This window comes from Bradyrhizobium sp. NBAIM14 (genome assembly GCF_020193895.1).
Taxonomy (GTDB): Bacteria; Pseudomonadota; Alphaproteobacteria; order Rhizobiales; family Xanthobacteraceae; genus Bradyrhizobium; species Bradyrhizobium yuanmingense.
Map to the genome: position 1 here is coordinate 277,372 of NZ_JADYVQ010000003.1, position 111,490 is coordinate 388,861.

Consider the following 111,490-nt stretch of genomic DNA (forward strand, 5'->3'; position numbering starts at 1 on the left):
GCGGCGCGCAATACAATCTCCTCGACGCCATCTTTTCCGCGACCGACGACGCCGTGGTCTCCCTGGCGACGCTGCGCGATGCCGCCGGCAAGCCGTTCGACTTTCAGGTCGTGCACCACAACAAGAGCGCGGGTGAGCTGCTGAAGGTTGCAGGCGCAAGCCTGTTGTGGCGGCGGATCGGTGAGGGCGGCACGCTGCTGGCTTTGCCCGAGGTGATGGAATTCCTGCTCAAGGCCGTTGCGGGCAGCCGCTGCGAGCAGCTCGAGCTGGAGAGCGAGGGGCGCTACCTCAGGCTCAGCGCCACGGCCTTTGCCGACGTGGTCTCGCTGACCATCTCCGATGTCACTGTCCTGAAGCGGCGCGATGCTTCGTTCCGCCTCCTGTTCGACAACAATCCAATGCCGATGTGGGTGTTCGACGCAGAGACCAAGGAGTTCCTCAGCGTCAACGACGCCGCGGTCCAGCATTACGGCTACAGCCGCGCGACCTTCCTGCGCATGAAGCTGCACGAGATATGGCCGGAGGACGAGTGGGACAGCCACGCCGCGGCGCTGGAGCGCCTCGGCGACGCCTACCACTCCTCGCGCAATTGGCGACACTTGCGCGCCGACGGCAGCGAGATCGAGGTGCTCACCTTCGGCCGTCGCGTCGCCTTCGACGAGCGCGACGGCTATCTGGTGGCGGTGGTCGACATCACCGAACGGCGCAAGGCCGAAGCGCGCATCGCCTATATGGCGCATCATGACGGGCTCACCGACCTGCCGAACCGCGAGCACTTCCAGGAGCGCCTGAAGCAGGCGCTGGACCAGGCCGCGGGAAAACGGGTCGGCGTGCTCTACATCGACCTCGACCTGTTCAAGAACATCAACGATTCCTTCGGTCATCCGGTGGGCGATCGCCTGTTGAAGCAGGTCGCCGAGCGCCTGACCATAGCGGTCCGCGGCACCAATCTCGCCGCGCGGCTCGGCGGCGATGAGTTCGCCGTCATCTTGGCTGCCGACGTCTCGCCGAACGAGGCCAGCGCCTGTGCCTCCCTGCTGATCGACATGCTCAAGGCGCCTTACGACGTCGACGGACAAGAGATGGTGATCGGCGCCAGCGTCGGCATCGCGCTGTCGCCGGGCGATGGCACCACGCCGGAAGAGTTGATGCGCAATGCCGACATGGCGCTGTACCGGGCCAAGGCCGACGGCGGCGGCGTGCACCACTTCTTCGAGCGTGAGATGGACCTCCAGGCGCAGAGGCGCCGCGACATGGAGCTGGATCTGCGCCGGGCATTCGCCAACGGCGAGTTCGAGCTGCACTATCAACCGCTGGTGTCGATCGCCTCCGACCGCATCTCCGGCTTCGAGTCGCTGCTGCGCTGGCGTCATCCGGATAAGGGCATGATCTCGCCCGCGGAGTTCATACCCGTCGCCGAAGACATCGGCCTGATCACCCAGCTCGGCGAATGGGTGCTGCGCGAAGCCTGCACCGAGGCGGTGAAATGGCCCGTCGACGTCAAGGTCGCCGTCAACCTGTCGCCGGCACAATTCCGCAGCCGCAACCTGGTCCAGGTCGTGATCTCGGCCCTAGCGCAGTCCGGCCTGTCGCCGAAGCGGCTCGAGCTCGAGATCACTGAGTCGATTTTCCTGGCCGAGACCGACGCCAATGTCGCCACCTTGCACCAGTTGCGCGAGCTCGGCGTCGGCATTTCCATGGACGATTTCGGCACCGGCTATTCCAGCCTGAGCTATCTCCGCAGCTTTCCGTTCGACAAGATCAAGATCGACCGCTCCTTCGTCAAGGATCTGGCTGAGCGGCCCGACTGCGGTGCGATCGTGCGCGCGATCTCGGGTTTGGGGCGCAGCCTCAACATCACCACGACCGCGGAGGGCGTGGAGACCGAGGATCAGCTCGACTGGCTGCGCGCCGAAGGCTGCAACGAGGTGCAGGGATTTCTGTTCAGCGCCGCGCGGCCGGCGGCCGAGCTCGGAAAGCTCCTCGCCGATTTCGGCCAGCGCACCTCACGGGCGGCGTAACGCGGGCGGATAGCAATCGTAGACCAGCGCCTTGAACGCGGGGGTGATGCGGCCGCGCTCGTTCTGGGTCTGCTGCATCATGACGTAGACCATGTCGAGCTTGGGATCGACGCCGAAATAGGTGCCGCTCCCCGAGTCCCATTTCAATTCGCCGAGCGAGCCCGGCGGCGGCGGTTTTGCATTGCCGGGATCGGTGCGCACCGCAAGGCCGTAGCCGTAGCCGAAGCCGTCGCCTGGAAAATAGAAATAGTCGCGTCCGACGCCGGAGCCCGGCCCGATCTGATCGGTCGTCATGGCCTTGAACGCGGCGGGGCTGAGATAGCGCCTGCCCTCGAGCTCGCCGCCGTTGAGCAGCATCTGCGAGAAGCGCTGATAGTCGGTGATGGTCGAGAGCAGGCCGCCGCCGCCCGACTGCCATTCTGGATGGTCCAGGCGGTCGCGCTCGCCGGCGAGCAGGATTGAGTCGCTCGGCAGCGGCCGCGCCATCCGCGCCAGCTCGTCCTCGGTCGCGAGCGTAAATTTGGTGCTGTTCATGCCGAGCGGATCGAAGATGCGGGCTTTCAGGAAGTCGTACAGCGTCTGGCCCGAGATGATCTCGATGACGCTGCCGAGCACGTCGGTGGAATGGCCGTAGCGCCACAGCGTTCCGGGCTGCCGCGCCAGCGGCAGCTTGGCGATGCGATCGGCGAATTCCCTGTTGTCGAAATGGCCCGCGAAAATGTTGGCCATCTTGTAGGCGTGCTCGACCCATTCGCTGCCGATGTAATCGTAGCTGATGCCCGAAGTATGCCGCAGCAGATCCTCGATGTTGACGGGGCGGTCCGGTGGGTCGAGGTCCAGCTCGACCGTGCCGCCTGGTAGGGTCACCTCGCGGCCCACCTTGGTCTCGGCGAACAGCGGGACGTATTTCGACACGGGGTCGGTCAGCGCAAGCTTGCCGTCGTCGATCAGCATCATCGCGCCAAGGCACGTGATCGGCTTGGTCATGGAGTGGATGGCAAAGATCGTGTCCGGCGTCATCGCGACGCCGCTCCTGGTGTCGCGCACGCCGAAGCACTTCAGATAGACCGGCTTGCCGTGTTGCTGAACCAGGATCACCGCGCCCGGCAGGCGGCCGCTTGCCACCTCGTTGTCGAAGAATGCCGTGATGCGGTCGAGGCCGTCGGGCGAGGGGGCGGGGATGTCCGCGGCCCGGCTTCGCGCCATCGTGCCGGCGAGCATCGCGGCCCCGACCAGAAATTCACGGCGTCTCATCCGCACCTTCCTCCCTCGGCGGGATCAAAGCCGCAAGAGGCTCGATGCGTCAACACAACATCGATTAAAATCGCGTCACGATGTCCGAAAGTGACGGGCGCGGACGGTCTTCGTTCGGCTTGGTCGGCGTGCCGATATGAATGAAGCCGGCGAGCTTCTCATCCGGCTTGAGGCCGAGGCCGTCGAGCACGTCGCGGTCGAAAGAGAACCAGCCGGTCAGCCAGCAGGCGCCGTAGCCGAGTGCGGTGGCGGCGGTGACGATGTTCATGGCGCTGGCGCCCGCCGACAATTCCTGCTCGAACGCCGGCACCTTCGGATGCGGCTTGGTGAAGCTGACGATGCCGATCACCAGCGGTGCGTCCATTAGGCGCTTGCGCTCGGTCTCGACGTCGGCCGCCGGCGCGCCCGGATTCTTCCTGGCGAAGACCCGCGCGATCACCTCGCCGGCACGTAGCCGGGCCTCGCCCTCGAAGATGATGAAGCGCCACGGCGCGAGCTTGCCGTGATCCGGCACGCGCGCCCCGATGGTGAGGATGGTCTCGAGCTCGGCCGCCGACGGGCCGGGCCCCGTCATCTCGCGCGGCTTGACCGAGCGGCGGGTCTTCAGGAGTTCGATGGCATCGGGCACTGCGATATCCTCTTCAAATGGTCGGCGGGCGTGCCATGCCGAGATAAGCATGCACGCCCGCAACCGGAAGCGAATTTAGATCGATTTCAGGATCAAGCGGCGCCGCGCATTCGCTTCACATCCGGCGGCGTCGCCTCGTCGACCAGGGCGGCGATCGCCTCGGCCGTGGTCATCACCTTCTGGCCGTCGCTGCCGAGCCGGCGGACCGAGACCGAATGCGTCTCAGCCTCTTTTTTGCCGACCACAAGCAGGGCCGGGATCTTGGCCAGCGAGTGCTCGCGGACCTTGTAGTTGATCTTTTCGTTGCGCAGGTCGATCTCGGCCCGAAGCCCGGCGCGCCGCGCCTGCTCCAGCACCACCTTGGCGTATTCGTCGCCTTCCGAGGTGATGGTGGTGACAACCGCCTGCACCGGCGAGAGCCAGAGCGGGAAGTTGCCGGCATAGTGCTCGATCAGGATGCCGATATAGCGCTCCATCGAGCCGCAGATCGCGCGGTGCACCATCACCGGCGGTTTCTTGCCGCCGTCATGGTCGATGTAGAAGGCGCCGAACCGCTCCGGCAGGTTGAAGTCGACCTGCGTGGTGCCGCACTGCCAGTCGCGACCGATGGCATCGCGCAGAACGTATTCGAACTTCGGCCCATAGAACGCGCCTTCGCCCGGATTGATCTCGGTCTTGATGTGATTGTTCTGCGACTGGATCTCGCGCAGCACCGTCGCCATTACGCGCTCGGCGTGATCCCACATCGCATCGGTGCCGACGCGTTTCTCCGGCCGGGTCGAGAGCTTCACCGTGAGGTCGCCGGTGAAGCCGAAATCGGCATAGGTCGACAGGATCAAATCGTTGATCTTCAGGCACTCCTCGGCGAGCTGATCCTCGGTGCAGAAGATGTGCGCGTCGTCCTGGGTGAAGCCGCGCACGCGCATCAGGCCGTGCATGGCGCCGGAGGGCTCGTAGCGGTGCACCACGCCGAACTCGGCGAGGCGCAAGGGCAGGTCGCGGTAGCTCTTCAGGCCGTGCTTGAAGATCTGGACGTGGCCAGGGCAGTTCATCGGCTTGAGCGCAAACCAGCGCTTGTCCTCGGCCTCGTCGCCGGCCGATTGCGCCGCGAACATGTTCTCGCGATACCAGCCCCAATGGCCCGAGGTCTCCCACAGCACCTTGTCGAGGATCTGCGGCGCGTTGACCTCGTTGTAGTCGCCGGAGAGGCGCCGGCGCATATAAGCGATCAGCTGCTGGAAGATGGTCCAGCCTTTCGGATGCCAGAACACGACGCCCGGACCTTCCTCCTGGAAGTGGAAGAGGTCGAGCTCGCGCCCGAGCTTGCGATGGTCGCGCTTCTCGGCCTCCTCGATCTGCTTCAGGTAGGCGTCGAGGTCCTCCTGCTTGGCGAAGGCTGTGCCGTAAATGCGCGTCAGCATCGGGTTGTTGGAATCGCCGCGCCAATAAGCGCCGGCCACCTTCATCAGCTTGAAGGCGCCTCCGACCTTGCCGGTCGAGGTCATGTGCGGACCGCGACACAGGTCGAACCAGTCGCCCTGGTAGTAGATCTTGATCGGCTCGGTGCCGGGAATGGCGTCGACCAGCTCGACCTTGAAGGCCTCGCCCTTGTCGCGGAACACCTGCTTGGTCTTTTCGCGGTCCCAGACTTCCTTGGTGAAAGGCTTGTCGCGCGCGATGATCTCGCGCATCTTCTTCTCGATCGCGGCAAAGTCTTCCGGCGTGAACGGCTCGTTGCGGAAGAAGTCGTAATAGAAGCCGTTCTCGATCACGGGGCCGATCGTGACCTGGGTTCCCGGCCACAGCGTCTGCACCGCTTCCGCCAGCACGTGTGCGCAGTCGTGCCGGATCAATTCGAGCGCGCGCGGGTCATCGCGATTGACGAGCTCGATTCCAGCGTCGGCCTCGATCGGATCGTTGAGATCGGCAAGCGTGCCGTCGAGCGCCATGGCGACCGTGCGCTTGGCCAGCGACGGCGAGATGCCCTTGGCGATATCGAGGCCGGTGATGCCCTTGTCGAACTGGCGCTTGGCGCCGTCGGGGAAGGTGAGGGTGACTTTGGCGGCGGGGGTCACGGGCTTCAAATTGGAGAGGCTGTACTGGAAGCCGGACTCGGATTTGGGCTGGTCGGACATTGCTTTTCTCCTGGGGCTCACTCCTGCGAACGAGCGCAGGTAAGCGGGAACGAGCGATATATCAGGCGATTCGGCCTGCGCAATCCGGCATTTCCAAGAAAGTGGCGCGCAAAACCCGGGGCGGAGCCAGCAACTATTTCACGTTGTACCCTTTAACCGGTCGCAGGCCGCCGCTACATGCGTTTGCATGAAAAGCGCCCCAGCCGCCGGCCGTTTCGCGCCAACCGCCCTGATGCTCGGCAATCTCGTGACCGGCTGCTCGGTGTTGGCACCGGCGGGCATGCTGCCGGAATTGTCGGCGGGGCTCGGGATCAGCATCCACGCGGCCGGGCTCCTGATCACCTTCGGCGCGGTGACGCTGTGCGTCGGCTCGCCGCTGACGGCGTGGCTGACCAGCCGCATCGAACGGCGGATCCTGCTCGCCACGACGCTGGCGGTGCTCGCACTCGGCAATCTCGCCTCCGCGCTTGCGCCCGATTACACCAGCCTGCTGATCATTCGGCTCGCGATGCTCGCAGTCGGCTCGCTCTATACGCCGCAGGCCGCCGGCACGGCTGCGCTGATCGTGCCGGCGGAACGGCGCGGCAGCACCATTGCGTACCTCTTCCTCGGCTGGTCGCTCGCAGCCGCCGTCGGCCTGCCGCTCATCACCTTTATCGCCAGCCGCTACGGCTGGCGCGCGGCTTATGGCGGGGTCGGCGCGCTCAGCTGCGTCAGCTTGCTGCTGTTGCTGCTGCGTCTGCCGGCGGGCCTGCAGGGCGCACCGGTCGATCTGAAGACATGGGCCGCCGTCGGCCGAAGCAGGACGATCCTGCTGCTGCTCGCGATCACGATGCTGCAAATGTCGGGGCAGTTCGTCGTGTTCACCTATATGGGCCCGCTGCTCAACAAGCTCACTGGCGCCGGTCCCGATGCGATCGGCTTGGTCTTCGCGCTGTACGGGATCTGCGGCTTCCTCGGCGTCGTCGTCGCCACCCGCATCGTCGACACTGCGGGGCCCTATCGCACCTCGTTGCTGTTCACCTGCCTGCTGCTTGCCGGGATGAGCGGGTGGGCCCTAGGCGCCGGCTCGCTCGTCATGATGGCGGGCGCGGTGACGATCTGGGGCCTTGGCTTCGCCTCGACCAACTCGATGCAGCAGGTGCGGCTGGTCGCGGCTGCGCCGCCGCTGGCGTCGGCCACCGTCGCCCTCAACACATCCGTCCTCTATATCGGCCAGGCGGTCGGCTCCGCGGTCGGCGGCTTGCTGTTCGCCCGCGAGCTCCTGCACACGCTCGGCTTCGTCGCGGTCGGTTTCGTCGTGCTGGCACTGATCCTGGTGGTCGTGACCCGGCCCAGGCGGGCGGCTGCCGCCACCGCCTGAACGCAGCAGGTCGTGCGCGCAAGGCGCTTGGCAAACCTCGCGCGGGAGCGGTAGAAGGCCGGCGTGGGGATCAAAGAGAGTTGACTGAGATGAGGATGATTCTGGCGGTTACCGCGGTGCTCTATTCAGCCTCCGCATTTGCGCAGACCGAGAAGCCACCCATGGTGGGGGACAAGCCGCTGGTGCAGGTCAAGCCGAAAGGCGCCAACGAGGCTGTCGCCGCTCCAAAGGGCAAGCCGCAATCGATCGCGGTCCGCCTCCAGACCTGCCTCGAAATCGACGACGGCACCAAGGATCGCCTCAACTGCTACGACGCGGTGATCCCGCCGGCGCCGAAGCCGAAGCCGGCCAAGGCCAAGGGCTATGCCGACTGCCGCTTCTTCAAGGAAGAGGACGAGCGGCTGGCCTGCTTCAACGGCTTTGCCGAGAGCATTCCGAAGCTGCCCAGGAACTGATATTGGGAACTGATATCCCGGCTAGGGATTTGTGGAGGCGACGCGCGTCAGCGCGAGCGACGGCGTCGCCGCCATCTTCACCAGCACGTCCTTGAGCGGATCGCGCGTCCAAGCGCGGGTGACATAGTCGCGATGGGTGATGCCCTCGCCGGTCTCCACGAATACCACGCTGCCGGGTCGTAGCGGCCCGTCCATGTCCTCGGCGACGCTGATGCCCTTCTGGCCGAGCATGCTCATCAGCTCGCGGTCGCGCCGCGCGGTGTGGCGGGTGTAGGCGCTGACGAAGAAGCCGGAACGGTGGCTCTCGATCCAGGACGCGAATTTGTCCATCTCGCCATAGACGGCATCGAGCAGCACCACGCCGCGCACGCGGTCGCTGATGCCGCCGACCTCGAGGCTCCAGGCCGTCGGCAGGAAGCCGCCGCTATAGCCGACGATCACGATCGGCATGTTGGCGAAGGCGCGCGCGCTGTTGGGATCGCCGGTGAGGCGCGCAAGATGGTCGGCCGATTCCGCCATGAAGCGCTTGAAGCCGCCCGGCTGCCAGAATTTTCCGGCGCTGGAATCGGCGGCGTCGACCGCCATCTGCGGCGCGAGCAGGATCGCATTGGCGCCGGAATCGGTGACCTGTTTCGGCACCATCTGCCGGTCGCGGACGTCTCGCTCGAGCGTTGCGCCATTGCCGTGGAAGAACACCACGATCACGCCCGGCTTGCGCAGGTCGAAATGCTCGGGCACGTGCACCAGCACGCGGCTGTCGCTGTAGGTCTCGTCCTGCCAGTAGACGCGGCCGGAATAGCTGCGGTGGCCGCGGCGGTCGCCCTTGGAGATGTTGAGGAAGGGCGCGTCGGAGGCGGGGTTGTTGCCGAAATAGGGAAAGGCCGACGACTTCATGCTGACGAGTGTCGTCAGATCCTCGCGGGCGGGGCGCTTGTACGGCACTTGCGGCTCGAGCGAGGCCACCTTGTAGGACGCCTGCTCCGGCTGAGACTGCACGGCGCGCTTGGGCGAGAAGTCCGACATCTGCCGCTGCAGGAAGCTCTCACTCGCCGAGGGAAAGCGCTCCCTAAACTGCGGGGCAGGGAAGCGGTCCTCGAACGTGTCGCCGCTTGCCAGGCGCGCGTTCGAGCTCTGCGAATTGGTCTTGGCGACCACCTGGACATTCGCCTGGGAGTTCGCCGCCAGCGCCGCCGGATCCGGCGCCTTGCCGCATTGAACCAGCGTCAGCGACAACGGCACCATGACTGAGATTAGAGCGGCCCGGAGCGCACGATCATGCCGACCGGACATTGTCCGATCGGCACGATCATCAGCTCTCAGTTTAGGAGCGGCCCCGGCCATCCACCCATGACCCCAAAGTCACGACCCAAGTCTTACGTCCCAGGTCACACGTCCAAGTCACACGTCCATCGGCAAACTTGAAACAATTGAGCCGACTGGCGTTTAGGCGACGTTAAGCGTCCGGAGAAACTTCCCCACATCCGGAACGCTCGAAAGGACCATGCAATCGTGTCCTGATTGTGGGGGAGCGGAACGGACAATCCCGGGTGCATCCAGAGACATCGTCCAAAGAAGCGCCTAGGCGGTGGTCAGGTACCTACCTCCGTTGCCTCATTTAACCCTTGTTAACCCTGCTTGAATTGACTGGGCCAAAGTGCACGATCGGCCCATTAGGCGAAGCGCCTGAGGTTAAGGACCCCGATGACGGCATCAGATGCGGGTACCCCGCCCTGGACGGACCGGCTGACCGGGAGGGGGGCCGGGGTCTCCGTTCCGGTCGCCACCGCCATCGTCGTCGCCGACATGATCGGGGTCGGCGTCTTCACCAGCCTCGGCTTCCAAGTCAAGGACATCCCGTCCGGCTTCTCGATCCTGCTGCTCTGGACGGTCGGCGGCGTCGTCGCGCTGTGCGGTGTGTTCGCGTACAGCGAGTTGGGCGCGATGTTTCCGCGCTCGAGCGGCGAGTACAATTTCCTCGGCCGTGCCTATCACCCGGCCTTCGGCTTCCTCGCCGGCTGGGTGTCGGCCACGGTCGGCTTCGCGGCGCCGGTCGCGCTCGCCGCGATGGCGTTCGGGGAATATGCCAAGTCGGTCGTACCCGATCTGCCGGCGATTCCGCTCGCCATCGGCGTGGTGTGGCTGGTTTCGCTGGTGCAACTGACCGGCGTCAGGCACTCATCCACGTTCCAGTTGATCTCGACCGTCCTCAAGGTCGTGCTGATCGTCGGCTTCCTGGTCGCCGGCTTCGTCATCGCCGTGCCGCAGCCGATCAGCTTCACGCCGCAGCCCGGCGATATCGCTCACATCGTCAGCGCGCCGTTCGCCATCGGGCTCGTCTTCGTGATGTATTCGTTCTCGGGCTGGAATGCCACCACCTACATCATCGGCGAGATGAAGACGCCGCAACGGAACCTGCCGCGCGCGCTGCTCGCGGGCACGCTGATCGTGCTCGTGCTGTATGTCGCGCTGAACGCGGTATTTCTCCATTCGGCGCCGGTCAGCGCGCTCGCCGGCCAGCTCGACGTCGCCAGTGTCGCCGGCACGGCGATCTTCGGCACCCTCGGCGGTCGGATCGTCGGCGCCATGATTTGCTTCGGTCTGATCTCTTCGATCAGCGCGATGATGTGGATCGGCCCGCGCGTGATGATGACGATGGGGGAGGACATTCCCGCCTTGCGCGTTTTCTCCAAGCGGTCCGTGAGCGGCGCGCCGGCCTATGCCATCCTGTTCCAACTGGCCATCGCCAATCTTCTGTTGTTCACGCGCAGCTTCGAGGCGGTGCTCGATTTCATCCAGTTCGCGCTGTTGTTCTGCTCGTTCTTCACGGTCGCAGGCGTCATCAAGCTGCGTATCACCGATCCCGATCTGCCGCGGCCCTATCGCGCCTGGGGATACCCGTTCACGCCGCTCGTGTTTCTGCTCGTGACCGCGTTCATGATGTACTACCTTCTGACGGAGCGGCCGCTTCAGTCGCTGTCGGGAATGCTCGTCATGCTCTCCGGCCTTTTGATTTACGCTGTTTTCCGCAGGCGGCCCGTCGTCGCTGCCGCATCACCGCATCGCGAATAGACATGCTCCGCCCCCTGAGAATTGCGGCCGTTGCTTTCGTCCTCCTGGCTGCGGCCGTCTCGTCCGCGCGTGCCGCAGACGTCACCTTCGATGACACGGCGCGCTTCCTTGCGGGCATGCAGCCTTCGGCGGACTCGCCGCTGGTGCCGCTCACCAGGGACCCGGCCTGGCAGCGTCACGCCAAATTCTTCGACGGCGCCTTCGCTCAGCTCGAGCAGCGTCAGCTCTCGAAGATCCGCAGCTGGGCCGACCTCAATCTGGCCGCGCCCCGACCGACCATGTTCTATTTGTTCAGCGGCCCCGATTTCCTCTACGCCAACACCTTCTATCCCAAAGCCAGCACCTACGTGCTCGGCGCGCTGGAGCCGGTCGGTGCGGTGCCCGATTTGACGCGGCTGCCGCGTGGTTCGGTCGGCGCTGCGCTCTACAACGTCGAACGCTCGCTCGGCTCGATCCTGAGCTTCTCGTTCTTCATCACCAAGCAGATGAAGGTCGACCTGAGCGCCAACCAGGTCAACGGCACCTTGCCGATCCTCTATGTCTTCCTCGCCCGCTCCGGCAAGACCATCCGCAACGTCGAGATGATCGCGCTCGACGACAAGGGCGGGCTACATGTCGGCGGCGACAATCCCGGACGGAACGCGACGCGCGGCGTCCGCATCAGCTTTGCCGGCAGCGACGGGGAAGCGCGTACGCTGTATTATTTCGCAACCGACCTCTCCAATTCCGGCGCACGTGCCGCGGGCTTCCTGAAATTCTGCGAGACGCTCGGGCCCGGCAACAGCCTGCTCAAGAGTGCGTCCTACTTGTTGCACTCCGGCAATTTCACCGTCGCACGCGACTGGTTGCTCGCCAACAGCGCCACCATCATCCAGGACGATTCCGGCATTCCGCTTGCGAACTACAATGCGCGGCAATGGCGGTTCTTCCCGTTCGGCCGCTATCTCGGCCCCATCGACGAATTCCCCGGCCGCTACCAGGAGCGCTACGCCGAGCTGTTCACGCGCGCCCAGCCAATCGATTTCGGCGTCGGCTATCGCTGGCGCATGCGTGAATCGAATTTGCTGCTGGCGGTGAAGGTGCCGGGCAGCGAGACCGCACCGGCTGCAGAGACCACTTCGGCCGCCGAGCCGGCGCCAAAGCCGCCGCGCCCGAAGCGGCTACGACCGCCGGAGTCGATCCCTCCGTCACAGGGACGGTTCTACTGGTTCCGGTGACTACCAATGCACGCTCTGGCTCGGCACGATGAACGTCGTCGTGCTCGGCTGTGTTGCAAGGCTCCTCTCAAGATACCAGCCTGAGCCGAGGACGAGCGCAAGCAAAGCGATGATGGCGAGCAGGTCGATGGTTCTTGGATCGTGTGCCCTGTGATCGAGATTCGGACCGGGCTTGACGTGAAAATGCGGGCTGATTTTCCAGCGCATTGTTGTTTCCTCCCGTGGGGAGCATCAAGACAACGCGGGCGGAAAGTCTAAGGTTCCGGTCAGGGCGGCGCTGTTCAGAGCACCGCAGGTCAGGACGCGTTAACTCCGCGCCAGCGGCCATAGCGCCAGGGGAGATACCAGCGTGCGCCTTTGGGCGCCGTGAGAGGCACGTTGTCGATGCCGGACGTGCCGAAGGGATGGCAACGGAGCAGGCGCGCGAGCGTCATCCAGCCGCCGGCCCACAGCCCGAACCGTTCGATTGCCTCATCGCCATAGACGGAGCAGGTCGGCAGGTGCCGGCAATTGTAACCGACCAGAGGTGACAGCGTGTGGCGATACAGCCAGATCAGTGCACGGCCGAATCTGCGCGGCAGCCGGAGCACACCATCGACGGAACTGGAACAGCGCTGGCAGGCTGAATGCTTCATGTGCGTTGTGCTGCGATGTTGAGCGAAGCTTTGCCCGGTTCCGGTGCAGGGAACCATAAGTTGTTGTTTCCACGCCATATTTTGCGTGTTTTTTGGGAGCACTGCAGCAAGTATCTGTGGACGATCTGTATTCGCCCGGATACCATTTTTATGACGGCCGTGTGTAGAAACATACGCCTGTATGATGGACTCAGGTAGCGCCACCGGGGATTGTTTGGGGACCTTGGGGCTTTGGGGCTTGGGGAAGGAACCAGATTGAGACTTCTGAACTCCCTTAAACTTCGCGGCTGGTTGCTGGTGGGAACCGCCGTTTGTGGGGTCGCGCTGGCAGGTGCCGTCGCGACATTCGGATCGTCGGCCCGCGCAGGCGCTGCTCTCGAAGAGCGCAAGCTGCCGATGAAGTTCAGCTGGGTCGCCTGCGAGCCGAACTGCCGCGGCTGGATCAGCGCGGTTGGCATCATCACTGCCGATACGCCCAAAGAATTCGAAGAGTTTTCGCGCGGCCGCCAGCTCGGCGGCGCCACCGTAGTGCTCGATTCCAGCGGCGGCTCCGTCAATGACGCGATCACGCTCGGCCGGCGCTTCCGCAATCTCGGGCTTTTGACCACGGTCGGCGTGAGCCTCCGCGGCGGGCCGTCGACACGGCCGGCCGTCGCGCCGGAAGCCTATTGCGAATCCATGTGCGCGTTCCTGCTGCTGGCCGGCAAGAAGCGTTACGTGCCGGAAGCCGCTCATGTCCGGGTTCACCAGATCTGGATGGGCGACCGCGCCGATGATGCCAAGGCGGCGAGCTATAGCGCGCAGGACCTGATGATCGTGGAGCGCGACATCGGCCGCCTCGCCAAATACACCTTCGATATGGGTGGCGCCGGGGATCTGTTGTCGCTTGCGCTCAGCGTCCCGCCTTGGGAGGACCTGCACGAGCTCGATGCCGGCGAGCTCAAGCTCACCAATCTGGTTACGACCGATCTCGTGGCTGACGTGCTCCCGCACGTGGATATCTCGGCGCCGGCAATGGCGGAGCTTGCACCGAAGACGCAGGCGAGGTTCGGCGCGGAACCGGAACAGGCTTCCAAGTCGACCAAGACGGCGGAAGCCCTGGTGCCGACCGGTAGTGTTGCCGCACCGGCTGCTGCGGCGGCGCCGAAGTAAGCTCTTAAATCTCGGTAGTCATCCCGGGGCGCGCGTCAGCGCGAACCTTGGTGAGCAAGTGCGTACCTGGGGTGCGCAAGTTCGCCCGGAATGACGGAGAGGGGGTCAGCCTTGCGCTGCGGCCGGCTGCTTGGTTCTGGCCTCGATCTGGCCGATGGCATCAACCACGGCATCGAAGGTGAGAAGCGTCGAGGCATGGCGCGCCTTGTAGTCGCGGACCGGCTCGAGGAACTTGATCTCCTCCCATTTTCCTTGAGGAGGCGCACCATTCTCCTTCAGCATCTTGCGAACGGTTTCGCGTAACTCACGGAGTTCGCTCGCAGTCGAGCCGACCACGTGACTTGCCATGATGGATGAAGAGGCCTGGCCCAAAGCGCAGGCCTTCACGTCATGGGCGAAGTCGGTGACGGTATCCCCGTTCATCTTAAGATCGACCTTCACGGTCGAGCCGCACAGCTTGGAATGGGCGGTGGCGGAGGCATCGGGGTCCGCCAACCGTCCGAGCCGCGGAATATTCCCGGCCAGCTCGATGATCCGCTTGTTGTAAATGTCGTTCAGCATGTGATGGAGTCCAACGCGTCCACACCCGCTTCCAAGCCGGATCGGCCTTGGCGGGCGCCGCCCACGGTCCTATATAGGGGCGGAACTGGTGGAAAAACAGTCCAGCGGAGCGGTGGCGGTGATCCAGATCTGCGCTGCCGGCTTTGTGACCTTGGGACTTTTGCACCGAAACTGTTCTGTTCAGGCGTCCGGCGGCTTGGCCGCCCCGTCTGCCGGTGACACTCCGGCCGTTAGGCCGTCGAACGGAGAAGATATGGACGCTGCAATCAAATCCATCCGCCCGGGTAAGCCCTCCGACCGGCAGCCCGAGAACCGCCCGGCCGAGCTTGATCCTGCCGAATTCCTCGCGGCCGCCGTCCGCGCCGACCAGCCGCGTCCCGCGCGCGCCGAGGCGGAAGCGGCGGTGAAGACGCTGCTCGCCTATATCGGCGAGAACACCGAGCGCGAGGGCCTGCTCGACACGCCGCGCCGCGTCGTCGAGGCTTTCGACGAGCTCTATCAGGGCTACCACCAGTGCCCGGCCGAGGTGCTCGACCGCACCTTCGGCGAGACGGCGGGCTATGACGATTTCGTCCTGGTGCGCGACATCGAGTTCACCTCGCAATGCGAGCACCACATGATGCCGTTCTACGGCAAGGCGCACATCGCCTATACGCCGGTGGAGCGCGTCGTCGGCCTGTCCAAGCTGGCCCGCCTGACCGACATTTTCGCCCGCCGGCTCCAGACCCAGGAGCACCTGACCGCGCAGATCGCCGCCGCGATCGACGAGGTCCTCAAGCCTCGCGGCGTTGCCGTGCTGATCGAGGCCGAGCATACCTGCATGTCGGTGCGCGGCGTCGCCAAGCATGGCGCCTCTACTTTCACCAGCCGCTTCACCGGCATGTTCCGCGACAATCCGGCGGAGCAGGCCCGTTTCCTGTCCCTGGTGCGAGGCACGACGCGCTGACCTCGCGACAAACCGGCGAGAGTTGCTGTGTCCGCTCATTCCCATGAGACCGAGGAGGGCCTCGCCTTCCTGCCCAGATTTGATGCCGCTGGCCTCGTGACGGTCGTCGCCACCGACGTCGCCACCGGCGACGTGCTGATGGTCGCGCACATGAACGAGGAGGCGCTGCGCAAGACCATTGCGACCGGCGAAGCCTGGTATTTCAGCCGCTCGCGCAATGCCTTGTGGCGAAAAGGTGAGACGTCGGGTCAGACCCAGCGCGTGGTCGAGATGCGCACCGATTGCGATCAGGATGCGGTCTGGATCCGCATCGAGCAGATCGGCGCGGCCTGCCATACCGGCCGGCGGTCGTGCTTCTACCGCAAGGTCGAGGCCGAGGGTGGGGGAGCAAGATTGGTCTTCACTGAGGCGGACCGGCTGTTCGATCCGAACGACGTTTACAGGAAGTAGCAGCCTGTCATTCCGGATTCGCGCTGTCGCATGCCCCGGAATGACGCGGAGCGTCAGTTAACCCCGCCTTAACCATACCTGTCCCACGGTGAGACGATGGGCGCCGAATTGCCGGCGTCGCTCAGCGCCGCGCGGGGCGGGCCCTCCACCATGTCGATCGACAGTTTCAGTGCCACGCAGACGGCCGGCCTTGATCCGTCGCGCGCGCGTGTCGCCGGTGCGATCAAGCAGGCCTCGAACGTCACAGGCGTCAGCTTCCAGTACATGCTGACCACGGCCAAAATGGAATCGGACTTCAATCCGACGGCCGCCGCCACCACCTCGTCCGCGCAGGGGCTCTACCAGTTCATCGACCAGACCTGGCTCGGCACGGTGAAGGAAGCGGGTACCCAGCTCGGCTATGGCAGCTACGCCGACGCCATCACCAGGACGTCATCGGGGACCTACACCGTCGACGATCCCGTCAAGAAGCGGTCGATCATGAAGCTGCGCGACGATCCCGAAGCCGCTTCCGCCATGGCCGCGGCGCTGACGCAGTCGAACAGCTTCAAGCTCACCGGCCTGCTCGGGCGCAGGCCGAGCGACAGCGAACTCTACATGGCCCATTTCATGGGCGTCCGCGGCGCGGCGAAATTGATCGCCAATGCCGAGGACAATCCGCAAGCCGTCGGCGCGCGGCTGTTTCCCAACGCGGCGGCCGCCAACCGCCCGATCTTCTACGCCAAGGACGGCCGCGCCCGCAGCGTCTCCGAGGTCTATTCGGTCCTGGACAGCCGCTATGCCAGCGCGGCCAATTCAAAGGTAACCCGCAGCGCGATGGCGATGTATGGCGCCACGCCTTCGACCACGCAGGTCGCGAGTGCCAATGCAGTGGTGCCCACTGCGCCTGTCGTGGACAACGCCGCCTATCTCCAGACCTTCCCGAATGCCCGCACAGTGACGCCCGTCAGCGCGACGTCGTCGACACATGTCGCGGACAGTCCGACGGGCACGCCGGTGTTTCGTTCGATCTATCAACCCGGCGATGCCACGCAGCCGGTCTCGACCACGGTGCAGAAACTATGGGGCAACAATGCCTCGCTCACCTCGGTCGCAGCGGCGACGCCGGACGTGCGGCCGCCGCAACCGCTCGATCTCTTCAGTGATCGCAGCGGCACGTTCTCGAGCTAGCTTCGCTCTTGCTCCGGACGCCGCGTTACGTCCGTGCACAAGATCGAGACTGTGTGCGCAGCTGCGTCAACACCGTCATTGCGAGCGCAGCGAAGCAATCCAGAATCTCTCCGCGGATACAGTCCTGGATTGCTTCGCTGCGCTCGCAATGACGGAGGATCAGCGAGAGCTCGTCGCGTGTGCCGCGCGTGGCGGCTTTGTTCCCTTAACAAATCATCAATAAAACCAGCCAGTTATGGTGAACGCTTTGTTAAGCGTCGTGGTTTATTTTGTGTTGCAGGTGACGAGCGTCATCGTTTTTCGTCTGTTGTGTAAGCCGGAAGCAGCATGATTGTTCGGCAGTTCATTCATTGGATCAGGACGGCACCCGCAGGCGAGCGGGCCGAGGCAACACGGGCGCTGGCCCGGGCCTGGCTGATCTCGGACCTTTCTGCAGACGATCGCATCGCCGCCGAAGGCGCGCTTCTGATGCTGCTTGACGATGCCTCGCCGCTGGTGCGGCAGGCGATGGCTGAAGCTTTTGCCCGCAGCCTCGATGCGCCGGCCGCAATCGTGCGGGCGCTGTCGGCCGATCAGCCGACGGTCGCGCTGCCGGTGCTCGAACATTCCCCGCTCTTGATCGACGCCGATCTCGTCGACATCGTCGCGACCGGCGGCGAGGAGGTGCAATGCGCAGTCGCGCGCCGCATCGCATTGCCGGTGTCGGTGTGCGCCGCGATCGCCGAAGTCGGCTGCGCGGCTGCCGCGCTGGAGCTGATCGAGAATCCCCATGCCGAGCTCGCCCCGTTCTCCTGGGACCGGATCGTCGAGCGTCATGGCCATCTAGCCGCGATCCGCGAGGCGATGCTGGTGCTGGAGGATCTGCCGGCTGCAACGCGTGCTGCGCTGGTGGCAAAGCTCTCCGAGACGCTGGCGCAATTCGTCGTGGCGCGGAACTGGCTGAGCGCCGACCGCGCCGACCGCATCACCATCGAGGCGCGCGACCGCTCCACCATGAACATCGCGGCGCGCTCGCGCGGCGATGACATGCAGGGCCTGGTCCGGCATTTGCGCATCACCGGCCAGCTGACCGCGGGCCTGATCCTGCGCGCATTGCTGTCGGGCAATCTGGACTTGTTCGACGCGGCACTCGCCGAACTCGCCGATCTGCCGCTGGCGCGCGTCTCGGCGCTGCTGCACGAGCGCGGCGGCAACAGCGTGCACGCGCTGCTCCGTCGCGCCGGGCTTCCGGAGGCGACGTTTGCGGCGTTCCAGGTCGCGCTCGATGCCTGCCACGAGCAGGGCTTCGTCGATAGCGACGACGGCGCGGCGCGGCTGCGCCGGCGCATGGTCGAGCGCGTGCTCACCCATTGCGAGTCCGATCGCGGCGCCACCGAGCCGCTGATGGTCCTGCTGCGCCGCTTCGCCACTGAATCCGCGCGCGAAGAGGCACGGCTGTTCTGCGACGAGATTGTCGCGGATGATGTGGTCGATCCGCTCTATGACGATCTGATTGCGGCGTAGTTCGAAGCTCGCGACAAGGCGGGCCGGAAGAGAGACAGGCTCCGTCATTGCGAGCGCAGCGAAGCAATCGAGAATCCCTCCGCGGGGACAGTCTGGATTGCTTCGCTGCGCTCGCAATGACGAGAGGAGAGAGTTCGGCCTTATTCCGCCGGCGCGATGCTCGGCGCCAGGATCACCTCGAGATGCTCGGGGCGGTCGCGGTTGACGTAGGCAAGATAATCATCGGCGACCTTGCGCAGGCGGTGGCTGAGCTCGGCCGAGACGCTGATCCTGTCCAGCCTGGTGTTCTCGTGCACGATGGCGAGAATGGCGTTGATGTGGTGCGTGAACAGCTCGGCCGGCACCTTTTCCAGGTCAGGCGCGTGCTCGATGACGCGGCACAGGCTTTCGGCGATGCCTGCGGCTGAAGGAAAGCCGAATGTCGCCGCATCCCCCTTGATGTCATGCGCGGCGTGAAACAGCTCGTCGCGCAGTTTCTTCGTGAAGCCGTCGTTCTGCACGGCCGTCCAGGCGGCGTACAGTCGCTGGGCCTCGATCGCCATCCAGTCCTTGAACTCGCCGGAGAGGCTCGCGAGCGCCTGCTCGGCGCGGGCGACCGGGTCGTCGAGGTCTTTTTCTTCGACGCGGCGCAGGACCTTGCGCAGCGGATTGGGCTGCGTGATGACCTGGTGCGTGGCGAAGGCCTTGACCTCGATGTCCTTTGCGCTGTTCTTCGCCATGATGCCTGCCTCGTCTGAAGCGGTTGCGCTAGATGGTGGAGCGGGCCTTGTCGAGCAGCGAGGGCTGCTGCAGCACCTCGTGCTTTTCGCCGACGCGGCGCTCCGGGCCCATATAGGCGGAGTTGGTGTTGCGGCGCCGGTCGGGGCCGAAATAGGTCTTGGTCTTGATGAAGGGGCGGGGATTGGCGACGACGTTGAGGATACGCTGATAGAGCCCCTTGGCCGAGATCGGCTTGGCCAGAAATTCGGTGACGCCGGCATCGCGCGCGACCGTGACGCGACGTTTCTCCGAATGTCCGGTCAGCATGATGATCGGTGCGTAGGGATTGCCCTTGGATTCCGGCTGCCGGATCATCTGCGCGAGCTCGAGCCCGTCGAAGATCGGCATGGCCCAGTCGGTGATGACGATGTCGGGCACGTAATGGCTGTACATTTCGAGCGCCGTGGCGCCGTCCTCGGCCTCATAGACCTCGCGCGCGCCGAACGAATGCAGCAGCGTCCGCAGGATGCGGCGCATGTGCGGATTGTCGTCGCAGACGAGGAAGCGCAGCTTGTTGAAGTCGATACGGAACATGACGCCCGGGCCAAAAGCGGGTCAACCTTCGTTAACCATATCGTGCCGGGAGTTAACGAAGGGTTGCGGCCAGGGTTGGGGCGGCAGGACACTCAGTAGCCGAACTGCTCCCGCAGGATGCGCTCTTCCAGGCTGTGGCCAGGGTCGAACAGCATCCGCATCGAGATGCTCTTGTCCGAAAGCACTTCGACGCGCCGGACCCTGCGCACCTCCTCGTGGTCGGCGACCGCTGCGACGGGGCGCTTGTCGTCTTCCAGCACCTCGATCACGACATAGGCGGTATTGGGCAGGAGGGCGCCGCGCCAGCGCCGCGGCCGGAAGGCGCTGATTGGCGTCAGCGCCAGCAGGGCGGCGTTGATTGGGAGGATGGGTCCCTGGGCGGAGAGGTTATAGGCCGTCGAGCCTGCCGGCGTCGCGACGATAATGCCATCGGCGATCAGCTCCGGCATGCGTTCGCGCTCGTCGATAAGTATCCGCAAGCGCGCCGCCTGGGAGGTCTGGCGGAATAAGTAGACCTCGTTGATGGCGTGGTGCAGGTGAACGCGGTCGTTGACGTCGGTCGCGCGCATCAGGAGCGGATTGATCTCGGATTCATGCGCCGTCTCGAGCCGTTGGCGCAGATCATGCGTCGAGTACTCGTTCATCAGGAAGCCGACCGTGCCGCGGTGCATGCCGTAGATCGGCTTTCCCGTGCGCATATGGTGGTGCAGCGTCTGCAGCATCAGCCCATCGCCGCCGAGTGCGACGACTACGTCGGCCTCATCGGGATCGCAATTGCCATAATCCCTGGTCAGCTGGCCAAAGGCGGCTTGCGCCTCGTTGCTCGGGCTGGCGACGAAGGCGATCCGGTCGTATCGCGCAGGCTTGGTCATGGCTTCTCGGCAGGGCCGCTGGGTCGAGGAAGGTTCCGCCGGGCTCGTCTATACGAGGTAGGCCCGTATTGTCGAGGATGACCGCCCACCAAAGCTAACGGGGACGATCCAACCGGACTTAAGCACCGAACCGGGCAATTTGAACCCGGCCGGCCGCTTCAGGGTTCGCACTGCCAATGATTCCCCAAACCGTCGCAATTTGGCGCTACCTTTCTGACTGCCGGCGATCACGGCCGGACACGGAGGACGATCATGGTCACGACTTTGCCGGCGCTCCGCCGTGCGGGCCTGGTGTTGGCGGTGTCGGCTTTCGCGTTCGTCGGCCTTGCACACGCAGATGATGCGCCGCAGCCGCGCTCCGAGGCGGCCGCGCCGGCCGGACAGAAGGGGGGCCGCGGCGGTGGCGCACAAGGCGCGCCGCAGACGTCGTCGTCCGCGGCCGAGCCGCACCGTCTGCCGCCGGATTCGACCACGAAACAGACGCTCGATCTGCCCGGCCGGACCCTCAACTTCACGGCCACCGCCGGGTCGATCCGCGTGTTCGATGGCAAAGGCGAGCCGTTGGCCGACATCGCCTATACGTCCTACCAGCTCGACGGTGCCGAGCGCGCCACGCGTCCGGTGACGTTCCTGTTCAACGGCGGGCCCGGTGCGTCCTCGGCCTGGCTTCAGTTCGGCGCGGCCGGGCCGTGGCGGTTGCCGCTCGATGGCGAGGCCCTGTCGCCGTCGGCCTCGCCCGAGGTGAAGCCGAACGCGGAGACCTGGCTCGACTTCACCGATCTCGTCTTCATCGACCCCGTCAGCACCGGCTACAGCCGCTTCGTGGCGAGCGGCGAGGATGCCCGCAAATCGTTCTACTCCGTCGATGGCGACGCCAACTCGATCGCGCTCGTGATCCGCCGCTGGCTCGAAAAGCACGAGCGGCTGACTTCGCCGAAATACGTCGCCGGCGAAAGCTATGGCGGCATTCGCGGCCCCAAGGTCTTGCGCCAGTTGCAGCTCCAGCACGGCGTCGGCGTCAGGGGCTTGATCCTGGTCTCGCCGCTCCTGGATTTCCGCGAGTTCACCGGCACGAGCCTCCTGCAATATGTCGCGACCTTGCCGAGCTATGTCGCGGTGGCGCGCGAAGCCAAACGTCCGGTCAAGCGCGCCGACCTCGCCGACGTCGAGGCTTACGCGCGCGGCGAATTCCTGACCGATCTCGTCAGGGGCGAGGCGGACAAGGAGGCAACGACGCGTCTGGCCGACAAGGTCGCCGAACTCACCGGCATCGACCAGGCGGTGAGCCGCCGCCTCGCCGGCCGCTTCGACGTCGGTGAATTCCGCCGCGAATTCGACCGCAAGAACGGCAAGGTGACCGGACGCTACGATGCCTCGGTGCGCGGCTTCGATCCCTATCCGGACTCGAGCAGCTCGCGCTTCGGCGATCCCTCCGGCGATGCGCTCCAGGCACCGCTGACGAGCGCCGCGGTCGACGTGCTCTCGCGCAAGCTCAACTGGCGGCCCGGCGGCTCATATGAAGTCCTGAACGGTGCTGTCGAAGGGCAATGGGATTTCGGCCGCGGCATCAACCCGCCGCAATCGGTCTCCGAGCTGCGCCAGATCCTCGCCACCGATGCGAAGCTGAACGTGCTGGTCACGCACGGCCTGTTCGATCTCGCCACGCCCTATTTCGCAACGAGGCGGGTGCTCGACCAGTTACCGGCCTTCGTGACGCAGCGCGTGAAGTTCGTGGTCTATCCCGGCGGCCACATGTTCTATTCGCGCGACGGATCGCGGCAGGCGTTCCGAAGCGAGGTCGAGGCGCTCATTCGGGAGTAGGCCGGCGCTTGCGCGGCGGATACCGGCGCGCGATCTCGCGTGCGACGACTTTTTTTGGCTTCACGTTCGCGCCGGCAATCCAGATGTCGCTGACCTTGCCGCGCTTGTCACGGACCCGGCGCACCGGCTCGCCGTGGCTGGAATAGCCGGCAGCCCAGGCGAGCTTGCCGGTGTCGCGGCCGGTCACTTCGATTTCGGCGGCATCCATGAACGGGTTGTTGAACTGCGGGTTGGCGACGAGCACGCGGTCGCCGGCGGGGACGAGATCGGTCGCACCCCAGATCGTCCACCAGCGCCCGGTCCAGTCGCGCACGCGCCGGTCGGGGGCGCCGCGGGTCTGGAAGACGCGCAGGATCTGCATCGCGCCGTCCATCCAGAACGGCGCCGCGCCGTCGATCGAGTTGCTGAGGATGCTGATTGCAAGCTCGCAAGCGGGAATGGAGCAGGTCCGCGAGATATAGCCCTGGAAACCGCCGCCATGGCCGAACCAGTCCCAGCCGTCGGTCTTGCCGGCATTGACTCCCAAGCCGTAATAGGCCTCGACGCTCTGCGGGATGCGCCAATGATTTCGCGTCATCTCACGGCGGCTCGCGACCGACAGCACGCTCTCCTTCGCGTTGGGCGCCAGCTGCGCGAAGAAGCGTGCGGTGTCGGCGGAGGTGGCGACGAAGCCTGCGGCAGATGCCATTGCATGTGCGGGATTGTCGCCGGGGATCACGCAGCGCTCGCCAAACGGCACTCTTCGCGTGTGGCCGCGCGCGAAGGCTGCGCCCTTGGGAAGCGGTGCGTCCGGTTCGGTCTCGCGCAGGCCGGCCGGCGCAATGATCTCGCGCTTGATCCAGACGGAGTAGGGCTCCTTCGCAACAGCTTCGATCACGAGGCCGAGCAGGCCAAAGCCGTGATTGGAATATTTGAAGCGTGTGCCGGGGTCGATCGCGGTCGGCAGCTTCAATTCTGCAAGCAGCTCCTTGGCATCGAGATAGGGGCGGCTGTCGATGAACTGGCCGGAATCGGCGCCGTCGCGCGTCAGCCCCGCGCTGTGCGATAGCACTTGCGCGATCGTGGTCTCGGCGACGCGCGGATCGAGGCCGCCGACATATCGGCCGACATGGTCGTCGAGCCGGAGCTTGCCCCGCTCGCGCAGCTTCATGATGCCGGCCGAGGTGAAGCTCTTGGAGTGCGAGGCGATGCGGAAGCGATGGCGCGGGGTGAGCTTCTCGCCGGTGTCGAGATTGGCGAGGCCGAACGCATGCTCGGCGACGACCTCGCCGCGATGGGCGAAAGCCACGATGACGCCCGGCTGCTGGATCGTCGTCAGCTGGTATTCGATCCAGGAGCCGATGTAGTCGATCGCGGATCGCAGCCACGTGTCCATTGCGCTACCGGTTTGCGAGGGAGGTCGGTGCGAAAGGCTAGCCGAGAAAGCAGAACGGGCACAACCTGAAAGGTTGTGCCCGTTTGCGTCGTTCGGAGATGCGATGTCTCCAGTCTATGCCTTCAGTAGACGAGCGTCGCGCCGGTCGGCTTGTCGAGCGCTTCGGCCAGCGAGCGATATTCCGAGCTGCCGGTGCCGGCGAGCGAGGCGATCTTGTCGAGGTGGTATTGCGCCTGCTCGCGGTTGCCCTGCTCGAGCTGCCAGAGGCCGTAATATTGCCAGGTGCGGACGTGGTTCGGATCGTCCTTCAGCGCCAGCTCATAATAGGCCTTCGACGACTGGTAGTCGCCGAGCTTGCGATAGGAGTAGCCGATCAGGTTGGCGACGTCCGCGACGTCGTTGCGCTTGAGCGACTTCAGCTGGTCGATCGCGCCCCTGTAATCGTGCTTGTCGTAGATCGCGGCGTAGGCGGTGCGGTAGGCCGCGAGGAATTTGGGGTCGCTGACGGAAGAGCTCTTCTTCTTGCCCTTCTTGGTCGAGGTGTCCGATTTCGGCGGCGACGAAGGGTCGTCGCCGGCGGCGGCATACGCGCTGGACAGCACCGGCGCGGCCGCCAGTGTCATAGCGACGAGTCCCGGCACAACGAGCATTGAGAGTTTGCGCATCTAAGTTCTCCGGTATGGAACGTGGCGATCCTACACGATTGCCCGAAGACCGGAACACCTCTCGGGCAAAAACATTCCCGCGTCGCACGATCTATTCGCCCGGCCGTGGATGACAAACGTGTCATCGAGATGAACGGAAGCCTGCAAGGGGCTTCAGATTGGGTTCAGTGCACCCCGCTTATGTTCCTTCCCACGATCGATGGGGGCGAGAGGGCGCCGCCTGATGATCCTTCCAAGAGGAGACCACCATGTTGAAGACCATTTCTGCAGCTTTGCTCGCAACCTCCGTGATCGCAGCCCCGGCGTTCGCCGCCGAGGCCGGCAAGACCACCACAGCCGCGCCGGTGATCAAGGCCGACCAGAGCCAGACCAAGGCGGCGACCGCTGCCGCAAAACCGGAAGCCGGCGTCAAGGCCGACGCCAAGACCGACGCCAAGACGGACGCCAAGACGGACGTGAAGACGACGGACGCGAAGGCTTCCGATGTCAAGACGGACGCCAAGGTGGATGGCAAGTCGAAGGCAATGGACGCCAATGCCGCGGTCACCACCGACCAGCACAAGAGCGTGAGCAAGCATCGCCATCACGACAAGCAGGTCACGGCCAAGGAGTCGCAGAAGGCGCAGCCGGATGTGACCAAGCCCGCGACGTCTGACAAGCGCAACTGACGACTGATCGCGCGCGGCGGCATCCCTGGCATTGCCCGCCGCCGCGCGCGGACGTCAGGCCCGGCCCGTTGCCACGCCTCGGGCGGAAGCCCGAGATGTCGGCGGCTGGCCGGTGCGCTGTTTGCGCCGCTGCAAGCGAATTCCCTTCATCCCGGCTTGGGGCTAGAACGTCTCCTGATCTGTTCGAGCGGAGAGCGGGGCCTGTGGGGCGATTGGCGAGATGTGCGGTGATCCTGGCGTTGCCGCTGGCGCTTGCGGCATGTTTCGGCAGCGACAGTGACCGTCCGACTTTCATGGGCGGGACCCAGGCCGGCGGGCCGCAGCCGTTTCCCGACAATTTCCGGAACGACACGGTGGCGTTGATGCGGGCCTACCTCAACAATCCGGTCGGCGTGCGCAATGCCGCCATGGCCGAGCCGGTACAGCGCGAGGTCGGCGGCCGGCAGTTCTATGTGAGCTGCCTGCACTTCACCCCGCGCGAGACGGATGGGAGCTACAAGGGCATGCGCGAGCGGGCCGTGATCTTCGTCAACGGCCGGGCGGACCGCGTGGTCGACCAGACCAGCGATCTCTGCGCCGGTGCGGTTTACGCACCGTTTCCGGAACTGGAAAAGATGACGCGGTAGCGCAAAGGCAGCCTTTATCGCCCGGTGTTAGACAGAAGGAGCCGGAGCCGCTGGATCACATTTCGGCGAGCTTTGAACGGGGTGGTTTCGTCTTGCGACAAATCGTGGCGGCGGCCTTGCGCAGCCGAATTGACGGAACAAATTCGTGTTGTTGCCACGCCGTCACAGTCACGAACGATCAACGTTCCGGCATTGCCGCGAAGCAACCCAATTCACGCCACGTTGTTTCCCGAGTGTCGTAATGAAAGAACGGGGATGATCATGAAGTCGATCTTGCTGGGTGCAGCAGCTCTGCTGGCGCTGGTTGCGCCGGCCGCAGCGGCCGACATGCAGCCGCGCGCCTATACCAAGGCTCCGGTCACGCCGCCGCAGGTGATCTATAACTGGACCGGTTTCTATATCGGTGGCCATCTCGGCGGCGCGTTTGCCGGCGACAACAGCTTCCAGTCGAGCGACGCGCGTTTCCTGGGCGGCGTGCAGGGCGGCTTCGACTACCAGTTCGCGCCCAACTGGGTGGTGGGTATCGAGGCCCAGTATTCCTGGCTGCCGACCAACAACAATGGCGCCATCTTCCCGCTGGGCACGCAGGTGACATCCAACACCGACCAGATCGGGTCGGTGACCGGTCGCATCGGTTACACCTGGGGACCGACGCTGCTTTACGCCAAGGGCGGTTATGCCTGGCGGAATAACGGCCTTGGCGTGAACATCGCCGGGGTGCCGCAGGCCTTCACCACCACCGGCAACAACAAGGACGGCTATACGGTCGGCGCCGGCCTCGAATACATGTTCGCGCCGAACTGGTCGGCCAAGGCCGAGTATCAATATTACAATTTCGGCAGCACGACCTTCACCTCCGGCCCGGCTGACATCGTCGGCGTTCGTGGCCGGGAGGACGAGCATACCGTCAAGGCCGGGGTGAACTATCGCTTCGGCTGGGGCGGCCCGGCCGCCTCGCGGTACTGACGTCAGCGCCGACCCAAGATCTGAAGATCCAAGACCTGAAGATCCAAGACCTGAACATCCAAGACCTGAACATCCAAGACCTGACAAAGGCCGGCTCCGCCGGCCTTTCGTTTGCCGGCCTGCCGCCTCCGGCGCCTGCTTTCTTTGCATTCCGTGAACCATTTGGCGCGTCATTTGCTTGCAAACGATGCTGGCGCGCCTTCTCACGCGCGTCATGGGGCTGGCGTAAAGCAAAAATAATTTTTGCGGTTTACGGAACTCGCGCTCCGGAACGCGTTATATGACAATTACCGGGCAGGTGGGACGACGGACATGCGTATCTTGGTGTCGGCAGTGGTGCTCTCGTTCTTCGGCTGCCTGCCGTGCTCTGCACAGACAATCCTCAGATCCGAGCCTCTGATGTTGGCACCGTACGAAGTTGCCTTCGTCAAGGACGCTTCATGTCCGTCGGGCAAGGTCATGAAGGTCACCGGCGCCATCCGCGGGCTGCACCGCCGCAAGGCCTGCGTAACGATGCCGGGCGAGCAAGCCTCGCTTGTGGCGGCCACCCCCTGAGCTTTCGCTCCGGCTCCGTGCCGGAACTCAGGAATTCAGCTCGAGCTCCATTCTGGACTGCCGATCGGCCTCCGCCTTGTTCTTGGCGGGGTCCTCGCCTTGAGCCGCCTGGCACGGCTCGATCTTGTAATCATTGTCGAGCACCCGGCGCGGTCCCGGCCGCTCGTCGTCCGCCGTCACGTCCACGACGAGACCACTCCGCTCGGCGAGCTTCCAGACGTCGGCCTCGCTCGGATAGGACTTGCTGATTTGGGCGTCATTGCAGAAGAGGGCGTAGGGCATGCATCCCGACTCCAGGAATGCCCGTTAACGAGCTTACGGGGGGAGGGTTCCGGCCACCCGCCCGATCACGCGCCCGTGATCGTCGTGGACGGCCCTTGAGTCCTTAACGAGTCCTGAATCCCGGAAAAAAGAATCCCTGGGACTCTTCGGCCGGAATCAGCGGATGTTTTCGGCCATGACGAGCGACCTGAACACATCCTGCGGGCACATGCTCCTGCCGCTCACGCTGGCGCTGTTCGGCGCCTGCGCGGCCAATCTCTGGCTGGTCTGGTCGTGGTTGTAGGGTCCTGGCTGTAGGGCCCTGGCCGGGCCTTATTCGGCCGGCGGACCTGAGGCGTCGCGGATGGCTGCACGCAATTTGGTCAGGGTCGCCGCACAATATTCCTCACGTTCGCGCTCGAAGCGCTCCTGGTGCTTGCGGAAATTGGCGATGCGGGCCTGCATCTCGGCACGGAATTCGCCGCTCGTCCGCGTCGGCAGAGGCGCGGGCCGCGGCGGAAGGGGGGCTTGCGGCGGTTCGATCTCGACGGTGACCGCCTCCACGGTGACGATCTCCATCGCGACGGCCGGGCCAGATGCGGGCGCCTCCGGCTGAAGGATATCATCCTTCCTGCCGGTCACCGATTGGACGAAAGCCAGCGTCTGCGCGATCAGTGCGTCGCGCTCCCTGATCCATTTCATGATCCACCTCAGCCGCGCGTATTCCAGCAAAGCGGCTGCTTCGAATCAAGGCTGTTTGCAAGGGTTGCATATTTTTCCCGGTAGCCCGACACTGGGCAGATGGATGCATCGAAAGAAAGACCGAACGAGGCGGAGGGCCTGAGGCTCATCCGCGCGTTCCTGACGCTGCCGCCCGACAAGCGGGCGGAGGTGATCGCGTTTGTCGAGGAATTGGCGCGTGTCCACGGCCGACCCGAGGAGGGCGCCAAGGCCTCGCCGAGGTAAGCAAGACCTCGTCGAGGTGAGCGCTACCGCTCGCGCGGATTGACGTTGGGCTCGAACGGCGCGCCGACCACCCGAACCGGGATCTGAGCTGGCGTGCGCGGAGTGGGCTCGATCACGGCCCTATCGGCGACCAGCTTATCGGGCGTCCGTACAGGCGCCGGCTCGAACAGCGCCAACGTCCCGGCCACGGCGATACAGCACAGCGTCACCGTCGCCAGCAGAATCATGTTTCGGTTTTCTTCCCGGATCCGCATGCGCTGACAACGGCTGGCGCCGGAGCCGGTTCCGGGCCGGCGATTTTCGATGCGAAAACGGGAGCTCGCCTAGGGCGCCAGCACCACGCCGAGCGCGAGCACGAACAGCATGGCCGTCGTGACGACGGCCGTCACCGCGCCGGCGACTATCTTGGCCTTCTCTTTGGGCGTGGTGGAGCGCATGGTCTCGACGAGACGAATGGCGCGCGTAGGTTCGCTGCCAGGCAATTTCGAACAGTTCGGCGGGATTGTATAGTTGTACCCGCGCCGCAAAAGGCTCGCCCAATGACCGCCGATCGTCCTCCCGTGCTTGCGCACGAAGGCTTCGTTGCCGACCGTGACAATTTCTCAGGGCTGGATCTCGCCGCGCGGTTCGCGCGGATCGAGCGGACCAACCTCTGGGGCGCGGCCACTTCGGTGTCCGGCCTCGGCTCGGAGGATGTCGCCACAGCCGCAATCCAGGAGGCGCTGCCTGCATTGCTGCTACGGCTCGGCGTTCGCTCGCTGCTCGATGCGCCCTGCGGCGATGCAGGTTGGATCGGCCAGCTCAAGCTCGATGTCGATTACACCGGCATCGACATCGTACCGTCGCTGATCGATGCAAACCGCCGGCGTGTCGCAGCCGACGGTTCGTCCGGTCGGTTTCTCGTCGCTGACATTACGCGCGATGCGCTGCCGCACGCCGACGTCATTCTCTGCCGGGATTGCCTGGTGCATCTGAGCTTTGCGAACATCTATCGCGCGCTCGCGCAATTTCGGATGAGCGGCGCGCGCTTCCTGCTCGTCACGACCTTTCCGGAGTGGCAAGACAATCACGATTGCGAGGATGGCGACTGGCGCGCGCTCAACATGGAGAAGCCGCCGTTCGGCTGGCCGGCACCGCAGGCGCTGATCAACGAGCGTTGCGAGGAGGGCAATGGCGGCTGGCGCGACAAGAGCCTCGGCCTCTGGCGGATGGATGGATTGCCGGAGAACAGTTGCGCGTCAGAAGCTGGTGCCGGCTGAGGGGATTGAACCCCCGACCTTCGGTTTACAAAACCGCTGCTCTACCGCTGAGCTAAGCCGGCATGCCTCAAGAGGCAGGGCAGAGCTCGGCTCGCGCCGGGGCCGTCTACCCGTGCGCGCCGCAATACCAGACTTGATCGGAAAGTGCCAGAACCGGGAGGTCGTCGTCGCAGGACGTGAAGCGGGCGGCCGCGCGGGCCGCCCGATGTGTCGCGTTCGGCTCAAGCCGGCTTACTGGCAGAGCTGCCGGCGGCCGTCTGCGCCCTTGAAGTAAGTGCCGGGCGTACAGACGAAACCGTTGCGCTGGGCATAGGTGCGCCTGTCCCAGCTACGATTGTCCCAGCCACGGTCCCACGAATTGTCGTAGGCGTAGGAATTGTCCCAGCCGCGGAATGGTGCGGTGGCAATCGCACCGGCGGTGCCGATCGCGGCGCCGGCGACGCCGGCCGCCGTCCCGACAGCGCCCGCCGCAACGTCGGTCGGCCAGAAGCCGGTGGGGCTCCTGTTCCAGTCGTTATTCCAGTCGCGGTTGGCCTGACGATAGGCCGCGCGGCGATGGCGATAGCCGCTCTCGGTGGTGGCCTGTCCCGGTCCGAAGGTCTGGCAATTGGCGTTCGGGAATTGCGCCGAGCAGCGGCCCTGATTGGTGACGACGGTCTGCGCCATGGCAGAGCCTGCCAGCATGGTCGCTGCGATCGCCGTGGCCCCGAGAAGCTTGATGGTCATGGTTGTTCGCTCCCATTTTGTGGACAGGAGCTAAACGCTGACGGCGCAGGACGTTCCGATGCAACCTTGGGATTTTTCGGAGGCGAGCCGTCAAACCGATGTGAGCAGCATGCGTTGTTCCAGCCGCGCGGTTCCGCGCCGTTAACGCTTCGCTAGCTCGCCGTGCAGCATTTGAGCGGCGCGCAATCCTTGCACGTTAGGCTTACCGGAATTTGGTGAGCAGGCCTTAACTCTCTCTGCGTCGCGATCGGTTAGGTTGCGCCCGGATAACCGGGGTCTCCTCATGCGTGCCGTGGCGCTCGCCGCCTTTCTGATCGGACTGCCTGCAACCGCGTTTGCAGCCGGCTTCGAGATCGTCGTTCCCGGCCGTCCCGGCGTGCCTGTAATCATCAACAACATCGATGCGTCCTATGCCGTCGTCGAGGGCACCTGGGGCCTCGGCAAGGGCCAGCAGGTGCAGCCCACGATCTATGGCGGACGCTATATCGCCGAGCGGCAGCCCGATAACGTCGGCCATTATTATCCGACGCTGGGCCTGCGGCCAGGCTACGGCCGGCTCGAGGTCGAGCCGCCGGCGAACCGCAAATTGCCCAAGCCCGCCGAGAGCTACCACCAGAGCTGGGGTGCCTCGTCCGCGCCGCTGCCGGCGCAGATGGATCCGCCCGTCGATCCGCCGCCGGTGATCTACGCGCCCGAGATCAACGACCGTCCTCGGCCCCCGCGGCCGCGGCCGCGCACAGAGATACCCGGCAGGCCGCCGGGTTGAGAAACGTGAAAACCAAAAACGGAAATCAACAGGAGAGAGTAATGCGTCAAATGATTTCGGGACTGGTCGCGGCAACTGCCGTGATGTTCGCCGCCACCGCGCCGGCCGCGGCCTGCGGTTTCACCACATGCGCGCCGGTGGCGCCGGTCTATACCGGCTGCAACACCGGATGCGGCGGATATGGTTATGGCTATGGCTACGGCTACGGCGCCTATGAGCGTCTCGCCGAGCCGACCACGCAGTATTATTACGTCAACCAGGGTCCGACCTATACCGGTCCGGGCGCCTTCGCGCCGTACCCGACCTATCGCGAGGACGCGGTCGTCGCGCCCGCCAATTACGGCTATGGCTATGGCTATCGTGCCGCTGCGGTCGCGCCGCCGGCCGCTTATCCCTATCGCCGCCCGTACTTCCGTCCCTATCGCTACGGCTACGGTCCCCGCTACGGCTATCTGCCGCGCGTTCACTACGGCCATGCTCACCGCTACGGCTACGCCCACCGCCATGCGCCGCGCTATTATGGCGGTCACCGCGTGCTGCGCCGCTATTACTGATCTCTGATCGGTTGAGATTTGCGAAGCGCCCGTTCGCGTGATGCGGACGGGCGTTTTGCTTTCTCTTCAAAACAACCCCATGCACAGTAGCCGGGAACAGTGAAATCAAGGACTTGAAGCGCAATGTGCCCGAGATGAGCGAGCATCGCTCATTAGCTCACTGTTCGAACTCCAAATTTCGGAAAAACAGAGACTTCGATTGATCCGTCGGGCAAAACAGGCGTAGTCTAGCATCGTCCGGATATGCGCGGCGCCTAAAGCGCTAGCGCTTCATCAGCCCCAGCCGGCTCGCGCCGACATAGAGCGAGAGTACGGCCGCATTTGAGACGTTGAGGCTCTTGATCTCGCCGGGCATGTCGAGCCGCGCCACGACGCTGCAGGTCTCGCGCGTCAATTGCCGCAAGCCTTTGCCTTCGGCGCCGAGCACCAGCGCGAGCGGCTCGCGCAGTGTGACGTTCGAGAGGTCCTCGGTACCTTCGCTGTCGAGACCGACGGTCTGGAAGCCGCGCTCGTTCAACGCCGTTAAGGCGCGGGCGAGATTTTGCACCGTGACGACAGGCACAAGCTCCAGCGCGCCGGAGGCGGCCTTGGCGAGCACGCCCGTCGCCTCGGGGCTGTGACGCGCGGTGGTCACGATCGCCTTCACCGCGAAGGCCGCTGCAGAGCGCAGAATGGCGCCGACATTGTGCGGATCGGTGATCTGGTCGAGCACCAGCACCATGCCTTCCTGCTTGAGCGTCTCGATGTCCGGCGAGGGCAGGGGATCGGCCTCGGCGAGCAGGCCCTGATGCACGGCGTCGGGCGAGAGCAGGCGGTCGATCTCCTGGGGACGGACGATCTCGGGCGCGATGCGGGTCGCGATGTTTTCGTCCGCCAGCCGCCGCGCGGCGTTCTCGGTTAGCGTCAGCTTGCGGATCCGCCGCTGCGGGTTGGCGAGGGCCATCGTGACGGTGTGCCAGCCATAGAGAATGACGGGCCCGTCGGGGTGCGAATCGCGTTCGCGCCAAGCCGGCCGGCCGGTCGATTTCCCTGGTTTGTTGAAGGGCTTAGCCCCCCTGCGGGGGCCCCTCGGGGCGAATTTTTTGTCCTTCATGGGCTCGCTTGTGTCACGGGGACCCCAATATGGCAATTTGAGTGGCTTCGAGGGCGATTTTAGCTGCTTGCCTCGGTTGACTTTGCCCCACCGCTTCGCCCATAAACGCGCCCGGTCGCGCCCCGATACGGGTTGCCGCGGCCTTCACGTTCCATGGCCGTCTTCGGTCCGCCGGCAAGGTCCGGCCCGATTGTGCTGCCGTCGAGCGGGGGAGTGTCCCGAGTGGCAAAGGGAGCTGACTGTAAATCAGCCGCCTCATGGCTTCGCAGGTTCGAGTCCTGCCTCCCCCACCAGCCTTCGCTCGCTTCGCGAGCTACGGCTAGGCGGGCCAGCATAAGTGTTCGTGGCGCGAAGTGAGCGAAGGCTGTCGCGCCGTAGCCGCAGGGCGTAGGCGGACCGAGACGGTCTCGAAAGCACGCTTACCCCATCATCTCCCGCACCATCGGCACCACCTTCCGCCCGTAGAGCTCGATGCTCCGCATCAGCTTCTCGTGCGGCAATGGCCCCGCCGAATACTTCAACTGAAACCGCGAAAGCCCGAGCGCCTTTGCGGTCTTCGCGATCTTGCGCGCCACCGTTTCCGGCGCGCCGACATAGAGCGAGCCGTGCTCGGCCTCATGGACGAACTCGTCGCGTCCCATCGGGGGCCAGCCGCGCTCCTTGCCGATGCGGTCGCGCATCGCCTTGTAGTCGGGCCAGAGCTCCTCGCGCGCCTGCGCGTCGGTCTCGGCGACGTAGCCCGGCGAATGCACGCCGATCGGCTGGGCCGGGCGACCGAACTCCCTGAAGGCCCGATGATAGAGCTCGACATAGGGCGCAAAGCGCGCTGGATCGCCGCCGATGATCGCCAGCATCAAGGGCAGATCGTAATGCGCGGCGCGCACCACCGATTGCGGACTGCCGCCGACGCCGATCCAGGTTTTCAGCTTGCCGTTCTCGACCGGCGGATAGACCAGCTGATCTTTCAGCGGCGGACGCAGCTTGCCTTGCCAGGTGACCGGCTGCTGCGACAAGAGCGCGGCGAACAGATCGAGCTTCTCCTCGAACAGCTCCTCATATTTGCGCAGGTCGAAGCCGAACAGCGGGAAGGATTCGGTGAACGAGCCGCGGCCGAGGATCACCTCGGCGCGTCCGTTCGAGACCGCATCCAGCGTGGCAAAGCGCTGGAACACGCGGATGGGATCGTCCGAAGACAGCACCGTCACGGCCGAGCCGAGATGGATGCGCCTGGTGCGCGATGCGATCGCCGCGAGCACGGTCTCCGGCGAGGAGATCGCGAAATCGGCGCGGTGATGCTCGCCGAGACCGATGAAATCGAGACCGAGCTCGTCCGCCAGCACCGCTTCGTCGACCACGTTGCGGATCACCTGCGCATGCGGAATCATGTCGCCGGACGCATCTCTTGTGACGTCGCCAAAGGTATCCAGTCCGAATTCGAGCGGTGCGGTCATCGATCAAGTCTCTGTGGGAGGATCGGCCACATCTAAGGGACCGCAGCCCGGTCACAAGCGCACGTGCGGAAATGCTCGGTTTCCGTTTGTGGATCTTATCGCCCGATGCGCACCACCATCTTGCCGAGCGCAGCGCGCGTCTGCATCGTCTTGAATGCCGCGCGGAAATCCTCGAAGGCGAAGACTTGGCCGACCACGGGCTTCAACTGGCCATCGGCAAGCCAGTCCGTCAATTGTGACATCAGGCGCTTCTGCACATCGGGCTCGCGCGTTGGAATCTGCGCAAGATCGACGCCGAGCAGAGCGCCGCCTTTCAGCAGCGGTAGATTGAACGGCAGCGCGGGGATGGTGCCGGCGGCAAAGCCGACCACGAGATGACGGCCGCGCCAGGCGATGGAGCGAAAGGCCTGCACCGAGATCTCGCCGCCAACGGGGTCGAAGATCACGTCGGCGCCGTGTCCTGCCGTCAAGTCCTTGAGCGTGTCACGCCAGCCGGCCTGCGTATAATCGATCACTGCATCGGCGCCATGCGCCTGCGCGAACTCACGCTTGTCCGGCGTCGACGCCGCTGCGATCACGCGGGCGCCGAGCAGCTTTCCGATCTGGACGGCCGCAATCCCAGTGCCGGCGGCGGCACCCAGCACGAGAAGCTGCTCGCCTGCGGCCAGCGAAGCGCGCGCGCCCAGCGCATAAAGGGCCGTCAGGTAATTGGCGCGAAACGAGGCGGCGACCTCGGCTGCGACGCCATCCGGCAGGGGATGGACCGCTTCAGGCCTAACGACGATCTCTTCGGCCAGTGCGCCCGATCGCGTCATGCCCATCACGCGCATGCCGGGTTGGTAACCGCCCGGTGCGCCGGGCGCGTCCGTCACCACCCCCGCGAACTCCGTCCCGGGAATGAAGGGCAGGGGGTCCTTGGTCTGGTAGCGTCCCTCGATCTTCAGCCCGTCGACGAAGCCAATCCCGGCAGCTTCCACCCGGATGCGCAGCTGTCCCGCCTCCATGGACGGAGGCGGTACGTCCTTCAGCTCGATCTGATCGATGGGGGCGTATTGCTCGACGACAACGGCTTTCATGTCGGACCTCTGTTGTTCCAGTTATCCTGACAGGTCTCGACACTAGCCTCTTGTGTCTACCGCCACATCCCCCGCATCCGCGCCCCGATGTCGATCTTCGGCCCCTGCGCCGCGGTGCGCGCGGCACCGCTTGCTGCCTTCGGCCAGGCGGTGCGCTCGAACAGGTAGACCAATTGCTCCGGGATGAAGCGGGTGCGCGAGGCGTAGACGTGGCGGTCGCCCCTGGCGGCCTGGCCGTGCACGAAGAAGCGCTGCGGCACGACGAGGTGGAGATCGTCCTTGGCGCGGGTCATCGCGACATAAAGCAGGCGGCGCTCCTCCTCGAGCTCGGCGCTGGTGCCGGCGCCGAGATCGGACGGCATGCAGCCGTCGACGACGTTGAGCACGAACACCGATTTCCACTCCTGGCCCTTGGCGGAGTGGATGGTGGAGAGGATCAGGTAATCCTCGTCGCGCAGGGGTGGCCCTGATTTGTCGCTGGTCGCATCCGGCGGATCGAGCGTGAGCTCGGTCAGGAATTTCTCGCGAGAGGCATAGCCGCTCGCGATCTGCTCGAGCTGCATCAGATCGGCGCGGCGCGTCTCGGCATCCTCGTGCATGCGATCGAGATGCGGCTCGTACCAGAGCCGCACCCGTTCGAGGTCGACGGGCCATTCCGAATAGCGCAGGTTTTCGACCGTGCGGACGAAACAGGTCCAGTCCTCGCCGGTGCGCGCCGGCCCCGGCAGCCGGCCGAGCGCGGCAAGCGGGTCGGTGCTCTCCGCCATCTGGTCCAGCACGCGCTGTGCGGTCGCAGGCCCGATACCCGGCAGCAGGTGCAGGATGCGAAAGCCGGCGACGCGGTCGCGCGGATTCTCGGCGAAGCGCAACACGGCCAGCACGTCCTTGACATGCGCGGCATCCAGGAATTTCAGGCCGCCGAACTTGACGAAGGGGATGTTGCGGCGGGTCAGCTCGATCTCCAGCGGACCCGAATGCGAGGACGTCCGGAACAGCACCGCCTGGTGCTTGAGCAGCGCGCCTTGCTCGCGGTTCGCCAGCACCGCCTCGACGATGTAGCGCGCCTGGTCGGCCTCGTCGTGCACGGTGACGAGCTGCGGCTTCTGACCTGAGGTGCGGTCGGTCCAGAGGTTCTTGGTGAAGCGCTCGCGGGCGAGGCCGATCACGCCGTTCGCCGCCGACAGCACCGCCTGCGTCGAGCGGTAATTGCGGTCGAGCGTGATCATCTCCGCGCGCGGCGAGAAGCTCTGCGGAAAGTCCAGGATGTTGCGCACGGTGGCGGCGCGAAACGAATAGATCGACTGCGCGTCGTCGCCGACCACGGTGAGGCCGCGGCCGTCGGGCTTGAGCGCCAAGAGGATCGAGGATTGCAGACGGTTGGTGTCCTGATATTCGTCGACCAGCACGTGGTCGAAGCGGCCGCCGATCTCCTGAGCGATCAGCGCATCGCCCATCATCTGCGACCAATACAGCAGCAGATCGTCGTAATCGAGCACGTGCTGGGCCTGCTTGGCCTCGACATAGGCGGCGAACAGACCCTTCAGCTCGGCGGCCCAGCCCGCGCACCAGGGAAAATGCTGGGCGAGCACCTTCTCGATCTCCATCTCGGCATTGACGCAGCGGGAATAGATCGACAGGCAGGTGCCCTTGGCCGGAAAGCGGCTCTCGGTCTTCGACAGGCCGCGCTCGTGCCGGACCAGGTTCATCAGGTCGGCAGAATCCTCGCGGTCATGGATGGTGAAGGCGGGATCGACCCCGATCCGCTCGGCATATTCGCGCAACAGCCGCGCGCCGATGCCGTGGAAGGTGCCGGCCCAGGTCAGCGCATCGCGCATGATTGCGGCGTTGTTCTCGCCCAGCACCTTGCGCGCGATGCGCTCGACCCGGCCGGCCATCTCCGCCGCCGCGCGTCGGGAGAACGTCATCAGCAGGATGCGGCGGGGATCGGCGCCTGCGACGATCAGATGCGCGACGCGGTGGGCGAGCGTGTTGGTCTTGCCGGAGCCGGCACCGGCGATGACGAGCAGGGGGCCGCCCACGATTGCGCCGTCGGCCACGCCATGCTCGACGGCGCGGCGCTGCTCCGCATTGAGCGTGTCCAGATATGTCGCCACGAATCGCCCCGGTGAAAGGATGAGACTCGGCGATCCCGGCGCGAATCGCAATGCGGCTGGACGGAACTGGAATTAGGATTTAGGGGGAAGACAGCCCTTTGGTTCCAGCACCCCATGGCGAGATGACCGAGCTCAAACCCGAACAATTCGAGATGCGGCGGCTGGAGTCGCTCAGCAACACCATTTTCGGCGTCGCCATGACGCTGCTGGCTTACGATTTGCCGAAGGCGGCAGTGTTCAGTGGCGCGCCCGACTGGAACGATCTCGCCCGGGTGTATTCCGGCAAGCTTGCCGGCTTCGCGCTCAGCTTCATCATCGCCGGGGTGTTCTGGATCAGCCATCACCGCCGGCTGGCACGTCAGCCCGTCGGCAGCCGTGGCATGGTGGTCCTCAACCTTTTCTTCCTGCTCTCGATCGTGCTGCTGCCGGTCACCAACGGGCTCTACACCAACTACGCCATGAGCAGCGCGGTGGCGGTGCTCTACGGCCTGCACCTGACCACGATCGGCGGCCTCAATGCCTTGCTGTGGTGGACCATCCTGCGCGGCTGGAGCCGCGAGATCATGGCTTCGCTGTTTCCGGTCGCCGTGTTCATCCCGGGCACCATCGTTGCGGCGTTTGCGCCGCATATCGCGCCCTACGTCTGGTGTTTTGCCTTTGGCGGCCTCCTGATCCAGCGCTTCTATGTCGCGCCGAACCCATCGGCCGGCACGTAAAGCTTGACCGGGCGGATCTCGTACACCGCCGTCGGATTGACCGCGCGCAGCTTCCGCGCCGCTTCGATCGCTTCCTCCTCGGTGGCGCATTGCATCAAGTGGAAGCCGAGAAGCTGCTCCTTGGTCTCGGCAAACGGCCCGTCCAGCACCATTCCCGCGCCGGGGCCGCGCAAGGTCCGGGCCTTGCGGGTCTCATCCAGCCGGGCCGCCGGACCAAACTGCCCGCTGGCCCGCAGCGGCGCCTGAACCTCGATGACCTTGGCGACGACCGCGGCATCCTGCTCCGGTGTCCAGGACAGGACCTCGTCTTCCACGTGATAGGCCAGGATGGCGTACAGCATCGTCACCTCGTTCTTTTCTGCTTTTGTTTCTGCGCAAGTCCTGAGGACGTGGCACGGCGGCCCGTGCCGACACTTCCGAAGCAAAATATTGCGTGGCCCGCAAGCGGCGAAACCGTCCTGAAACCCGATTGCGTCCTTGCCCATGTGAACGCCGCCGGAACTGGTCGCGACTGATGGACCATAAACAACAAGTTCTTTGCTGGAGGCGGCAATGTCGGGTCAAACCATCAAGATCATCTGCGACGCGCGGCGGACGGAGCAGTCGGAGCCGGCCGATCTGCACGACCAGGCCGGCCATCACCGCTATTACGGCAGCTCGGCCGAGAACGGCGGCGAGCGGATCGTCGAAAGCCGACGCGGCAAACGGCGGCGCGCGTTCAACTTCTTCGGGTTCTGAAGCCTTGCGGCAAGGCCGGCGTTCGAAATGGACGTTCTGCAGATATCGATCGGCGATGCCGTTCCTGCTCGCGCTGATGAGCCGGACCTCCAAGGCCATCGTCCCGTGCCTTCTGACCAGAGGTTATGTTTGAGCATGATCTTTTCGGAAAACCGCTACACACTTTTCCGGATCATGTTCTGGTCACGGTGCTGCTCGGCGAGGAGCCGCACCGCGCGGTCGTGGCCTGGTGCGTCGGCATGCTGATCGCCGCCGTCGCGCTGCGCGAGCGGCTTCGCGCCGGCTGACGCCGCATTCGTCATTGCCCGCTCAAGACCTGCTTGACCAGCGCCTCGCGCAGCGAGGCCAGCTCGCCGCTCGCCTGCATCTGAGCGATGACCTTGCCGACCTCAGGCACCAGATCGCGATGACGTTCATGCAGGTAGTGGTTGCAGGCGATGCGCGCCAGCCGGATCGTGTCCTGCGCCAACGCAGGTCAGTGGCGAGCAGCGACAGGCAGGCGACGGCTAGCCGCCAAAGTTGGCGCCTGCACACCCGGTCGCAACGATCATTGCGCGCTCGTCCCGCGAGCCATACCGGACTTTCACCGATGACATTTTAGCACGAGCAGTGATAATTTGCCCAGCAGTGCCGCTGCGGGGGCGGAAGACGTGACTTGCCGACTTCGAGCTCGCGGGCCGACGGGACGTCGCTTGCATCGGGTGACGAGACGGGCGCGTCTCAGCCCACGGATTGCTCGAGACTGCAACCGCTCGACCGCAGCAGCGAGCCGCCATTTCGGGAACATGGTGCATGGCCAACGCAGCTGACGAGGACGCCAAGCGCAGCCACGCCATCGCGCCGACGGCGGCGAAGCCTGGTCTGACCGACATCGAGACGCTTGCGGCCATCGCCGAGTACGTCAGCAAATACAGCCTGACCCGGCCCCCACCGCCGTTACGCCTGGAGCGCCGGCCGCCCTCCGATGCCGACGAGCTGGACAAGGTGATCGAGGCTTTCAACGCGATGTGCGCGAACCTCCAGCAGGCCTATGGCGAGCTGCGCGAGGCCAATGCCAATCTCGAGCGCGATTTGACCATCCGCCGGCGCGCCGAAGCGGAGGCGCGGGCGAGCGAAGAGCGTTTCCGCGACTATGCCGAAACCGCGTCCGACTGGTTCTGGGAAACCGGGCCGGACCACTGCTTCACCTATCTCTCTGACCGGGTGATTGCCTTCGGCATGGATCCCAAAGTGCGGATCGGCACGCGTCGCATCGATACTGCGCTCGATCGGGATACCGAGGCCGAGAAATGGCGCGCGCATCTGGCGACGCTGGACCGTCACGAGCCGTTCCGCAAATTCGAGTATCGCGGACGCGACACGCGCGGGCGGATGCATCATTTCAGCGTCAACGGCAAGCCGGTTTTCGACGACGATGGACGCTTCCTCGGCTACCGCGGCTCCGCGACCGACCTCACCGCGCAGCACGAGATCGAGGAGCGGCTGCGTCAGTCCCAGAAGATGGACGCGATCGGCCAGCTCACAGGCGGCGTGGCGCACGATTTCAACAACGTGCTCACGGTTATCACCGGTACGATCGAGATCATCCAGGAGGGGCTTGCGGACAAGCCCGAGCTGGCCGCGATCGCGCAATTGATCGATGATGCGGCCGCGCGCGGAGCGGAGATCACCTCGCAACTCCTGACCTTCGCGCGCCGCCAGCCGCTGGAGCCGCGCGAGATCGACGTCAACGCGCTCGTGGTCGAGACCGCGAAGCTGCTGAGGCCGATGCTCGGCGAGCAAATCGAGATCGAGACGCGGCTCGCCGACGAGGCCTGGTCCGCGATGGTGGATCCGTCGCAGCTGTCCTCCGCGATCGTCAACCTCGCCGTCAATGCGCGCGACGCGATGCCGGGCGGCGGCAAGCTCACCCTCGAAACCGCGAACCGCGAGCTCGACGGCACGGGGACCGCTGGTGAGGGCGTGCGCGGCGCCTTCGTGATGGTTGCAGTCGGCGACACCGGTCACGGCATTCCGGCCGATATCCGCGAGCGTGTTTTCGAGCCGTTCTTCACGACCAAGGGGGTCGGCCGCGGCACCGGTCTGGGGCTGAGCATGGTCTACGGCTTTGCCCGCCAGAGCGGCGGCACTGTTGCGATCGAAAGCGAGGAGGGGCGCGGCACCGTGATGCGGCTGTTCCTGCCGCGGGCAAAGGGCGAGGCGGTGGCCAGGACGGCGCCGGTTCAAGCGCCCGCCACGGCGCGCGGGCGGGAGACGGTACTCGTGGTGGAGGACGATCCGCTGGTCCAGGGCTATGTCATCGCGCAACTCGGCGGCCTCGGCTACCGCACGCTCGCTGCGAGCGACGGCGCGTCCGCGCTGGCGCTGGTCGACCAGGGTGCCCGATTCGATCTGCTGTTCACGGACATCATCATGCCCGGCGGCATGAACGGGCATGAATTGGCCGAAGCCGTCAGGCTCCGCCGGCCGGGCGTGAGGGTGCTCTACACCTCCGGCTATACCGACAACACCATCGTCCACGACGGACATCTCGATCCCGGCGTGGCGCTGCTGTTCAAGCCATACCGCAAGGCGGAGCTGTCGCAGAAGATTCGCGAGGTGCTTGCCGGCGAGCCGCCCGCCTGAGCCGCGGCGACAGACGAAAAAGGCGCGGCGGGGAAGCCCCGTCGCGCCCGATTTCTTGCTCGCTGGTCCAGGGCTGAGAGCGCCCCGATGCCAAGCCCTACTCGAAGCTTAGCGGGCGATCCCAGCGAGGTGACAGCGCTTGAGATAAGACACTGGATCACCTCCTTTCGTTGGTTTCGGAAGTCTTCAATATAGGCGGCGATCCCGCCGCTGTTAAGGGGCGGCGGGTCCGCAGGAACCCGGGTGGTTCGCAAGGCCGCCGAAGACGCCGGAAAGCGACCTCCTGGGCAGTTGAGACCGCAGCCCGGCCGTGTTAGGGAGCCCGTAACGCGGGTGTAGCTCAATGGTAGAGCAGCAGCCTTCCAAGCTGAATACGAGGGTTCGATTCCCTTCACCCGCTCCAGAACCTGTTGGACGCGATATCCCAGCAGGGCGTTTCCTCGATAGCCGCCCGTGGCTTGACGGCCGATCAGCTATTCCTCGTCCCTTCGCTCGCGTTCCTTCCGTGCGCGATCGAGCGCGCCGCCTTGAGGCTGTCCGCTGACCTTCACGCCGGGGAGATGATCGACCTTGTTCTTGTCGGCCTCGTCGCCGCGCTGAAGTTCGCGATCAATGATGTCGCGTGATCCTTCGGCCGGTTCCTGTCGAATGGGCTCTTGCTCTCGATGCTCATGAATGATCCTGCTTGACCGCGTTGATTGCTAGGGCAAACCCAGCTCTGCGCTATCGTTCCTGTCCAAAGCAGCCGCTTCGTGCAGGCTCTATCCCCTGTGGTTATCGATTTCGGCGGCGACCTGTCCGTAGTTCAGCAGCGCAACCAGGGTCGTTCCGCCGATAATATTGCCGAGTAGCGTGGGTATGAAGAAGTCGGAGGCATATTGGCTGAACGAGGCCAGGCCGCTCTGCACCAGAAAGGCGCACTCGATCGAACCCGCGACGATGTGCAAGAACTGGCCGAGTGCGACCACATAGGTCATCACTACGATGATGTGTGCGCGCGAGCCTTTGGCAGCCGGAAGAAGCCAGGCCATCGAGGCGATCAGCCAGCCGGCGAAGATGGCCCTGACGAAGGTGCTCGAGAACGTCCCCTCGATCGTCGGCCGGCTGAGATCGATGAAGGCGTCCACGATGCGAGGTTCGAAGATGCTGGTGCGAGCGAGCACGGAGGCGGCCGCCCAGGTCCCTGCGATATTCGAGGCGAGAACCAGGATCCAGAGCTTGAGCACGCTTGCCAAGGTGCCGAGATCCCTGTTGTGCAACAGCGGCAGGATCGGTGTCAGCGTGTTCTCGGTAAAGAGCTGTTGTCGTCCCAGCACGACGACCAGGAAGCCGACGGTGTAGCCGAGCGGAGCAACCAGGCGGCGGGTCGCCTCATCCGAGATCAGCGCATGCAACTCGCCCTGAACGATTAGCGACAGGCTTATCGAAAGGCCGGCGGCAAAACCGGACAGCACGATGGCCCACCATCGCCGCTCCAGCTCCTGCTCGCCTTCGGCGCGGATCGTCTCATGGATCAGCGCGGCGCTTGGCCTGCTCTGGGATTCGATCTGCCTGGTCTGGCGCCGCGACACGCCGTCGAGCTTGGATGCTGGGTTGAATGAGGCGCCGTCGCCAGACTGATCCACGCTGCGGTCTCCGAAAGGCTGATCCAGTCAAGACTTCCGGATGTCCCATTCAGTTCCCCTTGCGCGGTGCAGGCGCGGTGCAGCACGCGGAGGAACCTTCGTCATGAGCAGGAGTTCGCCGTGGGGGCAAGGGTGAAAGTCACGAGGCCAACCGTGCAATACGACGTGCGCGTGCGTTCCACCGCGCAGATCGCGGGTCATCCGATTCATCCGATGCTGGTGCCGATCCCGATCACGTGTTTCGTCGGGGCGCTGCTGACCGACATCGCCTATGTCGCCAGTGCCGAGATCATGTGGGCGAATTTTTCGGCCTGGCTGCTGCTCGCCGGAATCGTCTTCGGCGTGCTGGCGGCGATCGCGGGCCTGATCGACTTCCTCGGCAATCGGCTGGTGCGGGCGCAGGCGCCGGCCTGGCCGCATCTGATCGGCAATGCCGTGGTGCTGATCCTTTCGATCGTCAATCTGATGATCCACATGCGCGATGGCTGGACTTCCGTGTGGCCGAGCGGGCTCGCCTTGTCCGCGCTCACAGTGCTGATCCTGCCGATCACGGGGTGGCTCGGCTGGGCTCTCGTCTATCGCCACGGCGTGGGAGTTGCACGATGATATCTGCGATGATCCGCGCGCTGTTGTGCGCGTCGCTGCTGGGGCTGGCCGGCTGCAATGACGGCAGCGGCGATCCCAAGGCGCAGGTCGGCGCCAATCCGGCACTTCCCGAAATCCAGCAATATCTGCTGCCGCCGGTCCACATTGCCCGCATCGTCGGCTGGAAGAAGGACGAGACGCCGACGGTCGCGCAGGGCCTGCAGGCCAAGGCCTTCGCCACCGGCCTGCAGCACCCGCGCTCGCTCTACGTTCTCCCCAATGGCGACGTGCTGGTGGTGGAATCCAAGGCGCCGAAAGGCGCTCCGATCAAGCGGCCCAAGGAACTCGTGATGGGCGTCATCCAGTCCTGGGCGACCTCCGGCGGCGACAGCGGCGCGAGCAACCGCATCACGCTGCTGCGCGACAGCAACGGGGATGGCGTGCCGGAGACGCAAAGCATCTTCCTCGACCATCTCAACTCGCCGTTCGGCGTCGCGCTGGTCGGCAACTATCTCTATGTCGCCAACACCGACGCCATCGTCAGATATCCCTACACCGAAGGGGACACGAAGATCACCGCGCCGGGCACGGTGCTGACGCCGCTGCCGGGCGGTCCGATCAACCATCACTGGACCAAGAGCCTGGTCGCCAGCCCCGACGGCTCGAAGCTCTACGCCGGCGTCGGCTCCAACAGCAACGCCGCCGAGAGGGGCATGGAGGCCGAGCACAATCGCGCCGCCATCCTCGAGGTCGATCGCGCCAGCGGCCGCTGGCGCGTGTTCGCAAGCGGCCTGCGCAATCCCAACGGCCTTAGCTTCGAGCCGCAGACCGGCGCATTGTGGACGGTGGTCAACGAGCGCGACGAGCTCGGTCCCGATCTCGTGCCTGATTACATGACCTCGGTGAAGGACGGCGGCTTCTACGGCTGGCCCTACAGCTATTTCGGCCAGCACGTCGATCCCCGCGTCAAGCCGGAGCGGCCGGATCTCGTCGCCAGGGCGATCGTGCCGGATTATGCGCTGAGCTCGCATGTCGCCCCGCTCGGGCTCGCCTTCAACACCGGCACCAGCCTGCCGGCCGCCTATCGCGGCGGCGCCTTCGTTGGCGAGCACGGCAGTTGGAACAGGCAGGTGCTGAGCGGCTACAAGGTCGTGTTCGTGCCGTTCAAAGACGGCAAGCCGAGCGGCCCGCCGCAGGACGTCGTCACCGGGTTCCTCAACAGCGACAATAAGGCGCGCGGCCGCCCCGTTGGTGTTGCCATCGACAAGATCGGCGCGCTTCTGGTTGCGGACGACAGCGGCAACACGGTCTGGCGAGTGAGCGCGACCCATCCGCAGCTGACGCAACGTTAAGCGCGCAGGCGCGTTGTCGTGCAGACCTTTTTTCTGAGATCTAGAGCCAGGAGTTTGGACAATGGGCCTTGCGCAATATGCCATCGTGCCGGTGCGGGACGAATGGGGCGTGCTGCACGACGGCGACGTCAAGAACACCTACGCCACCAAGGAAGCCGCGTTCGAGTCCGCAGTCGCCGCCGCATCCCTCGCGCTGCGTGAGGGACATGAAGTTCAGGTCAGCGTGCCCGGCCGCGAGGCGGGAGGCAACGCGCTCGGCGTCCGGGACAACGCTTGAGAAGGAAGACGCGATGACCAAGCCCCGTGAGCCCAACGGCGTCGAGCCATCCCGCTCCGAGGACGACATCCAGCGCGACCAGCTCGGCCCGCGCGGCGTGCCGGGCGCGCCGGATCCGGCCAAGATGACGCCGCAGCGCGAGAAGAAGACGCCGAAGCACGTGGATCCCGGCCACACCGCGTGAGGGGGCTCCGCTGCGGCCAACCGACCAGACGATCAATCGCCCGCGGCGGGCGGCACTCCTCCGTCATTTCCGTAGCGGCCTTTGAATCGAGGTAGTCGCCTCGAGGTCATCGCGCGCGCCGCCGCCAGCCGAACGGCTACAGCAGGCCGGGCGACCGCACTTCCGACCTGATTCGGACGAAAAGGCCCTGTCGCTGCGATCGACGAATGTTGCGGCGACAGGGTTTCACTTGTAGCAAGACTGGCCGAACGTTATGCGCGCGAGCGCAAAGATCATGAGGTCGCTGGATGAACCCCGCTGTCATTGCCGTCGCCATCACCGGCTCCGTTCCGCGCAAGAAGGACAATCCGGCGGTGCCGATCCTGCCCTCGGAGCAGATCGAATCGACGCACCAGGCCTTCGAGGCGGGCGCCACGCTTGCGCATATCCACGTCCGCAACGACGACGAGACGCCGTCCTCCGATCCCGAGCGTTTTGCCCAGGTGCAGGAGGGGATCAAAAAGCATTGTCCTGATATGATCGTCCAGTTCTCGACCGGCGGGCGTGGCCGTGATCCCTCGGCGCGCGGATCGGCGCTCTACCTCAAGCCCGACATGGCCTCGCTCTCCACGGGATCGGTGAACTTTCCGACCATCGTCTACGAGAACAGCGCCGCGCTGGTCGAGACGCTCGCCACTAGCATGAAGACGAACGGCATCCGGCCGGAAATCGAGATCTTCGATCTGTCGCATCTGCATGGCGCCCGCCGCCTGATCGATGCGGGCCTCATCGACGCGCGTCCGCACGTGCAGTTCGTCATGGGCGTTAAGAACGCGATGCCGGCGGACGAGCATGTGCTCGACATTCTCCTGGGCGAGCTCAGGCGGCTGATCCCGAAGGCAACCTGGACCGCAGCCGGAATCGGCCGCCATCAGGCCGAGGTCATGGGGTGGGCGCTCGCCCGAGGGGCGGACGCGGTCCGCACCGGGCTCGAGGACAATATCCGCATCGACAAGACGCGCCTCGCTGCCAGCAACGCCGAGCTCGTGACCCTGGCCTGCGAGGCGGTCGCGCGCCACGGCCGGCGCGTTGCGACCGCGACTGAGGCGCGATCGCTACTCGCCATGGCAGGGTAGGGCGACTTCCTCGTCCTCACATGCTCCCGGCTGCCGCCTGCCATTCGGCGGCCGGCGTTCCCGTGCGCCGTTTCTCCGAGTAGACAGGTGCTACAGGCGCAATCTGCGCCTGCCGGGCAGGCGACGTTTGGAATGCAGTTCTTGAAATATGACGGCAGGCTCATCGGGGTCTTGCTGATGCTCGCCACCACGCAGCTGGTCGGATGGGGCACGATCGGGCTTCCCGCCATCGTCGGGCGCGATCTCGCCGCCGATCTCGGCATGAGCCTGCCGGCGGTGTTCGCCGGCACGTCCGTTCTCTACGTCTCGATGGGGCTGTGCGGTCCGTTGCTCGCCAAGTCGTTTGCGCGGCATGGCGCGCGGACGGTGATGATGGTCGGCACGATCGTCACGGCGCCAGGCTTCGTGCTGCTGTCGCTGGCGCGCGAGCCGATGCTCTATTTCGCCGCGTGGATCGTCCTCGGCATCGCCGGCAGCGCCACGCTGTCGACCGGCGCCTATATCATGCTGAACGAGATCGCGGGGCGGCAGGCCAAGAACGCGATCGGCGCGCTGATGCTGGTGACGGGCCTGTCCAGCAGCATCTTCTGGCCGACGACCTCGTTCCTGAGCGGTCACCTCGGCTGGCGGGGGACGTGCCTGGTCTACGCCGCGATGATGCTCCTCGTCAGCCTCCCGCTCTATGCGTTCGGCGCGCCGCGCCGAAAGATCGCACAGGACGAGGGCACCGCGCCGGCGAAGCGGTCGCCGCCGCCTGCCATTGCACGGAGCACGTTCGGCCTCGTCGTCGCCGCGATCACGCTGAACGCCTTCGTCAATTTCGGCGTCAGTGCGATCCTGATCGAGCTGTTGCGGGCGGAGGGGCTGGTGCCGGCTCAGGCGCTGGTGTTCGGCTCGATGCTGGGCGTGATCCAGGTCAGCGCCCGCGGGCTGGATTTTCTCGGCGGCGGACGATGGGACGGCATCACGACCGGGCTCGTCGCGGGCAGCGCATTGCCGGTCGCCATGCTGCTGCTGATGTCGAGCGAGGGCGCCACGTGGGCGGTCGCGGTCTTCATCCTGCTCTATGGCGCCGGCAGCGGCGCAATGGCGGTGGCGCGGGCGACCATCCCGCTGGTGTTCTATGACCAGGCCGAGTTCGCCAAGGCGATGTCGATGATCTCGCTGCCGCTCAACCTCGCCTCCGCGATCTCACCGCCGCTGCTCGCGGGCCTGCTGACGGAGTTCGGCAGCCGTGCTGCGCTCGGTCTCACGCTGGTGTTCTCCTGCGCGACGGTGCTGATCCTCGTTCTGCTCGCTCGCCGCCGGCCGCGACAGCCGGCGGTCGTGACCTGAGCCGATCAAGCAATATTCGCGGCGCGGAAAGTTTGCGGACGGCGATCACCTCCGGCCCGGCAGGAGATAGCCGTATGCCGCCAGTGCAGTGCTCAGCGTGCGAAAATGGTGGTATCGGCAGGGAGCGCAGCCTCGCGATCCCGCCGCCGCGCCAAGGTTAGTTCCCCGGAGGAAATCGACATGTCGGCCCTGCCGCTCTCAGGCATCAAGATCCTTGACCTCACCCGCGTGCTGGCCGGGCCGCTGTCGGCCCAGATGCTGGGCGATCTCGGCGCGGAGGTGATCAAGATCGAGCGGCCGGGCACCGGCGACGACGCGCGCGCTTTCGGTCCGCCTTACCTCGCCGACCCCGAGGGCAAGGCCAACAACAACAATTCGTTCTATCTCTGTGCCAACCGCAACAAGAAGTCGGTCACCGTCAACATCGCCAAGCCCGAAGGGCAGGCGATCGTCCGCGAGCTCGCCAAGGACGCCGACGTCTTCATGGAGAACTACAAGGTCGGCGATCTCAAGCGCTACGGTCTCGACTACGAGACCATCAAGGCGATCAATCCCCGCATCATCTATTGCTCGGTGACCGGCTTCGGCCAGACCGGACCTTACGCGCCGCGCGCCGGCTACGACGCCATCCTGCAGGCGATGGGCGGCCTGATGAGCGTCACCGGCCATATCGACGGCGAGCCCGGCGAGGGCCCGATGAAGGTCGGCCCCTCGATCGTCGACTACATGACCGGCATGAACGCCTCGATCGGCATTCTCTCGGCGCTCTACCATCGCGATGCCAATGGCGGGCAGGGACAGCACATCGACGTCTGTCTGTTCGATACCGTGATCGCATCGCTGTCGCACTGGCTCCAAATTTACCTTGTCAACGGCAAGACGCCGCCGCGCCGCGGCACCTGGGGCAATGGCGGCATGCCCGCCGGCGTGTTCCGCTGCGCCGACGGCGAGCTGATGCTGGTGGTCGGCAATGACGGCCAGTTTCAGCGCACCTGCGCCGTGCTCGGCGAGCCCGAGCTCGCGAACGATCCGCGCTTCGTCAAGAACAACGACCGCGTCGTGCACGGCAAGGAGATCATGGCGATCTTCGCCGGCCTGTTCCTGAAGCAAAAGGTAGCCTACTGGCTGGAGAAGCTGGAGGAGGCGGGGGTGCCCTCAGGGCCGATCAACAATTTCGAGCAGGTGTTCTCCGACCCGCACGTCCAGTCGCGCGGCATGCGCGTGAAGGTCAACCATCCCTTCGAGCCCGATCTGTCGCTGGTCCGCAACGCGCTGACGCTCTCGGAGACCCCGATCAAGGACTACCGCGCCCCGCCGCTTCTGGGCGAGCACACCCAGGAGGTGCTCGGCGGCAAGCTCGGCTATGATGCCGGCAAGATCGAGCAGCTGAAGGCGCAGGGCATCATCTAGATTCGACGAAGCGGCGCCGGCTTTCCCTCTCCCCTTGTGGGAGAGGGTGGCTCGCCGCAAAGCGGCGAGACGGGTGAGGGGTTCTCTCCGCGTGCAAAGCTGCAGTCGAGTTCGTCGAGAGAACCCCTCATCCGGCGCTTCGCGCCACCTTCTCCCACAAGGGGAGAAGGGAAGAGGGCCGCGCTTGTGGAAACGGCGAGAAAATCGGGGCGCCATGCCGGGGCTTGCGTGAAGCTTGCCCGCAATCCCCAGCTAATCCCGGTCCGTAGTCGCACAGGCTTCCGCTTTGCCTCCGACTCTGATTCGATCTCTCCACTTGAGTTCGGGGAGGGAAGTGAGTGTCCTACACGATCGGGTTCCAGGCCAAGGACCAGAAGGCCATTCTGGCGACCGAGGCGGCCACCGCCAATCAGGCCGTCGCCATCATTGCCGCGCTGCGGCAGAGCGCTGACGAGATCAAGTTCATCCGCTCGCCGCAGGAAGGCGAGATGGGCATCGAAATGCTGCTGCTGCTCGCCAAGGAAGAGGCCGAGGAGATGCCGCAGCGGGCGTAGTCCCGCCCACCAATCATTCTTCGACCAGATCGACTGCATCGCCTGTTGTGAGGTGAATGGCGCTGACTTCACCTCTCCCCGCTTGCGGGGAGAGGTCGGATCGCCTCGGCGATGCGAAAGCATCGTCCGGTGCAATCCCGGTGAGGGGGTACAGGTCTCCCCGAAGACCGCACGGGTGGAGAGAGGCCCCTCACCCCAACCCCTCTCAGCGCGAGCAAAGCTCGTCGCGGCCCCGTAAGAACGGGGCGAGGGAGCGCACCGCGAATGCAGCTTCCAGCTCCGTACCGTCAACGCCCATCCGCGCTAACGCGCCGCCACCTTTGAAGAGACCTTCGGCTCCATCCGTCCCGCCGTCAGCGCCATCGTCGCCACGCTGACGACGCGCGTGACCACATCCTCGACGTCGTCGAGGTCGCATTTGCCCTCCGAAAGCTTGGTCAGCCGCTCGCTCTCACGGATGGTGTGATGCGCCATGGCGAGCGCGAAGTTGAGGCCCCAATAGATATCGACGTCACTGCGGTCGGGCAGGGACCGCCGCATCGCGCCGACGAATTTGCGCAAATGGTCGATCTCGCGGTTCTTGATGCGCCGGATCGGCGGCACGGATTCGATCGAGGCGCGGATCATGAAGCGCGCGGCGGTCGAGCGCTGGTTCTCCGGCCCCAGGCAGCCGCGCAAGGTCGGCCCGACCAACGCGCGCAGGATGACCTCGATCGGCGCGCGGCCGCCGCCTTGCTCCTCCGCCGCCTTCAACTCGTGCAGGCGCTCGCGGTTGGTGGCGATCGACCGCGTGACAAACAGTTCCGCGATCAGCTCGTCCTTTGAGCCGAAATGATAGTTCACCGCGGCGAGGTTGACGCCCGCCTCCGCGACGATGTCGCGCAGCGTCACGTCGCCGAAGCCGCGATCGGCATAGAGCCGCTCGGCGGCGGCGAGAATGGCAGACCTCGTATGATCGCTGGCCATGGATGCTCTCGGGGAGGGGAGTTGCAATTCAAACAGTTGTATGAAACTATCGTTTGAAGGTCGGGAAAAGTCAATCCGCAATCGGGACTCGTTCGCAACTGCAGCCGGGTTTCGACAGGTCCGCAAGGACGCGCATTCGCGCTTGCGGGCCGCGCAAAGCGGGAGGACAGTCCGGGCAAAAGGACCAGTGAGAGAGAGGAGCGTCGCATGGACTTCGATATGTCGCCCAAGCAAAAGGAATGGCTCGACCGCGTGCGGTCCTTCATGGCCAAGCACGTGCGCCCGGCGGTGCCGATCTACGATCAGCAGGACAAGAGCGGCGACCGCTGGAAGGTGATCCCTGTTCTCGAGGACCTCAAGAAGAAGGCGAAGGCCGAAGGCCTCTGGAACATGTTCATGCCGCCGTCCGAGCATGAGGACGATGAATTCCGCGGCGCGGGACTGACCAATCTCGAATACGCGCTTTTGTCGGAAGAAATGGGCCGCATCACCTGGGCCTCGGAAGTGTTCAATTGTTCCGCGCCCGACACCGGCAACATGGAAGTGTTCATCCGCTACGGCACCAAGGAGCAGAAGCGGAAATGGCTGCGGCCGCTGATGGACGGTGAGATCCGCTCCGCCTTCCTGATGACGGAGCCGGCGGTGGCCTCGTCCGACGCCACCAACATCGAGACCCGCATTGAGCGCGACGGCGACCATTACGTCATCAACGGCCGCAAATGGTGGTCGTCCGGCGTCGGCGATCCCCGCTGCAAGATCGCGATCCTGATGGGCAAGACCGATTTCAAGGCCGCCAAGCACCAGCAGCAGTCGCAGATCCTGGTTCCGCTCGACACGCCCGGCATCAAGGTCGAGAAGATGCTGCCGGTGTTCGGCTTCGACGACGCCCCGCACGGCCATGCCCAGGTGCTGCTCGAGAACGTGCGCGTGCCGAAGGAGAACATCCTGCTCGGCGAAGGCCGCGGCTTCGAGATCGCGCAGGGCCGCCTCGGCCCGGGCCGTATCCATCACTGCATGCGAACCATCGGCAAGGCTGAGGAGGCGCTGGAGAAAATGGTGAAGCGGCTTGCCTCGCGCACCGCGTTCGGCAAGAAAATCGTCGAGCACAGCGTGTGGGAGCAGCGCATCGGCGAGGCCCGCACCAACATCGAGATGACGCGTCTTCTGTGTCTCAAGGCGGCCGACATGATGGATAAGGTCGGCAACAAGACCGCGCAGGCCGAGATCGCCATGATCAAGGTCGCTGCGCCCAACATGGCGCTGAAGATCATCGACGAGGCGATCCAGGCGTTCGGCGGCGGCGGTGTGTCGGACGAGGCTGGCCTTGCCAAGGACTACGCCCACATCCGCACGCTGCGGCTCGCCGACGGCCCGGACGAGGTGCACAATCGCGCCATTGCCAGGCTCGAACTTCGGAAGTATGCAAACTCTCCCAATCACTAAGCGGGGGAGCCCTGCGGCGCTCCCGACTTGAAGAAACGACGGGACATGATCCAATTGCGGTAACCGCTTGACGCAAGTGCGTTAGCGGTTACCGATTAGGATCATGTTCGGACTGAAGAGGGAGCGTGACCGTGGCTGACGGCGTCAGGAAAGACGAGGAGTTTTCGGGCACCAAGCCGGTCGAGGAGCGGCATCGCTTCGACGAGATGCGGCTCGAGGCCTGGATGCGCGAGCACGTCGAAGGCTTCGAAGGCCCGCTTGTGGTGCTGCAGTTCAAGGGCGGGCAGTCCAACCCGACCTATCGCCTCAACACACCGAACCGCTCCTACGTGATGCGCCGCAAGCCGTTCGGCAAGCTGCTGCCCTCGGCGCATGCAGTCGACCGCGAGTATCGCGTCATCGCGGCGCTTGGCAAGCAGGGCTTTCCGGTCGCGCGCGCCTATGCGCTGTGCCAAGACGACGGCGTCATCGGCGCGGCCTTCTACATCATGTCGATGGAGGAGGGGCGCGTGTTCTGGGATCCGACGCTGCCGAGCCAGGAGCCGGAAGCGCGGCGCAAGATCTTCACCAGCAAGATCGAGACGCTGGCCAAGCTGCATATGTTCGACCCTGTTACCATCGGGCTCGGCGACTTCGGCAAGCCTGGCAACTACTTTGCCCGCCAGATCGATCGCTGGACCAAGCAATATCGGGCCTCCGAGACCCAGCACATTCCCGAATTCGAGAAGGTCGCCGAATGGCTGCCGAAGACGGTGCCGGAGCAGGCGCGCGTCTCCATCGTCCATGGCGACTATCGCCTCGACAACATGATTTTCCACGCGACGGAACCGCGCGTGCAGGCGGTGCTGGACTGGGAGCTGTCGACGCTCGGCGATCCCATGGCCGATTTCACCTATCTGTTGATGCAATGGATCATGCCGGGCCTTGACGGTGCCGACCTCAAGGCGCTCAATATCCCGAGCCTCGAAGAGGCCGCGCAGATCTATTGCAACGTCACAGAGATGACGGTGCCCGATCTCAACTGGTACTTCGCCTACAATTTGTTCCGTCTCGCCGGCATCACCCAGGGCATCGCCGGCCGCGTCCGCGACGGTACCGCCGCCAACGCCAAGGCGCTCGAATCCGCCAAGCGCACCGTGCCGCTGTCAAAGGCCTCATGGGAATACGCGCAGAAGGCGGGGGCGGTGTAGGAAGAACAAAGGCGCGGCTGATGGCCGCGCCCTTTTTTGTTTTGGTAAGCGCTGCTCCACACGCGCCGTCATTGCGAGCGCAGCGAAGCAATCCAGATTCTTTCCGCGGTGGCCCCCTGGATTGCTTCGCTGCGCTCGCAATGACGAGGAGGCGGAATCCAAGACTCGCAATTCACACCGCGCAAGTGCCTTTCGCAGCGACCGAGTCCTTGTATCCCTTTGCCCAATCCGCCCCGGGAGACCCGCGCATGATCGACCACACTACCCTCATCACCTACGTCCTCATCGTGCTCGGTTTCGTCTTCATCCCGGGACCAGCGACGCTGCTCACGATGGCGCGGGCGGCAAGCTCGGGAGCGAAGGTCGGCATCGCCACGGGTGCGGGAATCGCCGCTGGAGACCTGGTACATACGGGGATGGCGATTGTCGGACTCTCGGCGATCATCGCGACCTCGGCGCTGCTGTTCAGCATCGTCAAATATGCCGGCGCTGGCTTCCTGATCTATCTCGGCATTCGGGCCATGCTGGACGAGGCGCCGATCGCGCTGAACGGCGGTGCCCCTCCGATCGGCGCGGGCCGTGCCTTTCGCGAGGCCGTGCTGACCGAGGTGCTCAATCCCAAGACCGCACTGTTCTTCCTGGCGTTCCTGCCGCAATTCGTGAAGCCGGAGCACGGCGCGCCTGCACTTCAGCTTGCCATTCTCGGTGTCGTCTTCGTGCTGCTCGGTCTCGTCAGCACTGTCGTGTTCGCCGTCGGCGCCGGTCGTCTCGGCAACCTACTGCGCCGCCATCCGGCGGTGGTGAAGTGGCAGGGCAAGGTGGTCGGCGCCATCTACTGCGCCGTCGGCGTGAGGCTGGCCCTGCAGGAGCGGTGAGCCCGCAGCGGATGAGTACAGCGATATCCGGGCAGGAGGTTCCTACACGCCCGTCATTGCGAGCGCAGCGAAGCAATCCAGAACCTCTCTGTGGTGACAGTCTGGATTGCTTCGTCGCTTCGCTCCTCGCAATGACGACGAGCTACCCCTTCGCACAATGCGCGATGAGCCTTTCCACGAAGCCCGCGCATTTCTCCAGCTCTGCCATCTCCACGAACTCGTCAGGCGTATGCGCTTGCGCGATCGAGCCCGGGCCGATCACCACGGAGGGAATGTCGGCGATGTCGGCGAACAAGCTCGCCTCGGTGCCGAACGCGACCTTGGCGTGGTCGTTGCGTCCTGCGAGGCTCTTGGCCAGCGTGACGATGGCGGCGTCGGCGGCGGTGTCGAGCGCGGGATAGTCGAGGATCTCCTCGAAATCGATGCCGCAATCGGGATGTCTCGCCTTCATCGCCGGCTCAATCTCGGCCTTGGCCCAGGCGACGATCGCATCAGTCACCTCCTTGGACTCGGTGATCCCGATGCCGCGGCATTCGAAATCCACGGTGCAGGTATCAGGCACGATGTTCAGCGCTGCGCCGCCTTGCACGATGCTGGTGAGCAGCGTCGAATGCGGGACATCGTAGAGGCTGTCCGTCGACCGCACGGCCGCCAGCGCCACGGCGCGGCGGCGGATCTCGACGATCAGCTCGGCGGCATATTCGATCGCATTGACGCCGTCGGGCGCGATCGAGGAATGACGTGCAAGCCCGTGGAATGTGGCGCGCACGCCGTGTTTGCCCTTGTGGCCGATGATGACCTGCATCTGGGTGGGCTCGCCGATGAATGCGCCGAGCGGCCGGACCCTCTTCTTCGCGACCTCGTGCAGCATCGGCCGCACGCCGACGCAGCCGATCTCCTCGTCATAGGAGATCGCCAGATGAATCGGCGTCTTGAGTCTCGCCTCCACCATCTCCGGTACCATGGCGAGGCACACCGCCACATAGCCCTTCATGTCCGTGGTGCCGCGGCCGTACAGCTTGCCGTCACGCTCCACCAGCTTGAACGGATCATGGCTCCAGTCCTGGCCCACGACAGGCACCACATCGGTATGGCCCGACAGCACGAAGCCCGGCCGATCCTCCGGCCCGATCGTGACCCAGAGCGAAGCCTTCTCGCCGGTCTCGTCGACGATGCGCTCACCCTTGAGGCCGAACGCGGCGAGATAGCTCTCGATATGGGCAATCAGGGGCAGGTTGGTGCGGTCGCTGACGGTGTCGAACGAGACGAGGTCGGCGAGGAGTTTTCGGATGCGGTCGGGTCTTGAGCTTGGCATTGTCACGGTCTTGTCAGGGAATGGAGGCTGAGTTGCCTGCAGGAACCATACCAACGTGAGCCCCGGTCGAGCAAATCAACACAGTCCCGCAGCCCGGATGCTGCCCACCACACGACCGTCATTGCGAGCGCAGCGAAGCAATCCATAGTCTTTCCGCGGAGGGATTCTGGATTGCTTCGCTGCGCTCGCAATGAAGGATTGAGGCAGCTGTGTACCTGAAACTCACGTCTCGTGGCCCGGACGCTGCGCAGCGTCTCCCCGGCGATGCGAAGCATCGTCCGGTTCGACGATGCGCTGCAGAGCCGGGGCCCGTGCAGCAGCGAGCGACGTAGCCTGCTGGGTCCCGGCTCTGCGCCGCACCGCTTGCGCGCTGCGTCGCGTCCGGGACACGACCTGCGAACTAAACCGGCTTGCCCGTATATGGCATCGATGCCGTCAAGCCGCCGTCGACCGGGAACGCCTGGCCGTTCACATACGAAGCCTCGTCGCTCGCCAGGAACAGTCCCATCGCCGCGAGCTCGTGCGGCTGTCCCGGCCGCTTGAGCGGGTTGAGCTGGCCGATCTTGTCTTGGGTGCCGCGCTCCTTGGCGCGGTCGAAGATCGGCTTGGTCATGCCTGTTTCGATCAGGCCGGGGCAGACCGCATTGATGCGCACGCCGGTGCCGGTGAGCGAATACGCCGTGGTCTGCACCAGGCTGATCACGCCGGCCTTGCTCGCGGCATAGGGATGCCCGCTCGCGCCGGCCTTGAGGCCGGCGACAGAGGCGGTCAGCACGATCGCGCCGGACTGCTGCTTGACCATGTGCGGCATGGCGTACTTCACCGCGAGGAACGGCCCGATCAGGTTGACGCGCAGGATTTCCTGCCAATGCTCGACGGTCTGCTCGGCGAGCGGAACGAGTCCGCCGGAGACGCCGGCATTGGCCCAGATCACGTCGAGCCGGCCGTGCGTCTTCACCGCCTTGTCGATCACAGCGATGACGTCTCGTTCGGAGCCGGCATCCGCAACCATCGCTTCCGCGACGCCGCCGGCCTTCTTGATCTCCTCGACCGTCTCCTTCACCGCCTCGGTGCGATCGACCGCGATCAACTTGCCGCCCTCCTTGGTGAACAGCAGCGCAGCCGCGCGGCCGATGCCGCTGCCGGCGCCGGTGATGATGACGGATTTGCCTTGCAGGCGACCCATGCGTTTCTCCCTTTTGCTCGTGCACGACGCTTGCCGCGCGACGGAATTTCAAACAAGATTTCAAACGGCAAAGTGTCTTGAGACGCGTTCACTACTCACGTACAGCGACAATAGACGGGATGGAAGGGTTTCGATGGCAGGTGCAGACAAGCCGAACGTGGTCATCACGCGGTGGTGGTGGGTCCGTCACGCGCCGGTGCGCAACGACGGCGGCAACATCTACGGGCAGAGCGACATCGCCTGCGATACCAGCGATACCTACGTGTTCAACGCTGTTGCCAAGGTGCTGCCACGCCAGGCGGTCTGGTATTCGAGCAATCTGATGCGCACCCATCAGACCGCCGAGGCGATCTGGGCCGCGGGTTTTCCAAGGCCGGCAGCGCTGAAATGGGAGGCGGATCTCGCCGAGCAGAACCTCGGCCGCTGGCAGGGCATGAACCGCGCCCAGTTCATTGCCAGCCGCCCCGTCGGTGCGAGCTGGTTCGCCGACATCAACGAGCCCGCGCCCGGCGGTGAAAGCTTCATGGACCTGTACAACCGCACGCGCCGCACCATCGAGCGGATCAACGCCGAGGCGGCCGGGCAGGACATCATCGCAGTCGCGCATGGCGGCACTATCAGGGCGGCAGTGGGGTTCGCGCTCGGCGGGCAGCCGGAGCGCGGGCTGTCGTTCGACATCGACAATTGCTCGGTGACGCGGCTGGATTATTTTGCGAGTCCCGATCGCACGGTCTGGCGGCTGCCGATGGTCAATCAGCAGCCGTGGATCGCCGATCCAGCGCACGCGGCGATGCATCAGCCGGCGGGGCCGGAAGTCAAGAAGCTGGCCTGATACTGAATACGAAAATCAAATCTGGGAGAGAAACATGACCTTGTTCGACATGAAGGGGAAAGTCGCCGTCATCACGGGCTCGACGCGCGGCATCGGGCTCGCGATCGCCGAGCGCATGGCCGAGCACGGCGCCAAGGTGGTGATCTCCTCGCGCAAGGCCGACGTGTGCGAGCAGGTGGCGAAGGGCATCAACGACAGATTTGGCAAGGGCACCGCGGTCGCGGTCGCCGCCAACATCTCCTCGAAAGAGAATTTGCAAAACCTCGTCGACGAGAGCAACCGCGCCTTCGGCAAGATCGACGTGCTGGTCTGCAACGCCGCATCGAATCCATATTACGGCCCGCTCGCCGGCATCTCCGACGATCAGTTCAGGAAGATCCTCGACAACAACATCGTCGCCAACAATTGGCTGATCTCGATGGTGGTGCCCCAGATGATCGAGCGCAAGGACGGATCGATCATCATCGTCTCCTCGATCGGCGGCCTCAAGGGCTCGACCATCCTCGGCGCTTACGCCATCTCGAAAGCCGCCGACATGCAGCTCGCGCGCAACCTCGCCTGCGAATACGGCCCGCACAACATTCGCGTGAACTGCATCGCGCCGGGCCTGATCAAGACCGATTTTGCCAAGGCGCTGTGGGACAATCCGGAGAACCTGAAAGCCTCGACCTCGCGCTCGCCGCTCTTGCGCATCGGCATCCCCGACGAGATCGCCGGCGCGGCCGTGTTCCTGGGCTCGAAGGCCGGCGACTTCATGACCGGCCAGACCATGGTGATCGATGGCGGCGCGACGATCAGTTGATGCGTTTGTCGGAAGGGAAAGGGCACGTAGTCCACCCATACACAGCGGTCATCGCCCGCGAAGGCGGACGATCCAGTACCCCGCAGCCGCAGTTGTGTGAACGAATGACCGCCGCGGCGTACTGGATGCCCCGCCTTCGCGGGGCATGACAGTGCGGATGATGATACGGCGTCGCGCGTAAGCGCAGGGCCTCACTCCACCGCCGCGTAAACCAGATCCCGCACCAGGGTCCGCGTGTGGTCGCGCTGTCCCGGCCCCTGGCTCATGAACACTGCGAACAGATCCTCCTTCGGATCGATCCAGAAGAACGTGCCGGCAATGCCGCTCCAGAAATACTGGCCGACGCTGCCTGGGAAGGGCGCGATGCCGGCCTCGCGGCGCACGGCAAAGCCGAGGCCGAAGCCATGACCCGGCGATAGCAGCGTGCCGTTGGTCGGCACGCCTGGCCCGAGGTGATCGGAGGCCATCAGCTCCAGGGTCTTGCGGCCGATGATCCTGTTGCCGTCGAGCGTGCCGCCATTGCGCAGCATGAGGCAGAAGCGGGCGTAGTCCATCGTGGTAGAGACCAGGCCGCCGCCGCCGGACTCCATCACGGGCTGCTCGAGCATGTTGAACAGCGCGACCTTGTCGCCGGTCCACGGGTCGGCCGCGAACGGCTCGGCAAGGCGGCCGGCATTGGCCTGGCTTGTCGAGAAGCCGGTTTCGGCCATCTGGAGCGGCGCAAGCACGCGCTCGGTGAGGAACGCGCCGAGCGATTTGCCGCTGACGACTTCGATGATGCGGCCCAAAATATCTGTGGAGCGGCTGTAGTTGAACTCCGCGCCGGGCTGGCAGACGAGCGGGAAGCTCGCCACCAGCGCGGCATGTTCGGCGTTGGTGATCTTTCGGCTGCGGACGCGGGACTCCTGGTAGAGCTTGTGCACGGGGCCGTCGCCCTGGTGCTCGTAGGTGAGGCCGGAGGTGTGGCGGAGCAGGTCCTGCACGGTCATGGGCCGCGCCGGCGGTACCAGCTCCAACCGGCCGTCCTTGACGGCGCCGACCTGCTGGCTCGCGAACTCCGGTATGAACTTTGCGACGGCATCGCTGAGCAGGAGCTGTCCGTCCTCGACCAGCGTCATGATGCCGACCGAGACGATCGGCTTGGTCATCGAGAAGATGCGGAAGATCGAATCGCGCGCCATGGGCGCCGCGCCTGCCGGGCTCTGCTTGCCGAGCGCCTCGAACCAGCCGATTTGGCCGCGTCGCGCCACCAGCACCGTGACCCCGGGAACGGTTCCCTTGTCGATCTCGCGCTTGAAGGCGTCCGACATGGCCTGGAGCCGTGGCCGCGACAGCCCGAGCGTCTCTGGGCGCGCTTCCGGCAAAGCTGGGGTGTGGGGCGCGTTTGCGGCCTGCGGGGCGGCAGTGGCGGTCGCTGTAGCGGTCATGGGCACTCCCGATTGTTTTTCGTTATGGCCGATGGACTGTGGCCCAGAACCCCCGGCACAAACAAGCGAAGCCGGCGCGGTTCACCCTTGCAAACCGGCCGCTCTCTGTGCTTGAAAGCGCCCCTGATCCGCGGCGACGCGGGTTCGTAGGAGTGTAGCTCAATTGGTAGAGCACCGGTCTCCAAAACCGGGGGTCGCAGGTTCGAGCCCTGCCACTCCTGCCAGCCAAATCAATCACTTAGACTAGATTGCGGCGGGAGGGCGTCTCGCGCGCGCCCGTGCTCTCGCAGCCGCTGTGCTGGAGGTGCCGTGTCGTGGTCTGGCGAGGCCTAGCGCGCCGGGGTCCGTTCCGCGTCGGCGGGAATCTGCCTGAGGTTGACGTTCCGGATGGGAACGCGGCGCAGCAGGGAAAGGATGGTCCCGCCGAGCTCGAGATAGGTGCGCAGCCGCAGCGCGCGCGACGAGCCCTTCAGCTCCGCGTTCAGGCTCACCGGAACCTGGACGTAGGTGAGGCCGAGCTGGAGCAGGGAGATCAGCGCACAGATCTGGTAGCCGTAGCCGTCGGCCTTGACCGCGATCTGGCGCAGCCATTTCACGGGATAGACGATCATGCTGTGATAGTCGGACAGCCAGAAGCCGAACAGGCAGTTCAGGATGAACCGCAACGAATGCGACTGCAGCGAGCGGTTGACGGAGCGGTCCGACTGGTTGTCGCGATAGGTGATGACGAGGTCGGCGGCGCCCGCCGCTTTGAACATCCGGGCAACACCCTCGTTCTGGAAGGCGTGATCGCCGGGGATGAGCGTGATGGCATCGAATTTCGCGCGCGACAGCGCATATTCGAAGCCGGCACCGACACCCCGCGGTTCGGCATTGTGATGCACGATGATGCGCGGCTCGCCGGCTGCGAACTCGTCCATGATCGCGCCGGTGGCATCGGTGCTGCCGTCGTCGATCAGGAAGATCTCGAAATCGTCGAGCAGGTCGCGGGCGAGCGGCAGCACGCCGTCGATCGTGTCGGCGATCTTGTCCTGCTCGTTCAGTGCAGGAATGACGATCGTAAGCCTTTTTGCCGCCCTGGAAGGTGTCATTGTATGCGCCCGTTGGCGGGGCCACTCTGTCCCGGTGACCCCATGCAAGTCTAGGTCATCTGAACCGGGCGAACAATGCGGCTCGCCGGTATGCCCACAAGACCGGCGCGAAACCTATGATGTGTGTGTTCCGCGCAACTAGTCGGAAAAATCATAGAGGCTGGTGTCGCCAATGCCGAAGGCGCGGCGCAGCCGTCCGACGTGGCCTGCCATATTCCGGCCCGCCGCCGTCGCCGCGAAGTGCGAATCGGTCCGTTCCACCAAGCCGCCATCGACCAAGTTCCCAATTCGTCCGCGGAACAGATCTGGAACCTGCCCGTCAGCGATCTCCGATAGCGGTGCCCTGCGATCGGGGCGATCGACGAGGCTGAGCAGGATGCCCAGCGAAACCGATTTATACACGGCGCCAAAGGCGAACACGTAAGCCATGACGCAAAATCCGAAAATCGACGCGGCGTCCCAGTACTGAAGCTGCGGGACGAAGAGAATTCCGAGCATCACCCCGAGACCGTGCGAGACAACCGTGGCAATCGCCAGCAGGGTCACGGGTCCGAGCGGCCAAGCGCGTGCGCGGGCCATGAATTGCAGGGCAGGCGCCAGCAGGGCGAACGCGGCGACGGCGGCAAGTCCGACAGCAAAGGACATCGACTCACCCAAGGCCTGTCGACAGACGAACGAGCTTGACGAGATGCGCTACCGCAACCCCCTTGGAGGTGGGGGCAAGCCGGCCGTCCGCCGTGATGACCATCCCGGCCCCGATCAGGAGCTTCAGGCGGTTGTGCGTGAAGGTGCCGAGATCTCCACCTTGCATGTAGGCTCTCGCCCATTGCTCCAGGGTGAGAGGATGTCCAGCCTGAACGAGTGCGGTGAGCAGCGTCAGCGTGAAGCCCCAGGCCAGCAGGCTGAACAGGATGTAGCAGAGCATCATTGCGGTCCCGAGCAGGAAGAGACCGCCAAGCACATCGCCGACGTGGCGCTGACCTGGAAGGGCGATACAGGCGACGGCGTAAAGGATGACGACGCTGATGCAGCCCAGCCGGAAGCGACGGCCGGCTCCGCCGGTGGCGGCGATGCGCGCGTAAAGCAGCAACAACAGTGGAAAGGCGAGGCTGACACCAATCGCAGCAGCTTGCGCCGGGCCCGGTAGCAGGTTCATTGCGGAAAATCGTCCCGGACGCCTCTCAGGCCAGTCAGAGCGAAAGTCTATAGGGGGTCGTATTTTTCAGGTCAAGGCAGCCCGGCGCCTTTGACTGGCGATTGTCACGCGGACTCGCGTGTGTCGCGATGGAAACGGCTGGCTGCGCAAACTTCCGCATCATGCGATGCCGTCAGCCCGCCGCTTGTAGACCATCTCCGCCAGTGAGATGTCGGTCACCGAGTCCGCGCCGGAGGCCAGGGGGGGGCGTCCCTCGGCGATATCGGAAACGAAGGCGTCGGCCTGGCGCCGAAATGCCCAGCTCTTTTCACCCGTCAGATGCGTGCTTTGACCATCGTGCTCGACGATGACCTCCGCCTCTTGCTCGGCAAAGGGCGGGGGCAGTTTCAAGGTCACCGCGCCGCGCTCGAAATCGATCGTCAGACCCTCGCGCCAGGCTCCCTCGGACCCGTTCACGAGATCCAGCGTACAAGCGATGCTGTCGAAGTCGAGGGTGATGCGCGCGGCTCCCGAAGTTTCGACGGAGCTGTCGGCGAGCGTTGGCGATGATCCGAGCAGGTAGCGCGTCAGATTGATGATATGGCTGAAGACGTTCAGAAAGTTGTCGTAGCCGGCCCGCATCGTGCTCGGCATCCAGTCGGGACCGTCCTTCCAGAGTTCGATCCCGTCCGGCCGTGTTTCGCCGGTCATCACGAAATTGTCGCGCGACCGGCCGGTGTCGCCGCCGAAGCACCAGCCCTTGGCGCGGACCACGCGTCCGAGCGATCGGTCGTTGCGCAAGCGCGTCAGCACATCGAGCGCGCGCGCCACACCGGCATCGTGACGCTTCATGTAGCCGACGCTGTAGACGAGGTTTCGCTGCCGCGCCGCTTCGACCAGCAACGTCGCCTGAGCCGTCGTATAGGCCATCGGTTTCTCCGACAGCACGTGGCGGCCGCTGTTCAACGCGTCCAGCACGATCGGACCGGTGGCTCGCCGCTTTGTCACGACCACGACAGCGGACACCGCAGCGTCCGCGAGCAGCTCCCGATGCGTGCCGTAGACCTGCGAGATGCCGAACTTCTGCGCTGCGGCGGCAGCGAGATCCGGCCGGAGATCGGCGATGGCGACGACGCGGCAGGCGGGATTGGCCACGAAATTGGCGAGGTGGCACATCTGGCCGACCATCCCCGTTCCGATGATGCCAATGCCTGGCCTCACTGGCTATGATCCCTTGAAGCGCTTCCGGATGACGAGGAAATGCGCCGGCTGTCCCCAGGTGTTGATGAATGCCGGATCTGTCTGGGTCAGGGCCGTGACCGCAGGCGCATCGCGTCGCCCGATCGCGGCGAAGATGCGGTGGAAACTGTCGAGCGTCGCAACGATGGTTTCGATGTCGGAAGCATCGTCCGCGAGAATGTCCGTCGTTCGGATCGCCTCGCGTAAGGACGCAAGGCTTGCGATCACGCGCGGCAGGCTCTCGCCGAAGGGGGCGTCGATCATCGCGTCGACGTCGAGAACCAGCGTCTCGATCGATGCCGAAATCGCCGCCACGGCATCGGCCTTGCCGACCAGGTAGAGCTTGCGTCCGCCGAGGAAGCTGAGGCGGCTGCGGTGGAGATGGCGCGCCGCACGCCGCAGCTTCTCGTCGGCGGAGAGAACCTTCTTGTGCCAGTAGACGTCCAGGCTGTCGCGATAGGCTGGCCACGCCGAATGGATGTCGAATCCCTGCTCATGCGCTGCCGTGCACAAGGCGGCTGCGTCGAGGAAGTACCGATGCCGGACGAACGGGTTCTCGAGCACGTCCATCAGCCAGGATTCGAAGCTGCGGGTGTGCGGAATGCTGTTCCATTTCGCGTCGAAAAGCGTCTTCGCGGTTTCGAGTGCGGGACGGCCTGACAAAGCCTTGCCGGCGGCATGGATTGCCTTGAGCGCGAGCTCGAAGAAGCCGCCATAGCGCTCGTAATAGGACACGACGGCGAAACCGTCCGGATTGAGCAGCCGATGGAAAACGCCGAGCCAATTTTCGGTCGGCTGCACGGTGTAAATGAAACCTTCGGCATCGATGATGTCGTAGCGGCGCTCGCTGCGAAATCCCTCGACATCGGCCAACGCGAGTTCGCGCAGGCGCTCGCTCAGGCCAAAATGCGCGAAATAGGCCTCAATTTTCGGATGCGCATGCCGGTTCGGTTCGGCGAGCGCCATGTTCGCGCCCCAGCCGGCAAACACCAGCGCATTCTCACCGGAATCTGGACCGAATTCGAGCAACTCCGCATCGCGGAACAGCCGCGGCGGCAGCACGAGCTTGTCTGAAAACAGCTCGCGCCGCTGGCTGGCATATGCATCGAGTTCGGCGGCCGATTTGAAATTCCCGAACGTCGGTAGGACGTCCTGACGTTCGTAGTAATTGAAGAGCTTCTCGTCAGCCATGCCGCGTCCCTAACCCAAGGCCGCCTCGAGCCGGTCGAGCTCGCTCCAGATGTCGGAGGGCGCGAAAATCGAAACGATGTGCAGCGGCCGCTTCACGTTCTCGCGCAGCCGGCTGCTGACCTTGGCTTCGTTTTCCTGGTTCACGGCGAGAAGGCAGACGAGCGGCTCCGACTTGCCGGCGAGTTCGTCCGGCGAACGGATCGGTATGCCGGTGCCGGGCAGGAACAGCCCCTGGCGCTCCTTCTGGTCGTCTACGGAGAGATCGACGAGCTCCGCCAGCTCATGCGCGTTGGTGAAGGTGCAGGCGCGGCAGCCCGCGCCGTAGATGGCAATCTCGGCGCCGTTCGCACGGGCCTTGGCGAGGATCGGCCGCAGGCGCGCGCCGTACTCCCTTGCGCGCTGGCCGAATTTCTCGCCGACGCCGGAGGGCGCAGGCGGCGGCGTCACGTCGCGGGTTGCACGACGGGCGGCGATCGCGAGGCTGCCGCCGCTGAAATTGTATTTCTTCACCGAGACGGCCTCGAAGCCGTGGCGGACCAAGAGCGCGAGTAGCGTCGGCTCGGTGAAGTAGCTGACGTGCTCCTCCCACAGCACGGAGAGGTCGCCCGCCGTCGAACCGGGATCAAAGTCGGGCACGTCGATGAACAGCAGTCCGTCGTCGCTGAGCGCGATCTTCACGCAGTCGAAGAAGTTCTCGAAATCGACGATGTGCTCCAGCACCTGGCGCGAGACCACGAGATCGAACTTGCCGGACTGGGCGACCGCGTCGTGACACAGGGCCGGGCTGATCATGTCGGAATAGACCTTGATGCCGCGTTCGCGGGCGATCTTGCCCGACACGGGGTTGGGCTCCACACCCACCAAGACCTTCGCGCCGCGTTCGCGCAACTTATCCATGAACAGGCCGTCGTTGCATCCAATCTCGAACACGGATTGGTGCTTCGACAATTTCGCGATGGTGTCGAGCTCGTCGACCTGGTGCGGCTCCGGCTTCCAGCTGCTGAAATTGTAGTTGAACTGGCGATAGAGGATGTCTGGATCAATCGGCTTGACGATCTGCGGCAGGCCGCAGTCGCCGCAGGCGAGGACCTCGAACGGATACCGCTCCTCCTGCTCGTTCCGGCTGCGCCGAAGTCGATGCGCGATTGGCATTTGCCCGAGGTCGATGACCGGTCGCAGGTTGGTCGAATGGCAGAGGCGGCAATGATCGGTCACTGATTATTCTCGCATTTGAGCAGGTCTGACGAGGCGACCTTCAATGGAAACCGGCGTGGCCGGCAACGAGACGCTCCCGGATACATCATAACCGGGTTACGCGGGGCATTCCTCCGGCCTGTGCGTTCTCGGCCAAAGCAGGTAGCAGCCGTGGATAGGTCTTGCAAGACGTGCCGCCGTCCCTCAATTGGAGGTGGATGCGGCCGGCCATGTACGCGCGCGACGGCTGCGAGCACGGTCGACGTCAAGGCCGCCGCCGCTCGTAGAGTGTCAAATTACCCCGGGTCTCCACGGCCACGAAATCCCGCTTGATCCGCTTCATGACCTCTTGAACATGGTGGTACTCCGGCCTGCGCTCAACCATGCTGTCGTAGAACAGCCGGTCCGCCGGGTTCATCGAGCGATCCAGGAACCGCGCGTCAAAGGACACCAGGAACGGCATGAAATAGGCCATCGGCGCCCGATGGGCCTGGGCCAGATAGGCCCAATCCCTGAGGGCGATGACCAGAACCCTCTCGTCTGGCCTGGTTTTATCCTGGATGAACTTCGCGTCGGCCTCGGTGATCTGATCCAGGTCCTCCTGCCACGTGACCGCCGGGCTCGAGACGAACGGCCACCGCAGAAGGCTGGGATAAGTTGCATACGATCTCAGGCCGTAGAGGTGGGGATTGTTCTTGTCCTGGACGAACAGCAGCGCAAGAACGGTCGCAGCGGCCGTTATGGCGCCGGCGGTTCTTCGGAACGACGGTTGCCACCCCGTTGAAAACTGGCGGATCCACCAGGCCGAGACCATCACCAGCGGCAACGCGTTCTGGTGCCAGACAGCGTCCAGCGTCCGGTTGACCCATTTGATCATCAGCGCCATGCCAATCATCGACAGGGTCAGCAGAATCCCGGTCACGAACCGGTCATGCCAGGAATCGGAGGGCCGTGACAGCCGGATCGCGGCCCAGCCGACGGTGATGCATCCGACGATCTGGAGCGGCAGATTGTAGATGATGCCCCAGCCCAAGTCCCATTTGATGGGCGTGCTTCCCCACCCGGTCCCGTAGAGTACGAGCGGGCGAAAGCATTCGATCAGAAACTCCAGGGAGAAGGCTCTCGTGCCGAACAGCACCAGGCACATTAGGATTGCGGCACCTATCGATGTGACTGCGAACACGAGGGCATTGCGATAGTTCGGAAACCCTCCGGCGATCGCCGCGACGAAGGTACCCGTCACAAGGAAGAACAGCCCGATCTCGGTCTGCCAGAGCAGCGAGACGGCGCACATGATGGCCGATAGGATTAGCCATGTCAGGCGCCCGGGAGCGGTGCAGTGCAGGCTGATCGCGAGCGCAAAGACGATCAAGAGCGGAAATCGCGTCGGGTAGGCAGATGGCGAGTAGAACTGGCCGGTCGTAGAGAAAGCCAGCACGGCGAGCGCCGTGATGACGGCGATCGCGGCAAGCTTCGAGCGGATCAAGTAATACAGAAGAAAGTAGGCCTGGACGTAGGTCGCGAGCGTGACCGCGATGTTCAATCCGACCGCTCGCATCGCCGCCGATTTCCAATCATCTCCCATGATGAGATGAAAGAACCAGCCGAGCGCAGGGCCGTAATGCGAATGGAAGTCCAATCCGGGAACGAGCCCGGGGGCGTAGCCATAAAGCGCGGGACCGATGAAGTAACTTACCTTGTGCGCTTCGTCCCTCACGGCCGCGGTCAGGCCTTCGAGGTCGGAGGGGATCAGCAGCAGAGCGAGGAATATGATCGCGAGCAGATCGCCGGACCCCACGCTGAACCGGGTGTCGGTCGAGGGTTTTGCAGCAGGAAGGTAATTGTTGGCGTCTCGATTGAGCGCGACGGTGATAGCGGCGACCGCCAGCAGGGCGATCGCGATCCCGGGGCTCCTCCAATCGTTGGCAGCGCCGAGGGCAAGATAGACGAAGCTCGCCGTGATGGCGCTCAGTGCGAGCGAGCCCGATGATCGATACGTCGCGTACAATGCCGCTGCTGCCGCAATCGGCCCGGACAGGAAGAACGAGCCGTAGAACGCCTTCTTGCAGAAATCGCAATTCCTGTCTGCCAAGGCCATGTCGAAGCCTTCGACGAAATTTGATTGAAATGACGGAAGGTGATTTTTCACCAGCAGCAGCACCACGTAGGCGACGGCGCATCCCAGCAGGGCGGCCATAACAGCTCTGGCGGCGATCGAGAATTCCCTTGTGTACTCCACTAGGAGGTCTCGAGGCTAGCTACGATCGAAGTCGGGGAGGAGGCTGCGTCGAACACAGCGGAAAATCTAACTTTCTCTGAAATCACGTCCAGTCCCCAATTGCCTGAACTTCCCGTTGCGAGGCGCTTCTACCACCACAGCGTTCCCTGAACAATCCCGCGAAGCCCGTGGTTGCCTCCGGCATGGCAATGTTTGTGTCTGGACGATGGGCGCTGGAACCCTCCATGGCTGACGCATGCTCTAGCGAACTCCAGAGGCAGCACCTTCACATGCCGGTGCCGGCAGCGCCAGCAACCAGGCTGCGCCTCGGACGCCAGGCCGATTGCAAGGCGGCCGATACTCGGCTCTCGCCACAGGGGCCGGCTCTCCATCCTTCAACTGCATCAGTTCACCGCGGCCCTCCGTGGCCGAGGAGTTATTTCCGAGGGTCGCCGTCAGAAGCTCGATGAATCCAATGTCGTCGGGTCGTGGAATTCCCGGGGCGGCGCGATAGCGCCAGGTCTCGCGACGGGGTGGGCAAGGAAAGGTCTCGAGGTAGGAAACCGGGCAGTTGCCGTTCACAACGAAATGAGGATCAGTAAAATCCCCGCAGTAGTCCGTGTAGATAAACGACCGCTCGCGATTTTCATCCCGCAGGATCGTCTGTGCCACGTTCATGTCATTGCCGCCGAGGCATCGTGAGCGGAACGAGAAGACGTGCGAGTTCTCGAACTGGAGCTTAACGACCTTTGGCTCGGGGTCCGCGAGCAAGGCTGCTCGGACTTGCCGCAGCATGTCGCTGCTGAGCAACCCGTCGTAGAGCAGCCATTTGGAATCGTGAGCCGACGACAAGGCGAAGATCGCGACCAAGCCCCCCGCGACGGCTGCGCGGACGCGCGATCCCGGAATCGCCTGCACAACGGTCGCCATCAGGATCAAGACGCCGAACTGCGAGGGAAAGAGTAGCCTGGACTCGCCCCGCGTCACGTCGCCATAAATTCCGGTAAGAGCGTAGGGCAGCGCGCCGATGAGGGCAATCGCGGCTCCCAGCACCAGCAGCAGAAGCATCGCATTCGTGGTCGAGCGGCCGTTCAGCAGCCAGGGCGTCCACAATGCTGTCGATGAGAACCGGGCAAAGACGGCGATCGTGGCCAATGTCACTGCCGCGGAAACAGGAAGCCCCAGCAGCGCAACCCCGTGAGAATATGCGTAGCTCAGGCCGCTCGGGAAGGCCATGAGGTGCGCATAGAGCGCATTGGCTATGATCGAGAAATCGTTCGCGAAACTGTATTGTCCGGCGTAGTGGCCGCTCTTCCCCAGAATTGTCAGTCGCAGAACGATCATGGCTGCAACGGCCAGCCAGAACGGTACAAGACGCGCGAGTTTCTGCCTCCACCGCTCGGGACCAGACCAGGTGAGCACGACGCGAACCGGTTCGAGGGCGATCAGAGTCTCGAGCGACAACGCGAATAACAGACAAAAAGGTGCGCTCCATCGAAGCGCCCGCACCTTCGAATAGGACAGCTCGTAGGACAGCAGATAGAAGAGCAGGAAGAAGTCGTAGACCGCGTTGAGTGTCAGGCGAATTGCATAGAACGGGCTGAGCAGGAACAGAGCCGTGACAAGACCGGCGATCCGTCTCGTATAGGATGATCGCGACAGGACGGAGTGAAGCAACACGCCGTTGACCAGATGGCAGGCTAGTCCCGCGAGCCGCGCAGAGACATCGGGAGTATCGTTCAAAAGCGCCACAAACAGCGTCATCGGGATTGCGAAGCCGGCGTGTGCCGACTCCCACAGCACGCGAGCGACGCCAGCGGCACCTTGAGTCCAATAGATGTAGTACACAGTCCAATCGTCGCCGAAGACCTCACGCGCGAACAGCGCGGGCACGGCCGTAACAAAGGCGAGAACCAGAGCGACGTAGACGTATCCAATGCCCGCCCGCTCCCGTTGTCGGAGAGCCGCAGCTTTCGGATCTACATTCGTGCGAGCATCGTCGAAACCGACGGGGGTGACCATGGTCCTAGGCTTTGCCTCGTTTGTTCAGATGCTCCGCGGCGAGCCTACCAATTCTTGTGACGTAGTCCTGCACCGCGGCAGCGTCGCTGCCATCAGGCGCCCAGTCGGGAAATGCCGTGCGCGAAGGATCGAACGGGCCGGCGGTGGTTTCGTGAAATACCAGCCATTCCGAGGTGATCAGGATCGAGTGGAAGACCTGTTCCGGCATGCGATAATAGCAGCGTTTGCCCTGACCGTAGGGCGCCATCTCGAGCACCTCGCGAATGCCGCCGTCGTCCTCGAAGATCACGACCTGCGCGGTCCCCTCGATCACGTGGAACGATTCAGGTTTGCCAAGGTGCTTGTGCGGCCGCACATAGGCTTCGCGATGGTGCACGATCAGCATCTCGTGCAGTCCGGACGAAGGATCGGGATGCGTGCACAGCCGACTGCGCAGGCGCGGGTTGCCGGCGGCGATGCGCTTCAGCTCCGCGATCGTGGCATCGTCCGCGGTGACGATGGCATCGTCCGAATAGTACACTTCCGGATTTTGCGCGCGCAACGAGGTCGGCCGGTGCAGGCCTGCCTCATTCGAAGAAGATGAACCCATGGTCGCCCCGATACCCGCATTTGTCGTAGATCCAGGCCCATGTTTGCGGGCCGTGGAAGCTCAGGCAGGTGAGCTGCCAGTAAAGCAGATTGGCCTTCTCGCGCTCGTTGCGGAAGGATTCGACCATCAGATATTTCGAGGTGCCGCGTCCGACGCGCTCGATCTCGGGCACCGCGCGGAACACGTCCTCGAGCGGAAGGTTGTGCAGCACGCCGAGCGAGACGACGAGGTCGAAGGTGTGGTCGGGGTAGGGGAGCTCGACGGCGCTGCCGACCTTCAAATGCGGCCGCACCTCCTCCTTGGCGTTGGCGATGCCATACTCGGAGATGTCGATGCCGGCGATCCTGAGATCGGGGACGAGCTGGGTGAACTCATAGAGCAGGTAGCCCTTGCCGCAGCCGACGTCGAGTACGCTCATGCCCGGTTTGATGCCGTAGCGATCGATCAGGGTCTGGGCGAGCGGGCGCCACCGTCCGTCATAGCGATAGCCGCCGTAGCCGTAGCGCCGGTCGCCGTCCCAATAGTCGCGTCCCCATTGCCGCGCCACAGTGGCGGATTCCGCCTTGTCGTGCTCGACCACGCGCTGGACGTAGTCCCGCCTCGTCGATGCGTGCATCGGCTGGAGCAGGTTGATCTCGGTCATGGGGGCCAACCGGTCCGCGGCATCATCACAGGATAGTCGCGAACCTGTTGACGAGCAGGATGTCCTCGACGGCCTGGATGTCCTTCTGAGACGCCAGCGTGATCTCCTCGACCGCTGCATGGAGATCGCAGCCCTCGCGCAGCACGCGGTCGTAGATCTGCCGCCGCCGAGCCTCGTCGGGCGGCAGCATGAAGATGCTGTAGAGGATCAGGCCACGCAGCTGCGGCAGCTCGTCCAGGATGTCTTCCAGCACCATGTAGCTGCCGGGCATGGTGTGCTCGGCGGCGCTCAACAGATAGTGCAGGTTCTTGCGCCGCGCATAGTCGCGGATCACGATGTTCTGGACGTGCTGCGGGGTGCGGCTGCCGTTCAGCGGCCTGGCGCCGATATAGCCGCGGTGGCCGGCTCGCTCAGCCATGGAAGCCTCCCGGCAGCTTGTACTGCATCCCGACACGGGTTGCGGGGCGCAGCAGGATCGGCTCGAAGAACTCGCCGAAGCGCTTGTCCGCGTAGGGCGACATGATGCTCTTGAAGCGGCAGTTCATGCTCCAGCGCGTGCCGGCTTCCTCGTTGACGCGATTGCCGTGCATCAGGGTCTGGTTGAACAGCATGACGTGACCGTAGGGAATCTCGATGAAGGTCGCGTGCGGCTTGATGGTCTTGTAGAGCTCTTCGGCGCTGCGCAAGGCCGCCATCCGGTCCTGCATCTCGCCGTTCAGGGACGGCGGCAGCAGATACATCGACTTGGTGCGGTGGACATCGACCAGCGGCACCCACACCACGACCTCGAACGGCGAGTCGCCCGACCAGACGTCGGAATGGGTGGCGAGCAGCGAGGAGCTGTCGCCGGGAAGCTGGATGCTGAGATTGACGCGGCGCTGCATGCAGAGCTCGTTGCCGACGATGGTCTCGATCGTCGAGCGCGCCAGGCGGAAATAGGTCGGCCGGAACCAGGGCTCGGCGTTGAGGCCGTTGAAGACGTGCAGCCGCAGGCCGTTGAGATCATCCACGCTCACCCGCGTGTGGATGGTGTCGAGCATCGCGTAGGGATCGTTGCTGTGCGGCAGCTTCAGATAGTCCGCCGCGAGCTCGGCAGCACGGCGCTGGATCCGGTCGAGCCCGGCGCGATCGTCGGCCGGGGTGGTGACGAAGCCATCGTCGATGAAACGCTGCGCCAGCGCCTGCTCGTCGGCGTGCAGGAAGTCCGTGTCCGTCATGCAAAATACTCCCGGGCGGTCGCGCAAATATAGCTGATGTCGGCGGCCGACAGGAACTGGTTGATGGGAAGCGTGAGGATCTGGTCCGCCTGCCGTTCCGTCACCGGAAACGCGCCGCGGCCATGGCCGAGATGCGCTGCTGCCGGCTGCAAGTGGATCGGGACCGGATAATGGATCGCGGTCTCGATGCCTTTGTCGGCAAGATATTTCTGGAAGTCGTTGCGACGCTCGGTCTGCACCACGAAAGTGTGGAAGGTGTTGAACTCGATGTTCCGGCAGGGCGGAATGAACAGGGGCAGGCCGGCGAGCTCGGCGCGGTATTGCGCGGCGTTGCGCCGCCGGCGTTCGATCACGGAAGGAAGGTGGCGCAGGCGGATGCGCAGCACCTCGGCCTGGAGCGTGTCGAGCCGCGACACGATCCCCCATTCCTGGACGTCGCTGCGGTTGATCAGGCCGTGATTGCGCAGCCGTCGGATTCTTGCGGCAAGCTCGGCGTCGGCAGTGACGAGGAAGCCGGCATCTCCGGCGGCATTGAGATTCTTCAAGGGGTGGGCGGAGAAGCAGCCGAAGGTGCCGATCGTGCCGCTCATCCGGCCGTCATAGGTCGAGCCGACCGCCTGGGCGCTGTCCTCGATCACGGCGAGCGCGTGCTTCGCAGCGATCGCCATCAGCGGAGCCATGTCGGCCATGCGTCCGGTCAGATGCACCGGCATGATCGCCTTGGTCCGCGGCGTGACGGCGGCCTCGACCGCGGCCGGATCGATGTTCTGGTCCGGCAGCACGTCCGCAAACACCGGCGTGGCGCCGACCGCGATGATCGCGGCGGTCGATGCCACGAACGAATTCGGCGGCGTGATCACCTCGTCGCCGGGACCGATGTCGAGCGCCCGCATGGCGAGGATCAGCGCGTCGGTGCCCGAATTCAGCGTCACCACATGCGGCGAGCCGAGATAGGCGGATAATTCTTCCTCGAGCCTTCCGACCGCCGCCCCGCCGATGAAGTCGCCGCGCTGGAACACGCCCTCGACCGCCTGCATGATCTCGGCGCGCTCTTCCTCGAACTGCGCGGGAAGATTGACGTAGCCGATGCGCCGGCGGCCGGTGTCAGCGTCCATGGCAGAACTTCCTGACGGTCTCAATGACGCGGTCCTGCTGGGCGCGCGTCAGGTGCTGGTCGACCGGGAAGCTGATGACTTCCTTGGCGTGGCGGTCGGTGACCGGAAACGTGCCCGGCGCGTAGCCGAGATGCTTCAGGCCTTCCTGCTGGTACAGCGGGATCGGATAGTGGATCTTGGCCTCGATGCCGTTGTCCAGGCAATATTTGTAGAGCTCGTCGCGACGTTCGGCGAACACCATGTAGAGATGGTAGACGTGCTTCACGTTGGGACGGCGCGGCGGGACGCGCAGGCCGGGCAGGCCGGCGAGACCCGCATCGTAGTAGGCCGCATTTTCGATTCTGCGGCGCGTGATCTCGCTGGTCTGGCCGATCAGCCAGTTGCCGACCACGGCCTGCAAGGAATCGAGCCGCGAGTTGCAGCCGAGGATCGCGATCTCGTCGCGGTTCTTCATGCCGTGGTTGCGGATCAGGCGGAGCTTTTCGTTCATGCCGTCGTCATTGGTGACGACGACGCCGGCATCGCCCCAGACGTTGAGGTTCTTGAGCGGATGCAGCGAGAAGCCGGCCGCGATGCCGTGGGTGCCGGAGCGTTTTCCCGCGAACTCCGACAGGATGCCCTGGCAGGCGTCCTCGACCACCGGCATGTTGTGGCGCTGCGCGATCGGCATCAGCTTGCCCATGTCGGTGACCTCGCCGGTCAACTGGACCGGCATGATCGCCTTGGTCTTCCCGGTGATGGCAGCCTCGACCTGGTCCACGTTCATGCAAAAGGAATCGTCGCAATCGACAAGAACCGGCGTCGCGCCGGTTTCCGCGATCGCGCCGACCGTGGCGATGAAGGTGTTCGCGGCGGTGATGACCTCGTCGCCATGACCGATGCCGAGCGCCTTGAGCGGCAGCTTGAGCGCGTCGGTGCCGGATCCGACGCCGATGGCGTGCCGGACGCCGATCAATTCGGCGAAGCGCTTCTCGAACTCGGCGACGGGCTTGCCAAGGGTGAAGTCACCGGTCGCAACCAGCCGGCCGATCTCGGCGAGGATCGGTGCGGGATCCGCGAATTGCTCGAGCAGATAGGAATATCGAACGTCGTACATGTGACCCGTCAGGTGGAATGAAGTTGAGGTGAGGGGGTGTGCGACGCCGCGAGCGCATGCTCGATCGAGGTCGCAATGGCGCCGGCGGAGAGCCCGTGCTTCTTCAGCAGCGAGTCCTGAGAGCCGTAATTGTGCATGAAGCGGTCGGGCAGCGACAGCCGCAGCATCGCAGGGAAACCGGAGCCGAGCTTGTCGATCAGCGCCTCCGCGACCGCGCTGCCGAGGCCGCCGGAGGGCACGTGCTCCTCCAGCGTGGCCACGAGCCTGGTGCCGCGGATCGCCTGCAGCAGCGCTGCGGTATCGAGCGGCTTCACGGTATGCATGTGCAGGATGCCGGCGCGAATGCCTTGCGCGGCCAGCAGGTCGGCTGCGGCGAGGGCGCGCTGGAGCATGATGCCGGTGGTCACCATGAGGACGTCGCCGGGCGGCCGCATCAGGATGGCTTTGCCGATCTCGAAGCCGTGCTCGGCCTTGGACACGATGGCATCGCCGCCCTTGCCGAGCCGGATGTAGATCGGGCCCTTCCAATCCAGCGTCTGCTCCATCATGCGCGCAGCCTCGTCGGCGTCGCACGGGCAGATCACCGTCATGTTGGGCAGCGCCCGCATGATGGCGATGTCCTCGATCGCCTGGTGCGTGGGACCGAGCGGCGCATAGACGAGGCCGCCGCCATTGGCGATCAGCCGTACCGGCAGATTGTGCAGGCAGAGATCGACCGCGACCTGCTCGTAGCAGCGGCGGGTGAGGAAGGTCGCGATGGTGTTGACGTAAGGCACGAAGCCCTCCATCGCGAGACCGGCCGACATGCCGATGATATGCGCTTCCGAGATGCCCTCGATCAGATGGCGCTTGGGGAACTCCTTGCTCATCGCACGTAGCGTGCCGGCACCCGGATCGGAGCCGATGTAAAGCACACGCTCGTCGCGCGCGGCGAGCTTGTGGACCATGTTCATCGCGGTGTTGCGCATGGGGAGCCGATCAAAAATCGCCGACGGCGACGCGAATGGCGTCGAGCTCGCTGTCGGTCAGCTTGTTCTTGTGATGCCAATCGGCATTGGATTCCGCAGCCGGAAGACCCTTGCCCTTGACGGTATGGCAGATGATGGCGGTGGGCTTGCCGGCAACCGCCGGGAGCTGCTTCAGGACCATGCGCAGTGCGCCGACGTCGTGGCCGTTGACCTCCTGCACCGCGAAGCCGAAGCTGCGCCACTTGTCCGCGAGCGGCTCCAGCGGCAGCACGTAGTCGGTGGGGCCGTAGCTCTGCAGCTTGTTGTAGTCGATCAGCGCGACGAGGTTGTCGAGGCCGTGCTTGGTCGCGCCCATCGCCGCTTCCCACACCGATCCCTCGTTGATCTCGCCGTCGCCGAGCAGCACGAAGGTGCGGTAGCTGCGCTCGCGCATGCGGGCGGCGAGCGCAAGGCCGACGCCGATCGAGAGGCCATGTCCGAGCGCGCCGGTCGAGGCCTCGACGCCGGGCACCATGCCGTATTCGGGATGTCCGCCCAGAATGCTGTCGGGACCGCAAAAGCCGTCCAGCTCCGACAGCGGGAAGAAGCCGCGGTCGGCCAATAGCGCATAGAGCGCCAGACATCCGTGTCCCTTGCTGAGGATGGCGCGGTCGCGATCGGGATCGCCCGGGTTCTTCGGGTCGATCCGCAGCACGTCGTCGTAAAGCACGCGGACCATCTCGATCAGCGACAGGGCAGGCCCGACATGGCCGCGTCCCGCGGAGCGGACAGAACCGAGGACCAGGCGGCGCAAATAGAGGCTCCGCTCGTCCAGCGTGCAGGTGAGAGCAGCTTCAGCGTGGGGTGAGATCTGGATCACGTTGGCAAATCGTTTGGTGGAGCCGACGGGCTTTGTCGAGCTGGCCGGCAAGGCGGACCGTCAGATCGCCACCTTGCGCAGCCAGGGCACGCCGGGAGCGGCTTTCCGGCAAATAGGCATTCAGGACAATCAGGCACCAAATCGCCCCGAACACAGGATACAGTACGTCAAGGCGGACCGCAAACGCGTCATCCCCAGCCGCGAAAGCGCGCGAGAGCCGCTCGATCAATCGGTTCGCATCGGCCACGGGCAGACCGCTGCCGGGGTGAATCGCGGTGTCGGACACGAGCTTGACCGGGTCGTCCCAGCCGAAATACTCGAAGTCGATGAAGCGCAATTTGCCGTCGTCGGTGCGCAGTGCGTTGTGTAGTCCGCAATCCGACGGGCTCAATGCACGTTGGGCGGGCGCAAGGTCCGCGGCGGGATCCAGGCCCCGTTCCGCATAGCGCCGACGGAGTTGCCGGATCGCGACGGCAGCGGTGGGAACCAGGCTGCCGTCCATGAACGCGCGCAGATCCGGATGATCATCCGAAGTCCGCCTCAGGTCGTCGAGGCGTTGCTCGTACTGGGCGATGGCCGCCTCGGCCGAGAAGATGCTGGCCGACGCATTCCGCAGAGTCTGCGCGCCTTCAGCGTCGTGCAGCTTTTGCAGCTCGATCAGGAAATCGGCCAACTGGTCGGCGTCGTCGGGCTGCGGATGCAGGACCGCGGGTTCACCGTCTAACCATTGATACAGCGCACAGAACGCGGCCGGATCCTTCGCGATCGGCCGCGGCGTCGCATTGATGCCGTGGCGCGAGAGAAACGAGAGCGCGTCATATTCCTGTCCCAGCCGATCGCGCCCGTCGGACGGATAGTGCTTGAGGGCGAGGGGCGGGCCTTCCGCCATCTCCAGCCGAAACACCCGGTTGTTGCCGCCGGCCCGCGCCGGTTGCGCCGCCGCGACCCGCGCCCCGGAGAGGCGGCTGCCGATCGAGACCGCATCCTGTGCGCTGAGGTCCGACTGGCTCATGCTCCGAACACTCCGCGGTGGATATCGGCCCAGGTCGCGAGCGGCTCGCAATGCGCGGGATGCGGCGGCCGCGACTGCGTGAACAGGATCGATCGCGTCGCCTTCGGAAAATGCGGCTGCTCGAAGACGTCAACGAGATCGTCAATAAAGATGTCGAGCTGCAGGCTTGCCAACCGCTCGACCTTGGCCGCCAGCGTGTCCTCGAAATAGACATTGCCCGCCGAGATCGCCGCGTCGGCGGTGTCGATAAGGCCCGCGCTCTTCAGCCAGCCACGCGCAGCCTCGCGCAAATCGACCCGATCGGGATCCTGATGGCCGAACTGCGTCTTGTGGCTGACGATATGGACGCTCGCGCCGGCCTTGCGGCACGCGGCAAGGAACTCGCGGACGCCAGGGTTGATCTCGGCGCCGCCGATTCCCTTGCCGTAGACGAAGCCCTGCAGCCCCTGCCAGGCAAGCTCGCCGCCGGCGCGGGATCGCAAGAAATCCCGCACGTCGGTCTTCAGCCCGTCCCAGCCCTCCGGCACCAGCCCGCGTTGGCGCGCGGCGGCGGCAAAGACCTTGTCGTAGCAGATGATCGTGTTGTCGAAATCGATGCCGATCCGCACGCCGCTCACTTCAGGCTGATGTTCTGCATCATCTTGATGTTGAAATACCTGGGATCGTTGAGTGAGTTCGGCAGACGGCCCGCCCTGAAGGCGTCCACGAGACCTGACACGGCCTGCTCGATCGTGTGCGTCGGCGCAAAGCCGAGCTCGCGGCGGATCTTCTCCGACGACACGTGGTAGGAACGGAGATCGTCGGTCGGCTCGACGGCCACGTCGACATTGTTGCCGACCACCGATTTGACGATGTCGGCGATCTTCATCAGCGAGTGGTTTTCGTAGCCGATGTTGTAGGTCTTGCCGTCGATCTTCGCATCGTCCTGCTGCAGCAGGAACAGATAGGCCGCCGTCATGTCCTGGATGTGCAGATTGGGCCGCTTCTGCGTTCCGCCGAACACGCGGATGCGGCCGGTGTTGACGGCCAGATTGGTCAGGATGTTGACGACGACGTCGAGCCGCTGCCGCGGAGCGTAGCCGCAGACGGTGGCAGGGCGAACCGTGCAGGTGACGAAGCCGGACGCGGCCTCGTCGGCAAGATCGGTCTCGCACATCGCCTTGAACTTGGAGTAGTCGGTGAGCGGCTCGCAGGACAGCTCCTCGGTCACCTCGGCCTCATCCTTGATGCCGTAGACGCTCGAGGAGGAGGCGTAGATGAAGCGCTTGATACCCGCCTTCTTCGCAGCGCGCACCATCGGACGGAAGCAGTCGTAGTTGATGGACTTGCCGAGTGCCGGGTCTAGCTCGAACGAGGGATCGTTGGAGATGCAGGCGAGGTGGATCACCGCGTTGTTGCCGCGCAGGGCCTCGTTGACCGCGGCCTCATCGCGGATGTCGCCCTTGATCAGGCGGAGGTTCGGATTGTCACGAACGGCGTCGAAGACGTCCTCGCCATACATGAACAAGTCGAGCACGGTGACCTTGTGGCCCGCGGCAAGCAATTGCGGAACCAGCACGCTGCCGACATAGCCGGCGCCACCGGTGACCATCACATTCCATTTCCGATCAATCACTGTCGTTCTCCGGATTCTTCGATCGCGCTACTTCAACAACGCGGTGACGAACTTGACCAGCGGCGCCTTCTCGACCGAGTTGCGGTGGCCGACGATGCCGACCTTGATCGCGCCCGCCGCATTGCCGATGAAGGCGACGTCCTCGATGTTGCCGCCGGCCGCCACCAGCGGCGCCGTGATTGTCAGGAAGGCATCGCCCGCACCAACGGTGTCGACGACGGTCTTGGTGAAAGCAGGGACGCGCGCAACGCCGGTCTTCGACGAGAAGGGGTAGCAGCCGAAGGAGCCGTGCGTGATGATCATGTTGTCGCAATCGATCTTGCGATGCAGGCCGCCCTCGATCACCGATGCGATGTCGTTGAACTTGTCGGTGGCGGCCAGGCGCGCTTCCGGTGCGTCGATGCAGATGTAGTCGGCCCGCGGATACTTCGTGATCAGGTTGTAGCCGTGGTTGCCGCTGTTGCTCTGGGCGTTGACGGCCAGGAACTTGGAATTCGCGATCAAGGCGTCGATCGTGCTGGCTGCGATCATGCCGTGACCGAAATCGGTGACGATGACGACGTCGGCCCCGCGGACGCGCTCGGCGGTGACGCGGTCGATCTCCGTGCGCGCGGCCTCGTCGAGCGGCGTGTCGTCCATCGTATAGACTTCGAACAGCTTGTGCAGATAGCCCATCTCGACGTACCGCAGCTTGCGGGTGGTCGGACGGCCCTGAACGCGGATCGGCGTGAGCTTTACGTTCGGGCGGACATGCGCCCGAATGAACTCTTCGGGGTAGTCGTTGCCACCGAGCGTCGTGACGATCTCGACCGACTTGCAGAAGCTCGCGACGTGATTTGCCGCGGCAATGACGCCGCCGGCAAACTGCTCGCCGTTCTTGAGCAGGGTCGCGACGATGTTCTCCTTGGAGGCCTTCCCGAGCGCCGTGACGTATTGGTATTCGTCGATGATGGTGTCGCCGACCAGCACGACGTGCATGTCCTGGATCTTGTCGATCAGCTTCAGCAGGCGTTCGGCGCCGCCGCCATCGCGCACCTTCTGGAGGTAGTCGCGCAGCGGCGGATCGTAGATGTCGAAATAACGGTTCAGCAGCGACGACGAGCTGAACGTCACGTCCCGCGTGAAGACGATGCGCCCGCCGTGACGCTCGACCGCCTCGCGCTCCACTGCGATCTTGCCGGTCACGTCATCCTCGGGATTCTCGTAGTCCGAGCCCTTCACGTAGATGTCAGGGCGCACGGTATCGAGGACCGGCTCGGCGCTGGAGGTCTGATTGATGCCGACCCAGTCGACCGTGCCGAGCGCGGCCAGCATCTCGGCGCGCATGTTCTCCGGAAAGATCGGCCGTCCCGGGCCCTTGTTGACGTAACGGTCCGCGGTGATGGTCACCACGACGACGTCGGCCTCGTTGCGGGCTGCCAGGATGTGCCGGACGTGACCGAGATGCACCAGATCGAACACGCCGTGGCAGAGCGCAACGGTCAGGCCCTCAGCCTGCGCGGCGCGCGCAATCTCGCCGAGCTCCTCGATCGTCTTGATCTTCTCGTGCGGTGCCGGATGGCCGGCCGGCCTGTCTGTCGCAGCATTACCCATGTGAATGACCCAAGGCGCCGGTCGGTCTCAGTTGGCCGGCCCGGACGTGATCGGCTGGCGGCAAAATTGGGGGGTGAACGAATCTGCTCAACGGCTTGCCTTCTGCGGGGTGACCTTGTCGTCACCGAGATATTTGAACCAGTCCTTGGTGGCGTCGGCGATCTTGTCCACCGTCCAGAGCGGAGCGTCCTTGTACTGGTCCATCGACTTCAACATCGTCGCAACGCCGTCCTCGAACTTCACCTTCGGCGCCCATTTCAGGACCCGCTTGATCTTGCTGATGTCGGCGTAGGTGCAATCGGGCTCGCCCGGGCGCTTGGGAATGTGGACCTTGTCGCCGCCGAGGAGCTCGACCAGGCGGTTCACGCTGTAGGTGTTGTCCGAGCCGACATTGAAGATCTCGTGCGAGACGTCGGAGCGCGCGGCGGTCACGAAGGCATCGGCGACGTCGCTGACGAAGGTGAAGTCGCGCGTCTGCTCGCCGTCGCCGACCACCGTGAAGGGCTTGCCCGCCAGCTTCTGTGCCATGAACACGCCGAACACGGCGCCGTAGGTGCCGGTGGTGCGATGGCGCGGTCCGAACACGTTGAACAGGCGCAGCGCCACGGCGGGCAGCTTGTAGACCTGGCACCAGTGCATGACGCATTGCTCACCGAGATTCTTGGTGAGCGCGTAAGGATACATCGGCCGGATCTCGGAACTCTCCGGCGTGGGATAGACATCCGGAATGCCGTAGCAGGAGGAGGAAGCCGCATAGATGAAGCGGCTGGCGCCCGCGTGCCACGCCGCTTCGAGAACGTTGACCGTGCCGTCGACATTGGCGCGATGATAGGGGATCGGCGATTCGATCGAGGGTACGATGTCCGCCAGCGCGGCGAGATGGAAGACCCAATCCACCCCGTGGAAATACGGTTTGATCGCGTCCAGATCGGTGACGTCCGCCCGCACGACCTTCAACTGGCTCGAACCGGCGCGTGCGGCGAGGTTTTCAGCGCGTCCGATCACGAAATTATCGAGCGCAATGACCTCATGGCCGTCATCGAGCAGGCGATCGACGAGGTGACTTCCAATGAACCCGGCGCCGCCAGTAACAATGCATTTCATAGGGAACATCCGTGACGCGAATGCCCAGCGAAATAGGCTCGCCAATGTTGAGTGAAACCCGAAAAGCCGACTATCAGCCGCCCGCAAACTTTGCAAGTATTATACCTTTGCAATCCTTGGTAATAGCCGGTATCACCCGGTAATGTTGCAATCGAGCCGTCAGCCCATGCCTGCCGAATCCGTCGATCCCGACCACAAGGCTTTCCTCGACGATTACGTGGGGCGCCTGCATCGCGCGACGGCGGTCGACGACGGTATTTTTGCGAGGATCTCCGCGACGCGCGCGTCCTGGTTACGCACGCGCGAGCAGGGCGGTCGCGTCATCTTCATCGGCAACGGCGGGTCGGCCGGCATCGCTTCGCATTTGGCGATCGATCTGGCGAAGAATGCGTCAGTGCCCGCTCTCTGCTTCAGCGATGCGAGCATGATGTCGTGCCTTGCCAACGATTACGGGTTCGAGGACTGGATCGCGCACGCCGTGCGGCTGAATGCGCGCGCCGGCGATTGCCTCGTCGCGATCAGCTCGTCGGGGCGTTCGACGAACATCCTCAACGCGGTCACGCAGGCGCGCAAGATGAAGCTCGACGTGATCACGTTGTCGGGCATGAACGCGGACAATCCGCTGCGCAATCTCGGCGACGTCAATTTCTGGGTCGACAGCCGCAGCTACAACATTGTCGAGACCACGCACCAGTTCTGGATGATGGCCGCAATCGACCTCGTCATCGGTCGTGCGGAATATCCGGCGTCCTGAGGCGGGCATCCGATGCAGTCGCGATTCAAGCATGCGGCCCTGTTTTCGGTGAAGCTGCTGCTGTCGATCGCCGTGCTGGTCTACATCGCGCGCGGTCTCGACCTGCGCCAGCTGCGCGACCATCTCGTCTCGGTCGATCCGGTCCTGTTCGTCGTCGCGCTTGCGCTGATCTTCGTCCAGACCTTCGTGCTCAACGGCCGGTGGGAGCTGATCATGCGCGCGCTCGGCGTGTCGCTGGATTGGCTCGCCGGCTGGCGGATACTGATGACCAGCCTCTGGTTCAATCAGGTGTTGCCGTCATCGGTCGGCGGTGACGCGGTGCGGATCTGGCTGCTGCGTCAACGCAGCGTGCAGTGGCCGGAGGCGGTCAAGGGCGTTGCAGCCGACCGCTTCACGGCATTGATCGGACTGGTCGTGCTGATGGTGGCCGGATTGCCGTTTCTGATGTCGCGCGTGTCGAATCACGCTGCGATCCTGGCGATCGGCGGACTGACGGTGACCGGCGTCGCCGGCACGCTGGTCCTGTTGACGCTCGACCGTCTGCCGAAACGCTTCATTGCGCTTCCCGCGATCGCGAGCTTCGTGCGGTTCGGAACGCTGGTCAGGTTTTTGCTCCTGCAGTCCGAGCGCCGTGCGCTGCTGTTCGGATCGGCGCTCCTCATCCATCTCGTCACCGCCGCGGCCTGCTACACCTTGGCGCGCGGCGTCGGAGCGCAGCTCTCTGTCCTCGACGCCGGCATTCTGATTCCGCCGGTGGTGCTGTTGACGGCGGTCCCCATCTCGATCAGCGGCTGGGGCGTTCGCGAGGGAGCGATGGTCGCCTGCCTGGGTCTGGCGGGTGTGTCGTCCGAGCAGGCGCTGTCGGTATCGCTCCTGCTGGGCGCCATTAGCGTGATCATCGGGCTCGTCGGTGGCGTAATCTGGCTGGCAAGTCCGGAGCGCGGCTCGTATTCGGCCGACAAGGTGGCCAAGGCAGCGGAGGACGCGCCCGGCTACGGGCTGGGCAACGAGGCCTCGAGCCACCCATGACCCGCTTGAGCCCGTTGCCGATCTGGTCTTCACAGGGTGAGACTATCCCACTCGCGCGCGTATCTCATTCTTCGGTTGCACGATGAAAAACCTGTTCTACGTCCGCAATACTTGCCGCCTCTGTCATTCCGACAAGCAAGAGCTGGTCGTCCCGATGGCAGGCATGCCGATCGGCACGCCGAACTTCCAGGTGCCGAACGCCAGCGTCGACGATCCCGTGTTCCGCGCTGCGGTGCCGATGGCGCTGCATCTGTGCCGGGACTGCGGCCACCTCCAGATTCTCCATGTCGGCAATCCGGAGATCCAGTACCGAAACTATGTCTATACCACCTCGCTCTCGCTCGGCCTGCGCGAGCATTTCGCTACCTATGCCGACGACGTCGTCAGCCGTTTCGGCATTGCGCCGGGTTCGCTGGTGGTCGAGCTCGGCAGCAATGACGGATCGCTGCTCGGCTTCTTCAAGGAGCGGGGGATGCGGGTGCTGGGTGTTGATCCCGCCGTCGACATCGCGCGGCGCGCCACGGAGGCGGGCATCGAGACCATCGGCGATTTCTTCACCGATGCCGTTGGTCGCCGCATCCTGCAGAGCCATGGCGCGGCGAGCGTCGTGATCGCCAACAACATGATCGCCAATGTCGACAATCTGGATCCGCTGGTGATCGGGGTTCGCGACGTACTCGCGCCGGACGGATTGTTCGTCTTCGAAACGCAATACGGCGTCGACGTCACCGAGAAGAACCTGCTCGATACCGTCTATCACGAGCATCTGTCGTATTTTAACATCAAGCCGCTGATCCGTTTCTTCGCCCGGCTGGGCATGGAGCTGATCGACGTCCAGCACATCTGGACCAAGGGCGGCTCGATCCGCGTGACCGTGCAGCGCGCCGGCGGCGCCAAGAAACCGTCGGCCGAGGTCGCGCGTTTCGTTGCCGAGGAAGACCGGCTCGGCGTCGATCAGCCGGCCTATTATATGCCGTACGTGAAGAGGATCGCCGCCATCCGTGACGAATTGGTCGCGATGGCAGATGCCGCCCATGCGCGCGGTGAGCTGGTCGCCGGCTATGGCGTCTCGGTGGGCACCACGACGCTGCTGCCGCAGTTCGGCCTGGAGAACAAGATCGACTTCCTGGTGGACGACGATCCCAACAAGGGGAAGGTGATGGCGGGCCCCGGCTATGACATCCCGATCCTGCCGCCTGCCGCTCTCTACGAGCGCAAACCCGCGTTCGTCGTGGTCTTCGCCTGGCGCTATGTCGACCCGATCCGGGCCAAGCACGCCCGCTATTTCGCCGAAGGCGGGAAGTTCGTGGTGCCGCTGCCGGGGATTTCCATGGTCGACCGGGCCGACTGACGGCTCCCGATAGCCTTGCCGGGGATGGGATGGCGCGTTCCGGGCGGTCGACAAGTCCTTGATCCACATGGCCTCTGCACGACCCTCGGGGGGAGGGCGGCCTGCCCGGGCGAACTCTCTCTACCTTGACCTTTGGCCGCATCCGCAGTAGATACCCGGCACTCGCAGCCGGCCCGTTAGACGCGGATTTCCGGCGCGGCCTTGAAATCCCCGAACAATCGAGCCCGGTTTCCGGCTCATCCTTCGAGACAGAGGGCTGGGCCAACGGCGGCTGTTCGGATCCCTGAAATTCATTTGCGTCTGTCGACGGACGCTGGACCTCAAGCGATGGCAGTCAGCCCGTTCAAGTTCTTGCAGGAAGTGCGCTCGGAGACTGCCAAGGTCACCTGGCCGACCCGCCGTGAGACCACGATCACCACCATCATGGTGTTCGTCATGGTCGCGGTGGCTTCGATCTTCTTCTTCGCCGCCGACCTGATCATTCGCTACCTCGTCACCTTCCTCCTGGGCATTCAATGATGGCAACAGCAACCGCTCAAGTGTCCGACAAGCGCTGGTACATCGTCCACGCCTATTCGAACTTCGAGAAGAAGGTCGCCGAATCGATCCGCGAGCAGGCCAAGCAGCGCGGGCTCGAGGAGCTGTTCGAGCTGGTGCTGGTTCCGACCGAGAAGGTCACGGAAGTGCGCCGCGGCCGCAAGATCGACGCCGAGCGCAAGTTCTTCCCCGGCTACGTGCTGGTGAAGATGAAGCTGACCGACGAGGCGTTCCATCTGATCAAGAACACGCCGAAGGTCACGGGCTTCCTCGGCGCCGAGAACAAGCCGATGCCGATCTCGGAAGCCGAGGCCATGCGCATCCTGCACCAGGTGCAGGAGGGCGTGGAACGGCCGAAGGCGTCGGTGTCGTTCGAGATCGGCGAGAACGTGCGCGTGGCCGACGGCCCGTTCGCCTCGTTCTCGGGTGTGGTCGAGGAGATCGATGAGGCGCGCTCGCGCGTGAAGGTCGCCGTGTCGATCTTCGGCCGCGCGACGCCGGTCGAGCTGGAATTCGGTCAGGTCGAGAAGGTCTGATCGGGTAACGCGGGAGGCTTCGGTCTCGCGCAACAAGAGGCCGTGGGAGGGAGGGGCGGTTGCCAGCCGCATCCGACCCAGACCACGAACCTGAAACCGCCGGTCCTGCCGGCACAACAGGAGTGATACATGGCAAAGAAAGTGACCGGATACCTGAAGCTTCAGGTCCCGGCCGGCGCGGCGAATCCCTCGCCCCCGATCGGTCCCGCGCTCGGTCAGCGCGGTCTCAACATCATGGAGTTCTGCAAGGCGTTCAACGCCCAGACCCAGAAGGAAGAGAAGAACACCCCGATCCCGGTGATCATCACCATCTATGCGGACCGTTCCTTCACCTTCGAGATGAAGACGCCGCCGATGTCCTACTTCCTCAAGCAGGCTGCAAAAATCCAGTCCGGTTCGAAGGCGCCGGGCCGTGACAAGGCCGGCAAGGTGACCAAGGCGCAGGTGCGCGAGATCGCCGAGAAGAAGATGAAGGACTTGAATTGCGACACCATCGAATCGGCCATGAAGATGGTCGAGGGCTCGGCCCGTTCGATGGGTCTGGAAGTTGCGGGGTAAGCGGCCATGGCAATCGGAAAGCGTTTGAACAAAGCCCGCGAAGGCATTGACCGCGAAAAGCTTTACCCGCTCGCGGACGCCATCAAGATGGTCAAGGAACGCGCGAAAGCGAAGTTCGACGAGACCATCGAGGTCGCGATCAATCTCGGCGTCGATCCGCGCCACGCCGACCAGATGGTCCGCGGTGTCGTGACCCTGCCAAACGGCACCGGCCGTACGCTCCGCGTCGGCGTGTTCGCCCGCGGCGCCAAGGCCGATGAAGCCAAGGCCGCCGGTGCGGACGTCGTCGGCGCCGAGGACCTGGTCGAGAAGGTGCAGAACGGCACGATCGATTTCGACCGCTGTATCGCCACCCCCGACATGATGCCGCTGGTCGGCCGCCTCGGTAAGGTGCTCGGCCCGCGCGGCCTGATGCCGAACCCGAAGATCGGTACCGTGACCATGGACGTCACCGGTGCGGTGAAGGGCGCCAAGGGCGGCTCGGTCGAGTTCCGCGTCGAGAAGGCCGGCATCCTGCAGGCCGGCGTCGGCAAGGCCTCGTTCTCCGAGGAGAAGCTGGTCGAGAACATCAAGGCTCTGGCTGACGCGGTCTCCAAGGCGAAGCCGGCCGGTTCCAAGGGCACTTACATCCAGCGCGTTGCGGTGTCCTCGACGATGGGCCCCGGCGTGAAGGTCGAGCCGGGCACCATTCTCGGCTGAGGTTTGGAAATTGCATGAGGCGAGGGGCGGGATCGGGCGACCGATTCCGCCCCTCGTCGTTTGTGGCGGCGCTCTTCGGAAACAACAACAATGGCTGACAAGGTCCTGATCTACTCGCGCTTTCCCAAGTCGATGATGGCGCGCTTCGCCGAGCGGTTCGAGCTGCTCGACACCGGCGGCAAGCCCGTGCGGGAGGTGTTTCCGGCGGAGGAGCTGGGCGGCATCCGCGCACTGCTGACTGCTGGCGGCTCGCCACTCGGTGCGGAGGCGATGAACCTGTTTCCGAATCTCGGCGCCATCGTCTGCTATGGGACTGGCTATGATGGCGTCGACCTGAAGGCGGCGGCCAGCCGGAACATCGCGGTCGGTCACAGCCCCGGTGCCAATGCGGCTTCTGTCGCCGACATCGCGATGACCTTGATGCTGGCGACGACGCGGCGGATTTTGGTGGCCGACCAATATGTCCGCAGCGGCGATTGGGCGGCCTCGAAACAGTCACCGATGATGCGTCCCCAGGCCGGCATGCCCGGCCGCCGCATCGGCATCTACGGCATGGGTGAGATCGGCCGCAAGATCGCCGCGCGCTGTGCTGCTTTCGAGAGCGAGGTCGGCTATTTCAGCCGCACCCGGTATGATCTGCCCTATCAGTACTTTCAGACCCTGGAGGCGCTCGCCGATTGGTGCCCCGTCCTGATGATCGCGGTGCGGGCAGGGGCCGAGACCCAACATGCCGTCAACGCCGATATCCTCAGGCGCCTCGGGGCGGAGGGCTACGTCGTCAACATCTCCCGCGGCTCCGTCATCGACGAGAAGGCCCTGGTCGCGGCGCTCACCGACAAGACCATCGCGGGGGCGGGCCTCGACGTCTTCGAGAAGGAACCGCACGCGCCTGACGCCCTGACCGAACTCCCCAACGTGGTGTTCGCCCCGCATATCGGCGGCCACACCCTGGATTCGCACGTCGCCATGCAGAACTGCGTGCTGGCCAACCTGACCGCATTCTTCGAGGGCAAAACGCTGCCGTACCGGATCAAATCGGCCTGAATCGGCCCTTGTTGGGCCATCTCAAGGCCAACCGCCAATCGATTGGAACTGGTGTGAATTTTGCTCTTGGCAAGCAGGCTCCGAGCGGTTAAAGAACCGCCTCCGGACGTGCCGGCCTCGGCTGGCGCGTTCGTGCACGCATTCCGAAAACCCGACACGACAGGAGATCATTCCTTTTCAGGACGTCCGTGAGGATTTGCCCGAAAAGGAAGGAAGATCCGTCTTTTGGCAGGGATGCGGGCAGAGGTCGGGCGGTTCGCCGGCTGACCTCGTCCTGTCCAAGACTGCAGGCGCCCGCGGGGAATCTCGATTCCTCAACGGCTTAATCGCATTGCCTGCATAGACGGGTGAAGACCGGATTTCACTTCGCATCCAGCTTTAAGGGCTGGTTTTGCGAAACGGGTCTGGTTCGGACCTCGACACGCCGTGGGCCCTTGGGCTCCCGGAGGGCAGGCTTTGAATGTCGTCTTGCCCGGCGTGTCCGATGGGTTTTTGACCCGGAGGTTCAGGTTTGGGCGGGACGATGGGTGCAACCCGGCGGTCCCGCTTCTCGCGATGACCGCCAACCGGAGAGAGCTTGCTGTGGAACGAGCGGCAAAAAAAGAAGCGGTCGAACAGCTCAACGAGGTCTTCAAGACCACGAGCGTCGCGATCGTTGCTCAATATTCCGGCCTCACCGTCGCCCAGATGCAGAAGCTGCGCCAGCAGATGAAGCAGGCGGGTGCCGCGGTGAAGGTCTCGAAGAACCGTCTCGCCAAAATTGCTCTTGAAGGCACTGACGTCGTTGCCATCGGCCCCATGCTGAAGGGGCCGACCGTGATCGCGACTTCGAACGATCCGGTAGCGGCGCCAAAGGTCGCCATCGAATTCGCCAAGGCGAACGAAAAGTTCGTCATCGTCGGCGGATCGATGGGGAAGACCGTCCTGAATGTCGACGGCGTGAAGGCGCTTGCCTCGCTGCCGTCGCTTGACGAACTGCGCGGCAAGATCGTCGGCCTCATCGTGGCCCCGGCGACCAAGCTGGCCCAGCTCGCCAACGCGCCCGCGGGCAAGCTCGCGCGCGTCATCCAGGCTCATGCCTCAAAGGGCGAAGCGGCCTGACGCCCTTCGCAAAACTCAAACCCGAACCAGACTTACAGTTAAGGAAACTGAACAATGGCTGACCTGCAGAAGATCGTTGACGACCTCTCGAGCCTGACCGTGCTCGAAGCTGCCGAACTCGCGAAGCTCCTCGAAGAGAAGTGGGGCGTTTCGGCTGCCGCGGCTGTCGCCGTGGCCGGCCCGGCCGCTGGCGGCGGCGGTGCTGCCGCTCCGGCGGAAGAGAAGACCGAGTTCACGGTCGTTCTCGCCAGCGCCGGCGACAAGAAGATCGAGGTCATCAAGGAAGTCCGCGCCATCACCGGTCTCGGCCTGAAGGAAGCAAAGGACCTCGTCGAGGGTGCTCCGAAGCCGCTGAAGGAAGGCGTGAACAAGGACGAAGCCGACAAGATCAAGGCCCAGCTCGAGAAGGCTGGCGCCAAGGTCGAGCTCAAGTAAGCACTGCTTACTGGCGGGATCCCGGGCGGGCAACGGCTCTGCCCGGGATCCTGGTCCCCCTTCGAGAGGGTGGACCAGAATGCAAAAGGCGTGCGACGGAACGATCCGACGCAGGCCAAACACGAAAAAGTGTGGGGATTTGAGGGTTTGACCCTCGAATCTGCACTATTGTCGCCCCATATCGGGTCGGCAGCACGAAAGCGCGGTGGGCAGGGATGCCGGATTTCCCTGTAAGCCGTTGGGAGAGCAGGCTATTTCGGGCTTTTGCAGTCCGTGAAGATGATCGTTGTGACGGGCGGGCGCGCATCTGCGCCCCGCGCGTCGTTTTGCGTTTTGAAGGTCTGAAGAACAGATTCAGGACATCGGCGCCTGAAACTGCGTCTCCGGCCCCCAAGACGGGTTCGAAAATTCAACCCGGAAAGCGGTGGCAGCCGCGGTCCGGACGGTGCGCCCAGGGCGGGCGACGAAAATGAGAGGCCACGATGGCGCAGCAGACATTCACCGGTCGCAAACGCGTTCGCAAGTTCTTCGGACACATCAAGGAAGTCGCCGAGATGCCGAACCTCATCGAGGTTCAGAAGGCGTCCTATGACCAGTTCCTGATGGTGGACGAACCCCAGGGCGGACGTCTCGACGAGGGTCTGCAGGCGGTGTTCCGCTCGGTGTTTCCGATCTCCGACTTCTCCGGCACCTCGATGCTGGAATTCGTCCGCTACGAGTTCGAACAGCCGAAATACGACGTCGACGAGTGCCGCCAGCGCGGCATGACCTTCGCTGCGCCCCTCAAGGTGACGCTGCGCCTCATCGTGTTCGATATCGACGAGGAAACCGGCGCGAAGTCGGTGAAGGACATCAAGGAGCAGGACGTCTACATGGGCGACATCCCGCTCATGACGATGAACGGCACCTTCATCGTCAACGGCACCGAGCGCGTCATCGTCTCGCAGATGCACCGTTCGCCCGGCGTGTTCTTCGACCACGACAAGGGCAAGACCCATTCCTCGGGCAAGCTGCTGTTCGCCGCCCGCGTCATCCCCTATCGCGGTTCCTGGCTCGACATCGAGTTCGACGCCAAGGACATCGTCTATGCGCGTATCGACCGTCGCCGCAAGATTCCGGTGACGTCGCTGATGTTCGCCCTCGGCCTCGACGGCGAGGCGATCCTGTCCACGTTCTACAAGAAGATTCTCTACAAGCGGACCAAGGAAGGCTGGCGCGTTCCGTTCGACGCCAACCGCTTCCGCGGCTACTCCACGGTCAACGACCTGATCGATGCCGACACCGGCAAGGTCGTGCTCGAGGCCGGCAAGAAGCTCACCGTCCGCGCCGCCCGCCAGCTCCAGGAGAAGGGGCTGAAGGCGCTGCGCATGGCCGACGAGGAACTGGTCGGCAATTACGTCGCCGAGGATCTCGTCAACCCCAAGACCGGTGAGATCCACGCCGAGGCCGGTGAGGAGATCACCGACAAGCTGATGAAGGCGCTCAACGAGCAGGGCTACAAGGAGCTGCCGCTGCTCGACATCGACCACGTCAATGTCGGCCCCTACATCCGCAACACGCTCTCGGCCGACAAGAACATGACGCGCGAGGACGCGCTGTTCGACATCTACCGCGTGATGCGTCCGGGCGAGCCGCCAACGCTGGAATCGGCGCAGGCCATGTTCCAGTCGCTGTTCTTCGACGCCGAGCGCTACGACCTCTCCGCGGTCGGCCGCGTCAAGATGAACATGCGCCTCGACCTCGATGCGCCCGACACCCAGCGCACGCTGCGCAAGGAGGACATCCTCTCCGTCATCAAGACGCTGGTGGATCTGCGCGACGGCAAGGGCGAGATCGACGACATCGACCATCTCGGCAACCGCCGCGTGCGTTCGGTCGGCGAGCTCATGGAGAACCAGTACCGCATCGGCTTGTTGCGCATGGAGCGCGCGATCAAGGAGCGCATGTCCTCGGTCGACATCGACACGGTCATGCCGCAGGACCTGATCAACGCCAAGCCGGCCGCCGCCGCGGTGCGCGAGTTCTTCGGCTCCTCGCAGCTCTCGCAGTTCATGGACCAGACCAACCCGCTCAGCGAGATCACCCACAAGCGCCGCCTCTCGGCGCTCGGACCGGGCGGTCTCACCCGCGAGCGCGCTGGCTTCGAGGTGCGCGACGTGCACCCGACGCATTACGGCCGCATCTGCCCGATCGAGACGCCGGAAGGTCCGAACATCGGCCTGATCAACTCGCTCGCGACCTTCGCGCGCGTGAACAAGTACGGCTTCGTCGAGACGCCGTATCGCAAGGTCAAGGATGGCCGTGTCACCGACGAGGTCGTGTACCTGTCGGCGATGGAGGAAGGGCGCTATTCCGTGGCCCAGGCCAACGTGCCGGTCGACGCCAAGGGCCGCTTCACCGAAGACCTCGTGGTCTGCCGTTCGAGCGGCACCCGCGACGTCGTGCCGATGACGCCCGACAAGGTCGACTACATGGACGTGTCGCCGAAGCAGCTCGTTTCGGTCGCCGCGGCGCTGATCCCGTTCCTCGAGAACGACGACGCCAACCGCGCGCTGATGGGCTCGAACATGCAGCGCCAGGCGGTGCCGCTGGTTCGCGCCGAGGCGCCGTTCGTCGGCACCGGCATGGAGGGCGTGGTTGCCCGTGACTCGGGCGCTGCGATCGCGGCGCGCCGTTCGGGCGTGATCGACCAGATCGATGCGACCCGCGTCGTCATCCGTGCCACGGAAGATCTCGATCCGACCAAGTCGGGCGTCGATATCTACCGCCTCATGAAGTACCAGCGCTCGAACCAGTCGACCTGCATCAACCAGCGTCCGCTGGTGAAGGTCGGCGACGTCGTCAGGAAGGGCGACATCATCGCCGACGGTCCTTCGACCGATCTCGGCGAGCTCGCGCTCGGCCGCAACGTGCTGGTCGCGTTCATGCCGTGGAACGGCTACAACTTCGAAGACTCGATCCTGCTCTCCGAGCGGATCGTGAAGGAGGACGTCTTCACCTCGATCCACATCGAGGAGTTCGAGGTGATGGCCCGCGACACCAAGCTCGGACCTGAGGAAATCACCCGCGACATTCCGAACGTCTCGGAAGAAGCGCTGAAGAACCTCGACGAAGCCGGTATCGTCTACATCGGCGCGGAAGTGCGCGCCGGCGACATCCTGGTCGGCAAGATCACGCCGAAGGGCGAAAGCCCGATGACGCCGGAAGAGAAGCTGCTGCGCGCCATCTTCGGCGAGAAGGCCTCCGACGTCCGCGACACCTCGCTGCGCGTTCCCCCGGGCGTGCAGGGCACCATCGTCGAAGTGCGCGTGTTCAACCGCCACGGCGTCGACAAGGACGAGCGTGCGCTGGCGATCGAGCGGGAGGAGATCGAGCGCCTCGCCAAGGACCGCGACGACGAGCAGGCGATCCTGGACCGCAACGTCTACAACCGTCTTGCCGAGCTGCTCGAGGGGCGGCAGGGCATTGCAGGTCCCAAGGGCTTCAAGAAGGACACCAAGATCACCCGTGCGGTGCTCGAGGAGTATCCGAAGTCGCAATGGTGGCTGTTCGCTTCGCCGAACGACAAGCTGATGGCCGAGATCGAGGCCATGCGGAAGCAGTACGACGAGTCGAAGAAGGGACTGGAACAGCGCTTCCTCGACAAGGTCGAGAAGCTTCAGCGCGGTGACGAATTGCCGCCCGGCGTGATGAAGATGGTCAAGGTCTTCGTCGCGGTGAAGCGCAAGATCCAGCCCGGCGACAAGATGGCCGGCCGCCACGGCAACAAGGGCGTGGTGTCGAAGATCGTGCCGATCGAGGACATGCCGTTCCTCGAAGACGGCACGCATGCCGACATCGTGCTCAATCCGCTCGGCGTGCCTTCGCGCATGAACGTCGGACAGATCCTCGAGACCCATCTCGGCTGGGCCTGCGCCGGCCTCGGCAAGCGTATCGGCCAGACCGTCGATGCGTACCTGTCGAAGCAGGACATCAAGCCGCTGAAGGAGACCTTGAAGAAGGTCTACGGCGAGGACGAGACGATCAAGTCGCTCAACGACAACGAGCTGCTCGAACTCGGCCATAACCTCAGCCGCGGCGTGCCGATCGCAACCCCGGTGTTCGACGGTGCCAAGGAAGCCGATATCGAGGAGATGCTGAAGCTCGCCGGTCTCGACGCTTCGGGTCAGTCGACCGTCTATGACGGCCGCACCGGCGATCCGTTCGATCGCAAGGTGACGGTGGGCTACATCTACATGCTCAAGCTGCACCATCTGGTCGACGACAAGATCCATGCGCGTTCGATCGGTCCGTACTCGCTCGTCACCCAGCAGCCGCTGGGCGGCAAGGCGCAGTTCGGCGGCCAGCGCTTCGGCGAAATGGAGGTGTGGGCGCTCGAGGCTTACGGCGCGGCGTACACGCTCCAGGAGATGCTGACGGTGAAGTCGGACGACGTCGCCGGCCGTACCAAGGTGTACGAGGCGATCGTGCGCGGCGACGACACGTTCGAGGCCGGTATTCCGGAATCGTTCAACGTGCTGGTCAAGGAAATGCGCTCGCTCGGCCTCAACGTCGACCTGCACAACTCCAAGATGGGACCGGCGCCGACGTCGGAAGCGGCCGAGTAATTCGACCTGTCATGCCCGGCCTTCGCGGCCGGGCATCGGCGCCCCGCCCGAGGCCTTGAGGGCAGGGCGCCATGCAGAAGTGATTTTCGAATTTGCGGCCGGAGGCGACCGGCACGCGAGGAGAAGACGATGAACCAAGAAATTATGAATCTCTTCAACCCGACGACGCCGGCTCAGGTCTTCGACCAGATCCGGATCTCGATCGCGTCTCCAGAGAAGATTCTGTCCTGGTCCTACGGCGAGATCAAGAAGCCGGAGACCATCAACTATCGTACCTTCAAACCCGAGCGCGACGGCCTGTTCTGCGCCCGCATCTTCGGGCCGATCAAGGACTACGAGTGCTTGTGCGGCAAGTACAAGCGCATGAAGTACAAGGGCATCATCTGCGAGAAGTGCTCGGTCGAGGTCACGCTGTCGCGCGTCCGGCGCGAGCGCATGGGTCATATCGAGCTCGCAGCCCCCGTCGCGCACATCTGGTTCCTGAAGTCGCTGCCCTCGCGCATCGGCCTCCTGCTCGACATGACGCTGAAGGATCTCGAGCGGATCCTCTACTTCGAATATTACGTCGTGCTCGAGCCGGGCCTCACCGCGCTGAAGGACCGTCAGCTGCTGTCGGAAGACGAGTATCTGAAGGCGCAGGACGAGTACGGCCAGGACAGCTTCACCGCCATGATCGGCGCCGAGGCGATCCGCGAGCTGCTCAAGGGCATGGACCTCGAGAAGCTCGAGGCCTCGCTGCGTGCCGAGATGCAGGAGACCGACTCCGACATCAAGCACAAGAAGCTCGCCAAGCGTCTGAAGATCGTGGAAGCGTTCCGCCATTCCGGCAACAAGCCGGAATGGATGATCATGACCGTGATCCCGGTGATTCCGCCGGACCTGCGTCCGCTGGTGCCGCTGGACGGCGGCCGTTTCGCGACCTCTGATCTCAACGACCTCTATCGCCGCGTCATCAACCGCAACAACCGCTTGAAGCGGCTGATGGAGCTGCGCGCGCCCGACATCATCATCCGCAACGAGAAGCGCATGCTTCAGGAAGCGGTCGATGCGCTGTTCGACAACGGCCGCCGCGGCCGCGTCATCACCGGCGCCAACAAGCGTCCGCTGAAGTCGCTCGCCGACATGCTCAAGGGCAAGCAGGGCCGCTTCCGCCAGAACCTGCTCGGCAAGCGCGTCGACTATTCGGGCCGTTCGGTGATCGTGGTCGGTCCCGAGCTGCGCCTGCATCAGTGCGGCCTGCCGAAGAAGATGGCGCTCGAGCTGTTCAAGCCGTTCATCTATTCGCGGCTCGACGCCAAGGGCCTGTCCACCACCGTGAAGCAGGCCAAGAAGCTGGTCGAGAAGGAACGGCCCGAGGTCTGGGACATCCTGGACGAGGTGATCCGCGAGCATCCGGTGCTGCTCAACCGCGCCCCGACGCTGCACCGCCTCGGCATTCAGGCATTCGAGCCCGTGCTGATCGAGGGCAAGGCGATCCAGCTTCACCCGCTGGTCTGCTCCGCGTTCAACGCCGACTTCGACGGCGACCAGATGGCCGTGCACGTTCCGCTGTCGCTCGAAGCGCAGCTGGAAGCGCGCGTCCTGATGATGTCGACCAACAACATCCTGCATCCCGCGAACGGCCAGCCGATCATCGTGCCGTCGCAGGACATCGTGCTCGGTCTGTACTACGTCTCGATCATGCGCGAAGGCCTGCCCGGCGAGGGCAAGGTGTTCGGCGACATGGCCGAGCTCGAGCATGCGCTGCACGCGAAGGTCATCCACCTCCACACCAAGATCAAGTACCGGTGGGAAGGCATGGACGAGACCGGCAAGGTCTCCAAGCGCTGGATCGAGACCACCGCCGGCCGCGTCATGCTCGGCAATCTGCTGCCGAAGAACCCGCGCATCTCCTACGAGATCATCAACAAGCTGATGACCAAGCGCGAGATCTCCGGCGTCATCGACCAGGTCTACCGCCACTGCGGCCAGAAGGAGACGGTGATCTTCTGCGACCGCATCATGGCGCTCGGCTTCTACAACGCGTTCAAGGCCGGCATCTCGTTCGGCAAGGACGACATGGTCGTGCCGCACGGCAAGTGGAAGATCGTCGACACCACTCGTACGCTGGCGAAGGATTTCGAGCAGCAGTACAACGACGGCCTGATCACCCATGGCGAGAAGTACAACAAGGTCGTCGACGCCTGGTCGAAGGCCACGGAAGAAATCGCCAAGGCGATGATGAAGGAGATCTCCGCCACCAAGAAGACGGCGAGCGGAGCCGACGCCGACATCAACTCGATCTACATGATGGCTCACTCCGGTGCCCGCGGTTCGCCGGCCCAGATGCGCCAGCTCGCCGGCATGCGCGGCCTGATGGCCAAGCCGTCGGGCGAGATCATCGAGACGCCGATCATCTCGAACTTCAAGGAAGGCCTCTCGGTGCTCGAGTACTTCAACTCGACCCACGGCGCCCGCAAGGGCCTCGCGGACACCGCGTTGAAGACCGCGAACTCCGGCTACCTGACCCGTCGTCTCGTCGACGTGGCGCAGGACTGCATCATCACGCAGAGCGACTGCGGCACCAAGCTCGGAATCAAGATGCGCGCCATCGTCGACGCCGGTACCGTGGTCGCCTCGCTCGGCTCGCGCATCCTCGGACGCACGGCCTGCGAAGACGTGCGTGACAGCTCGGGCCAGGTGATCGTCAAGCGCGATACGCTGATGGAAGAGAGCCACGTGGATGCCATCCATCAGGCCGGCATCCAGGAGGTGAAGATCCGCTCGGCGCTGACCTGCGAGCTCGTCAACGGCATCTGCGGCAAGTGCTACGGCCGCGACCTCGCCCGCGGCACGCCGGTCAACCACGGCGAAGCGGTTGGCGTCATCGCGGCGCAGTCGATCGGCGAGCCGGGCACCCAGCTCACCATGCGCACCTTCCACATCGGCGGTGCGGCGCAGCTCAACGAGCAGTCCTTCGTCGAAGCCAACTTCGACGGCAAGATCGTGATCAGGAACAAGGCCATCGCCCGCAACAGCGAAGGTCACCTGATCGCGATGGTGCGCAACATGGTTGTCGCGATCGTCGATGCCGACGGCACCGAGCGTGCGACGCACCGTATCCAGTACGGTTCGCGTCTGCACGTCGACGAGGGCGACATGGTCAAGCGCGGCCAGCGCATCGTCGAATGGGATCCCTACACCCGTCCGCTGCTCACCGAGGTCGAAGGAACCATCGGCTTCGAGGATCTGGTCGAGGGGCAGTCGATCTCGGAAACGCTCGACGAGGCCACCGGTATCGCCAAGCGCGTGGTCATCGACTGGCGTTCGACGCGCGGCGGCTCGGACCTGCGTCCGGCCATCGTGGTGAAGGGCAAGGACGGCAAGGTGCTCAAGCTCGCCCGTGGCGGCGATGCCCGCTACATGCTGTCGGTCGACGCCATTCTCTCGGTCGACATCGGAGCCAAGGTCCAGCCGGGCGACATCCTCGCCCGTGTCTCGACCGAAAGCGCCAAGACGCGTGACATCACCGGCGGTCTGCCGCGGGTGGCGGAACTGTTCGAGGCTCGGCGCCCGAAGGATGCGGCGATCATCGCCGAAATCGCGGGCACCATCCGGTTCGGGCGCGACTACAAGAACAAGCGTCGCATCTCGATCGAGCCGATGGACAAGACCGACGAGCCGCGCGAGTACCTGATCCCGAAGGGCAAGCACATCCACCTTCAGGACGGCGACGTCGTCGAAAAGGGCGACTTCATCGTGGAAGGCAACCCGGCGCCGCACGACATCCTCGCGGTCAAGGGCATCGAGGAGCTCGCTGCCTATCTGGTCAACGAGATCCAGGAGGTCTACCGGCTGCAGGGCGTGCTCATCAACGACAAGCACATCGAGGTGATTGTCCGTCAGATGCTCCAGAAGGTGGAAATCACCGACCAGGGCGACACGGACATGATCTCCGGCGAGCAGGTCGACAAGATCGAGTTCGACGCGCTGAACGTGAAGGCCAAGGAAGAGGGCAAGAAGCCCGCCACGGGAACGCCGGTTCTGCTCGGCATCACCAAGGCGAGCCTCCAGACCCGCTCCTTCTTCTCGGCGGCATCGTTCCAGGAGACCACCCGCGTCCTCACCGAGGCGGCGGTCAACGGCAAGATCGATCCGCTCGAAGGCCTCAAGGAGAACGTCATCGTCGGCCGGCTGATCCCGGCGGGCACCGGCGCCTCCATGGCCAAGATCCGCGAAGTCGCCATGAAGCGCGACAAGCTGATCCTGGACGAGCGCGAGAAGCAGGCCGCCGTCGTGTCGCCGGCGCCGGAAGCCGAGCTTCCTGCGCTGCCGCCCGCGGAGTGATCGTTCATCCGTAGGAATACCGAGGACAATGAAAAGGCCGGCTTTTGCCGGCCTTTTTGCTGCTTTATTGCGATGCGGGATCAACCTTTGTTCATCTTTCCTTCAGCCGCAAAAGCGCTTGTGCTATGGCGCCTTAGACCGGTGGTCCCGCCAAGGGGGCAGGGCCGGAAGACCACGGAACTCTCATGCTTGATCTCGCAATCGTAGGCGGCGGCCCCGGCGGGCTGATGAGCGCCTGGTACCTGAAGCGCAAGCTCGGCGACCTCTGCCGCGTCACCATCTACGAGGCCTCCGACAGGCTTGGCGGAAAGATCGCCACCCGCAAGTTCGATTCGGCGCCCGCGATGTACGAGGCCGGCGTTGCCGAGATCTACGACTACTCCATGACAGGCCCGGATCCGCTGCGCGAGCTGATCCAGCATTTCGGCCTTCAGACCATTCCGATGGATGCTGAGCAGGTGCAGTTCGGCGGTGAGCTGCTCAACGACGTTCCCGGCATGCGCCGCAAATACGGCGCCAAGACTGCCGCCGCGATCGAAGCCTTCCGCAAGCGCTGCGCCGAGGTGATGTCGCCGGTGGAATATTACGAGGGCGTCGGCGCGCACGACAACGAACATCCCTGGGCCTACAAGACCGCCGAGCAGGTGCTCGACGAGGAGGTCGAGGACGTCACCGCAAAGCGCTTCTTCAAGGTGATGGCGCGTTCCGACATCGCGACCGAGAGCCACAACACCAACGGGCTCAACGCGCTCAAGAACTATCTGATGGACGTCGACGGCTATATCGGCCTCTATTCCATCCAGAACGGCAACGAGCAGCTGATCGAATGCCTGCAGTCGGAGGTCAATGCCGACATCCAGCTCAATCACCGCGTGCTCACCGTCGGCAAGGCGCCGACCGGCCGGTATCAGCTCAAGATGATGAACGGCAAGGGGCCGGAGACCCGTGACTTCGATCTCGTGCTAGTCTGCCTGCCGCATTCCTGGCTCGCCACTCTCGGCTGGGAGGGCGAGCAGCTGCGCAGGTCGATGGTCAAGCACGTGGCCTATTTCGACCGGCCCGCGCACTATCTGCGCGTCTCGATCCTGTTCGACGAGCCGTTCTGGGGCGACAAGATTCCGGGCGCCTGGTTCATGTCGGAAGCCTTCGGCGGCTGCTGCGTCTACAACGAGGGCGCACGTCACGACGTCGGCAAGCATGGTGTTCTGAATTGGCTCATTCCCGGCTCCGATGCGCTGGCTTTTGCCAATCTGTCGGACCAGGAGCTGATCGAGGCCGCCCTGAAATCGCTGCCGGCTTCTCTCGGCGATGCGCGTCTGCACTTCATGGAAGGCAAGATCCACCGCTGGCTGTCCTCGGTGAACGCGCTGCCTGGTGGTTTGCCCGCGCGCGACGTCATGACTAATCACCGGCCCGAGCCGAAGGAGCACCCCGGCATCGTGGTGGTCGGCGACTATCTGTTCGATTCGACGCTGAACGGCCTGCTGGATTCCTCGGACGCGGCGACCGACATCATCCTGACCGAGATGATGCGCCTGCGCCGCCAGCGCGCGCAGGACGACAAGCCGCTCTCGGACAAGATCGATCGCAAATATTTCGAGAATTATCGCGGTCTCGGCCCCTATCATCAGGCGTGGCGGCACTTCACCGATCCCGACTACCTGACGAAGCTGATCGGCATCGTCTGGGGCAGGGCGGCGGGCGCCAAGCTGCTGGTCGCGGGCTCCGCCAGCGGCGAACTGGTCGGCGCCCTGCGCGATCGCGGCATCGATGCATGGGGAATCGAAAACAACCGCGCGATCCACGCCAGGACGCCGAAAGCGTTGAAGAAGTACAACAAGCTCGGCACGATCACCGACATGCCGTTCAAGGACGGCACGTTCGACTTCGTGTTCGAGACCAGCCTCTGCCACGTTTCCCCGAAGCAAGTGGTCCGCGCGATCCGCGAGCTCAACCGCGTGGTCAAGACCGGCCTCGTGTTCGGCTCCATCACCTCGGACATGGCGCCGGCATTGATCGACCGCTACGACCTCTTGCGCGGAGTCAAGAAGCTCGGCACCTGGTGGGAATGGTCCGAACTGTTCTTCGGCAACGGCTTCGACCTGTCGATGCACCGCAAGGATTGCACCGATGCGCTGTGGGAGGCGACGCTCGCCGCCAACAAGGGGCCGGGGCAGTGGTACGCCGACGCGGACAGCTTGCGCTATTCCTTCTTCGACAAGGTCGAGGACGAGGACTAGCCCGGGGGACGCCAACCGAATTCGCCAATTGTTTTGCCGAATTCATCTTGATCGCATAGAATCGGTGCAATAGCGGTTGCCGCTATTTCCTGCGTTCTCTGCGGTCATGCCGGCCGTCAGCATCGGTTGGTTTCATGGCATCCAAGCCTTTCTTGCCTGGCGACAAGCCTCTATCTCCCGATCAACAGAAGCTCGCCGCGGAGGAGGCGGCCGGGCTCGATGGCAAGCTCGCCGACGCTGCCAAGCCGGATCTCAAGGACGACGAGGACGCCGAAGACGAGGGGGATGACGAGCTGGAGCTCGACGAGGACGATGAGGACGAGGACCTCGTCGTCTTTACCGCGCGCGAAGCCGCCGGGGCCCTTGCGACCATTGTCGGGTTCGTCAAGCCCTATCTCTCCAACTACAAGCGGATGCTGTCATTCGTGGCATTCGGCGTCGTGGTCGAGACGTTGTTCAACGTCATCATGCCGCTCAGCCTCAAGTTCCTGATCGACGATGCACTCGGCGAGGAGGATTTTCAGGCGCTCTACAAGATCCTCGGCGTGCTCGCCGTCGCCGGCATTTTCACCTCGATCGTTGCAGTCTGGTACGAACGCTGGGACGCGCGACTTGCCGCTTGCATCATCTCCGATGTCCGCACACGCCTGTTCGAGCACGTCCAGGACCTGCCCGCCGCCTATTTCGGCCGCACCAGGCGCGGCGAGATCCTGTCGCGCTTCTCGGTCGATCTCTCGGCCTTCGAAGGCTCGGTCAAGACGTTCGCCAACAGTGCCGCGCTGCCGTTCCTGGAGCTGATCGCCGGCATCATCCTGATGCTGTTCCTCAACTGGCAGCTCGCCGTCGTCGCGCTGCTGGTGTTCCCGATCACGCTGATCGGCCCGCGGATCCTGACGCCGAAGGCGGTGCAGGCCAATTACGAACAGAAGCTCAATGAATCGGCGTTGCTGGGCCAAGTCCAGGAGAACGTGGCCGCCCAGGCGGTCATCAAGGCGTTCAGCCTGCAACGCAAGATGTTCGGCTTCTTCCGGTTGCGCAACGACGAGACCCGCAACAAGATGGCCTCGGCCACATTCCTCTCGACCATGGTGGAGCGGACCGTCACCATCTCGGTGCTCCTCCTGCACCTTGTGGTGCTCGCGATCGGCGCGTATCTGGCGACCAAGGGCCATATCACCATCGGCACCTTTGTCACCTTCGAGAGCGCGTTCTGGGAGGTCTCCTACAACATCGCCCATGTGATGCATTTCATCCCGGTGTCGATCTCCTCGGCCGCCGCGATCCGCCACATCCAGGAATTGCTCGACGAGCCGACCCGCAGCGCCGATCGGCCGGGCGCGCCCGATCTGCCGCGCATCACCCACGACATTACCTTCGATCACGTCACCTTCCAGTACGAGGGTGGTCAGACGCCGGTGCTGGACAATCTCAGCCTCAAGCTCGACGCCGGCAAGCGCATCGCGATCGTCGGTCCGAGCGGCTCCGGCAAGAGCACGCTGCTCAATCTGATCCTGCGGCTCTACGTGCCCGACGAAGGCCGCGTCACCATCGACGGCGTCGACGTCCGCAAGGTGACGCTGGACTCGCTGCGCCGGAGCATGGCGGTGGTGTTCCAGGAGAACATGCTGTTCAACATGTCGATCCGCGAGAACATCCGGCTCGGCAAGGAGGGCGCAACCGACGAGGAGGTGGAGGAGGCGGCCAAGAAGGCCGAGATCCACCGCTACATCATGAGCCTGCCGCAGCGCTACGACACGCCGGTCGGCGAGCGCGGCGACACGCTGTCGGGCGGCCAACGCCAGCGCATTGCGATCGCGCGCGCGATCATCCGCAACCCCTCCGTGCTGCTGCTGGACGAAGCAACTTCGGCGCTGGACCAGACCACCGAGGCCGCAATCAACCGCACGCTGCTCAGGGTCGCCAAGGGTCGCACCATGATCTGGTCGACCCACCGCCTGACCTCGGTGGTCGAGATGGACGAGATCATCGTGATTTCAGGGGGCAGGGCGATCGAGCGCGGTTCCCATGCCGAGTTGCTCGCCAAGAATGGCACCTATCGCAAGCTGTGGAACGACCAGATCCACCAGCCCCATGGCGCGGCAGCTCACGCCGACGCCGACCGCAATGATGACGACGAGGACGAAGACCTCGATGACGATGAGGACGACGAGGAGGAGTAACCGCGGGCGGTGAGCTTCGAGCGGCCGCGTCTGATCGTCTCGTCTCACGGCAACGCGCGGTTCAGCGTCGACTCGTCGATTCTCTGATGCAAGGCGTTCGGCCGCCGCGCGCCGCGTTTTTTCGCACGGATGGTTTGGGGCAAGAGCCATTCGCGGATCGACCAGTCCGGGCTGAAGCCGCGTCACACCGGGCATCGCGGCGGGCCGGGAAAAGCTGGTAGACCGGCCACCAGCCAACAAACTGAGCGCAGGCAGGAAAAAAGCCCCTCAGTTTGGTGATAAAACTACATTAAACCCGGGTATAATTGTTCTCAGATCTGGCAGGTCAGTCGCCTCGGTCCTATATCAGGCAGGCGCGGGGAGGCGGCGAAGAGGCGATTTTTTGCAGGCGCATGAAGCGCTTTGTGACTGTCGTTTCACCTTGACTTGACCGATTCCCACTTATAGAAAGCGCCTCACTTAACGACAGGCGGTGAGCATCGCCAGCGTCGGAACGGGCCACCCGTTGATCCCCAAAGACTAGATCTGCCAGGGGTCGCAAAGACGGGCACCAACCTCGACGAATGCCGCTCAAACGCTGTCGATCATAGCTAGGCAATGCCAGTGCGACTTTAGTTCTCTCGAGCACGTTCTCTTGAGATCGAATTCGGATGCATGACCTCAGTGCGCGGGCCGCGGCGTTACGCTGAACGGCTTCGAGACTGCGGTCCTCTGTGGCGTCGAAGCGCTTTCCGCTCGTTGATGGAGCGGTTGGCGCAATTTCGCTTTGCGCGGGTCTTTCGCGCCAGGCGGCCCGTTCGGGCGGGTAGCTCGAGCAGAATTTGCGGACCCGGTGACGGGCCGCGGCAAGACAGCGGACCCGAGAGGGGCCGCGGCAGAAAAAGGGTGAAGGCCAGTATGCCGACGATCAACCAGCTGATCGCTCAACCGCGGGAAGTGCAGAAGTCGCGCAAGAAGGTGCCGGCGCTGCAGCAGTCGCCGCAGAAGCGTGGTGTTTGCACGCGCGTCTACACCACGACCCCGAAGAAGCCGAACTCGGCGCTTCGTAAGGTTGCCAAGGTGCGCCTGACCAACGGCTTCGAGGTGATCGGCTACATCCCTGGCGAGGGCCATAACCTCCAGGAGCACTCGGTGGTCATGATCCGCGGCGGCCGCGTCAAGGACTTGCCGGGCGTGCGCTATCACATCCTCCGCGGCGTTCTGGACACCCAGGGCGTCAAGAACCGTAAGCAGCGTCGTTCGAAGTACGGCGCCAAGCGTCCGAAGTAAGCGGGAACCAAGCCTATGTCTCGTCGCCACTCTGCGGAAAAGCGCGAAGTTCTTCCGGATCCGAAATTCGGGAACATCATCGTCACGAAGTTCATGAACTCGGTGATGTACGCCGGCAAGAAGTCGGTTGCGGAAGGCATTGTCTATGGTGCGTTCGGCATCATCGAATCTAAGACCAAGCAGAACCCGCTCGGCGTGTTCGAGCAGGCGCTCGAGAACGTCATGCCGACCATCGAGGTCCGCTCCCGCCGCGTCGGCGGCGCGACCTACCAGGTTCCGGTCGAGGTCCGCTCGACCCGCCGGCAGGCGCTCGGCATTCGCTGGCTGATCGCGGCTGCGCGCGAGCGCAACGAGAAGACCATGACCGAGCGGCTCTCGGCGGAGCTCTTGGACGCATCGAACAACCGGGGGAACGCCGTCAAGAAGCGCGAAGACGTGCACCGCATGGCGGAAGCCAACCGCGCCTTCTCGCACTACCGCTGGTAACGGCGACACACTCGGACTCGCAAGGAACGACCCATGCCCCGCCAACATGCCATCGAGGACTACCGTAACTTCGGTATCATGGCGCATATCGACGCCGGCAAGACCACGACGACCGAGCGCATCCTCTATTACACCGGCAAGAGCCACAAGATCGGCGAAGTGCACGAAGGTGCCGCGACGATGGACTGGATGGAGCAGGAGCAGGAGCGTGGCATCACGATCACCTCGGCTGCGACCACCGCGTTCTGGAACGGCAAGCGCCTGAACATCATCGACACGCCCGGTCACGTCGACTTCACCATCGAAGTCGAGCGTTCGCTCCGCGTGCTCGACGGCGCCGTCTGCGTGCTCGACTCCAACCAGGGCGTCGAGCCTCAGACCGAGACCGTCTGGCGCCAGGGCGACAAGTACAAGGTTCCGCGCATCGTCTTCGCCAACAAGATGGACAAGATCGGTGCCGACTTCTTCAAGTGTCTGGCGGACATTGTCGACCGTCTGGGCGCCAAGCCCGTCGCGATCCAGCTTCCGATCGGTGCCGAGAACAACTTCAAGGGTCTTGTCGACCTCGTGAAGATGAAGGGCGTCGTCTGGAACGACGAGTCGCTCGGTGCCAAGTTCGACTATGTCGACATTCCGGAAGACCTCGTCGACCAGGCCAAGGAATACCGCGAGAAGATGGTGGAAGCCGCCGTCGAGCTCGACGACGATGCCATGGCCGCCTATCTCGACGGCAAGGAGCCGGACGAGGCGACCCTGAAGCGCCTGATCCGCAAGGCGGTGCTGACCGGCGCGTTTTATCCCGTGCTGTGCGGCTCGGCCTTCAAGAACAAGGGCGTGCAGCCGCTGCTCGACGCCGTGGTCGACTATCTGCCGTCGCCGCTCGACGTGCCCGCGATCAAGGGCACCGACGACAAGGGCAACGAGGTCGTGCGCAAGGCGGACGACAAGGAGCCGCTGGCGCTGCTCGCGTTCAAGATCATGGACGACCCGTTCGTCGGCACCATCACCTTCTGCCGCATCTATTCCGGCATCCTGCAGAGCGGCACCGGCGTCGTGAACTCGACCCGCGAGAAGAAGGAGCGGATCGGGCGCATGCTGTTGATGCATGCGAACAACCGCGAGGACATCAAGGAAGCCTATGCCGGCGACATCGTCGCGCTGGCCGGTCTGAAGGAAGCGCGCACCGGTGACACGCTGTGCGATCCCGACAAGCAGGTGATCCTGGAGAAGATGGAGTTCCCCGAGCCGGTCATCGAGATCGCGATCGAGCCGAAGTCCAAGGCCGACCAGGAGAAGCTGGGCGTGGCGCTGGCCAAGCTCGCCGCGGAGGATCCGTCCTTCCGCGTGTCGACCGACCACGAGTCCGGCCAGACCATCCTCAAGGGCATGGGCGAACTCCACCTCGACATCAAGGTCGACATCCTCAAGCGCACCTACAAGGTCGACGCCAACATCGGCGCGCCGCAGGTGGCGTTCCGTGAGCGCATCACCAAGCGGGTGGAGCACAGCTACACCCACAAGAAGCAGACCGGCGGTACCGGCCAGTTCGCGGCCGTGTCGTTCATCGTCGAGCCGAACGAGCCCGGCAAGGGCTTCGAGTTCGAATCGAAGATCGTCGGTGGCGCGGTGCCGAAGGAATACATCCCGGGCGTCGAGAAGGGCCTGGAGAGCGTGCTGTCGTCTGGCGTGGTCGCGGGCTTCCCCGTGGTCGACGTCAAGGTGCAGCTGGTCGACGGCAAGTATCACGACGTCGACTCATCGGCGCTCGCCTTCGAAATCGCCTCGCGCGCCTGCTTCCGCGAAGCGCTGCAGATGGGCAAGTCGGTCCTGCTCGAGCCGATCATGAAGGTCGAGGTGGTGACCCCGGAAGACTACACCGGCTCGGTCATCGGCGACCTGAATTCCCGGCGCGGTCAGATCCAGGGGCAGGACATGCGCGGCAACGCCAACGTCATCAACGCGATGGTGCCGCTCATGAACATGTTCGGTTACGTGAACAATCTGCGCTCGATGAGCCAGGGTCGCGCGACCTTCACCATGCAGTTCGATCACTACGCAGAAGCGCCGGCCAACGTGTCGGCAGAAGTCCAGAAGAAGTTTGCCTGATTGTCGTCGGTTGAAAGCTGACGATTGAACGGAGAGTCAAATGGCCAAAGCAAAGTTTGAACGTACCAAGCCGCACTGCAACATCGGCACCATCGGTCACGTCGACCATGGCAAGACGTCGCTGACCGCGGCGATCACCAAGGTTCTCGCCGAAGCCGGCGGTGCGACGTTCACCGCGTACGACCAGATCGACAAGGCGCCGGAAGAGAAGGCCCGCGGCATCACCATCTCGACCGCGCACGTCGAGTACGAGACGCCGAACCGCCACTACGCCCACGTCGACTGCCCCGGCCACGCCGACTACGTCAAGAACATGATCACCGGCGCTGCCCAGATGGACGGCGCGATCCTGGTCGTGTCGGCCGCTGACGGCCCGATGCCGCAGACCCGCGAGCACATCCTGCTCGCCCGCCAGGTCGGCGTGCCCGCGCTCGTCGTGTTCCTCAACAAGTGCGACATGGTCGACGATCCGGAGCTGCTCGAACTCGTCGAGCTCGAAGTCCGCGAGCTGCTCTCCAAGTACGAATTCCCCGGCGACAAGATCCCGATTATCAAGGGTTCGGCGCTCGCCGCTCTCGAAGACTCCGACAAGAAGCTCGGCCACGACGCCATCCTCGAGCTGATGAAGAACGTCGACGAGTACATCCCGCAGCCGGAGCGTCCGATCGACCAGCCGTTCCTGATGCCGGTTGAAGACGTGTTCTCGATCTCGGGCCGCGGCACCGTCGTGACCGGCCGTGTCGAGCGCGGCGTCGTCAAGGTCGGCGAGGAAATCGAGATCGTCGGTCTCCGCGCCACCCAGAAGACCACCGTCACCGGCGTCGAAATGTTCCGCAAGCTGCTCGATCAGGGCCAGGCCGGCGACAACATCGGCGCGCTGCTCCGCGGCACCAAGCGCGAGGACGTCGAGCGCGGCCAGGTTCTGGCCAAGCCCGGTTCGGTCAAGCCGCACACTAAGTTCAAGGCCGAGGCCTACATCCTCACCAAGGAAGAGGGCGGTCGCCACACCCCGTTCTTCACCAACTACCGTCCGCAGTTCTACTTCCGCACCACCGACGTGACCGGTGTCGTGCACCTGCCGGAAGGCACCGAGATGGTGATGCCGGGCGACAACATCGCGATGGAAGTGCACCTGATCGTGCCGATCGCGATGGAAGAGAAGCTCCGCTTCGCGATCCGCGAAGGCGGCCGCACTGTCGGCGCCGGCGTCGTCGCCTCGATCATCGAGTAACAACGCGAATAGGGAATGGCGAGTGGCGAATAGTTTCTATTCGCTATTCGCTACTCGCCACTCACTAAGAAAGATTCGGCAATGAACGGCCAAAACATTCGTATCCGTCTCAAGGCGTTCGACCATCGTATCCTCGATACGTCGACCCGTGAGATCGTGAACACGGCGAAGCGCACCGGCGCGCAGGTCCGCGGACCCATTCCGCTGCCCACCCGCATCGAGAAGTTCACCGTCAACCGTTCGCCCCACGTCGACAAGAAGAGCCGCGAACAGTTCGAGATGCGCACTCACAAGCGCCTGCTCGACATCGTCGATCCGACCCCGCAAACCGTCGATGCTTTGATGAAGCTCGACCTGGCCGCCGGTGTCGACGTCGAGATCAAGCTCTAAGATTTTGGATCCCGTTCGCCAAAAGCGGACAAAGAGAACAGGAAGCAAGCCGATGCGCTCCGGAGTGATCGCACAAAAGGTCGGGATGACGCGGGTCTTCACGGAGGCCGGCGAACATATCCCCGTGACCGTGCTGAAGCTCGGCAATTGCCAGGTCGTAGGCCACCGCACCGAAGAGAAGAACGGTTACGTCGCGCTCCAGCTCGGTTCGGGCAGCCGCAAGACCGTCTACATGCCGAAGGCCGAGCGCGGCCAGTTCGCGGTCGCCAAGGTCGAGCCGAAGCGCCGGGTCGAGGAATTCCGCGTCACCGCGGACGCCATGATCCCGGTCGGCGCCGAGATCCAGGCCGACCACTTCGTCGTCGGCCAGTTCGTCGACGTCACCGGCACCTCGGTCGGTAAGGGCTTCGCCGGCGGCATGAAGCGCTGGAACTTCGGCGGTCTGCGCGCCACGCACGGTGTGTCGATCTCGCACCGCTCGATCGGTTCGACCGGTGGCCGTCAGGACCCCGGCAAGACCTGGAAGAACAAGAAGATGCCCGGCCACATGGGCGTCGACCGCATCACCACGCTCAACCTTCGCGTCGTCCAGACCGATGTCGAGCGCGGCCTGATCCTCGTCGAAGGCGCCGTTCCCGGCTCCAAGGGCGGCTGGATCCGCGTGCGCGACGCCGTCAAGAAGCCGCTGCCGAAGGAAGCCCCGAAGCCCGGCAAGTTCAAGGTTGCTGGCGACGCGGAAGCCGCTCCGGCTGCGCAGGAGGCGTGAGATGGAATTGAAGGTCACCACCCTCGAAGGTAAGGAAGCCGGCTCCGTCCAGCTGTCCGACGCCATTTTCGGCCTCGAGCCGCGCGAGGACATCATCGCGCGCTGCGTGCAGTGGCAGCTCAACAAGCGCCAGGCCGGCACGCACAAGGCCAAGGGCCGCGCCGAGATCTGGCGCACCGGCAAGAAGATGTACAAGCAGAAGGGCACCGGCGGTGCTCGTCACGGCTCGGCCCGCGTGCCGCAGTTCCGCGGCGGCGGTCGTGCCTTCGGTCCGGTGGTGCGTTCGCACGCCACCGACCTGCCGAAGAAGGTCCGTGCGCTCGCTCTGAAGCATGCGCTCTCGGCCAAGGCCAAGGACGGCGATCTCGTCGTGATCGAGAAGGCCGCGCTGGAAGCCGCCAAGACCAAGGCGCTGCTCGGCCACTTCTCGGGCCTCGGCCTCACCAACGCGCTGATCATCGACGGTGCCGAGCTCAACAACGGCTTCGCCGCTGCGGCTCGCAACATCCCGAACATGGACGTGCTGCCGATCCAGGGCATCAACGTCTATGACATCCTGCGCCGTCAGAAGCTCGTTCTGACCAAGGCCGCCATCGATGCGCTGGAGGCGCGCTTCAAATGAGCAAGAACATCGAGCCTCGGCACTACGACGTGATCCTGTCGCCGGTCGTGACCGAAAAGGCGACGATCGCCTCGGAGCACAACAAGGTGCTGTTCAAGGTGGCCGCCAAGGCGACCAAGCCGCAGATCAAGGAAGCGATCGAGAAGCTGTTCGACGTCAAGGTCAAGAGCGTCAACACGCTGGTCCGCAAGGGCAAGGTCAAGGCCTTCCGCGGCACCATCGGCTCGCAGTCGAACAGCAAACGCGCGATCGTGACCCTCGAAGAGGGTCACCGGATCGACGTCACCACCGGTCTGTAAGGTCGTACGACGATGGCACTGAAGACATTCAATCCCACGACGCCGGGCCAGCGCCAGCTGGTCATGGTCGATCGTTCGGCCCTCTACAAGGGCAAGCCGGTCAAGGCGCTCACCGAAGGCAAGAAGTCCTCGGGCGGCCGCAACAACACCGGCCGCATCACCGTGCGCTTCCGCGGCGGTGGTCACAAGCAGACGCTGCGTACCGTCGACTTCAAGCGTGAGAAAATCGACGTGCCCGCGACCGTCGAGCGTCTCGAGTATGATCCCAATCGCACCGGTTTCATCGCCCTGATCAAGTATCAGGACGGCGAGCAGGCCTACATCCTGGCGCCGCAGCGCCTGGCGGTGGGTGACACGATCATCGCCGGCAATTACGTCGACGTGAAGCCGGGCAACGTCATGCCGCTCGGCAACATGCCGGTCGGCACGATCATCCACAACATCGAGGTCAAGATCGGCAAGGGCGGCCAGCTGGCGCGTTCCGCCGGCACCTACGCCCAGCTCGTCGGCCGTGACCAGGATTACGTCATCATCCGCCTGAACTCGGGCGAGCAGCGCCTCGTGCATGGTCGTTGCCGCGGCACGATCGGCGCGGTGTCGAACCCGGATCACATGAACACCTCGATCGGCAAGGCCGGTCGTAAGCGTTGGATGGGCCGCAGGCCGCACAACCGCGGTGTCGCGATGAACCCGATCGACCATCCGCACGGCGGTGGTGAAGGTCGTACCTCGGGCGGCCGCCACCCGGTCACCCCGTGGGGCAAGCCGACCAAGGGCAAGAAGACCCGCACCAACAAGTCGACCA

107 protein-coding genes, 4 tRNA genes and 2 pseudogenes (2 of these 113 running past the window's edge) are annotated in these 111,490 nt (G+C 64.3%); 63 read left to right on the forward strand and 50 right to left on the reverse strand.

The genetic code is table 11. The annotated features are described in order from the left end of the window. On the forward strand, nucleotides 1-2,021 hold the 3' portion of the coding sequence (locus I6F28_RS10245) for a putative bifunctional diguanylate cyclase/phosphodiesterase (RefSeq protein WP_225139832.1). The gene continues 442 nt to the left of window position 1, outside the view; the window shows 2,021 of its 2,463 coding nt (coding positions 443-2,463); the start codon falls outside the window, past its left edge; its stop codon occupies nucleotides 2,019-2,021. Here the strand turns inward: I6F28_RS10245 and I6F28_RS10250 are convergent. The 3 genes from I6F28_RS10250 to thrS form a co-directional block, all read right to left on the reverse strand. Continuing rightward, entirely contained in the window at nucleotides 2,007-3,275 is a 1,269-nt protein-coding gene (locus tag I6F28_RS10250) for a serine hydrolase domain-containing protein (protein WP_225139833.1), read from the reverse strand. The two genes, I6F28_RS10245 and I6F28_RS10250, sit on opposite strands and share 15 nt — an antisense overlap. Nucleotides 3,276-3,339: 64 nt before the next feature. After that, a complete protein-coding gene (locus I6F28_RS10255; protein ID WP_036010490.1) occupies nucleotides 3,340-3,903 on the reverse strand; it encodes a nitroreductase family protein in 564 nt (187 codons plus the stop codon). A 92-nt stretch (nucleotides 3,904-3,995) separates the two neighbouring features. Then, nucleotides 3,996-6,038, reverse strand: coding sequence for a threonine--tRNA ligase (gene thrS, locus I6F28_RS10260; RefSeq protein WP_225139834.1), 2,043 nt, complete (start codon nucleotides 6,036-6,038; stop codon nucleotides 3,996-3,998). Between the two features lie 187 nt (nucleotides 6,039-6,225). On the opposite strand from thrS, the gene I6F28_RS10265 reads away from it, so the two are divergent. Together I6F28_RS10265 and I6F28_RS10270 are read left to right on the forward strand one after the other, a co-directional pair. After that, nucleotides 6,226-7,401, forward strand: a complete 1,176-nt coding sequence (locus I6F28_RS10265) for an MFS transporter (RefSeq protein WP_074448151.1) — start codon at nucleotides 6,226-6,228, stop codon at nucleotides 7,399-7,401. 89 nt (nucleotides 7,402-7,490) lie between these two features. Further along, complete coding sequence (locus I6F28_RS10270; RefSeq protein WP_225139835.1) at nucleotides 7,491-7,856, forward strand: hypothetical protein; 366 nt, start codon at nucleotides 7,491-7,493, stop codon at nucleotides 7,854-7,856. A gap of 21 nt (nucleotides 7,857-7,877) precedes the next feature. Here the strand turns inward: I6F28_RS10270 and I6F28_RS10275 are convergent, their stop codons facing one another. Beyond that, nucleotides 7,878-9,197 carry an alpha/beta hydrolase gene (locus I6F28_RS10275; protein ID WP_225139836.1) on the reverse strand — a complete coding sequence of 440 codons (1,320 nt, stop codon included), beginning with the start codon at nucleotides 9,195-9,197 and terminating at the stop codon, nucleotides 7,878-7,880. A 360-nt stretch (nucleotides 9,198-9,557) separates the two neighbouring features. On the opposite strand from I6F28_RS10275, the gene I6F28_RS10280 reads away from it, so the two are divergent. Further along, the gene (locus tag I6F28_RS10280; RefSeq protein WP_225139837.1) at nucleotides 9,558-10,925 is read left to right on the forward strand and encodes an APC family permease; all 1,368 of its coding nucleotides are present in this window, start codon (nucleotides 9,558-9,560) and stop codon (nucleotides 10,923-10,925) included. 2 nt (nucleotides 10,926-10,927) lie between these two features. Next, the gene (locus I6F28_RS10285; RefSeq protein WP_225139838.1) at nucleotides 10,928-12,142 is read left to right on the forward strand and encodes a hypothetical protein; all 1,215 of its coding nucleotides are present in this window, start codon (nucleotides 10,928-10,930) and stop codon (nucleotides 12,140-12,142) included. On the opposite strand, the gene I6F28_RS10290 is transcribed toward I6F28_RS10285, so the two are convergent. Further along, nucleotides 12,143-12,349, reverse strand: coding sequence for a hypothetical protein (locus I6F28_RS10290; protein WP_036044035.1), 207 nt, complete (start codon nucleotides 12,347-12,349; stop codon nucleotides 12,143-12,145). 89 nt (nucleotides 12,350-12,438) lie between these two features. Beyond that, the gene (yidD, locus tag I6F28_RS10295) at nucleotides 12,439-12,777 is read right to left on the reverse strand and encodes a membrane protein insertion efficiency factor YidD (protein ID WP_036010511.1); all 339 of its coding nucleotides are present in this window, start codon (nucleotides 12,775-12,777) and stop codon (nucleotides 12,439-12,441) included. A 255-nt stretch (nucleotides 12,778-13,032) separates the two neighbouring features. Between yidD and I6F28_RS10300 the strand changes: the two genes are divergently transcribed. Further along, nucleotides 13,033-13,929 carry a COG3904 family protein gene (locus I6F28_RS10300; RefSeq protein ID WP_225139839.1) on the forward strand — a complete coding sequence of 299 codons (897 nt, stop codon included), beginning with the start codon at nucleotides 13,033-13,035 and terminating at the stop codon, nucleotides 13,927-13,929. A 105-nt stretch (nucleotides 13,930-14,034) separates the two neighbouring features. Here the strand turns inward: I6F28_RS10300 and I6F28_RS10305 are convergent, their stop codons facing one another. Beyond that, the gene (locus I6F28_RS10305) at nucleotides 14,035-14,490 is read right to left on the reverse strand and encodes an iron-sulfur cluster assembly scaffold protein (RefSeq protein WP_036044037.1); all 456 of its coding nucleotides are present in this window, start codon (nucleotides 14,488-14,490) and stop codon (nucleotides 14,035-14,037) included. Between the two features lie 253 nt (nucleotides 14,491-14,743). Here I6F28_RS10305 and folE point away from each other — a divergent pair, with 253 nt between their 5' ends. The 4 genes from folE (at nucleotide 14,744) to I6F28_RS10325 (ending at nucleotide 18,559) form a co-directional block, all read left to right on the forward strand. Continuing rightward, nucleotides 14,744-15,436: a GTP cyclohydrolase I FolE gene (gene folE / locus I6F28_RS10310; protein WP_036027718.1), complete on the forward strand. Its 693-nt coding sequence runs from the start codon at nucleotides 14,744-14,746 to the stop codon at nucleotides 15,434-15,436. A gap of 27 nt (nucleotides 15,437-15,463) precedes the next feature. After that, nucleotides 15,464-15,886, forward strand: a complete 423-nt coding sequence (hisI, locus tag I6F28_RS10315; RefSeq protein WP_225139840.1) for a phosphoribosyl-AMP cyclohydrolase — start codon at nucleotides 15,464-15,466, stop codon at nucleotides 15,884-15,886. A gap of 96 nt (nucleotides 15,887-15,982) precedes the next feature. Next, nucleotides 15,983-17,056 (forward strand): transglycosylase SLT domain-containing protein, encoded by a 1,074-nt coding sequence (locus I6F28_RS10320; RefSeq protein WP_225139841.1) that lies wholly within the window; start codon nucleotides 15,983-15,985, stop codon nucleotides 17,054-17,056. Between the two features lie 327 nt (nucleotides 17,057-17,383). Further along, nucleotides 17,384-18,559: a DUF2336 domain-containing protein gene (locus tag I6F28_RS10325; protein ID WP_057029588.1), complete on the forward strand. Its 1,176-nt coding sequence runs from the start codon at nucleotides 17,384-17,386 to the stop codon at nucleotides 18,557-18,559. 140 nt (nucleotides 18,560-18,699) lie between these two features. On the opposite strand, the gene I6F28_RS10330 is transcribed toward I6F28_RS10325, so the two are convergent. From I6F28_RS10330 to I6F28_RS10340, 3 genes are all read right to left on the reverse strand, one after another. Next, nucleotides 18,700-19,278 carry an Hpt domain-containing protein gene (locus I6F28_RS10330; protein ID WP_225139842.1) on the reverse strand — a complete coding sequence of 193 codons (579 nt, stop codon included), beginning with the start codon at nucleotides 19,276-19,278 and terminating at the stop codon, nucleotides 18,700-18,702. Nucleotides 19,279-19,306: 28 nt separating this feature from the next. Further along, nucleotides 19,307-19,852, reverse strand: a complete 546-nt coding sequence (locus tag I6F28_RS10335) for a response regulator (protein ID WP_011088265.1) — start codon at nucleotides 19,850-19,852, stop codon at nucleotides 19,307-19,309. A 92-nt stretch (nucleotides 19,853-19,944) separates the two neighbouring features. Beyond that, nucleotides 19,945-20,724 (reverse strand): NAD kinase, encoded by a 780-nt coding sequence (locus tag I6F28_RS10340; RefSeq protein WP_036010536.1) that lies wholly within the window; start codon nucleotides 20,722-20,724, stop codon nucleotides 19,945-19,947. Nucleotides 20,725-20,976: 252 nt separating this feature from the next. On the opposite strand from I6F28_RS10340, the gene I6F28_RS10345 reads away from it, so the two are divergent. After that, nucleotides 20,977-22,545: a S10 family peptidase gene (locus I6F28_RS10345; RefSeq protein WP_225139843.1), complete on the forward strand. Its 1,569-nt coding sequence runs from the start codon at nucleotides 20,977-20,979 to the stop codon at nucleotides 22,543-22,545. Here I6F28_RS10345 and I6F28_RS10350 read toward each other — a convergent pair. Beyond that, a complete protein-coding gene (locus I6F28_RS10350; RefSeq protein WP_225139844.1) occupies nucleotides 22,532-23,920 on the reverse strand; it encodes a serine hydrolase domain-containing protein in 1,389 nt (462 codons plus the stop codon). The two genes, I6F28_RS10345 and I6F28_RS10350, sit on opposite strands and share 14 nt — an antisense overlap. 122 nt (nucleotides 23,921-24,042) lie before the next feature. Beyond that, a complete protein-coding gene (locus I6F28_RS10355; RefSeq protein ID WP_036010542.1) occupies nucleotides 24,043-24,585 on the reverse strand; it encodes a tetratricopeptide repeat protein in 543 nt (180 codons plus the stop codon). A gap of 248 nt (nucleotides 24,586-24,833) precedes the next feature. Here I6F28_RS10355 and I6F28_RS10360 point away from each other — a divergent pair, with 248 nt between their 5' ends. The 4 genes from I6F28_RS10360 to I6F28_RS10375 all read left to right on the forward strand — a co-directional run bounded on the left by I6F28_RS10360 (nucleotide 24,834) and on the right by I6F28_RS10375 (nucleotide 27,400). After that, nucleotides 24,834-25,253 (forward strand): His-rich protein BRANT, encoded by a 420-nt coding sequence (locus I6F28_RS10360; protein WP_225139845.1) that lies wholly within the window; start codon nucleotides 24,834-24,836, stop codon nucleotides 25,251-25,253. A gap of 230 nt (nucleotides 25,254-25,483) precedes the next feature. Further along, nucleotides 25,484-25,879, forward strand: a complete 396-nt coding sequence (locus tag I6F28_RS10365) for a hypothetical protein (protein WP_036010577.1) — start codon at nucleotides 25,484-25,486, stop codon at nucleotides 25,877-25,879. Between the two features lie 261 nt (nucleotides 25,880-26,140). Continuing rightward, entirely contained in the window at nucleotides 26,141-26,845 is a 705-nt protein-coding gene (locus I6F28_RS10370) for an outer membrane protein (protein WP_036010580.1), read from the forward strand. 312 nt (nucleotides 26,846-27,157) lie between these two features. Beyond that, nucleotides 27,158-27,400 (forward strand): DUF6719 family protein, encoded by a 243-nt coding sequence (locus I6F28_RS10375; RefSeq protein WP_036010549.1) that lies wholly within the window; start codon nucleotides 27,158-27,160, stop codon nucleotides 27,398-27,400. A 27-nt stretch (nucleotides 27,401-27,427) separates the two neighbouring features. On the opposite strand, the gene I6F28_RS10380 is transcribed toward I6F28_RS10375, so the two are convergent. Both I6F28_RS10380 and I6F28_RS10385 read right to left on the reverse strand, forming a co-directional pair. Continuing rightward, entirely contained in the window at nucleotides 27,428-27,682 is a 255-nt protein-coding gene (locus I6F28_RS10380) for a hypothetical protein (protein ID WP_036010552.1), read from the reverse strand. Between the two features lie 312 nt (nucleotides 27,683-27,994). Next, nucleotides 27,995-28,363, reverse strand: a complete 369-nt coding sequence (locus tag I6F28_RS10385) for a hypothetical protein (protein WP_225139846.1) — start codon at nucleotides 28,361-28,363, stop codon at nucleotides 27,995-27,997. Between the two features lie 99 nt (nucleotides 28,364-28,462). On the opposite strand from I6F28_RS10385, the gene I6F28_RS10390 reads away from it, so the two are divergent. Beyond that, complete coding sequence (locus I6F28_RS10390; protein WP_167361680.1) at nucleotides 28,463-28,627, forward strand: hypothetical protein; 165 nt, start codon at nucleotides 28,463-28,465, stop codon at nucleotides 28,625-28,627. Nucleotides 28,628-28,650: 23 nt separating this feature from the next. Here the strand turns inward: I6F28_RS10390 and I6F28_RS10395 are convergent, their stop codons facing one another. Together I6F28_RS10395 and I6F28_RS10400 are read right to left on the reverse strand one after the other, a co-directional pair. Next, nucleotides 28,651-28,854: a hypothetical protein gene (locus tag I6F28_RS10395; protein WP_225139847.1), complete on the reverse strand. Its 204-nt coding sequence runs from the start codon at nucleotides 28,852-28,854 to the stop codon at nucleotides 28,651-28,653. Nucleotides 28,855-28,950: 96 nt separating this feature from the next. Continuing rightward, the gene (locus I6F28_RS10400) at nucleotides 28,951-29,109 is read right to left on the reverse strand and encodes a hypothetical protein (RefSeq protein ID WP_225139848.1); all 159 of its coding nucleotides are present in this window, start codon (nucleotides 29,107-29,109) and stop codon (nucleotides 28,951-28,953) included. Nucleotides 29,110-29,166: 57 nt separating this feature from the next. On the opposite strand from I6F28_RS10400, the gene I6F28_RS10405 reads away from it, so the two are divergent. Next, nucleotides 29,167-29,886, forward strand: coding sequence for a class I SAM-dependent methyltransferase (locus I6F28_RS10405; protein WP_225139849.1), 720 nt, complete (start codon nucleotides 29,167-29,169; stop codon nucleotides 29,884-29,886). Here the strand turns inward: I6F28_RS10405 and I6F28_RS10410 are convergent. Continuing rightward, a tRNA-Thr gene (locus I6F28_RS10410) sits at nucleotides 29,874-29,948 on the reverse strand. The genes I6F28_RS10405 and I6F28_RS10410 overlap by 13 nt on opposite strands. Nucleotides 29,949-30,117: 169 nt before the next feature. Continuing rightward, on the reverse strand, nucleotides 30,118-30,612 hold the full coding sequence (locus tag I6F28_RS10415; protein WP_225132628.1) for a hypothetical protein: 495 nt from the start codon (nucleotides 30,610-30,612) through the stop codon (nucleotides 30,118-30,120). A 283-nt stretch (nucleotides 30,613-30,895) separates the two neighbouring features. Between I6F28_RS10415 and I6F28_RS10420 the strand changes: the two genes are divergently transcribed. Both I6F28_RS10420 and I6F28_RS10425 read left to right on the forward strand, forming a co-directional pair. Then, a complete protein-coding gene (locus I6F28_RS10420) occupies nucleotides 30,896-31,378 on the forward strand; it encodes a hypothetical protein (protein ID WP_109143325.1) in 483 nt (160 codons plus the stop codon). A 41-nt stretch (nucleotides 31,379-31,419) separates the two neighbouring features. Then, complete coding sequence (locus tag I6F28_RS10425; RefSeq protein WP_225139850.1) at nucleotides 31,420-31,932, forward strand: hypothetical protein; 513 nt, start codon at nucleotides 31,420-31,422, stop codon at nucleotides 31,930-31,932. Between the two features lie 262 nt (nucleotides 31,933-32,194). On the opposite strand, the gene rlmB is transcribed toward I6F28_RS10425, so the two are convergent. After that, a complete protein-coding gene (rlmB, locus tag I6F28_RS10430; RefSeq protein ID WP_036010853.1) occupies nucleotides 32,195-33,025 on the reverse strand; it encodes a 23S rRNA (guanosine(2251)-2'-O)-methyltransferase RlmB in 831 nt (276 codons plus the stop codon). 207 nt (nucleotides 33,026-33,232) lie between these two features. Between rlmB and I6F28_RS10435 the strand changes: the two genes are divergently transcribed. Beyond that, nucleotides 33,233-33,318, forward strand: a tRNA-Tyr gene (locus I6F28_RS10435). Nucleotides 33,319-33,444: 126 nt separating this feature from the next. Here I6F28_RS10435 and I6F28_RS10440 read toward each other — a convergent pair. The 3 genes from I6F28_RS10440 to I6F28_RS10450 form a co-directional block, all read right to left on the reverse strand. Next, on the reverse strand, nucleotides 33,445-34,476 hold the full coding sequence (locus I6F28_RS10440; protein WP_225139851.1) for an LLM class flavin-dependent oxidoreductase: 1,032 nt from the start codon (nucleotides 34,474-34,476) through the stop codon (nucleotides 33,445-33,447). Between the two features lie 95 nt (nucleotides 34,477-34,571). Beyond that, a complete protein-coding gene (locus I6F28_RS10445) occupies nucleotides 34,572-35,552 on the reverse strand; it encodes an NADPH:quinone oxidoreductase family protein (RefSeq protein WP_225139852.1) in 981 nt (326 codons plus the stop codon). 56 nt (nucleotides 35,553-35,608) lie between these two features. Beyond that, the gene (locus I6F28_RS10450) at nucleotides 35,609-37,666 is read right to left on the reverse strand and encodes an ATP-dependent helicase (RefSeq protein ID WP_225139853.1); all 2,058 of its coding nucleotides are present in this window, start codon (nucleotides 37,664-37,666) and stop codon (nucleotides 35,609-35,611) included. Nucleotides 37,667-37,788: 122 nt separating this feature from the next. Between I6F28_RS10450 and I6F28_RS10455 the strand changes: the two genes are divergently transcribed. Beyond that, nucleotides 37,789-38,382, forward strand: coding sequence for a TMEM175 family protein (locus I6F28_RS10455; protein WP_225139854.1), 594 nt, complete (start codon nucleotides 37,789-37,791; stop codon nucleotides 38,380-38,382). Here I6F28_RS10455 and I6F28_RS10460 read toward each other — a convergent pair. Beyond that, complete coding sequence (locus tag I6F28_RS10460; RefSeq protein ID WP_036027698.1) at nucleotides 38,349-38,723, reverse strand: YciI family protein; 375 nt, start codon at nucleotides 38,721-38,723, stop codon at nucleotides 38,349-38,351. The two genes, I6F28_RS10455 and I6F28_RS10460, sit on opposite strands and share 34 nt — an antisense overlap. 211 nt (nucleotides 38,724-38,934) lie before the next feature. Between I6F28_RS10460 and I6F28_RS10465 the strand changes: the two genes are divergently transcribed. Together I6F28_RS10465 and I6F28_RS37750 are read left to right on the forward strand one after the other, a co-directional pair. Continuing rightward, the gene (locus I6F28_RS10465; protein WP_225139855.1) at nucleotides 38,935-39,120 is read left to right on the forward strand and encodes a hypothetical protein; all 186 of its coding nucleotides are present in this window, start codon (nucleotides 38,935-38,937) and stop codon (nucleotides 39,118-39,120) included. A 27-nt stretch (nucleotides 39,121-39,147) separates the two neighbouring features. Further along, a pseudogene (locus tag I6F28_RS37750) lies at nucleotides 39,148-39,407 on the forward strand (hypothetical protein). Nucleotides 39,408-39,418: 11 nt separating this feature from the next. Here I6F28_RS37750 and I6F28_RS10475 read toward each other — a convergent pair. Beyond that, nucleotides 39,419-39,589, reverse strand: coding sequence for a hypothetical protein (locus tag I6F28_RS10475; protein ID WP_225139857.1), 171 nt, complete (start codon nucleotides 39,587-39,589; stop codon nucleotides 39,419-39,421). Nucleotides 39,590-39,999: 410 nt separating this feature from the next. Between I6F28_RS10475 and I6F28_RS10480 the strand changes: the two are divergent. The 3 genes and pseudogenes from I6F28_RS10480 to I6F28_RS10490 all read left to right on the forward strand — a co-directional run. Beyond that, a pseudogene (locus tag I6F28_RS10480) lies at nucleotides 40,000-41,745 on the forward strand (ATP-binding protein); the annotation flags it as partial. A 329-nt stretch (nucleotides 41,746-42,074) separates the two neighbouring features. Continuing rightward, nucleotides 42,075-42,148 (forward strand) — tRNA-Gly (locus tag I6F28_RS10485). Between the two features lie 7 nt (nucleotides 42,149-42,155). Then, nucleotides 42,156-42,371, forward strand: coding sequence for a hypothetical protein (locus I6F28_RS10490; protein ID WP_225139858.1), 216 nt, complete (start codon nucleotides 42,156-42,158; stop codon nucleotides 42,369-42,371). 135 nt (nucleotides 42,372-42,506) lie between these two features. Here the strand turns inward: I6F28_RS10490 and I6F28_RS10495 are convergent, their stop codons facing one another. Continuing rightward, entirely contained in the window at nucleotides 42,507-43,370 is an 864-nt protein-coding gene (locus tag I6F28_RS10495) for a formate/nitrite transporter family protein (protein ID WP_036010870.1), read from the reverse strand. 153 nt (nucleotides 43,371-43,523) lie between these two features. On the opposite strand from I6F28_RS10495, the gene I6F28_RS10500 reads away from it, so the two are divergent. From I6F28_RS10500 to I6F28_RS10535, 8 genes are all read left to right on the forward strand, one after another. Continuing rightward, the gene (locus I6F28_RS10500; protein WP_036027682.1) at nucleotides 43,524-43,976 is read left to right on the forward strand and encodes a DUF2231 domain-containing protein; all 453 of its coding nucleotides are present in this window, start codon (nucleotides 43,524-43,526) and stop codon (nucleotides 43,974-43,976) included. Beyond that, nucleotides 43,973-45,307 carry a PQQ-dependent sugar dehydrogenase gene (locus I6F28_RS10505; protein WP_225139859.1) on the forward strand — a complete coding sequence of 445 codons (1,335 nt, stop codon included), beginning with the start codon at nucleotides 43,973-43,975 and terminating at the stop codon, nucleotides 45,305-45,307. The genes I6F28_RS10500 and I6F28_RS10505 overlap by 4 nt, the downstream gene beginning before the upstream one ends. Nucleotides 45,308-45,368: 61 nt before the next feature. Further along, nucleotides 45,369-45,584 (forward strand): hypothetical protein, encoded by a 216-nt coding sequence (locus tag I6F28_RS10510; protein ID WP_036010879.1) that lies wholly within the window; start codon nucleotides 45,369-45,371, stop codon nucleotides 45,582-45,584. 13 nt (nucleotides 45,585-45,597) lie between these two features. Then, nucleotides 45,598-45,768 (forward strand): hypothetical protein, encoded by a 171-nt coding sequence (locus tag I6F28_RS10515; RefSeq protein ID WP_167361681.1) that lies wholly within the window; start codon nucleotides 45,598-45,600, stop codon nucleotides 45,766-45,768. A gap of 287 nt (nucleotides 45,769-46,055) precedes the next feature. Then, entirely contained in the window at nucleotides 46,056-46,883 is an 828-nt protein-coding gene (locus I6F28_RS10520) for a 3-oxoadipate:acetyl-CoA acetyltransferase (RefSeq protein ID WP_036027676.1), read from the forward strand. 132 nt (nucleotides 46,884-47,015) lie between these two features. Further along, nucleotides 47,016-48,218, forward strand: coding sequence for an MFS transporter (locus tag I6F28_RS10525; protein ID WP_036027674.1), 1,203 nt, complete (start codon nucleotides 47,016-47,018; stop codon nucleotides 48,216-48,218). Between the two features lie 180 nt (nucleotides 48,219-48,398). Then, entirely contained in the window at nucleotides 48,399-49,628 is a 1,230-nt protein-coding gene (locus I6F28_RS10530) for a CaiB/BaiF CoA transferase family protein (RefSeq protein ID WP_036027673.1), read from the forward strand. Nucleotides 49,629-49,966: 338 nt separating this feature from the next. Next, nucleotides 49,967-50,182: a hypothetical protein gene (locus tag I6F28_RS10535; RefSeq protein WP_036010888.1), complete on the forward strand. Its 216-nt coding sequence runs from the start codon at nucleotides 49,967-49,969 to the stop codon at nucleotides 50,180-50,182. A gap of 303 nt (nucleotides 50,183-50,485) precedes the next feature. Here the strand turns inward: I6F28_RS10535 and I6F28_RS10540 are convergent, their stop codons facing one another. Beyond that, on the reverse strand, nucleotides 50,486-51,148 hold the full coding sequence (locus tag I6F28_RS10540; protein ID WP_036027671.1) for a TetR/AcrR family transcriptional regulator: 663 nt from the start codon (nucleotides 51,146-51,148) through the stop codon (nucleotides 50,486-50,488). A 207-nt stretch (nucleotides 51,149-51,355) separates the two neighbouring features. On the opposite strand from I6F28_RS10540, the gene I6F28_RS10545 reads away from it, so the two are divergent. The 3 genes from I6F28_RS10545 (at nucleotide 51,356) to I6F28_RS10555 (ending at nucleotide 54,656) form a co-directional block, all read left to right on the forward strand. After that, nucleotides 51,356-52,591, forward strand: coding sequence for an acyl-CoA dehydrogenase family protein (locus tag I6F28_RS10545; protein WP_036027669.1), 1,236 nt, complete (start codon nucleotides 51,356-51,358; stop codon nucleotides 52,589-52,591). Nucleotides 52,592-52,722: 131 nt separating this feature from the next. Continuing rightward, entirely contained in the window at nucleotides 52,723-53,781 is a 1,059-nt protein-coding gene (locus I6F28_RS10550; protein ID WP_036010960.1) for a phosphotransferase family protein, read from the forward strand. A gap of 248 nt (nucleotides 53,782-54,029) precedes the next feature. Continuing rightward, nucleotides 54,030-54,656 carry a LysE family translocator gene (locus tag I6F28_RS10555; RefSeq protein ID WP_036027667.1) on the forward strand — a complete coding sequence of 209 codons (627 nt, stop codon included), beginning with the start codon at nucleotides 54,030-54,032 and terminating at the stop codon, nucleotides 54,654-54,656. A 142-nt stretch (nucleotides 54,657-54,798) separates the two neighbouring features. Here I6F28_RS10555 and argE read toward each other — a convergent pair whose 3' ends face one another. Both argE and I6F28_RS10565 read right to left on the reverse strand, forming a co-directional pair. Next, a complete protein-coding gene (gene argE / locus I6F28_RS10560; protein WP_036027666.1) occupies nucleotides 54,799-55,971 on the reverse strand; it encodes an acetylornithine deacetylase in 1,173 nt (390 codons plus the stop codon). 400 nt (nucleotides 55,972-56,371) lie between these two features. Continuing rightward, nucleotides 56,372-57,157, reverse strand: coding sequence for an SDR family NAD(P)-dependent oxidoreductase (locus tag I6F28_RS10565; protein WP_036027664.1), 786 nt, complete (start codon nucleotides 57,155-57,157; stop codon nucleotides 56,372-56,374). Nucleotides 57,158-57,290: 133 nt separating this feature from the next. On the opposite strand from I6F28_RS10565, the gene I6F28_RS10570 reads away from it, so the two are divergent. Both I6F28_RS10570 and I6F28_RS10575 read left to right on the forward strand, forming a co-directional pair. Then, entirely contained in the window at nucleotides 57,291-57,989 is a 699-nt protein-coding gene (locus tag I6F28_RS10570; protein ID WP_074448153.1) for a histidine phosphatase family protein, read from the forward strand. Between the two features lie 34 nt (nucleotides 57,990-58,023). Then, complete coding sequence (locus tag I6F28_RS10575) at nucleotides 58,024-58,791, forward strand: SDR family NAD(P)-dependent oxidoreductase (RefSeq protein ID WP_225139860.1); 768 nt, start codon at nucleotides 58,024-58,026, stop codon at nucleotides 58,789-58,791. Nucleotides 58,792-58,982: 191 nt separating this feature from the next. Here I6F28_RS10575 and I6F28_RS10580 read toward each other — a convergent pair whose 3' ends face one another. Continuing rightward, nucleotides 58,983-60,218 (reverse strand): serine hydrolase domain-containing protein, encoded by a 1,236-nt coding sequence (locus I6F28_RS10580; RefSeq protein ID WP_225139861.1) that lies wholly within the window; start codon nucleotides 60,216-60,218, stop codon nucleotides 58,983-58,985. 148 nt (nucleotides 60,219-60,366) lie between these two features. Here I6F28_RS10580 and I6F28_RS10585 point away from each other — a divergent pair. Continuing rightward, nucleotides 60,367-60,442: transfer RNA gene (locus tag I6F28_RS10585), tRNA-Trp, on the forward strand. Nucleotides 60,443-60,547: 105 nt separating this feature from the next. Here I6F28_RS10585 and I6F28_RS10590 read toward each other — a convergent pair. The 21 genes from I6F28_RS10590 to I6F28_RS10690 form a co-directional block, all read right to left on the reverse strand. Next, nucleotides 60,548-61,309 (reverse strand): glycosyltransferase family 2 protein, encoded by a 762-nt coding sequence (locus I6F28_RS10590; protein ID WP_036010911.1) that lies wholly within the window; start codon nucleotides 61,307-61,309, stop codon nucleotides 60,548-60,550. 138 nt (nucleotides 61,310-61,447) lie between these two features. Next, nucleotides 61,448-61,954, reverse strand: coding sequence for a hypothetical protein (locus I6F28_RS10595; RefSeq protein WP_225139862.1), 507 nt, complete (start codon nucleotides 61,952-61,954; stop codon nucleotides 61,448-61,450). 4 nt (nucleotides 61,955-61,958) lie between these two features. Then, a complete protein-coding gene (locus tag I6F28_RS10600) occupies nucleotides 61,959-62,465 on the reverse strand; it encodes a hypothetical protein (RefSeq protein WP_109143344.1) in 507 nt (168 codons plus the stop codon). A 159-nt stretch (nucleotides 62,466-62,624) separates the two neighbouring features. Beyond that, nucleotides 62,625-63,665 (reverse strand): Gfo/Idh/MocA family protein, encoded by a 1,041-nt coding sequence (locus I6F28_RS10605; protein WP_225139863.1) that lies wholly within the window; start codon nucleotides 63,663-63,665, stop codon nucleotides 62,625-62,627. Between the two features lie 3 nt (nucleotides 63,666-63,668). Further along, nucleotides 63,669-64,874, reverse strand: coding sequence for a class I SAM-dependent methyltransferase (locus I6F28_RS10610; protein ID WP_225139864.1), 1,206 nt, complete (start codon nucleotides 64,872-64,874; stop codon nucleotides 63,669-63,671). 9 nt (nucleotides 64,875-64,883) lie between these two features. Next, complete coding sequence (locus tag I6F28_RS37615; protein ID WP_225139865.1) at nucleotides 64,884-66,089, reverse strand: class I SAM-dependent methyltransferase; 1,206 nt, start codon at nucleotides 66,087-66,089, stop codon at nucleotides 64,884-64,886. Between the two features lie 244 nt (nucleotides 66,090-66,333). Then, nucleotides 66,334-68,232: a hypothetical protein gene (locus I6F28_RS10620; RefSeq protein ID WP_225124880.1), complete on the reverse strand. Its 1,899-nt coding sequence runs from the start codon at nucleotides 68,230-68,232 to the stop codon at nucleotides 66,334-66,336. A 315-nt stretch (nucleotides 68,233-68,547) separates the two neighbouring features. After that, nucleotides 68,548-70,308, reverse strand: a complete 1,761-nt coding sequence (locus I6F28_RS10625; protein ID WP_109143348.1) for a hypothetical protein — start codon at nucleotides 70,306-70,308, stop codon at nucleotides 68,548-68,550. A gap of 4 nt (nucleotides 70,309-70,312) precedes the next feature. Next, on the reverse strand, nucleotides 70,313-70,897 hold the full coding sequence (locus I6F28_RS10630) for a WbuC family cupin fold metalloprotein (protein ID WP_050996026.1): 585 nt from the start codon (nucleotides 70,895-70,897) through the stop codon (nucleotides 70,313-70,315). Further along, nucleotides 70,875-71,540, reverse strand: coding sequence for a class I SAM-dependent methyltransferase (locus tag I6F28_RS10635; protein ID WP_225139866.1), 666 nt, complete (start codon nucleotides 71,538-71,540; stop codon nucleotides 70,875-70,877). Before I6F28_RS10635 ends, I6F28_RS10630 begins: the two co-directional genes overlap by 23 nt. Before the next feature lie 25 nt (nucleotides 71,541-71,565). Continuing rightward, nucleotides 71,566-71,958 carry an LIC12192 family sporadic carbohydrate cluster protein gene (locus I6F28_RS10640; protein WP_036010940.1) on the reverse strand — a complete coding sequence of 131 codons (393 nt, stop codon included), beginning with the start codon at nucleotides 71,956-71,958 and terminating at the stop codon, nucleotides 71,566-71,568. Continuing rightward, nucleotides 71,951-72,757, reverse strand: coding sequence for a sporadic carbohydrate cluster 2OG-Fe(II) oxygenase (locus I6F28_RS10645; protein WP_025037016.1), 807 nt, complete (start codon nucleotides 72,755-72,757; stop codon nucleotides 71,951-71,953). The genes I6F28_RS10640 and I6F28_RS10645 overlap by 8 nt, the downstream gene beginning before the upstream one ends. Further along, complete coding sequence (locus tag I6F28_RS10650) at nucleotides 72,754-73,872, reverse strand: DegT/DnrJ/EryC1/StrS family aminotransferase (protein WP_225139867.1); 1,119 nt, start codon at nucleotides 73,870-73,872, stop codon at nucleotides 72,754-72,756. The genes I6F28_RS10645 and I6F28_RS10650 overlap by 4 nt, the downstream gene beginning before the upstream one ends. Further along, nucleotides 73,862-74,968, reverse strand: a complete 1,107-nt coding sequence (locus I6F28_RS10655; RefSeq protein ID WP_225139868.1) for a DegT/DnrJ/EryC1/StrS family aminotransferase — start codon at nucleotides 74,966-74,968, stop codon at nucleotides 73,862-73,864. The genes I6F28_RS10650 and I6F28_RS10655 overlap by 11 nt, the downstream gene beginning before the upstream one ends. Nucleotides 74,969-74,976: 8 nt before the next feature. Further along, complete coding sequence (locus I6F28_RS10660; RefSeq protein WP_036010951.1) at nucleotides 74,977-75,936, reverse strand: transketolase family protein; 960 nt, start codon at nucleotides 75,934-75,936, stop codon at nucleotides 74,977-74,979. A gap of 10 nt (nucleotides 75,937-75,946) precedes the next feature. Next, nucleotides 75,947-76,795, reverse strand: coding sequence for a transketolase (locus I6F28_RS10665; RefSeq protein WP_082641499.1), 849 nt, complete (start codon nucleotides 76,793-76,795; stop codon nucleotides 75,947-75,949). Beyond that, nucleotides 76,770-77,807 (reverse strand): phosphotransferase, encoded by a 1,038-nt coding sequence (locus I6F28_RS10670; protein ID WP_225113234.1) that lies wholly within the window; start codon nucleotides 77,805-77,807, stop codon nucleotides 76,770-76,772. Before I6F28_RS10670 ends, I6F28_RS10665 begins: the two co-directional genes overlap by 26 nt. Further along, nucleotides 77,804-78,415 (reverse strand): HAD family hydrolase, encoded by a 612-nt coding sequence (locus I6F28_RS10675; RefSeq protein WP_225113233.1) that lies wholly within the window; start codon nucleotides 78,413-78,415, stop codon nucleotides 77,804-77,806. Before I6F28_RS10675 ends, I6F28_RS10670 begins: the two co-directional genes overlap by 4 nt. A 5-nt stretch (nucleotides 78,416-78,420) precedes the next feature. Continuing rightward, entirely contained in the window at nucleotides 78,421-79,422 is a 1,002-nt protein-coding gene (locus I6F28_RS10680; protein WP_036010979.1) for an NAD-dependent epimerase/dehydratase family protein, read from the reverse strand. A gap of 27 nt (nucleotides 79,423-79,449) precedes the next feature. Next, on the reverse strand, nucleotides 79,450-81,015 hold the full coding sequence (locus tag I6F28_RS10685) for a PfkB family carbohydrate kinase (RefSeq protein WP_225139869.1): 1,566 nt from the start codon (nucleotides 81,013-81,015) through the stop codon (nucleotides 79,450-79,452). An 87-nt stretch (nucleotides 81,016-81,102) separates the two neighbouring features. Beyond that, a complete protein-coding gene (locus tag I6F28_RS10690; RefSeq protein WP_225139870.1) occupies nucleotides 81,103-82,119 on the reverse strand; it encodes an SDR family oxidoreductase in 1,017 nt (338 codons plus the stop codon). A gap of 166 nt (nucleotides 82,120-82,285) precedes the next feature. On the opposite strand from I6F28_RS10690, the gene I6F28_RS10695 reads away from it, so the two are divergent. The 23 genes from I6F28_RS10695 to rplB form a co-directional block, all read left to right on the forward strand. Continuing rightward, nucleotides 82,286-82,873 (forward strand): SIS domain-containing protein, encoded by a 588-nt coding sequence (locus I6F28_RS10695; RefSeq protein ID WP_225139871.1) that lies wholly within the window; start codon nucleotides 82,286-82,288, stop codon nucleotides 82,871-82,873. 12 nt (nucleotides 82,874-82,885) lie between these two features. Further along, nucleotides 82,886-83,902: a lysylphosphatidylglycerol synthase transmembrane domain-containing protein gene (locus I6F28_RS10700; protein WP_225139872.1), complete on the forward strand. Its 1,017-nt coding sequence runs from the start codon at nucleotides 82,886-82,888 to the stop codon at nucleotides 83,900-83,902. An 82-nt stretch (nucleotides 83,903-83,984) separates the two neighbouring features. Then, the gene (locus I6F28_RS10705) at nucleotides 83,985-85,253 is read left to right on the forward strand and encodes a class I SAM-dependent methyltransferase (RefSeq protein WP_225139873.1); all 1,269 of its coding nucleotides are present in this window, start codon (nucleotides 83,985-83,987) and stop codon (nucleotides 85,251-85,253) included. A gap of 327 nt (nucleotides 85,254-85,580) precedes the next feature. After that, the gene (secE, locus tag I6F28_RS10710) at nucleotides 85,581-85,772 is read left to right on the forward strand and encodes a preprotein translocase subunit SecE (protein ID WP_036010992.1); all 192 of its coding nucleotides are present in this window, start codon (nucleotides 85,581-85,583) and stop codon (nucleotides 85,770-85,772) included. After that, nucleotides 85,772-86,326 (forward strand): transcription termination/antitermination protein NusG, encoded by a 555-nt coding sequence (gene nusG / locus I6F28_RS10715; RefSeq protein ID WP_018647229.1) that lies wholly within the window; start codon nucleotides 85,772-85,774, stop codon nucleotides 86,324-86,326. The genes secE and nusG overlap by 1 nt, the downstream gene beginning before the upstream one ends. A gap of 129 nt (nucleotides 86,327-86,455) precedes the next feature. Next, nucleotides 86,456-86,884, forward strand: a complete 429-nt coding sequence (rplK, locus tag I6F28_RS10720; protein WP_011088164.1) for a 50S ribosomal protein L11 — start codon at nucleotides 86,456-86,458, stop codon at nucleotides 86,882-86,884. Between the two features lie 6 nt (nucleotides 86,885-86,890). Further along, nucleotides 86,891-87,583 carry a 50S ribosomal protein L1 gene (gene rplA, locus I6F28_RS10725; protein WP_025037003.1) on the forward strand — a complete coding sequence of 231 codons (693 nt, stop codon included), beginning with the start codon at nucleotides 86,891-86,893 and terminating at the stop codon, nucleotides 87,581-87,583. Between the two features lie 90 nt (nucleotides 87,584-87,673). Beyond that, the gene (locus I6F28_RS10730; protein WP_225139874.1) at nucleotides 87,674-88,627 is read left to right on the forward strand and encodes a 2-hydroxyacid dehydrogenase; all 954 of its coding nucleotides are present in this window, start codon (nucleotides 87,674-87,676) and stop codon (nucleotides 88,625-88,627) included. Nucleotides 88,628-89,209: 582 nt separating this feature from the next. After that, nucleotides 89,210-89,728 (forward strand): 50S ribosomal protein L10, encoded by a 519-nt coding sequence (gene rplJ, locus I6F28_RS10735; protein ID WP_036010998.1) that lies wholly within the window; start codon nucleotides 89,210-89,212, stop codon nucleotides 89,726-89,728. Between the two features lie 54 nt (nucleotides 89,729-89,782). Further along, a complete protein-coding gene (gene rplL / locus I6F28_RS10740; RefSeq protein WP_036027614.1) occupies nucleotides 89,783-90,163 on the forward strand; it encodes a 50S ribosomal protein L7/L12 in 381 nt (126 codons plus the stop codon). Between the two features lie 482 nt (nucleotides 90,164-90,645). Continuing rightward, complete coding sequence (gene rpoB / locus I6F28_RS10745; RefSeq protein WP_036027612.1) at nucleotides 90,646-94,770, forward strand: DNA-directed RNA polymerase subunit beta; 4,125 nt, start codon at nucleotides 90,646-90,648, stop codon at nucleotides 94,768-94,770. 129 nt (nucleotides 94,771-94,899) lie between these two features. After that, nucleotides 94,900-99,096, forward strand: coding sequence for a DNA-directed RNA polymerase subunit beta' (gene rpoC, locus I6F28_RS10750; RefSeq protein ID WP_036011015.1), 4,197 nt, complete (start codon nucleotides 94,900-94,902; stop codon nucleotides 99,094-99,096). Between the two features lie 185 nt (nucleotides 99,097-99,281). After that, the gene (locus I6F28_RS10755) at nucleotides 99,282-101,336 is read left to right on the forward strand and encodes an FAD-dependent oxidoreductase (RefSeq protein ID WP_225139875.1); all 2,055 of its coding nucleotides are present in this window, start codon (nucleotides 99,282-99,284) and stop codon (nucleotides 101,334-101,336) included. A 134-nt stretch (nucleotides 101,337-101,470) separates the two neighbouring features. Further along, nucleotides 101,471-103,516: an ABC transporter ATP-binding protein gene (locus I6F28_RS10760; protein ID WP_225139876.1), complete on the forward strand. Its 2,046-nt coding sequence runs from the start codon at nucleotides 101,471-101,473 to the stop codon at nucleotides 103,514-103,516. Nucleotides 103,517-104,413: 897 nt separating this feature from the next. After that, nucleotides 104,414-104,785, forward strand: coding sequence for a 30S ribosomal protein S12 (gene rpsL / locus I6F28_RS10765; RefSeq protein ID WP_007603006.1), 372 nt, complete (start codon nucleotides 104,414-104,416; stop codon nucleotides 104,783-104,785). A gap of 15 nt (nucleotides 104,786-104,800) precedes the next feature. Continuing rightward, complete coding sequence (gene rpsG / locus I6F28_RS10770; RefSeq protein WP_018647239.1) at nucleotides 104,801-105,271, forward strand: 30S ribosomal protein S7; 471 nt, start codon at nucleotides 104,801-104,803, stop codon at nucleotides 105,269-105,271. Nucleotides 105,272-105,304: 33 nt separating this feature from the next. Further along, entirely contained in the window at nucleotides 105,305-107,377 is a 2,073-nt protein-coding gene (gene fusA / locus I6F28_RS10775; RefSeq protein ID WP_225113226.1) for an elongation factor G, read from the forward strand. Between the two features lie 40 nt (nucleotides 107,378-107,417). Further along, nucleotides 107,418-108,608 carry an elongation factor Tu gene (gene tuf, locus I6F28_RS10780; protein WP_025036994.1) on the forward strand — a complete coding sequence of 397 codons (1,191 nt, stop codon included), beginning with the start codon at nucleotides 107,418-107,420 and terminating at the stop codon, nucleotides 108,606-108,608. 81 nt (nucleotides 108,609-108,689) lie between these two features. Further along, nucleotides 108,690-108,998: a 30S ribosomal protein S10 gene (rpsJ, locus tag I6F28_RS10785; RefSeq protein ID WP_002712302.1), complete on the forward strand. Its 309-nt coding sequence runs from the start codon at nucleotides 108,690-108,692 to the stop codon at nucleotides 108,996-108,998. Nucleotides 108,999-109,050: 52 nt separating this feature from the next. Continuing rightward, entirely contained in the window at nucleotides 109,051-109,764 is a 714-nt protein-coding gene (gene rplC / locus I6F28_RS10790) for a 50S ribosomal protein L3 (RefSeq protein WP_025036993.1), read from the forward strand. A gap of 1 nt (nucleotide 109,765) precedes the next feature. Further along, nucleotides 109,766-110,386, forward strand: a complete 621-nt coding sequence (gene rplD / locus I6F28_RS10795; protein WP_018647243.1) for a 50S ribosomal protein L4 — start codon at nucleotides 109,766-109,768, stop codon at nucleotides 110,384-110,386. Further along, nucleotides 110,383-110,685, forward strand: coding sequence for a 50S ribosomal protein L23 (locus I6F28_RS10800; RefSeq protein WP_025036992.1), 303 nt, complete (start codon nucleotides 110,383-110,385; stop codon nucleotides 110,683-110,685). Before rplD ends, I6F28_RS10800 begins: the two co-directional genes overlap by 4 nt. Before the next feature lie 12 nt (nucleotides 110,686-110,697). Further along, on the forward strand, nucleotides 110,698-111,490 hold the 5' portion of the coding sequence (gene rplB / locus I6F28_RS10805; RefSeq protein WP_024342450.1) for a 50S ribosomal protein L2. The gene runs 41 nt beyond the window's last position; the window shows 793 of its 834 coding nt (coding positions 1-793); the start codon lies at nucleotides 110,698-110,700; the stop codon falls past the right edge of the window.

Coding starts and splice junctions, on each gene's coding strand:
- I6F28_RS10250 (WP_225139833.1), bottom strand. CDS start 3,275: ATGAGACGCCGTGAATTTCTGGTCGGGGCCGCGATGCTCGCCGGCACG.
- thrS (WP_225139834.1), bottom strand. CDS start 6,038: ATGTCCGACCAGCCCAAATCCGAGTCCGGCTTCCAGTACAGCCTCTCC.
- I6F28_RS10265 (WP_074448151.1), top strand. CDS start 6,226: ATGAAAAGCGCCCCAGCCGCCGGCCGTTTCGCGCCAACCGCCCTGATG.
- I6F28_RS10270 (WP_225139835.1), top strand. CDS start 7,491: ATGAGGATGATTCTGGCGGTTACCGCGGTGCTCTATTCAGCCTCCGCA.
- I6F28_RS10275 (WP_225139836.1), bottom strand. CDS start 9,197: ATGGCCGGGGCCGCTCCTAAACTGAGAGCTGATGATCGTGCCGATCGG.
- I6F28_RS10280 (WP_225139837.1), top strand. CDS start 9,558: ATGACGGCATCAGATGCGGGTACCCCGCCCTGGACGGACCGGCTGACC.
- I6F28_RS10285 (WP_225139838.1), top strand. CDS start 10,928: ATGCTCCGCCCCCTGAGAATTGCGGCCGTTGCTTTCGTCCTCCTGGCT.
- I6F28_RS10290 (WP_036044035.1), bottom strand. CDS start 12,349: ATGCGCTGGAAAATCAGCCCGCATTTTCACGTCAAGCCCGGTCCGAAT.
- yidD (WP_036010511.1), bottom strand. CDS start 12,777: ATGAAGCATTCAGCCTGCCAGCGCTGTTCCAGTTCCGTCGATGGTGTG.
- I6F28_RS10305 (WP_036044037.1), bottom strand. CDS start 14,490: ATGCTGAACGACATTTACAACAAGCGGATCATCGAGCTGGCCGGGAAT.
- folE (WP_036027718.1), top strand. CDS start 14,744: ATGGACGCTGCAATCAAATCCATCCGCCCGGGTAAGCCCTCCGACCGG.
- I6F28_RS10320 (WP_225139841.1), top strand. CDS start 15,983: ATGGGCGCCGAATTGCCGGCGTCGCTCAGCGCCGCGCGGGGCGGGCCC.
- I6F28_RS10325 (WP_057029588.1), top strand. CDS start 17,384: ATGATTGTTCGGCAGTTCATTCATTGGATCAGGACGGCACCCGCAGGC.
- I6F28_RS10330 (WP_225139842.1), bottom strand. CDS start 19,278: ATGGCGAAGAACAGCGCAAAGGACATCGAGGTCAAGGCCTTCGCCACG.
- I6F28_RS10335 (WP_011088265.1), bottom strand. CDS start 19,852: ATGTTCCGTATCGACTTCAACAAGCTGCGCTTCCTCGTCTGCGACGAC.
- I6F28_RS10340 (WP_036010536.1), bottom strand. CDS start 20,724: ATGACCAAGCCTGCGCGATACGACCGGATCGCCTTCGTCGCCAGCCCG.
- I6F28_RS10345 (WP_225139843.1), top strand. CDS start 20,977: ATGGTCACGACTTTGCCGGCGCTCCGCCGTGCGGGCCTGGTGTTGGCG.
- I6F28_RS10350 (WP_225139844.1), bottom strand. CDS start 23,920: ATGGACACGTGGCTGCGATCCGCGATCGACTACATCGGCTCCTGGATC.
- I6F28_RS10355 (WP_036010542.1), bottom strand. CDS start 24,585: ATGCGCAAACTCTCAATGCTCGTTGTGCCGGGACTCGTCGCTATGACA.
- I6F28_RS10360 (WP_225139845.1), top strand. CDS start 24,834: ATGTTGAAGACCATTTCTGCAGCTTTGCTCGCAACCTCCGTGATCGCA.
- I6F28_RS10370 (WP_036010580.1), top strand. CDS start 26,141: ATGAAGTCGATCTTGCTGGGTGCAGCAGCTCTGCTGGCGCTGGTTGCG.
- I6F28_RS10375 (WP_036010549.1), top strand. CDS start 27,158: ATGCGTATCTTGGTGTCGGCAGTGGTGCTCTCGTTCTTCGGCTGCCTG.
- I6F28_RS10380 (WP_036010552.1), bottom strand. CDS start 27,682: ATGCCCTACGCCCTCTTCTGCAATGACGCCCAAATCAGCAAGTCCTAT.
- I6F28_RS10385 (WP_225139846.1), bottom strand. CDS start 28,363: ATGAAATGGATCAGGGAGCGCGACGCACTGATCGCGCAGACGCTGGCT.
- I6F28_RS10390 (WP_167361680.1), top strand. CDS start 28,463: ATGGATGCATCGAAAGAAAGACCGAACGAGGCGGAGGGCCTGAGGCTC.
- I6F28_RS10395 (WP_225139847.1), bottom strand. CDS start 28,854: ATGATTCTGCTGGCGACGGTGACGCTGTGCTGTATCGCCGTGGCCGGG.
- I6F28_RS10405 (WP_225139849.1), top strand. CDS start 29,167: ATGACCGCCGATCGTCCTCCCGTGCTTGCGCACGAAGGCTTCGTTGCC.
- I6F28_RS10415 (WP_225132628.1), bottom strand. CDS start 30,612: ATGACCATCAAGCTTCTCGGGGCCACGGCGATCGCAGCGACCATGCTG.
- I6F28_RS10420 (WP_109143325.1), top strand. CDS start 30,896: ATGCGTGCCGTGGCGCTCGCCGCCTTTCTGATCGGACTGCCTGCAACC.
- I6F28_RS10425 (WP_225139850.1), top strand. CDS start 31,420: ATGCGTCAAATGATTTCGGGACTGGTCGCGGCAACTGCCGTGATGTTC.
- rlmB (WP_036010853.1), bottom strand. CDS start 33,025: ATGAAGGACAAAAAATTCGCCCCGAGGGGCCCCCGCAGGGGGGCTAAG.
- I6F28_RS10440 (WP_225139851.1), bottom strand. CDS start 34,476: ATGACCGCACCGCTCGAATTCGGACTGGATACCTTTGGCGACGTCACA.
- I6F28_RS10445 (WP_225139852.1), bottom strand. CDS start 35,552: ATGAAAGCCGTTGTCGTCGAGCAATACGCCCCCATCGATCAGATCGAG.
- I6F28_RS10455 (WP_225139854.1), top strand. CDS start 37,789: ATGACCGAGCTCAAACCCGAACAATTCGAGATGCGGCGGCTGGAGTCG.
- I6F28_RS10460 (WP_036027698.1), bottom strand. CDS start 38,723: ATGCTGTACGCCATCCTGGCCTATCACGTGGAAGACGAGGTCCTGTCC.
- I6F28_RS10465 (WP_225139855.1), top strand. CDS start 38,935: ATGTCGGGTCAAACCATCAAGATCATCTGCGACGCGCGGCGGACGGAG.
- I6F28_RS10505 (WP_225139859.1), top strand. CDS start 43,973: ATGATATCTGCGATGATCCGCGCGCTGTTGTGCGCGTCGCTGCTGGGG.
- I6F28_RS10510 (WP_036010879.1), top strand. CDS start 45,369: ATGGGCCTTGCGCAATATGCCATCGTGCCGGTGCGGGACGAATGGGGC.
- I6F28_RS10515 (WP_167361681.1), top strand. CDS start 45,598: ATGACCAAGCCCCGTGAGCCCAACGGCGTCGAGCCATCCCGCTCCGAG.
- I6F28_RS10520 (WP_036027676.1), top strand. CDS start 46,056: ATGAACCCCGCTGTCATTGCCGTCGCCATCACCGGCTCCGTTCCGCGC.
- I6F28_RS10525 (WP_036027674.1), top strand. CDS start 47,016: ATGCAGTTCTTGAAATATGACGGCAGGCTCATCGGGGTCTTGCTGATG.
- I6F28_RS10530 (WP_036027673.1), top strand. CDS start 48,399: ATGTCGGCCCTGCCGCTCTCAGGCATCAAGATCCTTGACCTCACCCGC.
- I6F28_RS10540 (WP_036027671.1), bottom strand. CDS start 51,148: ATGGCCAGCGATCATACGAGGTCTGCCATTCTCGCCGCCGCCGAGCGG.
- I6F28_RS10545 (WP_036027669.1), top strand. CDS start 51,356: ATGGACTTCGATATGTCGCCCAAGCAAAAGGAATGGCTCGACCGCGTG.
- I6F28_RS10555 (WP_036027667.1), top strand. CDS start 54,030: ATGATCGACCACACTACCCTCATCACCTACGTCCTCATCGTGCTCGGT.
- argE (WP_036027666.1), bottom strand. CDS start 55,971: ATGCCAAGCTCAAGACCCGACCGCATCCGAAAACTCCTCGCCGACCTC.
- I6F28_RS10565 (WP_036027664.1), bottom strand. CDS start 57,157: ATGGGTCGCCTGCAAGGCAAATCCGTCATCATCACCGGCGCCGGCAGC.
- I6F28_RS10570 (WP_074448153.1), top strand. CDS start 57,291: ATGGCAGGTGCAGACAAGCCGAACGTGGTCATCACGCGGTGGTGGTGG.
- I6F28_RS10575 (WP_225139860.1), top strand. CDS start 58,024: ATGACCTTGTTCGACATGAAGGGGAAAGTCGCCGTCATCACGGGCTCG.
- I6F28_RS10580 (WP_225139861.1), bottom strand. CDS start 60,218: ATGACCGCTACAGCGACCGCCACTGCCGCCCCGCAGGCCGCAAACGCG.
- I6F28_RS10590 (WP_036010911.1), bottom strand. CDS start 61,309: ATGACACCTTCCAGGGCGGCAAAAAGGCTTACGATCGTCATTCCTGCA.
- I6F28_RS10595 (WP_225139862.1), bottom strand. CDS start 61,954: ATGTCCTTTGCTGTCGGACTTGCCGCCGTCGCCGCGTTCGCCCTGCTG.
- I6F28_RS10600 (WP_109143344.1), bottom strand. CDS start 62,465: ATGAACCTGCTACCGGGCCCGGCGCAAGCTGCTGCGATTGGTGTCAGC.
- I6F28_RS10610 (WP_225139864.1), bottom strand. CDS start 64,874: ATGGCTGACGAGAAGCTCTTCAATTACTACGAACGTCAGGACGTCCTA.
- I6F28_RS10625 (WP_109143348.1), bottom strand. CDS start 70,308: ATGGTCACCCCCGTCGGTTTCGACGATGCTCGCACGAATGTAGATCCG.
- I6F28_RS10630 (WP_050996026.1), bottom strand. CDS start 70,897: ATGGGTTCATCTTCTTCGAATGAGGCAGGCCTGCACCGGCCGACCTCG.
- I6F28_RS10635 (WP_225139866.1), bottom strand. CDS start 71,540: ATGACCGAGATCAACCTGCTCCAGCCGATGCACGCATCGACGAGGCGG.
- I6F28_RS10640 (WP_036010940.1), bottom strand. CDS start 71,958: ATGGCTGAGCGAGCCGGCCACCGCGGCTATATCGGCGCCAGGCCGCTG.
- I6F28_RS10645 (WP_025037016.1), bottom strand. CDS start 72,757: ATGACGGACACGGACTTCCTGCACGCCGACGAGCAGGCGCTGGCGCAG.
- I6F28_RS10650 (WP_225139867.1), bottom strand. CDS start 73,872: ATGGACGCTGACACCGGCCGCCGGCGCATCGGCTACGTCAATCTTCCC.
- I6F28_RS10655 (WP_225139868.1), bottom strand. CDS start 74,968: ATGTACGACGTTCGATATTCCTATCTGCTCGAGCAATTCGCGGATCCC.
- I6F28_RS10660 (WP_036010951.1), bottom strand. CDS start 75,936: ATGCGCAACACCGCGATGAACATGGTCCACAAGCTCGCCGCGCGCGAC.
- I6F28_RS10670 (WP_225113234.1), bottom strand. CDS start 77,807: ATGAGCCAGTCGGACCTCAGCGCACAGGATGCGGTCTCGATCGGCAGC.
- I6F28_RS10685 (WP_225139869.1), bottom strand. CDS start 81,015: ATGGGTAATGCTGCGACAGACAGGCCGGCCGGCCATCCGGCACCGCAC.
- I6F28_RS10690 (WP_225139870.1), bottom strand. CDS start 82,119: ATGAAATGCATTGTTACTGGCGGCGCCGGGTTCATTGGAAGTCACCTC.
- I6F28_RS10695 (WP_225139871.1), top strand. CDS start 82,286: ATGCCTGCCGAATCCGTCGATCCCGACCACAAGGCTTTCCTCGACGAT.
- I6F28_RS10700 (WP_225139872.1), top strand. CDS start 82,886: ATGCAGTCGCGATTCAAGCATGCGGCCCTGTTTTCGGTGAAGCTGCTG.
- I6F28_RS10705 (WP_225139873.1), top strand. CDS start 83,985: ATGAAAAACCTGTTCTACGTCCGCAATACTTGCCGCCTCTGTCATTCC.
- secE (WP_036010992.1), top strand. CDS start 85,581: ATGGCAGTCAGCCCGTTCAAGTTCTTGCAGGAAGTGCGCTCGGAGACT.
- nusG (WP_018647229.1), top strand. CDS start 85,772: ATGGCAACAGCAACCGCTCAAGTGTCCGACAAGCGCTGGTACATCGTC.
- rplK (WP_011088164.1), top strand. CDS start 86,456: ATGGCAAAGAAAGTGACCGGATACCTGAAGCTTCAGGTCCCGGCCGGC.
- rplA (WP_025037003.1), top strand. CDS start 86,891: ATGGCAATCGGAAAGCGTTTGAACAAAGCCCGCGAAGGCATTGACCGC.
- I6F28_RS10730 (WP_225139874.1), top strand. CDS start 87,674: ATGGCTGACAAGGTCCTGATCTACTCGCGCTTTCCCAAGTCGATGATG.
- rplL (WP_036027614.1), top strand. CDS start 89,783: ATGGCTGACCTGCAGAAGATCGTTGACGACCTCTCGAGCCTGACCGTG.
- rpoB (WP_036027612.1), top strand. CDS start 90,646: ATGGCGCAGCAGACATTCACCGGTCGCAAACGCGTTCGCAAGTTCTTC.
- rpoC (WP_036011015.1), top strand. CDS start 94,900: ATGAACCAAGAAATTATGAATCTCTTCAACCCGACGACGCCGGCTCAG.
- I6F28_RS10755 (WP_225139875.1), top strand. CDS start 99,282: ATGCTTGATCTCGCAATCGTAGGCGGCGGCCCCGGCGGGCTGATGAGC.
- I6F28_RS10760 (WP_225139876.1), top strand. CDS start 101,471: ATGGCATCCAAGCCTTTCTTGCCTGGCGACAAGCCTCTATCTCCCGAT.
- rpsL (WP_007603006.1), top strand. CDS start 104,414: ATGCCGACGATCAACCAGCTGATCGCTCAACCGCGGGAAGTGCAGAAG.
- rpsG (WP_018647239.1), top strand. CDS start 104,801: ATGTCTCGTCGCCACTCTGCGGAAAAGCGCGAAGTTCTTCCGGATCCG.
- fusA (WP_225113226.1), top strand. CDS start 105,305: ATGCCCCGCCAACATGCCATCGAGGACTACCGTAACTTCGGTATCATG.
- tuf (WP_025036994.1), top strand. CDS start 107,418: ATGGCCAAAGCAAAGTTTGAACGTACCAAGCCGCACTGCAACATCGGC.
- rpsJ (WP_002712302.1), top strand. CDS start 108,690: ATGAACGGCCAAAACATTCGTATCCGTCTCAAGGCGTTCGACCATCGT.
- rplC (WP_025036993.1), top strand. CDS start 109,051: ATGCGCTCCGGAGTGATCGCACAAAAGGTCGGGATGACGCGGGTCTTC.
- rplD (WP_018647243.1), top strand. CDS start 109,766: ATGGAATTGAAGGTCACCACCCTCGAAGGTAAGGAAGCCGGCTCCGTC.
- I6F28_RS10800 (WP_025036992.1), top strand. CDS start 110,383: ATGAGCAAGAACATCGAGCCTCGGCACTACGACGTGATCCTGTCGCCG.